The organism is Ferdinandcohnia salidurans (assembly GCF_042680725.1).
GTDB lineage: Bacteria > Bacillota > Bacilli > Bacillales > Bacillaceae_L > Ferdinandcohnia > Ferdinandcohnia salidurans.
In genome coordinates this window covers 288,357-370,898 of sequence record NZ_JBHUEK010000018.1, presented here as the reverse complement: position 1 = coordinate 370,898, position 82,542 = coordinate 288,357, and the positions used below count along the sequence as shown (strand labels likewise).

General features: G+C 38.1%; 81 protein-coding genes, 2 pseudogenes and 1 other annotated feature (1 of these 84 cut by a window edge). Of the genes and pseudogenes, 31 read left to right on the top strand and 52 right to left on the bottom strand.

The window, feature by feature from the left end; translation table 11 throughout:
- Positions 1-335: 335 nt before the first annotated feature.
- Positions 336-1,205, bottom strand: coding sequence for a nucleotidyltransferase-like protein (locus ACFSFW_RS12850; RefSeq protein ID WP_388038866.1), 870 nt, complete (start codon positions 1,203-1,205; stop codon positions 336-338).
- Positions 1,206-1,346: 141 nt separating this feature from the next.
- On the opposite strand from ACFSFW_RS12850, the gene ACFSFW_RS12845 reads away from it, so the two are divergent.
- On the top strand, positions 1,347-1,715 hold the full coding sequence (locus ACFSFW_RS12845; RefSeq protein ID WP_388038863.1) for a YgzB family protein: 369 nt from the start codon (positions 1,347-1,349) through the stop codon (positions 1,713-1,715).
- Positions 1,716-1,738: 23 nt separating this feature from the next.
- On the opposite strand, the gene perR is transcribed toward ACFSFW_RS12845, so the two are convergent.
- The 14 genes and pseudogenes from perR to bcp form a co-directional block, all read right to left on the bottom strand.
- Positions 1,739-2,182: a peroxide-responsive transcriptional repressor PerR gene (gene perR, locus ACFSFW_RS12840; protein ID WP_388038860.1), complete on the bottom strand. Its 444-nt coding sequence runs from the start codon at positions 2,180-2,182 to the stop codon at positions 1,739-1,741.
- 134 nt (positions 2,183-2,316) lie between these two features.
- The gene (locus tag ACFSFW_RS12835) at positions 2,317-2,865 is read right to left on the bottom strand and encodes a cob(I)yrinic acid a,c-diamide adenosyltransferase (RefSeq protein ID WP_388038857.1); all 549 of its coding nucleotides are present in this window, start codon (positions 2,863-2,865) and stop codon (positions 2,317-2,319) included.
- A 1-nt stretch (position 2,866) separates the two neighbouring features.
- Entirely contained in the window at positions 2,867-3,823 is a 957-nt protein-coding gene (locus ACFSFW_RS12830; protein ID WP_388038854.1) for a D-2-hydroxyacid dehydrogenase, read from the bottom strand.
- Between the two features lie 183 nt (positions 3,824-4,006).
- Positions 4,007-4,747, bottom strand: a complete 741-nt coding sequence (locus tag ACFSFW_RS12825) for an ABC transporter permease (RefSeq protein ID WP_388038851.1) — start codon at positions 4,745-4,747, stop codon at positions 4,007-4,009.
- A gap of 13 nt (positions 4,748-4,760) precedes the next feature.
- Entirely contained in the window at positions 4,761-5,483 is a 723-nt protein-coding gene (locus ACFSFW_RS12820) for an ABC transporter ATP-binding protein (protein WP_388038849.1), read from the bottom strand.
- Positions 5,484-5,693: 210 nt separating this feature from the next.
- Positions 5,694-6,452, bottom strand: a pseudogene (locus ACFSFW_RS12815) (ABC transporter ATP-binding protein).
- A 13-nt stretch (positions 6,453-6,465) separates the two neighbouring features.
- Positions 6,466-8,772 carry an ABC transporter permease gene (locus ACFSFW_RS12810; protein ID WP_388038846.1) on the bottom strand — a complete coding sequence of 769 codons (2,307 nt, stop codon included), beginning with the start codon at positions 8,770-8,772 and terminating at the stop codon, positions 6,466-6,468.
- A gap of 237 nt (positions 8,773-9,009) precedes the next feature.
- On the bottom strand, positions 9,010-10,224 hold the full coding sequence (locus ACFSFW_RS12805; protein ID WP_388038843.1) for a sensor histidine kinase: 1,215 nt from the start codon (positions 10,222-10,224) through the stop codon (positions 9,010-9,012).
- Positions 10,225-10,252: 28 nt separating this feature from the next.
- Positions 10,253-10,963, bottom strand: coding sequence for a response regulator transcription factor (locus tag ACFSFW_RS12800; protein WP_388038840.1), 711 nt, complete (start codon positions 10,961-10,963; stop codon positions 10,253-10,255).
- A 185-nt stretch (positions 10,964-11,148) separates the two neighbouring features.
- Positions 11,149-12,171, bottom strand: a complete 1,023-nt coding sequence (locus ACFSFW_RS12795; RefSeq protein ID WP_388038837.1) for a siderophore ABC transporter substrate-binding protein — start codon at positions 12,169-12,171, stop codon at positions 11,149-11,151.
- A 231-nt stretch (positions 12,172-12,402) separates the two neighbouring features.
- The gene (locus tag ACFSFW_RS12790) at positions 12,403-13,170 is read right to left on the bottom strand and encodes an iron ABC transporter ATP-binding protein (RefSeq protein WP_388038834.1); all 768 of its coding nucleotides are present in this window, start codon (positions 13,168-13,170) and stop codon (positions 12,403-12,405) included.
- Positions 13,170-14,120 (bottom strand): iron chelate uptake ABC transporter family permease subunit, encoded by a 951-nt coding sequence (locus ACFSFW_RS12785; protein ID WP_388038832.1) that lies wholly within the window; start codon positions 14,118-14,120, stop codon positions 13,170-13,172. Before ACFSFW_RS12785 ends, ACFSFW_RS12790 begins: the two co-directional genes overlap by 1 nt.
- Positions 14,110-15,063, bottom strand: a complete 954-nt coding sequence (locus tag ACFSFW_RS12780; protein ID WP_388038830.1) for an ABC transporter permease — start codon at positions 15,061-15,063, stop codon at positions 14,110-14,112. Before ACFSFW_RS12780 ends, ACFSFW_RS12785 begins: the two co-directional genes overlap by 11 nt.
- A 233-nt stretch (positions 15,064-15,296) precedes the next feature.
- Positions 15,297-15,767, bottom strand: coding sequence for a thioredoxin-dependent thiol peroxidase (gene bcp / locus ACFSFW_RS12775; protein ID WP_304217837.1), 471 nt, complete (start codon positions 15,765-15,767; stop codon positions 15,297-15,299).
- Positions 15,768-15,909: 142 nt separating this feature from the next.
- Between bcp and ACFSFW_RS12770 the strand changes: the two genes are divergently transcribed.
- Positions 15,910-17,196: a glutamate-1-semialdehyde 2,1-aminomutase gene (locus ACFSFW_RS12770; RefSeq protein ID WP_388038826.1), complete on the top strand. Its 1,287-nt coding sequence runs from the start codon at positions 15,910-15,912 to the stop codon at positions 17,194-17,196.
- A 292-nt stretch (positions 17,197-17,488) separates the two neighbouring features.
- Positions 17,489-18,565 carry an FUSC family protein gene (locus ACFSFW_RS12765; RefSeq protein ID WP_388038823.1) on the top strand — a complete coding sequence of 359 codons (1,077 nt, stop codon included), beginning with the start codon at positions 17,489-17,491 and terminating at the stop codon, positions 18,563-18,565.
- Between the two features lie 30 nt (positions 18,566-18,595).
- Here ACFSFW_RS12765 and nikC read toward each other — a convergent pair whose 3' ends face one another.
- The 9 genes from nikC to ACFSFW_RS12720 form a co-directional block, all read right to left on the bottom strand.
- Complete coding sequence (gene nikC / locus ACFSFW_RS12760; protein WP_388038822.1) at positions 18,596-19,486, bottom strand: nickel transporter permease; 891 nt, start codon at positions 19,484-19,486, stop codon at positions 18,596-18,598.
- A gap of 22 nt (positions 19,487-19,508) precedes the next feature.
- The gene (locus ACFSFW_RS12755) at positions 19,509-20,513 is read right to left on the bottom strand and encodes an ABC transporter permease (RefSeq protein WP_388038819.1); all 1,005 of its coding nucleotides are present in this window, start codon (positions 20,511-20,513) and stop codon (positions 19,509-19,511) included.
- Positions 20,514-20,595: 82 nt separating this feature from the next.
- Entirely contained in the window at positions 20,596-22,251 is a 1,656-nt protein-coding gene (locus ACFSFW_RS12750) for an ABC transporter substrate-binding protein (RefSeq protein WP_388038897.1), read from the bottom strand.
- A 24-nt stretch (positions 22,252-22,275) separates the two neighbouring features.
- Positions 22,276-23,244 carry an ABC transporter ATP-binding protein gene (locus ACFSFW_RS12745; RefSeq protein ID WP_388038816.1) on the bottom strand — a complete coding sequence of 323 codons (969 nt, stop codon included), beginning with the start codon at positions 23,242-23,244 and terminating at the stop codon, positions 22,276-22,278.
- Positions 23,216-24,232: an ABC transporter ATP-binding protein gene (locus tag ACFSFW_RS12740; protein ID WP_388038813.1), complete on the bottom strand. Its 1,017-nt coding sequence runs from the start codon at positions 24,230-24,232 to the stop codon at positions 23,216-23,218. The genes ACFSFW_RS12745 and ACFSFW_RS12740 overlap by 29 nt, the downstream gene beginning before the upstream one ends.
- A 213-nt stretch (positions 24,233-24,445) precedes the next feature.
- A complete protein-coding gene (locus ACFSFW_RS12735; RefSeq protein WP_388038810.1) occupies positions 24,446-26,197 on the bottom strand; it encodes an ABC transporter ATP-binding protein in 1,752 nt (583 codons plus the stop codon).
- Positions 26,198-26,301: 104 nt separating this feature from the next.
- Positions 26,302-26,832, bottom strand: a complete 531-nt coding sequence (gene ntdP / locus ACFSFW_RS12730) for a nucleoside tri-diphosphate phosphatase (protein ID WP_099352806.1) — start codon at positions 26,830-26,832, stop codon at positions 26,302-26,304.
- Positions 26,833-27,057: 225 nt separating this feature from the next.
- Positions 27,058-27,312: a YgaB family protein gene (locus tag ACFSFW_RS12725; protein WP_304217860.1), complete on the bottom strand. Its 255-nt coding sequence runs from the start codon at positions 27,310-27,312 to the stop codon at positions 27,058-27,060.
- Positions 27,313-27,663: 351 nt separating this feature from the next.
- Positions 27,664-27,840 carry a gamma-type small acid-soluble spore protein gene (locus ACFSFW_RS12720; RefSeq protein WP_099364786.1) on the bottom strand — a complete coding sequence of 59 codons (177 nt, stop codon included), beginning with the start codon at positions 27,838-27,840 and terminating at the stop codon, positions 27,664-27,666.
- 158 nt (positions 27,841-27,998) lie between these two features.
- Here ACFSFW_RS12720 and yfhS point away from each other — a divergent pair, with 158 nt between their 5' ends.
- Positions 27,999-28,220, top strand: a complete 222-nt coding sequence (gene yfhS / locus ACFSFW_RS12715; RefSeq protein WP_099352809.1) for a mother cell protein YfhS — start codon at positions 27,999-28,001, stop codon at positions 28,218-28,220.
- A gap of 49 nt (positions 28,221-28,269) precedes the next feature.
- On the opposite strand, the gene mutY is transcribed toward yfhS, so the two are convergent.
- Positions 28,270-29,349: an A/G-specific adenine glycosylase gene (mutY, locus tag ACFSFW_RS12710; RefSeq protein WP_388038805.1), complete on the bottom strand. Its 1,080-nt coding sequence runs from the start codon at positions 29,347-29,349 to the stop codon at positions 28,270-28,272.
- Positions 29,350-29,532: 183 nt separating this feature from the next.
- Here mutY and ACFSFW_RS12705 point away from each other — a divergent pair, with 183 nt between their 5' ends.
- The 3 genes from ACFSFW_RS12705 to ACFSFW_RS12695 all read left to right on the top strand — a co-directional run bounded on the left by ACFSFW_RS12705 (position 29,533) and on the right by ACFSFW_RS12695 (position 31,118).
- Positions 29,533-30,516: a metal-dependent hydrolase gene (locus ACFSFW_RS12705; RefSeq protein ID WP_388038802.1), complete on the top strand. Its 984-nt coding sequence runs from the start codon at positions 29,533-29,535 to the stop codon at positions 30,514-30,516.
- Positions 30,517-30,706: 190 nt separating this feature from the next.
- Positions 30,707-30,865 carry a small, acid-soluble spore protein K gene (locus tag ACFSFW_RS12700; RefSeq protein ID WP_010677476.1) on the top strand — a complete coding sequence of 53 codons (159 nt, stop codon included), beginning with the start codon at positions 30,707-30,709 and terminating at the stop codon, positions 30,863-30,865.
- A gap of 100 nt (positions 30,866-30,965) precedes the next feature.
- Positions 30,966-31,118 carry a YpzG family protein gene (locus ACFSFW_RS12695; protein WP_099352812.1) on the top strand — a complete coding sequence of 51 codons (153 nt, stop codon included), beginning with the start codon at positions 30,966-30,968 and terminating at the stop codon, positions 31,116-31,118.
- A gap of 37 nt (positions 31,119-31,155) precedes the next feature.
- Here the strand turns inward: ACFSFW_RS12695 and ACFSFW_RS12690 are convergent, their stop codons facing one another.
- Complete coding sequence (locus ACFSFW_RS12690) at positions 31,156-31,473, bottom strand: YfhH family protein (RefSeq protein ID WP_099352813.1); 318 nt, start codon at positions 31,471-31,473, stop codon at positions 31,156-31,158.
- A 1-nt stretch (position 31,474) separates the two neighbouring features.
- Positions 31,475-32,290: a recombination regulator RecX gene (recX, locus tag ACFSFW_RS12685; RefSeq protein WP_304217879.1), complete on the bottom strand. Its 816-nt coding sequence runs from the start codon at positions 32,288-32,290 to the stop codon at positions 31,475-31,477.
- A gap of 98 nt (positions 32,291-32,388) precedes the next feature.
- Here recX and ACFSFW_RS12680 point away from each other — a divergent pair, with 98 nt between their 5' ends.
- The 6 genes and pseudogenes from ACFSFW_RS12680 (at position 32,389) to ACFSFW_RS12655 (ending at position 35,903) form a co-directional block, all read left to right on the top strand.
- Positions 32,389-33,297: a TIGR01777 family oxidoreductase gene (locus ACFSFW_RS12680; protein WP_388038798.1), complete on the top strand. Its 909-nt coding sequence runs from the start codon at positions 32,389-32,391 to the stop codon at positions 33,295-33,297.
- A gap of 328 nt (positions 33,298-33,625) precedes the next feature.
- On the top strand, positions 33,626-34,183 hold the full coding sequence (locus tag ACFSFW_RS12675; RefSeq protein ID WP_304217885.1) for a GNAT family N-acetyltransferase: 558 nt from the start codon (positions 33,626-33,628) through the stop codon (positions 34,181-34,183).
- Positions 34,184-34,270: 87 nt separating this feature from the next.
- A complete protein-coding gene (locus tag ACFSFW_RS12670; protein ID WP_099352896.1) occupies positions 34,271-34,402 on the top strand; it encodes a YfhE family protein in 132 nt (43 codons plus the stop codon).
- A 106-nt stretch (positions 34,403-34,508) separates the two neighbouring features.
- Entirely contained in the window at positions 34,509-34,697 is a 189-nt protein-coding gene (locus tag ACFSFW_RS12665) for a YfhD family protein (protein WP_304217889.1), read from the top strand.
- Between the two features lie 156 nt (positions 34,698-34,853).
- Positions 34,854-35,366, top strand: a pseudogene (locus ACFSFW_RS12660) (peptidoglycan recognition protein family protein); the annotation flags it as partial.
- Positions 35,367-35,384: 18 nt separating this feature from the next.
- Positions 35,385-35,903, top strand: coding sequence for a peptidoglycan-binding domain-containing protein (locus ACFSFW_RS12655; protein ID WP_388038895.1), 519 nt, complete (start codon positions 35,385-35,387; stop codon positions 35,901-35,903).
- Positions 35,904-36,033: 130 nt separating this feature from the next.
- On the opposite strand, the gene larC2 is transcribed toward ACFSFW_RS12655, so the two are convergent.
- The 5 genes from larC2 to ACFSFW_RS12630 form a co-directional block, all read right to left on the bottom strand.
- The gene (gene larC2, locus ACFSFW_RS12650) at positions 36,034-36,507 is read right to left on the bottom strand and encodes a nickel pincer cofactor biosynthesis protein LarC2 (RefSeq protein ID WP_388038794.1); all 474 of its coding nucleotides are present in this window, start codon (positions 36,505-36,507) and stop codon (positions 36,034-36,036) included.
- A gap of 96 nt (positions 36,508-36,603) precedes the next feature.
- Positions 36,604-38,004 (bottom strand): glucuronate isomerase, encoded by a 1,401-nt coding sequence (gene uxaC / locus ACFSFW_RS12645; RefSeq protein ID WP_304217894.1) that lies wholly within the window; start codon positions 38,002-38,004, stop codon positions 36,604-36,606.
- 141 nt (positions 38,005-38,145) lie between these two features.
- Positions 38,146-39,426, bottom strand: coding sequence for a TRAP transporter large permease (locus tag ACFSFW_RS12640; protein ID WP_304217897.1), 1,281 nt, complete (start codon positions 39,424-39,426; stop codon positions 38,146-38,148).
- A gap of 7 nt (positions 39,427-39,433) precedes the next feature.
- Complete coding sequence (locus ACFSFW_RS12635) at positions 39,434-39,931, bottom strand: TRAP transporter small permease (protein ID WP_304217898.1); 498 nt, start codon at positions 39,929-39,931, stop codon at positions 39,434-39,436.
- Between the two features lie 268 nt (positions 39,932-40,199).
- Complete coding sequence (locus ACFSFW_RS12630) at positions 40,200-41,225, bottom strand: TRAP transporter substrate-binding protein (RefSeq protein WP_388038788.1); 1,026 nt, start codon at positions 41,223-41,225, stop codon at positions 40,200-40,202.
- A gap of 367 nt (positions 41,226-41,592) precedes the next feature.
- Between ACFSFW_RS12630 and ACFSFW_RS12625 the strand changes: the two genes are divergently transcribed.
- Together ACFSFW_RS12625 and ACFSFW_RS12620 are read left to right on the top strand one after the other, a co-directional pair.
- Complete coding sequence (locus tag ACFSFW_RS12625) at positions 41,593-42,582, top strand: LacI family DNA-binding transcriptional regulator (protein WP_388038785.1); 990 nt, start codon at positions 41,593-41,595, stop codon at positions 42,580-42,582.
- Positions 42,583-42,636: 54 nt separating this feature from the next.
- On the top strand, positions 42,637-43,983 hold the full coding sequence (locus ACFSFW_RS12620) for a hypothetical protein (protein WP_388038783.1): 1,347 nt from the start codon (positions 42,637-42,639) through the stop codon (positions 43,981-43,983).
- Between the two features lie 51 nt (positions 43,984-44,034).
- Here ACFSFW_RS12620 and ACFSFW_RS12615 read toward each other — a convergent pair whose 3' ends face one another.
- From ACFSFW_RS12615 to ACFSFW_RS12575, 9 genes are all read right to left on the bottom strand, one after another.
- Positions 44,035-45,075, bottom strand: a complete 1,041-nt coding sequence (locus tag ACFSFW_RS12615; protein WP_388038780.1) for a TRAP transporter substrate-binding protein — start codon at positions 45,073-45,075, stop codon at positions 44,035-44,037.
- A gap of 259 nt (positions 45,076-45,334) precedes the next feature.
- Complete coding sequence (locus tag ACFSFW_RS12610) at positions 45,335-46,360, bottom strand: Gfo/Idh/MocA family protein (RefSeq protein WP_388038778.1); 1,026 nt, start codon at positions 46,358-46,360, stop codon at positions 45,335-45,337.
- A gap of 100 nt (positions 46,361-46,460) precedes the next feature.
- On the bottom strand, positions 46,461-47,651 hold the full coding sequence (locus ACFSFW_RS12605) for a DEAD/DEAH box helicase (RefSeq protein ID WP_388038775.1): 1,191 nt from the start codon (positions 47,649-47,651) through the stop codon (positions 46,461-46,463).
- Between the two features lie 456 nt (positions 47,652-48,107).
- Positions 48,108-48,833: a polymer-forming cytoskeletal protein gene (locus ACFSFW_RS12600; RefSeq protein ID WP_388038772.1), complete on the bottom strand. Its 726-nt coding sequence runs from the start codon at positions 48,831-48,833 to the stop codon at positions 48,108-48,110.
- Positions 48,834-48,847: 14 nt separating this feature from the next.
- Complete coding sequence (locus tag ACFSFW_RS12595) at positions 48,848-49,474, bottom strand: YhbD family protein (RefSeq protein WP_388038769.1); 627 nt, start codon at positions 49,472-49,474, stop codon at positions 48,848-48,850.
- A 156-nt stretch (positions 49,475-49,630) separates the two neighbouring features.
- Entirely contained in the window at positions 49,631-50,413 is a 783-nt protein-coding gene (gene kduD, locus ACFSFW_RS12590; RefSeq protein WP_388038766.1) for a 2-dehydro-3-deoxy-D-gluconate 5-dehydrogenase KduD, read from the bottom strand.
- Between the two features lie 20 nt (positions 50,414-50,433).
- Complete coding sequence (gene kduI, locus ACFSFW_RS12585) at positions 50,434-51,264, bottom strand: 5-dehydro-4-deoxy-D-glucuronate isomerase (protein WP_099352897.1); 831 nt, start codon at positions 51,262-51,264, stop codon at positions 50,434-50,436.
- A gap of 54 nt (positions 51,265-51,318) precedes the next feature.
- The gene (locus ACFSFW_RS12580) at positions 51,319-52,335 is read right to left on the bottom strand and encodes a PfkB family carbohydrate kinase (RefSeq protein WP_388038763.1); all 1,017 of its coding nucleotides are present in this window, start codon (positions 52,333-52,335) and stop codon (positions 51,319-51,321) included.
- A gap of 3 nt (positions 52,336-52,338) precedes the next feature.
- Complete coding sequence (locus tag ACFSFW_RS12575; protein WP_388038760.1) at positions 52,339-52,983, bottom strand: bifunctional 4-hydroxy-2-oxoglutarate aldolase/2-dehydro-3-deoxy-phosphogluconate aldolase; 645 nt, start codon at positions 52,981-52,983, stop codon at positions 52,339-52,341.
- A 149-nt stretch (positions 52,984-53,132) separates the two neighbouring features.
- On the opposite strand from ACFSFW_RS12575, the gene ACFSFW_RS12570 reads away from it, so the two are divergent.
- The 5 genes from ACFSFW_RS12570 to ACFSFW_RS12550 all read left to right on the top strand — a co-directional run bounded on the left by ACFSFW_RS12570 (position 53,133) and on the right by ACFSFW_RS12550 (position 58,671).
- Positions 53,133-53,894 carry an IclR family transcriptional regulator gene (locus ACFSFW_RS12570; protein WP_388038757.1) on the top strand — a complete coding sequence of 254 codons (762 nt, stop codon included), beginning with the start codon at positions 53,133-53,135 and terminating at the stop codon, positions 53,892-53,894.
- A gap of 177 nt (positions 53,895-54,071) precedes the next feature.
- Positions 54,072-54,318: a binding site (T-box leader), on the top strand.
- 88 nt (positions 54,319-54,406) lie between these two features.
- Positions 54,407-55,741 (top strand): branched-chain amino acid transport system II carrier protein, encoded by a 1,335-nt coding sequence (gene brnQ / locus ACFSFW_RS12565; protein ID WP_388038754.1) that lies wholly within the window; start codon positions 54,407-54,409, stop codon positions 55,739-55,741.
- 164 nt (positions 55,742-55,905) lie between these two features.
- Positions 55,906-56,901, top strand: a complete 996-nt coding sequence (locus ACFSFW_RS12560) for a TRAP transporter substrate-binding protein (RefSeq protein WP_388038751.1) — start codon at positions 55,906-55,908, stop codon at positions 56,899-56,901.
- On the top strand, positions 56,894-57,376 hold the full coding sequence (locus ACFSFW_RS12555) for a TRAP transporter small permease (protein WP_388038748.1): 483 nt from the start codon (positions 56,894-56,896) through the stop codon (positions 57,374-57,376). Before ACFSFW_RS12560 ends, ACFSFW_RS12555 begins: the two co-directional genes overlap by 8 nt.
- Positions 57,376-58,671, top strand: a complete 1,296-nt coding sequence (locus ACFSFW_RS12550; RefSeq protein WP_388038746.1) for a TRAP transporter large permease — start codon at positions 57,376-57,378, stop codon at positions 58,669-58,671. The genes ACFSFW_RS12555 and ACFSFW_RS12550 overlap by 1 nt, the downstream gene beginning before the upstream one ends.
- A gap of 109 nt (positions 58,672-58,780) precedes the next feature.
- Here ACFSFW_RS12550 and ACFSFW_RS12545 read toward each other — a convergent pair whose 3' ends face one another.
- Entirely contained in the window at positions 58,781-59,965 is a 1,185-nt protein-coding gene (locus tag ACFSFW_RS12545; RefSeq protein WP_388038743.1) for a toxic anion resistance protein, read from the bottom strand.
- Between the two features lie 6 nt (positions 59,966-59,971).
- Positions 59,972-60,622, bottom strand: coding sequence for a 5-bromo-4-chloroindolyl phosphate hydrolysis family protein (locus ACFSFW_RS12540; RefSeq protein WP_099352839.1), 651 nt, complete (start codon positions 60,620-60,622; stop codon positions 59,972-59,974).
- Between the two features lie 946 nt (positions 60,623-61,568).
- Between ACFSFW_RS12540 and ACFSFW_RS12535 the strand changes: the two genes are divergently transcribed.
- The 4 genes from ACFSFW_RS12535 to ACFSFW_RS12520 are packed head-to-tail and all read left to right on the top strand — an operon-like array spanning position 61,569 to position 64,260.
- The gene (locus tag ACFSFW_RS12535; protein WP_388038740.1) at positions 61,569-61,964 is read left to right on the top strand and encodes a GntR family transcriptional regulator; all 396 of its coding nucleotides are present in this window, start codon (positions 61,569-61,571) and stop codon (positions 61,962-61,964) included.
- Positions 61,951-62,847, top strand: a complete 897-nt coding sequence (locus ACFSFW_RS12530) for an ABC transporter ATP-binding protein (protein WP_388038737.1) — start codon at positions 61,951-61,953, stop codon at positions 62,845-62,847. The genes ACFSFW_RS12535 and ACFSFW_RS12530 overlap by 14 nt, the downstream gene beginning before the upstream one ends.
- On the top strand, positions 62,834-63,562 hold the full coding sequence (locus tag ACFSFW_RS12525) for a hypothetical protein (RefSeq protein ID WP_388038734.1): 729 nt from the start codon (positions 62,834-62,836) through the stop codon (positions 63,560-63,562). Before ACFSFW_RS12530 ends, ACFSFW_RS12525 begins: the two co-directional genes overlap by 14 nt.
- Positions 63,562-64,260, top strand: coding sequence for a hypothetical protein (locus tag ACFSFW_RS12520; RefSeq protein WP_388038732.1), 699 nt, complete (start codon positions 63,562-63,564; stop codon positions 64,258-64,260). Before ACFSFW_RS12525 ends, ACFSFW_RS12520 begins: the two co-directional genes overlap by 1 nt.
- Before the next feature lie 36 nt (positions 64,261-64,296).
- Here ACFSFW_RS12520 and ACFSFW_RS12515 read toward each other — a convergent pair whose 3' ends face one another.
- The 4 genes from ACFSFW_RS12515 to ACFSFW_RS12500 form a co-directional block, all read right to left on the bottom strand.
- Positions 64,297-65,439 carry a glycosyltransferase family 4 protein gene (locus ACFSFW_RS12515; RefSeq protein ID WP_388038730.1) on the bottom strand — a complete coding sequence of 381 codons (1,143 nt, stop codon included), beginning with the start codon at positions 65,437-65,439 and terminating at the stop codon, positions 64,297-64,299.
- Between the two features lie 243 nt (positions 65,440-65,682).
- Positions 65,683-66,243: a phosphatase PAP2 family protein gene (locus ACFSFW_RS12510; RefSeq protein ID WP_304217970.1), complete on the bottom strand. Its 561-nt coding sequence runs from the start codon at positions 66,241-66,243 to the stop codon at positions 65,683-65,685.
- A 21-nt stretch (positions 66,244-66,264) separates the two neighbouring features.
- On the bottom strand, positions 66,265-67,590 hold the full coding sequence (locus tag ACFSFW_RS12505) for a UDP-glucose dehydrogenase family protein (protein WP_388038727.1): 1,326 nt from the start codon (positions 67,588-67,590) through the stop codon (positions 66,265-66,267).
- Positions 67,591-67,728: 138 nt separating this feature from the next.
- The gene (locus tag ACFSFW_RS12500) at positions 67,729-69,093 is read right to left on the bottom strand and encodes an MATE family efflux transporter (protein ID WP_388038725.1); all 1,365 of its coding nucleotides are present in this window, start codon (positions 69,091-69,093) and stop codon (positions 67,729-67,731) included.
- Between the two features lie 297 nt (positions 69,094-69,390).
- Here ACFSFW_RS12500 and ACFSFW_RS12495 point away from each other — a divergent pair, with 297 nt between their 5' ends.
- The 3 genes from ACFSFW_RS12495 to ACFSFW_RS12485 all read left to right on the top strand — a co-directional run bounded on the left by ACFSFW_RS12495 (position 69,391) and on the right by ACFSFW_RS12485 (position 72,316).
- On the top strand, positions 69,391-70,725 hold the full coding sequence (locus ACFSFW_RS12495) for an alkaline phosphatase family protein (protein ID WP_388038722.1): 1,335 nt from the start codon (positions 69,391-69,393) through the stop codon (positions 70,723-70,725).
- Between the two features lie 103 nt (positions 70,726-70,828).
- On the top strand, positions 70,829-72,082 hold the full coding sequence (locus ACFSFW_RS12490; protein ID WP_388038719.1) for an MFS transporter: 1,254 nt from the start codon (positions 70,829-70,831) through the stop codon (positions 72,080-72,082).
- 57 nt (positions 72,083-72,139) lie between these two features.
- On the top strand, positions 72,140-72,316 hold the full coding sequence (locus tag ACFSFW_RS12485) for an SE1832 family protein (protein WP_180271311.1): 177 nt from the start codon (positions 72,140-72,142) through the stop codon (positions 72,314-72,316).
- Between the two features lie 33 nt (positions 72,317-72,349).
- On the opposite strand, the gene ACFSFW_RS12480 is transcribed toward ACFSFW_RS12485, so the two are convergent.
- Entirely contained in the window at positions 72,350-73,723 is a 1,374-nt protein-coding gene (locus ACFSFW_RS12480) for a TolB family protein (RefSeq protein WP_388038716.1), read from the bottom strand.
- Between the two features lie 160 nt (positions 73,724-73,883).
- On the opposite strand from ACFSFW_RS12480, the gene ACFSFW_RS12475 reads away from it, so the two are divergent.
- Positions 73,884-74,249 (top strand): DoxX family protein, encoded by a 366-nt coding sequence (locus tag ACFSFW_RS12475; protein ID WP_388038713.1) that lies wholly within the window; start codon positions 73,884-73,886, stop codon positions 74,247-74,249.
- A gap of 207 nt (positions 74,250-74,456) precedes the next feature.
- A complete protein-coding gene (locus tag ACFSFW_RS12470) occupies positions 74,457-75,950 on the top strand; it encodes a peptide MFS transporter (RefSeq protein ID WP_388038711.1) in 1,494 nt (497 codons plus the stop codon).
- Between the two features lie 901 nt (positions 75,951-76,851).
- On the opposite strand, the gene ACFSFW_RS12465 is transcribed toward ACFSFW_RS12470, so the two are convergent.
- Both ACFSFW_RS12465 and ACFSFW_RS12460 read right to left on the bottom strand, forming a co-directional pair.
- A complete protein-coding gene (locus tag ACFSFW_RS12465; protein ID WP_388038708.1) occupies positions 76,852-78,018 on the bottom strand; it encodes a TraB/GumN family protein in 1,167 nt (388 codons plus the stop codon).
- A gap of 304 nt (positions 78,019-78,322) precedes the next feature.
- A complete protein-coding gene (locus ACFSFW_RS12460) occupies positions 78,323-79,813 on the bottom strand; it encodes an alanine/glycine:cation symporter family protein (protein WP_502306376.1) in 1,491 nt (496 codons plus the stop codon).
- A gap of 200 nt (positions 79,814-80,013) precedes the next feature.
- On the opposite strand from ACFSFW_RS12460, the gene ACFSFW_RS12455 reads away from it, so the two are divergent.
- Positions 80,014-80,355: a cupin domain-containing protein gene (locus tag ACFSFW_RS12455; RefSeq protein WP_388038705.1), complete on the top strand. Its 342-nt coding sequence runs from the start codon at positions 80,014-80,016 to the stop codon at positions 80,353-80,355.
- A gap of 42 nt (positions 80,356-80,397) precedes the next feature.
- Here ACFSFW_RS12455 and ACFSFW_RS12450 read toward each other — a convergent pair whose 3' ends face one another.
- Both ACFSFW_RS12450 and ACFSFW_RS12445 read right to left on the bottom strand, forming a co-directional pair.
- A complete protein-coding gene (locus ACFSFW_RS12450) occupies positions 80,398-81,555 on the bottom strand; it encodes an ABC transporter permease (RefSeq protein ID WP_388038703.1) in 1,158 nt (385 codons plus the stop codon).
- A complete protein-coding gene (locus tag ACFSFW_RS12445; protein ID WP_388038700.1) occupies positions 81,545-82,297 on the bottom strand; it encodes an ATP-binding cassette domain-containing protein in 753 nt (250 codons plus the stop codon). Before ACFSFW_RS12445 ends, ACFSFW_RS12450 begins: the two co-directional genes overlap by 11 nt.
- A gap of 189 nt (positions 82,298-82,486) precedes the next feature.
- Here ACFSFW_RS12445 and ACFSFW_RS12440 point away from each other — a divergent pair, with 189 nt between their 5' ends.
- Positions 82,487-82,542, top strand: the 5' portion of a protein-coding gene (locus ACFSFW_RS12440) for a LytR/AlgR family response regulator transcription factor (RefSeq protein ID WP_388038698.1). It continues 643 nt past the right edge of the window; the window shows 56 of its 699 coding nt (coding positions 1-56); it begins with the start codon at positions 82,487-82,489; its stop codon lies beyond the right edge, outside the window.

The window sequence follows — 82,542 nt, the reverse complement described above, 5'->3', positions numbered from 1 at the left end:
GCACGCCGCCAGCGTTCATCCTGAGCCAGGATCAAACTCTCCAATAAGAGTATTGATTGCTCAATAAGTTTGTTACTTAGAATTAAAACGTTGACGCTTGTATTGTGTTCAGTTTTCAAAGAACTTTTTGGCCGCCGCTCAGAAGCGACTTTATTAATATATCATGGTGATTTATTAATGTCAATAATATTTTTTAAAACTTTTTGCCGGCTGCTGTTTGTTTTTCAGCGGCGAAATATAATATAACATGCGGTTCAATCATTCGTCAACTCCAAATTGAAATATTTTATTAAAATAATAAAAACCCCTTCAAATATATGAAGGAGTTAGAGGTTTTACTTATTAACATGATAAGTTCTATGGAAAATTCCTTTCCCTTTTGTTTCGAGCTTTTCTACATTTATAAAGTGTTTTTCTACAAGGAATTCTAGATAAACCTCAAGATCCACTGAGTACACTTTAAGTTCAGGAAGCTCCATGATTTCACCGTAAGTCCAAGCGTCATCTCTTTTAGATAAAACATTTATGATATGACACGCTCCACGTTTTGCCCTTGAATGTATAAGAAATTCGCTTGCTAAGAATAAAAGCTCTAGTCTCTTTTCAAGTGATTCCTCACTTTCCAAAAGTTCAATATATAGCTTATAAATTTGGGGATCAATTTGTTTCACTTGATTCCAAACTGTGACTTCAGGATGAAAGCCATTTTCGAAGATCGCTAGTCTAGCTAAATGATGGAGCGCATGAATGACATAATTATATGCATCTAAATATTGCTTTGCATTAAAAAATGCTTTTCCATCCTGATAGCGACGAATTAGTTTTGCAAATTCCATACCCATTTTTATCTGTCTTTCTTCTGTGGGAAATTCATGTAGCTTGTTTCTTAAATTAATGATGTATTCATTCCGATCAAATAGTACTTTTCCGTTTAAGACCCAGTTTACAATTTTTCGATTAGATCCTAATAGAAACCATTCTTTTATTTGACTTTCTTTTACAGTGTATAAAGATGCTTTTCTATTGTCGTAATTATAATGTTTGATAAACATATTCTTCTCGTGCTCTTTTACAATGACGAGTAAGGCTATGTCAAAATAATCGGTATAAGTAAAAGCATTCTTCCCCTTTTCAATTAGAATGATCCCTAATGTACTGGGGTGGCTTGCTCTTTCCTGATAAAGGGGACGAAGTAAATCCTCCATTTTGATTTCCTCCAATCAAATCCGTTGGGTATATATTTCGACGTCGAAAAAATAAAACCTTCACATCTTATGCAGAATCTTTTTTTTATTTTTATCTTTCTTTTTTATATTGTATAGTATATGAAGGAGGTTGGATTAAACATGGGTGTAAAATATTCAAGTAAAATTAATAAAATTCGTTCTTTTGCTCTCGCTTTGATTTTCGTTGGATTTATTGTCATGTACGGCGGAATCTTCTTTAAAGAAAATGTAATCGTTATGACAATCTTTATGATTCTTGGACTACTTTTTATTTTAGCAAGTACTGTTGTTTATTTCTGGATTGGCTTGCTTTCGACTCGAACCATTCAGGTAACTTGTCCTTCTTGTCAGAAGCAAACTAAAATGCTAGGTCGCGTGGACGTGTGTATGTATTGTAAGGAACCACTAACACTTGATCCAAACCTTGAAGGAAAAGATTTTGATGAAAAATACAATAGTAAAAAATACAACAAAATAGAAAAAAGCTGACAGGATTACCTCGTCAGCTTTTTTTAATGAGCAACTTTCTTTTGACATTCTTGACATGAGCCGTAAATTTCCATTCTATGATGACTAACTTTAAAGCCTGTTACATGTGCAGCCAGTGCTTCCACTTCATCCAATCCTGGGTAATGGAAGTCCACAATTTTACCACATTCTTCGCAAATCACATGATAATGCTGAGTGGTGATAAAATCAAAACGGCTTGATGAATCTCCGTAAGGTAATTCCTTCACTAAGCCTACTTCTTTGAAAACACGAAGATTGTTATACACGGTTGCGACGCTCATGTTTGGAAACTTTCCTTCAAGTGCTTTATAAATATCATCTGCAGTCGGGTGACTCATTGAATTAATTAAATACTCTAGTATCGCATGACGTTGTGGAGTGATTCGAACCCCGGTTTCTTTCAACGTATCAAGCGCTTCTTTCAAGTGATTGTCTGACACCGCCATGCACCTCTTTCTAGTAAACATTATTACTTTATAATCCTTATAATTAGTGTATCTCGCTCCGACCGCTTTTGTCAACATATCTACCATTACTATATGACTAATCCGATTGAATTACGATTCTTTTTTGGAATAATTCACTGATGGAGGGTTGGTTCACCCTGCCCAAGCCGATGGTTAACGTAGCGAGCCGCAACAAAAAGAAAATCAGAAAGTCGATTTAAGTAAGAGGTAACTAATGGATTTACCTGTTCTCCGATTGCAACTGCTTTTCTTTCAGCTCTTCTTACGATTGTTCTGGCAACATGGAAGGAAGCCCCTGCTTGGCTACCACCTGGTAATACAAAGTTTGTAAGTGGGGGAATTTGTGCATCCCATTTATCGATTGTTGTCTCTAGAAGAGAAATATCCTCATCGGAAACTTTCCATTTAACTTCTTTCCCTGCAGGAGTTGCAAGTTCGGCACCGACGTGAAACAAGGTCGTTTGAACCTTTTTAAAGATCGCCTCAACCTCTTCTTTGCCTTCAAATTTAGTATGGTGCAGGTGACTTAATCCTAATCCGATCATTGAATTTGCTTCATCACAAGTTCCGTATGCCTCAACACGTAAGTCATTTTTTGAAACTCGCTGTCCATATACTAATGAGGTTGTGCCTTTATCCCCTGTTTTCGTATAGATTTTCATACTAATACCCCCGGTCTAAGTCAATTTTATTGATAAATTCACTGCCACCTTGCTTAAAAACATGTAGGTTTTGTTCAAAAATCTCAAATGATCGTGGTTGATAAAATTTCGATTTACTCGAGATATGTGGGGTAACTGTCACATTTTCAAGTGTCCAAAAAGGATGATTGCTCGGTAGTGGTTCCTCTTCGAACACATCCAACACTGCGTGTGAAATCTTATTTGATTGAACCGCTCGTAATATGACTTCGTCTTTCACTAAATCTCCACGACCAATATTGATGAAAACTGCATCTTTTTTCATTAAATCAAAATGAGTATCAGTAAGTATGTATTTTGTTTCATCCGTACTTGGTAGGACGGAAACAAGATAATCAACATTTTCGCATACGTAATTAAGTCCATCAAATTGAACCATTTCATCAACGAATTCATGCTTATTCCCGCTACGATTTAATCCGATAACTTTCATATGAAAAGCTTTTGCTAATCGAGCTATCTCACCGCCAATCGCACCCACTCCCAGGATGCCCAGTGTTTTTCCATGTAACTCACCTACCGGAAAATTCGTCAGGCGATCCCAGCTTTTGTCTTTTTGCTGCTCAACGATTTTTTTATTTTTCTTTGTAACATGTAGCATCATCGAAAGGGTGTATTCAGACATAGGAATTTTGTGAATTCCCCGTACGTTTGTAACAAGAAGGCCTTTTTCTTTAATCGCTTGAAAAGGCATGAGTTCTAATCCTGCTGATATTACCATAATCCATTTTAGATTTTTAGCCATTTCAATATGTTCGGAGTTTAAGTCCTCCCCGTATGTAAGTAAAATATCTGCTTTATGTAGTTCCGGTAAGGACTCTTCTATATCCTCACAATAGATAAATTCTTCATCCGGAAACGCCTTTTTCATTTTTTCTGTTACTTCTTCAATCGGAATAAATGTTGATAAAATTCGCATTATTACGCCTCCTTACCTACTATAGTAACAACTTTCTAAAAGAAGTAAAACAAAAAAAGGTGCGAGATTTCTCTCGCACAAAATTCGCTAACATCTGAGGAGGTATGCCCTACACTATAAGATACGTCGTTAAACTAAATGTGTATAGACGTTTAACACAATCCTTGAAAAATAGGCACCCTATTAATCTGTCCATCTGAAGTATTTTAAACCGATGATTGTGGATACAATTAGTATTCCAAATAAGATTCCGATGTCAAGCAATGTACCTGAAGAAAATAGTGTTCCATTCCAGCCATCTCTTAAGACATTAACAACATAAGTAAGTGGTACGATGGCAGCAATCTTTTGCAGGATATCTGGGTACGTTTCTAACGGAATTGTTGCCCCTGATAAAAACATCATTGGGTACATCGCAATCATGGCAACGCCTAATGCTGTTTGCATCCTCTTTGTAATGCTTGAAACGATAAAACCGATGGAGAAAAATGTGATCGCGCTAAATGTTAAAGCTACAAAAAATTCAAATGGATGCGCAGTTAGTTCTGAACCGAAACCAAATTTTGCAATCAAAAGTATCTCAATTGCCCCAACATAGATTGCAATAAAGCCTTTTAAAATGGTTGCAGCAAAGATAGCATTTTGATTGATTGGTGTTCCTTTTAAACGTTTGTAAACACCTTTTTCACGGTCGATTACAATTTGCAGCCCCATTGAGAAAAAGGCTGTTGTAAAAATAATGATGGCAATCATACTTGGAATATACGCTTGGAAGTAATTTAGTCCCTCGTATGAATTCGATTCAAACATTAACCCGAAAACGACAAAGCTGACGGCAGGAACAATAAAAGTAAATAATAAAGCTAGGGTTTCGCGAAAAAATAATCTTAATTCCATTTGTGTATGTGTAATAATTGATTGCATTTGTTTTTCCTCCTTATTGTGAAACCGCATATTTTAAGTAAACATCTTCCATCGTTCCTGCTCCTTGCAGGTAAGAATCGATTAAATTCTGTGGTTTGTCACAAGCAACAAGCTTTCCTTTTTTAATAATAGCGATTCGGTCACAGTGCTTTTGGGCTTCATCCATGTAATGTGTTGATAAAAGTATTGTTTTTCCTTCGTCACGGTATCGGTTGATGCAGGTCCAGAGATCACGTCTTGCTTGTGGGTCTAATCCTGTCGTAGGTTCATCAAGAAAGATGATATCTGGATCATTTACTAACGCTAATGCAAGCGATGTACGTTGTTGCCATCCCCCTGACAGATTCTTAACATATTTGTTTAGATAAGGGTTGAGCCCCAGTGCATCGATGATTTCCTGTAAGTTTCGTGTTTTATCATAATAAGAACTAAATAATGTAAGTGCTTCTTTCACTTTGATTCGATCATATAGGGCCGTTTGTTGAAGCTGGATACCGATTTTTTGTTTGATTTCATTTGATGCTTCTTCAACATTCATCCCTAAAACTTTAACAGTTCCTGCATCAGGTTTTCGAATGCCCATCATAATTTCAAGAGTGGTTGATTTGCCCGCCCCATTCGCACCGATGATTCCGAGCACTTCTCCTTTTTTGACTTGTAGACTGATACCGTCAACAGCTTTCACATCTCCATAATTTTTCGATATATTTGTAAGTTCAATAACAGTTTGATTCATGTTAAGGTCCTCCTTTTTGCTTTCCCTTTGTTTTGTTACTTTTATCATAGTCAGCGAACCTTAACTCAACCTTAAGTGAGTCTTATATCATTATTAAAATTTAATTGGGATTTCTTTAGCACATAAAAAAGCTTGGATATAGAATTATCCAAGCTTGATAATATGATTTTAGACATTCACACAGAATCTTTGAGTCTGTGAAAACATCATTCAAATTCCTAATTCCAACATTTTCGTTGTAACTTCTTCCACTCTACTATCGATATCCGTGCGGGCAAACTTCGTTAGAAATAACTCTGTTACAATTTTTCCGTCTCGCATAAACAGAACACGTTCTGACCGGGCTGCGACCTTTGCATCATGAGTTACAAGCATGACCGCAGTACCATCCTCGTTGATTTCGGAGAAAATATCCATAATTTCCTGTGTCGTTTTTGAGTTAAGCGCACCTGTCGGCTCGTCACCGAAGATAATCTCCGGTCTATTTATAAGCGCACGACATATCCCTGCACGTTGGAGCTGACCTCCTGAAACCTGTGTAATTTCACGCTTTTCGAGCTCTGCAATGCCTACTCTTTTCATTAGTGTTCTTGCCTTCTCAGTAATTTTTGCAATGTTTTTTCTGTTATCACGCATGGCCGGTAAGATAATGTTATCGATAATGTTTAGGTTTTTTTACATCGTCGGCTGTTGAAAAACAAATCCCATCTTATTTCTACGTATATCTGAGAGCTCATTCTCTGAGAGCTTTGAAAGATCACTACCACAAAAAAGGACATTCCCACTATTAATGTTATCCGTTCCGCTTAGTGCAAACATCAGTGTCGATTTCCCAGAGCCTGAAGGTCCCATAACCGCAACGAACTCACCCTCATTTATTTCGACAGATACTCCTTCTAGAACATTTCGTTTTTCATCACCCTCACCGAACGTTTTTATAATCTGATTTCCTATAATAATCTTCTTCAAATGCCTAGTCCCCCTATTCCTTTATATGTTCAGAAATTTTTATTTGCCCCGCTCTCGATGTACCGATTATGGTTGCGATAAGTACAGTTAAAATCATCATTAGCGGACTAAGCAGATAGGCTATAAACGGATTAACCGTAAAATTAAATGTAGACGCTCCAAATGAAGAGACCAACATCCCCGCAATTGCTTCTCCAAGAGTATTCGCTAGAAGCGTACCGACAATAATTCCCATAATTAGAACGAAAACCGAGCGAGAAACATACTGAAACTTAATATCCGAGTTTGTAAAACCGAGCGCCTTTATTACGGCGATGGAATATCTATCCTTGGCTACTAGCATTTTCATGAACAACAGAGTAACCAGAACCGTAATAACGAGTGCAACTGCAACTGAGGCGAATGAAGCCATTTCAACAGAATTAATTGTCGATCCTAATGTTTGAGAAACAAATTCTTCAATGTCTGAGGTTTTTGCATCTTTAAATTTGTCTGAGTATGTAGAAACCATACTGTCAACAAGAGATTTATCCGAAAGTCCAACACAGACAATCGTCCACATTACATTCGCCACTTGGTCCGTAAATACACCCTTTGCTGTTTTACCTCCGTTAGTAACGTCAGAGTATACTCCGGTTACCTTGAGCTCTTTCTCCTTCCCTTCAATCAGTAGCGTAATAACATCGCCTACTTTTTTGCTCATCTCATCAGCGTTTATCGCTGAAAGAGCAATCTCGTCATCTCGCTCCGGTGCTCTGCCCACAGAATACTCAATAGGAAATGCCGAATGGTCACCAAGTTCAACTTTTATATTTTCCTCTGACCCGTCATTTTTCTTTACTTTGAAAGTCTTTGTTGTCAAAACAGCATACGTTGAAACTGCACTATCTCTCTCTATCATCTTCACAATTTCATTGGATTTATCAGGTGTACTGGTCTGAATGCGTAGATCATAGTCTCCAATCCCCATATACTGGATGAAATTTTTTGAGGAAATCGTGTTGTATAGATTCTGAGGAACAATAATGATAAAAGTCGAAATCACCAAAACTATTAGCATTGTGGCGTAAAGTCTTTTTCTGGCGAGAACATCCATCATGCCGAGAAAAACATTTGTGCTTATTAGTCTGTTTTTCATTAAGGAAAGACGCTTGCCACCAGCTTTCTTTACCTGAGAAGTACCAAAACGGATAGCTTCCGCAGCAGAAATTTTACTGAAGTGTCTCAAGACTAAATTTACATATGCCACAATTGCAAGAAATACTAGCAGGATCGCAATGATACCTAAAAATAGCGCAAACGAAGAATTTTCGCTTTCTCCCATGTACAACCGTATATTCTCAAGAAGCATGCCTTGGAACATAAGTGATAGGAAAAAGCCAATTAAACAACCAACACCAGCTAAACTCGCGTACTTCGCAAGATAAATCTTCTTTATGTCAGAAAGTCGTAGCCCTATTGCTTTCATAACACCAATTTCACGGTAGTCGTCCTCAATTTTTGCAAGTAGAGTAAAACGTATACTCATAAATGCGATTGCAACAACAAGGGCGCTTACAAGAAGAATAACAGCAATCATCATTCCGTCTGAAATGGCATTCATCGTTTTAAAAAGCGTGTATGTGACGGTTGGTCCGTTCGCTTCAAGTCCTGCGGAAGCATAGGCTGTTTCAAATTCACCTATCTTTGTGAAATCCTTTAACCGAAACTCAATTAGATACTCCATACTTCCAAGGTCTTTTATTTCCGTGAAATCATTTTTACTGACAAGAAATCGCTTTGAAGCAGACAATGACGAATTCATAGTTGAATCACGTAGAAATCCTGCCACGGTAAATTCTTTTCCACTTATCACGGCTTTGTCACCGACCTTAGTAGTGTTGTCCTTCATGTAGGCTACTGGAACATAAATCTCTCCGTCGGATACGGTGATAATATTGCCATTCATATCTAAAAGAAAATCGAATTTTTCGTTCTGTATGCTTAAACCATTATCCTGAACACTATTCGCTAGTGAATTTTCACCTAAAAAAATCTGCGATCCATCCATGCCAAGAAACTCAACTACTTGAAATTCGCCAACGTTTTTATTTTGCTCTGCAAAGGATATGAGTCCCTCAGTATCAATATCGCCGCTATGCATTTGCATAAAATGAGGAGTCTTCGCTTGTGTCATAAGCGTATCTAGTGCGTCAGAAAGATTAACAACAAGTATGGCTGCAAGTGATACAAGCATTGATGCTGCAGCAACAAATATCATGGTTGTAAATGTTATTGCTTTACTCTTTAATATGTCGTTGCGGATTATTCTAAAGTACATATGCCACCTCTGCTTCTTTTCTCATAATTTCCACCTCTCTGGACCGACTATCTGTTGAGACTATGTTAACAATCTACTATTAATAGTAAATTCGACATTTATTAATGTTTTGTAAAAGTTACGCGTTACTCTTTGTGATATAAAAACGAAGAAAGGACCAAGTCAACTATGCGACTTGGTCTACTAATTATGTTATATCACGCTTTGTGAACACACTAATTTTGGGAGCGAATTTTTTTATATAGGAAGTTCGATTATAAAGTTAGTTTTTCCTTTTTGTGGTGTTGTGTCTACTCGGATGTTTCCGTTATGTAGTTCGATGATTTTCTTTGTGATGGCAAGGCCGAGTCCTGAGCCTTCGTCGTTCATTCTGCTTTTATCGCCTCTTACGAAAGGATCGAATAATGTTCGGGCGATATCTTCACTGATGCCGATACCATCGTCACCTACTTCAATTACTATTTTTTTTTCATTCTTAGTTAATGTAAGAAAAACATTTGTATCCTCTGGGTTATATTTGTTAGTATTTTGAAGAAGATTCGACAACGCTCTGTTTAACAGTTTTTGGTCAAATGCGCACATTATTTTTTCATCTGGTATATCGATATCTAGCTCCATGTCCTTTTCCTCAAAAATATCATAATGCTCTGCAATAACTCCCCGGTAAAATTCACAAATATCCTTTTTCTCTTTTTGAATAGGAACATCAGGACTATCTAATTTTGAAAACATAAAAAGTTCATCGATTAATGACGTTACACGAATTGATTTCTCATAGATGTACCTTAAGTATTTCCTCGTTTGTTCCTCGTCTTCTACAAGTCCTTCATACAACACCTTGGAATACCCTTGAATCGTGGTGATTGGAGTTTTTAAATCATGTGAAATGTCAGCAAGCATTTGCTTTTTGCTCTCTTCTAATCTTGTTTTTTCTCGATTCTTTTGTTCAAGCTCTTCCGCAGTTCGTTTCAAGTTTTCGCTCATTTCCTTATACTTAATGGACCCTTTCATGATAAAGGGAAGGATGCTGCCACCAAATAAAGGCGGGCCTAAGTTAAGAATGGCGTAATATTCTCCTGAAAGGACAACTTGATAGACGAGGAACAGACCAAAAATTGTGAATAGGCCGCAAAGGACATAGAGCATTTGCAAAGGTAGACGAACCATCTGATACACAACAATGAATATCATATATATATACAATGGGTCATACGTAAAACCAAATAATAGAATGATTGACATCTGAATAAAAATAAGTGGAAGTGTTTGTTGGGAACTCCAATACACCTGTCGATATGCAAAAACAAAGACTGCAACTAGCAATAGACCAAGTAAAAGTTTCCCTTGTGATTCCTGAAATAAAAAATAAAGTGGGAAAACCAGGTTTGCAATGTATAAATACGGGATTACTCCTTCTTGTTCTGGAAAGATCCGATAGATCACTTTTTTCATTTATCTCTTCCTCATAGTTTCATATGTTCTATAATTGGCTCACAAATTTATAGCCAAGGCCTCTGATCGTTTTTATATAGTTTGGTTTTTTCGGATTTTCCTCGAGTTTTTCTCTAAGCTTTGATATATGAACGTTAATCGTGTTGTCTTCTTCTCCACCCATATAGTAGTCATTCCAGGCTCGTTCAAAGATTTGTTGTTTTGTATACACCCTACCAGGTGAACTCATTAATAACTCCAATATTCGATACTCAATTTTAGTAAGTGGAATTGTAGCGTCACCCTTCCTAGCAGAATAGGTGCTCTCATCCAAAACGATATCCCCCACCTTAATAAGCAGGCTTTCAGATTGGGGTGTCGACTCCTGCTTATAGCTATAGCTTCTTCTAAGCTGAGCCTGTACTCGAGCAATCACCTCTAATGGATTAAATGGCTTTGGAATGAAATCATCTGCGCCAAGCCCGAGACCAAGAATTTTATCATTATCCTCGTTCTTTGCAGAAATGATGATAATAGGGATGTGCAAATCTTGTCTTACTTTTTTTATCAGCTGATAGCCGTTAATATTGGGCATCATTAGGTCGACAAGCATTAAATCAATGCTTTCCCGCTCGATGATTTGAAGTGCTTCTCGCCCGTCAAAGGCTTCAAGAATTCTATAATTCTCTTTTTCTAAATAAAGACCTAGAAGCTCTACTATCTCTGGCTGGTCATCTACAATTAGTATGGTCCGATTCATCTGCATGCCCCTTTCTTCCATACAATTCCATTTTTAACTTCAGTATAACAAAATCTAGGGAATCTTGGTGTACTTTTTTAAGGAAGTTGCGCTTGTGGACATGTTGTACATTTGCCATCTCAATAAAAAAAGCCGCCCAGATCATCAGTTTTTCCACTGACTTTCTGGACAGCCTTGATTATAAATTATTTTAACTCAGCTAAAATTTCTTCGATTTTGGCAAGTTCAGATTGTAAACCGCCACCGCTTAGGTACCAAAGTACACCGTCTAAATACACAATTCGTTTGTTTTGATAAGCTTTCGTTTTCTGAATGATTTTGTTTTCCATATCTTTGTCGATATTAGATTGATCACCTACCGCTGCGGTACGGTCGATTACGAATAATACTTCCGGATCAAATTCAAGAATGGCTTCAAAGCCGAAGTTAGATCCGTGAGAAGATGCTGCGATATCATTTGTTACTGGCTTGAAACCATAGATATCATAAATATAACCAAAGCGAGAATTTTGTGCGAAACCAGATAATTTACCTTCATTGTACATTGTCACTAAAGAAGTTTCATAGTTGCCTGATAACGCCTTAACTTCCTCAATTGCAGAATCGATTTTTGCAATGTGCTCTTTTGCTTCATCTTCTTTATCAAACATCTTTGCTGCTACATCTACAGATGCTAAAAATGTGTTCCAGTAGTCGTCTTGTGAAGTTCCAACAAACACTACAGGTGCGATTTCGCTCAATTCCTCATAGTATGGAGATTGACGACCAGAAATGAAAATGGCATCTGGACCGATTTCAGCGATATCTTCAAGTAAGGGTTCTTTTAAAGTCCCAACATTCACATAATCGTCGCTCGCGTACTCTTCAAGGTTTTCTGGTAGGCTAGAATCTTGTGGAACCCCTACAACACCTTCAACACCAAGCGCATCTAGTGTATCTAGGAAACCATAATCAAATACAACAATCTTTTCTGGCATTGATTCAAATGTTACATCTTCAAAACTTACTGTACCCGCTTCTTCAGTGTCAGTTGAAGCAATTGTTGGAGAAATCGTCATTGGGTATTGACCTGTAGCTCCATTTGTTGCTTGTTCTCCTGCCACGTCTGTCTCATTTGTTTTTTCTTTTGTAGCCTCATCGTCATTGCCACAAGCTGTAAGTGCTACAGTTAGAGCTAATAAAGCACTTGCAAATTTCCATTTCTTCATTTTAATTCCTCTCCTTATTTAAACATTATGTAATTTTCTTACTAAAAATGAGAATCATTATCACTGATAACAATTCTCATTATAGATGCATATAAATCTTCCGTCAATACAAAATATATAAATTTTTATACATTTTATTGTAGTTTTATTTATTATCCCGCATTTACTTGCATTCATTCCCCGCATCACTCTCACTTTATAAAAAAACCCAGAGAATTGATTCTCTAGGTCTTATGCATGTGAATTGAAGTAAACACAGATCCGACAGCCGTTTTGCTCTTGGATTGGAATATCCATATCGTAAATTTCACGCAAGGCATCGGAATTAATGATTTCATGTGTAGGTCCATTTTTAACAAGCTTGCCATCTTTCAATGCTACGATTCGGTCTGAATATACAGATGCGAAATTGATATCATGCAAGACAATAACAACTGTTTTGCCAAGCTCATCGACAAGCTTACGTAAAATCTTCATAATTTGAACAGAGTGCTTCATATCAAGGTTATTCAATGGTTCATCAAGCAATACATAGTCTGTATCTTGAGCAATTACCATTGCAATAAAAGCACGTTGTCTTTGTCCACCTGATAATTCATCTAAAAATTTATCCTGGATATCGACTAAGTTCATATATTCGAGAGCTTGATGAATGAATTTTTCGTCTTCATCTGTAAGACGTCCCTTAGAATAAGGATATCGTCCAAACGCCACAAGCTCACGGATTGTTAACCGTACATTTAAATAATTCGATTGTTTCAAGATTGATACACGTTGTGCAAACTCAGAAGACTTCCACTTCTGCACATTATTTTTATCAAGCAAAACTTCCCCAGTATCGGCATCTAATAAGCGACTTACCATCGAAAGAAGCGTGGATTTACCAGCACCATTCGGCCCGATAAACGATGTAATCGTACCTGGTTCAATTGTTATGGTGACATCCTCGACAACTGGTTTCTTACCAAAATACTTGGACAATCCTTTGATTTCAATCATCATGCTGACCTACTTTCTTTTAATAGTAAGTAAATGAAGTAAATACCACCGACAAAGTTAATGATGACACTTAATGTCGTACGTAGTTCAAAAATATGCTCAACCAAGAATTGGCCACCTACCAGGGCAATAACACCCATTAAGCTTGCTCCTAATATTAAAATGGAGTGCTTATATGTGACTAAATATTGATATGCGAGGTTTGCCACGATTAAACCGAAAAACGTAATCGGGCCAACTAACGCAGTTGCCGTTGCAATTAACACAGATGATAGAATTAAAATATTCATGACCATCTTGTCATAATTCACACCTAGATTCATTGCATTTTCACGACCAAGAGACATGACATCTAATTTATCCATGATTAAATATCCATAAATAAAGGCAATTAATAAGATGCCAATCGCGATATATAACAGCTCTGCCTTCACATTTGTAAAAGTTGCAAATAAGCGATTTTGTAATGCTAAATATTCAACTGGGTCAATCATGACCTGTAAAAATGTCACGAGACTTCCTAAAAGTGTTCCAATTATCATTCCTATTAATAACAGTAGATAGATTGGATGTTTATCGGACTTGAATAGGAAACGATATAAAATGAGTGCAAACAGTACCATTGCAAATATTGCAGCACCAAAGTTTAAATACTTATTTAACACCCAAATCGACATGGAGCCCGCAAAGAAATAGATTAACGTTTGAACGACTTCATACATAGAGTCGAGTCCCATAACGGAAGGTGTTAGAATCCGATTTTGCGTGATTGTTTGGAAGACAACGGTTGAATACGCAATCGCAATTCCTGTAACAACCATTGCTGAAACACGAATCATTCGTTTAGGAAATGCGTAATCGAATCCACCTTTTAAATCATAAAATCCATATAATAAAATACAAACAATTGCGATGACGGCTAAGAGAATCAATTTCGTACTATTTCGCATATGCTCTCCCCCTAAACAACATAATTAAGAAGATCGCACTGCCGATTACTGCAACAGTTACATTGACTGGAATCTCGTAAGGGTGGACTATGATTCTACCTAAAATATCACAGATTAATAGAAACACAACTCCTAAAGCTGCTGTATGAGGAATCGTCTTTCGTAAATTATCCCCTAAATAAAGCGATACGATATTTGGTACGATTAATCCTAAAAATGGAATGACACCAACCGTTAGAACAACAGTTGTTGAAATAATCGCTACTAGGACAAGTCCGATATTTAAAACTACCTTATAGCTCAATCCTAGATTCTTCGCAAAATCCTCACCCATACCGGCAACGGTAAACTTATTAGCAAATACATATGCTAAAATTATAGTAGGAACTGCTATATATAAAAGCTCGTAACGTCCTGCAATAATTAATGTGAAGCTTCCCATTAACCAAGACGAAATGTTTTGAATAAGGTCTGCTTCGTATGCAAAGAACGTTGCGATTGATGATAAGATATTTCCATACATAATCCCGATTAACGGAACAAAAATCGCATCTTTAAATTTAATTTTATCTAGAATTTGCATGAAGATTAATGTACCTACTAAAGCAAATGCAAAACTAAAAATAATCTGTTGTGTGTAAGTTACATTTGTAAAGAATAGCATTGAAATTAAGATCCCAAGCTTTGCTGCATCTAATGTACCTGCAGTTGTGGGAGATACGAATTTATTTCTGCTTAAACTTTGCATTATTAAACCTGCAATACTCATTCCTGCTCCAGCTAGGATAATCGCCATCAAACGAGGAACACGACTTATTAAGAAGATCTGCGTCTCATCAGATTCCCAATCAAGTAAGTCCATCGGCGTAATATCAATAGCCCCAATAAATAGCGAAATGAAAGACAGGACAATGCCAATAATGATTAACATCCATAGTCTCATTTGTAAATCCTCATAACATGTGTATTCTTAGCTCGATAAATGAAAACGATTATCATTACTAATACTTTCATTATAAGTAAAGAAAATTGTAAAATCAACCTACAAATAGGGAAAACGGGTGGTTCGACATTCACCACCCGTAGTCTTTCAAAGTCTTGTTCTCACTAGAGTTCTGCCGATACCTTGATGCGAATTCCTATTTTACTTCCAGTTATTTCACAAAAACTTCACAATTATTTTAGATTCTCTTTGATATATGTAAGAGCTGCTTCCACATGGCCTTTAACTGAAACTTTCCGCCATTCTTTTACAAGATTGCCTTCTTTATCAATAACGAAGGTGGAACGCTCGATTCCCATGTATTCCTTGCCGAAGTTTTTCTTAAGCTTCCATACCCCATATTTTTCTGCTACTTCATGCTCTTCATCTACCAATAATAGAAACGGAAGATCGTATTTATCGATGAATTTTTTATGTCGCTCAAGGGAGTCAGTGCTCACACCTAGAATCACAGTATCAAGCCCACCAAAGCTTTCGTGTGCATCCCTAAAATCACAAGCCTCTGTCGTACATCCTGGTGTCATATCTTTTGGATAAAAATAAAGCAATACATTCTTCCCTTTAAAATCTGCTAATGAAACGGTTTCTCCGTTGCTCGCTGTTGCTGTAAATTCAGGCGCCTTTTGTCCAACTTCAATTGTCATTGTGATTACCTCCTGTTTTTTCCTATTAAGAATAGGTTACATAATTTATAGAAGATATACAAATATTCAGGACGTTATTTGTTTTATTGGTATTCGTGCTAAAATAGAATAGTTGATTTCAAAGCTAGGAGGAACGACATAAATGAATTTTTCAAAATCAGAAGAGTTATATAGTGAAGCATTGGAGCATATCGTTGGTGGTGTAAATAGTCCGTCACGTTCATATAAGGCAGTTGGCGGTGGCGCACCTGTGGCGATGGAACGTGCAAAGGGTGCTTACTTTTGGGATGTAGATGGTAATAAATACATAGATTATTTGGCTGCTTATGGACCAATTATTACAGGTCATGCTCATCCTCATATTACCGAAGCCATTACAAAAGCTGCTGAAACAGGTGTACTATATGGAACACCTACTCCAAATGAAGTAAAGTTTGCAAAAATGCTGAAGGAAGCTATTCCAGGGATGGATAAAGTTCGTTTTGTAAACTCAGGTACGGAAGCGGTTATGACGACGATTCGCGTGGCTCGTGCGTATACAAACAGAACAAAGATTATTAAATTTGCAGGCTGCTATCACGGACATTCTGACCTTGTGCTTGTAGCTGCTGGTTCTGGCCCTTCTACATTAGGAACTCCAGATTCTGCTGGTGTCCCAAAGAGCATTGCACAAGAGGTAATTACGGTTCCCTTCAATGATATCGAACCTTTTAAAGAAGCTCTTGCTAAATGGGGTTCGGAAATTGCCGGAGTACTTGTTGAGCCAATTGTAGGGAACTTTGGTATTGTCGAGCCGAAGGAAGGCTTTTTAGAACAAGTTCTTGAGCTTTCTCATGAAGCAGGTGCTCTCGTTATTTTTGATGAGGTCATTACAGCTTTCCGTTTTATGTATGGAGGCGCTCAGAATCTATTAGGCATTACACCAGATTTAACAGCGTTAGGAAAAATCATTGGTGGCGGACTTCCAATAGGCGCATATGGCGGTAAAAAAGAAATTATGGAACAGGTAGCTCCACTTGGCCCAGCCTATCAAGCAGGAACAATGGCTGGTAATCCAGCATCCATGCTTTCAGGAATCGCTTGTTTAGAAGTGCTTCAGGAAGAAGGATTGTATGAGAAATTAGATCGACTCGGTGCTATTCTTGAAGAGGGAATTTTACAGCATGCTTCTACCTACAATGTACCGATTACAATTAACCGTTTAAAAGGCGCATTGACGATTTTCTTTACGAATGAAAAGGTTGAAAACTATGAGCAGGCAGAAAACACAGACGGCGAAATGTTTGGTCGTTTCTTTAAATTAATGCTTAGCCAAGGTATCAATCTAGCCCCTTCAAAATATGAGGCATGGTTCTTAACGATTGCCCATACTGAAGAAGATATTAATGAGACACTAAAAGCAGTTGAATATGCGTTTAAGAATCTATAAGTTATTCTTTGGAAACCTGCCGTGGGGCAGGTTTTTTTGTGTTTTTTTCTAGTGACAGTATTTCAGTGATAGTGACAGTATTTTGTGGATTGTGACAGTATTTTTTCGATAGTGATAGTATTTCGTTCTTTTGAGATTAATTTTACAGTAATGACACTTAGTGCCCTCTATTACTAGGACATGTTTCTCTTGCTATAAGCATAAAATCATTGTATGATTCTATATTGGTTTAGATTATGAAGAAAAGGCTAATTATAAGAAAACAGCTTTTTTATAGAAAGGATTCGTATAAATGAAATTTGGTGCCCGCATGCTAAAAACGGGAATAGCCATTACCCTTGCGTTAATGTTAGCAAAGCTTCTTGAATTACCTTCGCCGGTATTTGCTGGGATTGCTGCTGTTTTTGCGATTCAACCTTCGATATACCGATCTTATTTAACGGTGATTGAACAAGTTCAGGCCAATGTGATCGGTGCGTTCTTTGCAGTTTTGTTTGGAATGTATTTTGGCAATAATGCATTTATCATTGGACTAACTGTTGTTCTTGTTATCGCGATTAACCTGAGGTTTAAGATGGAAAAGACGATCCCAGTCGCTATCGTAACGGTGATCGCGATTATGGAGAGTCCTAGTGAACAATTTATAGAGTTTGCAAGCCTACGCTTTCTTGCAATCTTATTGGGGATTTTGTCCGCATTTTTAGTCAATCTTGTTTTTCTCCCACCTAAATATGAGAAAAAACTATATGATGCCATTGTCGAGCAATGCGAAGAAATCTTTAAATGGGTGCGAGTTAGTACAAGACATGCTTCTGAATATAATACGTTAAAAGATGATATCGACAAAATTAAAGAAAACATCATCCAAATTGATCAGCTATTTCTTCTATATAAAGAGGAACGGAATTATTTTAAAAAGGTAGAATACGAAAAATCTAGAAAGCTTGTTTTGTTTCGACAAATGATCGTTTGTACAAACCGAGCATTAGACACACTTAAAAAGCTACACAGGCATGAAAATGAACTACAAGAATTGCCGATTCCGTTTCAGCAATTTTTTGTAAAAGAAATCGATGATCTCCTACATTTTCACGAGCAGATTTTATTAAAATTTGTTGGTAAGGTAAAGGTTCAGGCCCCTGAAGAGCTAAAGCAGGATTTTGCATTTGATCGAAAAAAGGTCATTGATACCTTGTTCGAACAACAACAGCGACCGAATGAAGAAGATGAGGAAGCATGGTATCACCTGATGACACTTGCATCTGCCATCTTTGAATACTCTGAGCAACTTGAAAGATTGGATACATTGGTAGATAGCTTTCAAAGTTTTCACAATGAAGTGATTGTGGAGGAAGCGAATAAAGCGTAAAAAAACAGCTAACGCGTGTTAGCTGTTTTTTTATTGTTTCATCTTCGGGTCTAATGCATCCCTCAACCCATCACCCATTAAGTTAAATCCAAGCACAGTCAGCATGATTGCAATCCCTGGAAAAATCATTGTCCACGGAGCCTGCGTTAAGTAATTCTTTGAATCAGCAAGCATTTTTCCCCATTCTGGATTTGGTGGCTGAGCTCCCATCCCTAGAAATCCGAGTGCTGCTGCTTCAATTATGGCTGTCGCAATCGCCAATGATGCCTGGACGATAATCGGCGCCATACTGTTCGGTAGAATATGGTGAAATAAAATTCTGCGGTCCTTCATCCCGACAGCCCGGGCAGCGGTTATATATTCCTCTTCCTTTACACTTAACACCCTCGATCGAATCAACCTTCCAAAGTTCGGTACATTGATGATCGCAATCGCAAGCAATGCATTTCGAAGTGACGGTCCAAGAATTGCAACAATGGCTAAAGCAAGCAAGATACTTGGGAAAGCTAGTAATATATCAAACATTCGACTAATCAGGTTATCTACCCAACGACCATAATATCCCGCTAGGATTCCAAGTAAACTTCCCACGATCGCAGAACCCATTACAGCAAAGAAGCCCACCCGTAATGAAATTCTTGCCCCATAAATGATTCTTGATAAGATATCCCTTCCAAAGTCATCTGTTCCGAGCCAGTGGTCACTGGAAGGCGGTTGAAGTCGATTTGCTAAATTTTTCTCATCAATTCCTTGAGGAGCAATGAGTGGTGCAAAAATGGCAAGAATGATAAAAAAGAAAACAATACAAGTTCCCACTATTGCTAATTTATTTTTACGAAAGCTTCTCCACGCTTCTTTCCATGGAGAAATAACACCATCATTATTTTTCATCGACATATCCGTTTGTGCTAACTCTGTCATCTAATCACCCCTTCCTTATTTTTCAGCGATATTTAATTCGCGGATCGATAACCGCATATAAAAGATCTACGATTAAATTGATAAAAACAAAGAAGGTCGCTACCACTAAAATACCTGACTGAATCACCGGGTAATCACGATAATTGATCGCTTCATAAATATATCTTCCAATTCCAGGCCAACCAAAAATCGTTTCTGTTAAGATTGCTCCCCCAAGCAATAAACCTGTTTGTAAACCGATCACCGTTAAAACTGGGATGACTGCATTTTTCAAGGAGTGCTTGTACACGACCCAAAACATCTTGACTCCCTTTGCACGTGCCGTTCTTACGTAGTCTGAACGCATTACCTCAAGCATGCTGGAGCGTGTAATACGTGCGATTATTGCCATTGGAATGGTTGCTAGCGCGACACTCGGTAAGATTAAATGCTTTAAGACCGTCACAAATTGATCAGTTCTCCCGTTAATTAGAGTATCTATTAAATAAAGACTGGTAATTGATTCAACTGGGTCACGTACATTTTCCCTGCCTGTGGTTGGTAATAAATCTAATTGAAGTGCAAATGCCCATTGCTCCATTAACCCTAACCAAAAAATTGGCATCGATACACCGATTAAAGCAAGGACCATCGCCGTGTAATCAAACCAAGAATTCTGAAACCAAGCGCTTATAATACCAGCGTTAACTCCTATTACAATTGCAATAATCATCGCAACAAGGGTTAACTCAATTGTTGCTGCTAGATAAGGCCAAATCTCATCACTTATAGCCGTCTTCGTCCGAATAGATTCACCTAAATCACCGGTAAAGAGGCCCTTGATATACTCGAAATATTGAATGTACAAAGGTTGATCCAGACCCAGTTTTGTTGTTAGCGCGGCAATGGCCTCCTCGGTAGCACGCTGGCCAAGGATGATCTGTGCTGGATTTCCTGGAATTAGGTGAATTATTGAAAAGACAACAAGCGTCATGCCAATTAACACTGGAATGACCATTCCAATTCGTCGTAACGTATATGCGAACAAGGTTATCACCTCTTTTGAAGGAAAAGTAGACGTCAAAGAGGAGAATAAATCTCCCCTTTGATCTGTCTCAATCATTCATCTTTTACTCAAATTCAACCTTTGTTAAAATGTCCGAACCTGTTGGATGTGGAAGTAGTCCTTTTAGGTTTTTCTTTCCTGCTAAGAGTGGTGTTGAGTGAACCAATGGTGCCCATGGAGAATCTTCATGGATAATTTCCTGAGCTTTTTTATACAATTCATTTCGTTGCTCTTGATCTGGAATGGTTTGGGCTTCAATTAAAATATCATGAAGCTCATCATTACTGTAATAAGAATAGTTGTTACTGCCGATGCTATCTTTATCTAACAACGTATAAATAAAGTTATCCGGGTCTCCATTGTCCCCTGTCCAACCTAACATGTAGGCATCAAATTCTCCTTTACTTGCTTGTTCCAAATACGTTCCCCAATCAACTGATTTAATTTCTGCCTTAACACCGATTTCAGCAAAGCTTGATTGTATAACCTCTGCAACTTTCATTCCATCAGGCATATATGGACGTGGAACAGGCATGGCCCAAAGCTCCATTTCAAACCCATCCGGATAACCTGCCTCAGTTAGTAATTCCTTCGCTTTTTCGAGATCATATGGATATGGTTCAATATCATCGTTATATCCTTCTAGTGCTGGTGGAAGTGGATTTTTAGCAGGCTCGGCAAGTCCTCCATAAAATGCTGCAATAATCCCTTCCTTATCAATCGCATGATTTAAGGCCTGACGAACGAGTTTATTATCAAAAGGTGGTCTATTCACTGTAAAACCTAAGTAACCAACATTCATCGAAGGTCGCTCAAATGTTTGTAAATCAGGATTTCCTTCAATTTGAGTTAAATCGGAAGGGTTTACGCCATCCATCAAATCAATTTCACCTGCAAGTAATGCATTAAGGCGAGCTGAATTTTCTGGGATTGATCTGAAAATAATTTTCTCTAATTTCGGATAGCCTTCCATCCAATAATCTGCGTTCTTTTCTAATGTAATTCTGTCATTTTCTTTCCATTCAACAAATTTAAATGGACCTGTACCTACTGGGTTTTTCATAAAATCCGCACCAAATTTCTCAAGTGCTGCAGGGCTTGCAATCCCAAATGGGGACATTGCAAGGTTCTTCAAGAAAGGAGCTTGCGGACGATTTAAAATGAACTTCACCGTAAAATCGTCTTCCGCCACGACTTCCTTGATCACATGACCTTCATCCCCTTTAAACCCTCCAAACATGGTGTAATAAGGGAATTGGTCAGCATCGCCATTCATCCAACGCTCAAAGTTCTTAACCACGGCATCTGCATTAAAATCCGTACCGTCATGGAATTTAACTCCTTCACGAAGCTTCAGTGTATATTCAAGTCCGTCTTCAGAAGGTGTCCACTCAGTTGCCAGACCCGGTTGTAAAGTTGTGTCTTGCTCTCCATAGTTTATTAAGGTTTCAAAGATATTCACCGTTACCTTAAAGGTTTCCCCCTCTGTGGTTGAAATTGGGTCTAGAGAAACGGAATCCCCACCACGACCAAACACAAGCTCTTTTTGCACTTCTGCAGTTGGTGTTTCTTCTGCTGGCTTTTCCCCCTCATTTTGATTTTCATTTCCTTCTTTACTTCCTCCACTACAGCCTACTAAAGCTGTCGATATAAGGAGCAGGAATAAAAGTGAGATTAGTACGCCTTTCCTCTTAAACAATGAAATTCCCCCTTGTAGCATTTTTTGTATCATGAATGCTGCGTGTCACTCGTAAAGATGACAAGCAACAAAATGACCCTCTTCCACTTCCTTAAACTCTGGGCGTGTCGTCTTACAAATATCCATGCAACTGTGGCATCTTGTGTGAAATGTACAACCTGCAGGTGGGTTGGATGGGCTCGGAATCTCCCCGGTGATCCCAACCGACTCATTTTTATAATCTGGGTCTGGAATTGGCACAGCTTCTAGCAAGCTTTTTGTATATGGATGTAGAGGTTTATTGTAAAGCTTCTCGCTATCAGTCAATTCTATGATTCTTCCTAAATACATCACGCCCACTCTATCACTTATATGCCGCACTACCCCTAAATCATGTGCAATAAATATGTAGGTGAGGTCATATTTCTTTTGCAAATCCTCCATGAGGTTTAATACCTGTGATTGAATCGACACATCGAGAGCGGAAACCGGCTCGTCTGCAATAATGAGGGAAGGATTCGTCATTAACGCCTTTGCAATACCAATACGCTGTCGCTGTCCTCCACTAAACTGGTGCGGATATCGTTTTGCATGATAACTACTTAATCCTACGACCTCTAGCATTTCTTGGACTCTACGTTTTCGTTCCTTTCTATCACCAATCCCGTGAACGATCAGAGGCTCCTCTAGTATTTTTTCGACAGTATGCCTCGGATTAAGGGAAGCGTATGGATCCTGAAAAATAATTTGCATATCACGTCTGAGTTTCCTCATCTCTGATAATGATAGATTAGTAACATCCTGATCATTAAATAGAACCTGACCTTCCGTTGGGTCTAAAAGCCGCAAGATAAGTCTTCCTGTTGTAGATTTTCCACACCCACTTTCTCCAACGATCCCTAGGGTTTCGCCCTTATTCACAAAAAAGGAAAGTCCATCAACAGCCTTTACATCTCCAATCTTTTTTCCAAACACTCCGCCCTTAATCGGGAAATACTTTTTTAAATTATGGACTTGTAGTAAAGGCTGTGTCATGATTGCTCTCCTCCTCTCGAGTTTGTAAAAAACAGCGAACACGATGACCCCTGTCATCCACCTTATAAAGCTCTGGACTTTCTGAGGAACATCGTTCAAATGCGAATTCACATCGCTCAGCAAAACGACATCCATGCTTGATTGAACCCGGCTTTGGTACATTTCCAGGAATTGAATAAAGGCGTTCATTCTTATTACGAATATCGGGAACTGATTTTAATAATCCTTTCGTATATGGATGTTTCGGATTTTTAAAAATAGAGGAGACTTCGCCTTCTTCCACAATCTTTCCGGCATACATGACAACCACTCGTTCACATATTTGCGCAACAACACCTAAATCATGTGTGATGAGCATAATGGCAGTATTCATCTCATCGTTCAATTCCTTCATCAACTTCAAGATCTGTGATTGAATCGTAACGTCTAAGGCAGTAGTTGGCTCATCGGCGATTAATAGTTTAGGGTTGCAAGCCATCGCCATTGCAATCATCACTCTTTGACGCATACCTCCAGATAATTGATGTGGATATTCATCCATTAACTCCTCTGCTCGCGGTAGACCGACACGTTTCATAATTTCAATTGCCTTTAAACGGGATTTCTTTTTATCCCATTTCATATGTATCTTTATCCCCTCTATCATTTGATTACCGATTGTAAATAGAGGATTTAGAGATGTCATGGGCTCCTGAAAAATCATCGCGATTTCATTTCCCCTGATTTGACGCATCTTTTTCTCAGAGTAATGGATGATATTTTCACCGTTAAAAATAATTTCACCACCGACAACTTTGCCAGGAGGATTTGGAACTAGTCCCATTATCGATAAGGATGTAACACTTTTTCCGCAACCGGATTCTCCAACTACCCCGAGAATTTCCCCTTCTTTTATATGAAAGTCAATGTTGTCAACTGCTGGTATTTCCCCTTCATCAGTAAAAAATGAGGTACGTAAACCTTTTACCTCAATTATTTTTTCCCCCATCTATCACACCTGCCTTTACAAGAAGTTTTATTAAAAAGGTGGACGAATTATTACAACATTGTAAAAAAAAGGCTTCGAGAAACGAAGGAATTTTCTCCAATGATTCGACACGATTTCCCTGGAAATAACAAAAAGATTTCATTTCAAGCAGAAACCCGTCGAATCTGACGATAAAAAAAGACACGGAAGATTATCCGTGTCCATTTGCTTTCCTTAATCATCAAGTTGTTGTACCTGGAATAGGTTGAAATAATGGCCTTTTTGGCTCATTAATTCGGCATGCGTTCCGACTTCTACGATTTCCCCATGCTCTATTAAGACAATTTTATCAGCATGTGTAATCGTTGATAATCGATGCGCAACGATAAAAGTAGTGCGACTTTTTGCTAGTTCTTCTAATGATTCCTGAATGAGGTGTTCACTTTCAAGATCTAATGCTGAAGTGGCTTCATCCCAGATTAATAATGGCGGATTTTTCAAAAATACGCGTGCAATTGCAATTCGTTGTTTTTGCCCACCAGACAGCTTAACGCCTCGTTCTCCTACTTTTGTATCATACCCTTGAGGGAGATTTTCGATGAATTCATGGGCATTTGCCGCTTTAGCTGCTTCCATAATTTCTTCATCAGTAGCTCCTGGCTTACCAAGAAGAATATTATGCTTAACTGATTCACTGAATAAAAAGGTGTCCTGATGGACCATACCAATTTTATCACGAAGACTTCTTACCTTATAAGAACGAATATCTGTGCCATCTAATAAGATTCTCCCTCGAGTTACATCGTAGAATCTTGGTATTAAGCTGACCAGTGTCGACTTTCCTCCACCACTCATTCCGACCAGAGCAACTGTTTCTCCACTTTGAATGTTTAAATTGATATCCTTTAAAACGACTTGATCGTTGTCATCATCGCCATATGAAAATGTGACATTTTCGAAGCTCATATTTCCGGATACATTTTTACATTCAACCGCATTCGGCCCGTCGACGATATCATATTTTTCATCGATAAATTCGAATACGCGATCCATCGAAGCAAGGGCTTGTGTTAATGTTGTTGATGAGTTTACAAGTCGTCTTAACGGGTTGTAGAGTCGATCAATATAAGCGACAAACGCAACCAACGTTCCCACTGTTAAATCACCTTGAATCACTTGATAGCCCGCATACCCGATTACAAGTAGTGGGGCGATATCCGTAATCGTATTAACGACAGCAAAGGTTTTTGCATTCCAGCTAGTATGGTCTAATGCCTTTTGTAGAAAATTGCTGTTTTGTTTATCAAAAAGCCTTTGTTCATGATCTTCAATTGCAAAACTTCGGATAACAGGAATCCCCTGTACACGTTCATGGAGATACCCTTGCACCTCTGCCAACGCCTGTGATCTTGATCTCGTAAGATGGCGCAGCCTGCCATAAAAATACTTAATTGAAAATCCATAGAGTGGAAATAAAATAATAGAAACGATCGTTAATGGAACATCTAATGTCAGCATAATTACAATTGCAATAAGAATTGTAAACAAATCAAGCCATAAATTCATTAACCCTGTAATGACAAATGTTTTCGTTTGCTCCACATCATGGATAACCCTAGATATGACTTCACCCGCTCGTGTATTGGCATAATACCTTAGACTTAGCTTTTGTATATGGTCAAAAAGCTGGTCACGGATATCATAGAGGATTTTACTACCGACCCATTGTGCATAATATTGACGATAATATTCAACAGGTGGCCGTAGTACAAGAAAAATAAATAACATGATTCCCATCGCGAGGAAAAGTTTCGATAGTTTTTCATCTTGGGCTAGATCTGTAGCGATGACATCATCCAATACATATTTCAGTAATAGTGGGGTGAGCATTGGAATCGAAAATTTGATGATCCCAATGATAATTGTGATAAAGATTTGAAACCGGTACGGCTTCACAAATTTCATATAACGTCTAGTACTCCCCAATCCCCTGACCTTCCTTCTAGTTGTTGTACAATCTTTTACCCGAGAAAAATCGAGTTAAAATTTGAAAACCTGTTGTTCATTTCAACAGGTTTTGGTAAGAATGTTTAGCTTCGATAGGTTAAATAGCGCTCATACCAGATATCGATAAAATCTGGTGCGAATGGACCTTTACGTCCACGAATCCATTGGATAAGCTTGTCCACATTATTTTTTAATATCTTATCGATGACATCAGGATAATTCATTTCACGACGATGCTTTTCATACTCATCCTCATCTAATAAGATAAATGTCATATCTGGAAATACCTTTATATCCAAGTCATAATCGATATATTTCAATGCTTCATCATCAGAAATAAACGGTGAACTGATATTACAATAATAATAAACCCCATCCTCACGTATCATTCCGATAATATTAAACCAATGGCGCGCATGAAAGTAACATATAGCCGGTTCACGTGTAATCCAAGTCCGGCCGTCGGACTCTGTCACAGTAGTGCGGTCATTCCCGCCAATAACTATGCTTTGCGTACCTTTAAGCACTCTTGTTTCTTCCCAAACACGGTGAATATGGCCATTATGCTTATAACTATGGATTTGTATTTTGTCTCCTTCCATGGGAATACCCATTCTCTCTCCCTACTTTCACTTTGGGCAGCTTTGTCTTATACATCTCTAGATCTTCCAAAAATTTGATATAGATTTTGTATTTTATTCGATAGGTTTAATGCCGAACTCCCATATCGAATGTATAAAAACAAAGAAAAACCTTTTTTTACTATTATAACGGTTAGTCCGATTTTTTAAAACAAAAGAGCCATCGTTATTTTTCGATGACTCTTTTACGCAACATATTTAGACAGTTTGATGGATTTTGCCTTGATAGGATCGAATAACTTCTTCAGTTTGTTGCTGGAATAAGTCATGGATTTGCGTTAGCTCATCTTGCATACGTTTTATCTCTTCTTGTATCGGCTGGAGTTCAGTTTCTTTTTGAAGTTCTAAAATTTGCTTTTCTAGTTCCTGGCATCTTTCAATTTCAGATTGAATGAAAAGTAGCTTGTCCATTGTTTTTAACTGTTCACTAACAAGGTCATTAAAATTGCTCATCATGTGATCCTCCTAATTGTCTATGAACTATTATTATTGTTATAACCTATTATTTCTGGAAATAGACTCAATTTCCTTTGTCTATGTATGTAGTTATATAGGAGGTTTTGTCAAACTAACTAAGAATGACGTTTGCTAGCGGTTTATTGATTGGTTTAGGATATCATCCAGGTTTATGAAGGACTTTACGCAGAGACCTTTGCTCCGGCCAGGACTTCATCCTGCTTATGAAGGACTCTACGCGAGGACTGTTGCATCGGTCGGGACTTCATCCAACTCAAAAAAAAAGGAAAACACTTCCCGACGAATACAGGAAGTGTTTTGGGTAAAGCAGTAAGTATGTTGTTTATATTAGCCTTGGCCTTTGTTAGACTGAGACTGTTGGTTTTGACGTCTTACTTCTTGAGCGTTTGTTTCGCTAGCAAACTCAGTACCGAATTGACCACCAGCACCTTGAGATTGAGCGTTTTGTTGTCTAACTTGTTCTACGTTAGTTCCAGCTGAAGTTTTGTTTGGTTGTTTAGCCATTTGTAATCACCTCCACGACAATTAATTTGTCCTAGAAGGGAATTTAATATCCATAAAAATTTTTATTAAAAAATAGGATAATTTTACATGCTTTGGATAATCTTATTAATTGAACATAGTGAAACTAATATCATGTTCAAAAAGGAGGGTAATTGAAGATGTATGCTGGTCGAGACATGACTCATTTATCAATGATCCCAAAAAATGAATGGAAGGAAAGCGAGCTTGCTTTTTTCCACCATTCCTTTCAACAAATTGTCCCTTATTTAAATGCTGAGGGCCAATCCCTTCACCGTGAAATTGTCCAGGAAATTGAAGCTAGGGGCGGTTTCCATCGTAACAATGAATATACAAGTGATATAAAATTGTCGTATGATTGATTTTTAGGTAAAGATAGAGTGGGTCAAGGGACCTGTCCCCTTGACCCATTTATTTGGTGAGGTAGCTTTTTAATATTTTTTGATGGGAAACCGGGAAGGTGTACTCTTCCATTTCCTTTAAGCTAACCAGTTTCAAGTTGTCGGTTTCATTTATAGTGCCCTCTATTTTCCCTTCAAAAACGGTTATGTTCCAAATCAAATGAGAAAACACATGCTGGATGGTTGTGAATGCTTGTCCAATTTTTGCTTTTACTTGATACTCATTTGTCAAAAAATCTCCGAGCTGTTCTTTTGGTGCCTGTACGTCTAGAATGGTTTCATTGTTTGGAAATTCCCATAAATTTGCTAAAAGTCCTTTTTCAGGTCGTTTATGGATTAAGAATTTACCATCCTCATTCTGAAGCACAACTGCCGCCATAGAAACAGCCGTTGGTGCCTTTTTCTTACTCTTTACCGGTAGTTCTTTTTGAACACCCTCCGCAAAAGCTCTACAGTGTTCACATACAGGACATAATAGGCAGGCTGGGTTTCCTGGAACACAAATGAGTGCACCTAATTCCATTAAAGCTTGATTAAAAGCAGATGGATTTTCTTTTGAGATAATTTCTCTGACAATGTCCTCAAACAGCTGGCGCGTTTTGGGCTTAGCGATGTCATCCCACACCGATAAAATCCTCGAAAGCACTCGCATCACATTTCCATCCACCGCAGGCTCAGGGATTCCATACGCAATACTAAGGATTGCCCCTGTTGTATATGGGCCAACACCTTTTAAATTCGAGATTTCCTTAACTGTATTTGGAACCTTGCCACCATATTCTTGTGCCACTTCCTTAACAGCTGCATGAAGGTTTCGAACGCGTGAATAATACCCTAAGCCTTCCCATGCTTTAAGAACTTTCTCTTCCTCTGCTTCAGCAAGAGCTTCGATTGTCGGAAACTTAGAAACGAAATTCTCAAAGTACGGAATGACAGTATCTACTCTTGTTTGCTGGAGCATAATTTCCGAAACCCAAACTTTATACGGATCTTGATCCTGCCTCCATGGAAGGTCTCTTTGTTCTTCTTCAAACCATTCAATTAAATTTTTTTGAAATCCATTTATCGAAAAATTTTCTAAAAGTTTCATTTATCCATACCATTCCCTCTCTCAAGGTGATAAAATTAAAATAATTTACCTACATTTTCTCTTGAAATCCTATCTCAATATCCAAAGAAATTAGTGTTCCATTCAATTTTTATCAAACATCTTTTTAAATTGAGATTGTTGGTTACATTAAACTTAGGAACATTTGAAAAAGGAGGTCCCATTTTGGATACAGGAACACATGTCGTTATGGGTTTTGCTTTAGGTGGCATTGCCACACTTGACCCAAATGTTACGATTAACCCGGCTACCACTCAAGCTGTGATCTTTGGTACGCTAATTGGGTCCCAGGCACCAGACCTTGATACTATCCTTAAATTGCGAAACAATGCTAATTATATAAAAAATCACCGAGGAATTACACATTCCATACCAGCCGTTTTACTTTGGCCAATTTTGATAACTGGCGCTCTTTTATTCTTTTTCCCTGAAGCGAATCTGTTACATCTTTGGATGTGGACCTTTATCGGTGTCATTCTCCATGTATTTGTCGATATTTTTAACGCATATGGAACACAAGCATTAAGACCTTTTTCTCATAAATGGGTAGCATTAGGTGTTATCAACACATTTGACCCTTTTATCTTCGTCATTCACCTAGTAGGAATTATTGTGTGGAAGCTTGGACTGCATCCTGGGGTTACTTTCTTCTCCATTTATGCGATCCTTCTGGTTTATTATATCATTCGATTTCGAATGCGGAATAATGTTGAAGCAGCGGTTCGTGCTAAAATCAATGACGAAATCACGGAGGTCATTATTTCTCCAACCTATCGATTTAGTCAATGGCATATTGCCGTCATAACAGAAAAGTATTTCTATGTCGCTCGCTCCGTAAATAATGAACTTATTTTACACGATCAATTTGCAAAGCGTCCAATTCCTGATACACCTGTTATCAATGCTGCGCAAAAGGACAAGAACTTAGCAGCGTTCCTTCACTTTTCACCCGTTTATCGCTGGGAAGTTGATGAGTATGATGATTACTATGAAGTTCGCTTTATTGACTTAAGGTACCGTAGCAAGGGACATTATCCATTTGTTGCCGTTGTACAGTTGGATCTTGATTTAAATATAATAACATCCTATACTGGCTGGATTTTCAGTGAAGAAAAGCTCCGTAAGAAACTTGAGCTCATTCCTAGTTAGACCATTTTCCCCATAACAAGGTTTGTTATGGGGATTATTACTTCCAATTACTTGATTAGGATTACCATAAATTCACGTTCTCCATTTTACATCATAAGGGGCCAAGAACTCCATACTAGTAATACGTGTTTAAAGGAGAGAAATCCCTTTTGGCACGATGTCCAATTTTGCTTCTATAGGAGGTATTCGCATGCGGAACAAAAAACGAGGATTCCCAAACCAGAATCGTAATAAGTTTCAGGGTGAGCCTAGAGCAAAGGCAGAATACGCTTCAACAAGAGCAGATGGTTCCATTAACACACATCCACAGGAGCGAATGAAGGCTTCAAGTGAACGACACGATTTTTAACTTAGGTATTATTAAGACCAAAGACTAATGTCTGCGTCTTTGTGACCCACATCACGTGGGCCTAAAAAATCGAATCGAATATTACTTGGAGGTGCGTATAATGGGTAAAAAAGGCTATAAACGAAATGAGTACAATAATCCTTTTCAACAAGCATGGGCCAATCCGAAACATGCTTGGGCACAGGTTAATGGTGAAACAAGACGGACACAAAACCTCATTATCTTGGAGCATCAAACAAGAAAACAATCATAAAATAAAAACCAGAGAGATCGTTTCTCTCTGGTTTTTATTATTCTTTAATAAGCAATGAAATCGGTAATGCTTCTTCTTTGTCCTCTTGACCCATTCGATGTCCCCAAGCAAACACACCATTGATGTAGTCGATTTTAAAATAACTGCCAGGGTCACCATCTATTTCATATGTTTCTCCAGGTTTGTAATCCTCTGGATTAAGGAGATATGCTTTTGCCATAGAAGCTTTTCGTTCAAGCACAGCGAGTTCATTTACAATGCCGAGCTGTTCTGCTTTTCGTGCTTGTTCCTTTAAGCCAGCAATTTCTTGTCTTAATTCAAATTCTGTCATTTGGCTATATCGTTTTTCTTGCATGTTAGTTCGCTCCATCCTTTATGTGGGTGATGAATTTTTCAATCATATCTAAGTCAAAGCCTTTGCGAAAAAGGGCTTGTTTCATTTTTTGTTCGTATTCCCATCCATCTAATTTTTCATATTTACGATGAGCCTTCATTCCATGATGCTCGAGGGCTCCCCACTCTTCATCTGTGTCCTTCTCAATTGAAGCTTCTTCCATTGCGATTTGAATAACATCCCATGAATAACCTTTTCTTTGAAGGGTTTGTTCTATTTTTTGTTTTGTTTGACGTTCTGAAGCTTTATTGTTTTTTGGGATCGTTTTTGAAATTAGCTTAATGGCCTTTTTCACTTGCTCGTCCATTGTAAAAAGGTCAAGACTTTTCAATTGTAAATCCTGTCCAATTCCTTTTTCAAAAAGTTCTTGTTTTATAACTTCAGGACCCTTTGTGGTTGTATTAATTTGTGTTTGGACATACGCTTTCGCAAATTCCTCATCATTAATGTATTTATAGTCGGCCAGTTTATGAATCACGTCTGGAATAATGGGTTCATCGACTTCTTTTTTCTTAAGATAATCAATGACTTCCTTCGTCGAACGCATTCTATAGGATAAAAAATTCAATGCCAAATTAAAGGCTTTTTTCACTTCATCCTCAAACTGTATTTCCGAAATGTCTAACTCATCAAGCTCCATCCCTTTTTTAAGCTGGAAAGATACAAGAATATCCTGATCAACGCTAAAAGCATATTCCTCGCCCTTCCCGTGATCAAGAAAAATATTAAATCGCTCTGTGTTTTTCTTTTGAGTTGTGATTTTCGCTATAATGGCCATATCAATTACACCTCCCCTTTATAGTAGCACAGAAATTTAGAGGATAAATGGAAAACTTATTGAATTATGTAGGAAAAGGCATAGAAAGGAAGGAAAAAATGAAGATTGCGATCGCTGGTGGAACTGGCTTTGTCGGGAAAAAGCTTACCGACTTTCTTTTAGATCAAAATCACGAAGTATTTATTTTAACGAGAAATTCCACTTCTTCAAGTCATCACCCAAACCTTCATTATGTTGAATGGCTAACATCAACAAGTTCCCCAGAAATCCAGCTACAAGGACTGGATGCTATGATCAATCTTGCTGGTGAATCTTTGAATAGTGGAAGATGGACAGAGGAACGTAAAAAAAGAATCACAGAAAGTCGGATAACGGCAACAAAGGAAGTTCTTCGTATACTCTCTTCTTTGCCTAAAAAGCCGGAAGTCTTGTTGAATGCAAGTGCAATTGGAATTTATGGTACTTCAGAGACCGACACTTTTACAGAAGATTCTACGCAAAATGACAGTGACTTTCTAGCAAAGACCGTTATTGCTTGGGAAGACGAAGCAAAGAAAGCAACTGACCTAGGTGTCCGAACTTGTTTCTTACGTTTTGGCGTTGTTCTTGGTGAGGATGGTGGTGCTCTTACGCGTATGGTGCTACCTTATCACTTTTTCATCGGAGGCACGATCGGCTCAGGAAAACAGTGGTTATCATGGATTCATATTGATGATGTTGTTAAAGGAATTAATTTTCTTTTACACAATCCCTCTGTTCATGGTTCCGTAAACTTCACTGCCCCAGCGCCCATGCAAATGAAACACTTTGGTCAAACCATCGGTGCGATTATGAACCGACCACATTGGCTTCCAGTACCCGGGTTTGCCTTAGAGGTATTACTCGGTGAAATGAGCATTTTGGTTTTAAAAGGACAAAAAGTGTTACCAAAAAAACTAGAAGATCATGGTTTCTCTTTTACCTATAAAACACTTGAACAGGCGTTGAGTCACATTTTAAAAAGTTGATTCGACATGATTCACCAAGGTCTTTACAAAAACGTCGAAATTACCAAAAATTTGATACAAAAATTTCACAAAAAACCTATTTATTTTTACAAAAGATTCGAGTATGATACCTAGAGTGAAGTAAAAAAAAGATGAACATAACAATAAAATACAAACTTAAAATTGGCTAATTCAAGTTGGCTAACTTTAGGGAAGGCAAATGGTGCGCCACCAGTTTCACTGGTTCTAGTGGGTTCGATTCCCACCCCGAAATTTTTTATCAATACAAAAAATTTCGAGGGTGGATCCTGCCACAGGTCCGGTCTGTCCTCATATGGAGGGGAAACTGATGCTAAAAAAACGTGAACTTCAGGATTGTCAAGCGCTTTATGACTTACTGGTGCACCCAGATGTCTTCCCATTTGTGCGTCAAAAGGCTTATTCCTATGAAGAGTTTTTATTTGTAACAAAGCAAACGATTGAGGCAGAAGAGCGTGGTGAATTGATTTCACGTACCATTTTAGACGAGTGGGGCTCTCCAATCGGAACGATTAATTTATACGACATTGAAGACAATGCTGGATTTCTTGGTACTTGGCTTGGCAAACCATTTCATGGAAAAGGCTACAACCAAGCAGCAAAGGATGCATTTTTTGCAGAACTCTTTTTTGAGCTGGGTATTGAAACGATCTTTATGAGAGTTAAGAAAGTAAACCATCGCTCCACAAAAGCTGTTCAAAAGCTACCGTTTGTGTCATTCGCCAATGAAACGCGAAAGTCGTTACTTGAGCAGATCAATGCTGATGGTGATATTTATAATCTTTTTGAGGTTTCAAAAGATCTATATACATTACACACTTTACGTGTTGGACACAATACTGAAGAAGAACATTTAAGAGAAGCTTAAACCCGTTATTTTCAACGGGTTTTTTGTTTGGATTTTTTTGGAATGGATAAACTAATACTACATTACTTAGAAAGTGAGGAATCTTTGATGGCAAAAGAAAAAAAGCGTGACAATAAGTCAAAAAGCACTTTAAGCAGCATGCAAGAGGTTTCATATTCTAGGGATTTTAAAATGGCTGACCAAGCCGGTGGGTATACGAAAAAACAGGCTAGACATTAATACATATCAGTATCTTCCACTTATTTAAGTCGTTTTTCAAGGTCATCCTATAATTGAGTAGGTTGCGTTTGTGACCTCTCCACTATTATCTAGGATGGTGTTGAGAATGGGCAGATCAAGAGGACAAAAATCACGTGATAAGAACAAAGGGAACTTACCACAGGTTCCACAAAGCATGAAATCAGATGGTCGTGATGTCGAGTTCTCACGTGAACTTGCTGACCAAGACGATTTAGAAGCGCAAGCACGCTCAAATGCAGCCGATGCAAGAGCGAAAAAACGAAAAAAGAAATAAGTAATGCGTTCAAAACCGAAGGAAAACGTCCTTCGGTTTTTTTATGTTGCATGGAGCCTCCCCTCCCCCTCCAATACATATTTTTAGCACGGTACAAACTTTTTTCGCATACAATAAATCGATTGCCTATACTCACAATTCATGGAGGTGAATGAAATGGAGTATTCAATTACAAGAGATTATATTCGTTTGGGAAATTCACGCTCAGGGCAAAAGATTTCAAAGGTGCGTTTTATCGTAAGTCATGATACAGGGAACCCAGGGTCTACAGCTTATGGAAATCGAAATTATTTTGACCGTTCACAACCAAGCGCTTCTGCCCACACTTTCATTGATGATAAATATATTTTAGAAATAATCCCCCTCAACGAAAAAGCATGGCATGTTCGCTACAATATTACGGCTGACAATCAGCGTTTTGGTGATGATGCAAATGATGCAGCAATTGGTGTAGAGCTTTGTCATGGAGGGAAAATTAATTTCCAGGAGGCATATAATCGATATGTCTGGTACCATGCTTATTTGTGTGACAAATTTAATTTAGATCCGAAAAGACATATTGTGGCACATAGCACTTTAGACCCTTCTAGAAGATCTGACCCACAAAATGCATTGCGCCCACATGGGGTTTCTTGGGAAGAATTTATTAATGATGTACAAGAGTCATTTAATCGTGATTTTAAGGGAGTGCCTACAAGTAATCCAAAGCCTGTCGTTGCCGGAGTTTCAACTCGACTGCCAATTCGACGAGGAAATAAAGGTCCATTTGTAAAGGAAATACAAGAAGACTTAATTAAAGCTGGTTTTTCAATGTCTCCTTATGGTGCTGATGGAAGCTTCGGTCCTGCAACCGAAAATGCAGTCATGCGCTTCCAAAAACGATATGGATTAGGTGTAGATGGGCTAGTTGGGCCAGCTACATTAAGAAAGCTTGAGGAAGTTATTAAACAGAACAATTCGACTGACGACGAGTTTCCACTTCCTAACGGAGTTTGGGGACGTGGCGACAAAGGTGAAGAAGTTCGTATGATTCAACGTGCTTTAAAGCATATTAACTTTGATCCTAAAATGATTGATGGCAGCTATGGTCCATTAACGGAAGATGCTGTTCGAAGATTTCAATCGATGTACGCTGCTTTAGCAGATGATGGGATTTATGGTCCAAATACCAGGAAATTTTTTCAGATGGAATTAAATGATATGTAACCCACTGGCTTCAGTGGGTTTTTATATGTTACTTTTCTTAGTGACAGTATTTTCGATTTAGTGACAGTATTTCTCGGACAGTGACACTATTTCTTCGATAGTGACAGTATTAACCTCACTCTCCTAGGTTTCACCCTTTATTGATCTCTTTCCAAACCTCTTCATATACTTTTTTCAATGGAATGCCATTTTCTTCTGCGATTCGGCGACAATCTTCGTATTCTGGAGATTTCTGAACGGATTCCCCTTCGAAAATCCCTTCTTTAACGGTAACCTTACCCCATTTTGTGATAACTTCTGTAAAAGTTCGCTCGAGTCGATGAACGGATAGTGGGTAATACCGTACTCCAAGCGTCGTTGTTTCCGAAAACAAAATGTCTTTCATTTTGTCTAATTTGCTTTTGGAGCAAAGAAGCTGTAGAAGGACAGCCGGTCGGTTTTTCTTCATATAAATAGGCGTATAATAAACGTCATTTGCTCCTGCATGAAATAATAAATCCATGACATAGCCTAACCATTCACCTGACATATTATCGAGGTTTACTTCGAGCTTGATCATCTCGCTATCGATATGCTCATGATTTGGAGGAAGCTTCTTTTCCATAATCCCCTACCCTTTCCTACAAAAATAAACTATCGCTAGTATAACATTGGGCGATAAAAATAGCCCGCCAATTGGCGAGCTATCCATTCGTGTATTTTAAAACTCAAAGTAATCTTTAGCGTTTTGGTAGCAGATTCCTTTTACGACATCTCCTAGTAAATCCATGTCATTTGGAATTTCTCCGTCTTCTACCCATTCTCCGATTAAGTTACAAACTAAACGTCGGAAATACTCGTGTCTAGTGTAAGATAGGAAGCTTCTAGAGTCAGTAAGCATACCAATGAAACGGCTGAATAAGCCAAGGTTCGCTAATGCTTTCATTTGCTCAAGCATTCCTTCTTTTTGATCATTGAACCACCAAGCAGTTCCGAATTGCATTTTACCTGGTTTTCCTCCACCTTGGAAGTTTCCAATTGTTGTACCAAGGATGTAGTTATCGTTTGGATTTAATGAGTAAAGAATAGTTTTTGGTAGTGCATCTTCTGTATCTAGTGCGTCTAGTAATTGGTTCAATGGACGCGCTAATTCACCATCATTGATGCTGTCATAACCAGTGTCTGCTCCTAATTTTCCAAACATTCTTGTGTTGTTGTTACGTAAAGCATGAATATGTAATTGCATCGCCCAGTCGCGTTTTGCATATTCTTTCCCTAAGAAAACGAGTGTATAGGATTTATACTTAATTTCTTCTTCAATTGAAACTTTTTCACCTTTGATTGCTTTTTCAAATGACGCTGCAGCTTCTTCTTTTGTTGTATGCTCATACATCATTGTGTTAAGAGCATGGTCAGATACTCGTCCACCAAGTGAATGGAAGAATTCAATTCTGTTCTCTAGCGCAGTTAAGAAATCATCATAGTTTGAAATCTCAACACCAGATACTTCACTTAGTTTTTTCACCCAACTAACAAAAGTGTCTTGGTTGATTTCTAAACCTTTGTCTGGACGGAAGCTTGGTAATACTTTTACATCAAAGCTTGAATCTTCAGCAATAAGCTTATGATATTCTAATGAGTCAGTTGGATCGTCAGTCGTACATACGACTTCTACATTTGATTTTTTGATGAGGTCTCTTGCTCCGAACCCTTCACCTGTTAACTTGCTATTTAATTGTTCCCAAATAGCAGGAGCAGATTTTTCGTTTAAGATTTCATGTACATCAAAGAAACGTTGAAGCTCTAAATGAGTCCAGTTGAATAATGGGTTTCCAATTGTCATTGGAACTGTTTTTGCCCAAGCAACAAATTTATCATAATCAGAAGCGTTTCCTGTTACGTATTCTTCTTCAATACCATTTGCTCTCATAGCTCTCCACTTATAGTGGTCGCCATACAGCCATGCTTCAGTAATATTTTTGAAAGATTTGTTTTCATAAATTTCCTGTGGGCTTAAGTGGCAGTGATAATCAATGATTGGCATGTCCTTTGCAAAATTATTGTACAAAGCTACCGCAGTCTCGTTTGACAATAAGAATGTTTCATCCATAAATTTTTTCATTTTTGTCCACCTGCTTTTTTAAATTTTACTATTTTATAGTAACCCAATAGTAGGGAGATAATCAATTAATGCCTTTGCGTTTTTACCTTATTATTAAAAGTTCCAACGGCAAAGGGGTATCTAAAAAGACACCCCAATTTTTTATTCTATTAATAGATCTGGTAAGAATAGTGAAAACTGTGGAACGAATGTAACTAATAGTAAGGTTACAATCATCGCTAAATAGAATGGTGCCATTCCCTTCACTGTTTTCTCTATTGGTATTTGTCCAATTGCACAACCTACAAAGAGACAGGTTCCTACCGGTGGTGTAATTAAGCCAATTGCTAGGTTTAGAATTAGCACAACACCAAACTGTACTGGATCCATACCAGCTGCAGTAGCAACAGGTAAAAGAATAGGAGTCGCAATTAAGATTAGTGGAGCCATGTCCATAAACATACCAAGAACTAGTAAAATTAAGTTGATAATCAATAATGTTACAATGTCATTAGGAGAGAATGCAAGAAGTCCCTCTGTAACCATTGCTGGAACTTTTAATAATGCTAAAAGCCATCCAAACGCTGATGATGAAGCGATTAAGAATAGTACCATTGCTAATGTTTTAGATGTTCTAACTAAGATAATACGCATTCTTGAAAGTGGAATATCACGATATACGAAGAATGTAATAATAAATGCATATACTACACCGATCGCAGCTGATTCAGTAGCTGTGAAGATACCACTTATTATACCACCGATGATGATAACAGCCGTTAAAAGACCTAATAGACCTTCACGTACAATTTTTGGAATCTCTTCTCTTTTAACAGGTTCACCTTTTGGGTAATTACGTTTTACCGCAATAACATATGTTACAACCATTAGGATTAATCCTAATAAGATACCTGGTACAATTCCACCCATAAATAAAGCGCCAACTGAAACCCCACCTGCAGCAGTAGAATAGATAATCATGTTATGACTTGGTGGAATCATAACCCCTTGTGCCGCACTGGAAATAGTTACGTTTACAGCATAATCAGAATCATATTTTGCCTTTTTCATCATTGGAATTAAAACAGATCCGATTGAAGATACGTCTGCAACTGCAGATCCTGAAATTCCGCCGAAGAATGTACTTGCCAATACGTTAACCATGGCAAGTCCACCACGGACCTTCCCAATCATAACGTTGGCTAAATTAATTAGGCGTCTTGAAATACCGCCTTCATTCATAATTTCTCCTGCTAAAATAAAGAATGGAATCGCAAGGAGTGAGAATGAATTGAGTCCGCCTACCATACGTTGTACTAATGCTGCTAAATCTATATCCATATAAATTCCTGTTAAAAATGATGACACTATTAAACTTAGTGCAACAGGAACGCGTATAAGTAAGAGAAGAACAAAGCTTCCTAATAATACTAATACTTCCATTTATAACTCACTCCTCTATCTGTTCATCCCATTCTTGGTGCATACCCTTTTTAAACAATAGCTCGATGCCGTAAAACAGCATTAAAATTCCTGAAACAGGGATTGCTGCGTATAAAACACTTTGTGGTAGCCCAGTTCCTGCCATTGTGGATCCGCCCATCAATGATGTAAATCTAAATCCGTAAACAATAAAAATAATGGCAACAATGATTACTAAAAGTTTTGCAATAATATCACATAAGGTTTGGACCTTTTTTGGGAATAACGCAACTAATGCACCCACACCAATATGGAGCTTATCTCTGAAACCAACAGCGATTCCGATAAAACTTACCCACACTAGTAGTAGCATTGACACCTCCGAGGACCAACGGGGAGTATAGCTGAAAAAATATCTTGTGAAAACTGTTGCAGCAACAATAACGGTCATTAATGCTATGAAAATAACATTAAGATTGTCTATCCCGTTATCAAACATACTTTTGATTTTTTTTAACCGTTCCATTTAACTAGCCTCCTTAAAGCAAACTCGATGATTGTCGAGCCTCAGATGAAAGCAAAGCATTAGTTGCATAATACTTTCTGTATTCGTTAAAAAACTAACGAAGCTTTTCATTACCTTTTTAACTAACCCAAACACATCATTTCTCGTGTTAGAAAATTTATATTCTTTGCTTTCAATACATGAAGTCTTACTAAACTATATGAGGGGCACCCCTCCCTCAAGACCATTATCTTAAGGGAGAATTTGCCACCAAAAGCTTTATAGAAAATTATTCTACAGCTTCGATTTTTTCAATGAATTCTTTGTATGCGCCACCATGTTTGTCATAAACAGGTTGTACAGCTTCACGCCATGGAGCAGTATCTGTAATTTCAACTACTTCATTACCAGCAGCTTCTACTTTTTCTTTTGCTTCATTTTCTAGATCTGCCCAAGATGATTTTTGAGCTTCTTGTGATTCCATTGCAGCTTCTTTGATTGCTTTTTGATGTTCTTCACTTAAATCGTTCCATACTTTAGAAGAAATCATTAAAATTTCAGGAACGCGTGAATGAGCATCTAAAGTGAAGTATTTTGCTACTTCATAGTGATTTACTGAATAGTAACTTGGATAGTTGTTTTCAGCACCATCGATAACACCTGTTTGAAGGCCAGAATATACCTCTTCATACGCCATAGGAGTTGCAGATGCACCAAGTGATTCTACCATGTCTACTACTAGAGCAGATTGTTGAACACGAATTTTAAGACCTTTTAAATCTTCTGGCTTTTCAACTGGATGTTTAGAGTTATAGAAGTTACGGCTACCAGAATCATAGAATACTAGTCCTCTCATATTCGCTTCTTCCATACCAGCTAATAAATCCTCACCGATATCACCGTTTAATACACTCCACATATGATCTGCATCTCTAAATAGGTAAGGCATTGAAAGAACACCTAAATCTTTAGAGAATTCAGCAAGTGGACTTGCATTAACACGTGCAAAGTCGATTGTACCTAATTGAACTTGCTCGATAACGCTCTTCTCGTCACCAAGTTGACCACCCGCGTACACTTCAACCTTAACTTGTCCATCCGTTTTTTCTTCTACTAATTTCGCAAACTCTTTATCCCCTACAACTGTTGGATAATCCTCAGGTTGGTTGTCTGCTAATTTTAAAACGATAGGATCTTTTGCATCGCCATCTCCGCCACTAGTTTTAGTAGCTGAATCATCTCCTCCGCCACAAGCTGCTAATAAGCCAGCAAGCATAAAGGACATAGATAGAACTGCTAAGCCTTTTTTCTTCATAAAAAGCTTCCCCCTCTGGTGTGTTTTAATTTTGGTTTCGAAGTCTATAAGACATAACCTTCCATATGAAACGCTTTCATATGTTATGAAAAAAAATCGAAAGCAACTGGCAATCGCTTTCATTTGTGTTATAGACTTCGATAAAATAACAACGTTGTTATTTCTACTACATCATAAATTAAATTATAGTAGTTTTCAAGTCTTTTTTTGTCGAATTCTAAATATATAGTTTTGTAAACGTTGACATTATAGTAGAAACCTGTGAAAATATTAGATAAATAAGCTATAAATTCACAAAAAAATAATAACGTTGTTAAGGAATTTTACATGAAACAACATATTAAAATAAAATCTATAGGTGACTTCTATGAATATTACGATTAAGGATGTTGCACGGGTAGCTGGTGTGAGTTACTCTACTGTTTCAAAAGCGTTGAACGATAGCCCATTAGTAAGACCTGACACAAAGTCAAAGATTATGAAAATTGCCAAGGAGTTAGGATATAAACCTAATTTTGCTGCCCAAAGCCTTGTTTCAAAACAAACAAAGGTAATTGGTTTGATTTGGCCGACTCTAGAACGGATTGCACCTTCTACATTGGTTACTAGAATCAATGAGGAAATTAAGTCAAAATCCTATTCTATGATATTATCAATTGATTGTATTGAGGACTCGCTTGAGTTGTTCAAACGGTATCAAGTAGATGGGGTTCTTGTGTTTGATGAACATAATCATAGTATTTTAGATACGGTTTCGATTCCGATCGTGACGTACGGTGTTGGAAGAAACAAAAAACATACTGTGATTGATGTCAGTTATCAAATGGCTATGAAAATGTCTGTTGAGTATTTATATAATCTGGGGCATCGAAATATCGCCTATCTTGGCGACTTCTCACCTATTGATGATCGTCAATTAGAAAAATACTACGGTATAAAAAAAGCGATGAAAAGCCTGAACCTACCGATTACAAATGAAAATTTAGTAAACACAGCAGGACTTAATTGGTATGATGGATATTTAGCAACGAAGCGATTGTTGAACTCTTCTAACAGACCTACTGCAATTATTGGTTCAAGTTATGATATTAGCGCAGGAATTGTTCGCGCACTTCGTGAGGCAAACTTAATTATCCCGAAGGATATTTCCGTTATGAGCTATGATAATATCTCACAAATGGGAAATCTGGAAATTCCATTAACGAGTATCGGGGTCCCGGTGGATGAAATTGCTTGTAATATGGTTGATACGCTAATAACTCAAATAAAAACGAAGGATACAACACCTATTCTTAAACAATTAACCCCGAAAATAAATGAACGGGTTTCGTGTGCTCAAGCTGGTATACTACTATGAGATGGCTAGGTTTATTGTCTAGCCATTGTTTATTTTTACAACAAGGAGATAATCATGATTGTTCTGTATAGTCTATTATTTTTGTTATATTTTTTAAGTTTAATAGTTGATTCCTTATGGGTTACGACAGGGATGGGAATTCTAGCCATTCTTGCGTGGCTTTTTTCAATTAAAGGATCTTCTCTATTATTCAGGGTTATTAGTATTCTTTTTGTAGGGATTGGTATTCTAGTATTTTTCCTTGAAGGTAGGGAAATTACAGAGTTACCGATGTATACTACATCCATGGTTCCCTTATTAGCTATCTTTTATGTCCTTCCTTTTATCAACTCGATAATTATCGTGGGACGATACGATCAGCAAGTTAGTAAACTTTTAAAAGTCCGGATTCATAATATGGGGCAGTTATTTGGTCGAACATCAATGGTTACCTTTTTATTGGGAGGTTTTCTTAACCTTGCAACCCTCCCACTCGTTAAGGCAGTTATACAGAAGAACATTTCTCATATGGCAGAAAATCTTCGAAATAAATTTATTTCACGTGCCATGCTAAGGGGATATGTTTTTAGTATTATCATTTCGCCTATGGAGTTGTTAGTTATTTTAACCGTGGAATCGACCCATCTTCCATACTTAACGGTCTTGCCATGGTTGTTACTTTTTACCTTTATTTTAATTTTATTAAATTGGTTGATTGGCTATTTGTCCTTTAAAAAATATGAACTGACAGGAGAAGGTCAGGAGATTGAGGGTGAGGCCGCAAAAAGACAAATGAAACGAAAGGTTATATCTCTGGTTTTCTACCTCGCCTTGTTTATGTTAGCAATTTTAAGTGTGAATCGCATGTTGGATATGGGCTTTCTACAAACGATTGCAATTGTGATAGTTCCCTTCTCATTTTTATGGGCCATTTCGATTAAACGCTTAAGGTCATATCTAACATTTGCAATTCCTTTATGGAAAAAGCGTACGATTGGTTTAAAGGATAATTTGGTCCTCTTTTTAGGGGTTGGGTTTTTCACAGGAAATTTAGGTGATTCGGGCTTTATCGATTATTTACAGGAGCCTTTTACAGCTTTAAGCCATTATCCAGTATTCTTGTTTCTGTTCATACAAGTGTTATTTCTTGGGCTTGCTTTAACTGGGTTTCATCCGCTAGTGACATTGACTATTCTTATCGCAATTGTTGAACCTGTTTTGCAGATGGTTAACCCGTTAAGTTTGAGTTTAGTCATGATTACTTCTGCTTTATCGACTACGATTGCCGGGCCTTTTAATGTGTCTGTTTCGATTACCGGAGATTTATTGCATGTTAATTCTTATAAGGTCTCTCTCTGGAATTTAGGATTTGCCTTTCTGTTTAGTGGTGTCGGGACAATCATGGCGTTATGTTTGTTATAACAAATAACCCTACCTTAGGTTAGAGTCAACCTCAGGTAGGGCTTTTTTTGATTATTCTACCGCTTCAATTTTTTCAATCCATTCTTTGTATGCTCCACCATGCTTATCATAGACAGGCTGTACTGCTTCACGCCAAGGTGCAGTATCTGTAATTTCAGTAACTTCATTTCCTGCTGCTTCAACCTTTTCCTTGGCTTCTTCAACTAAAGCAGCCCAAGAATCGATTTGAACCTTTTGAGATTCCATCGCAGCTTCTTTCAATGCTTTTTGATCTTCTGCGCTTAACTCACCCCATACCTTTTTTGATATCATAAGAATCTCTGGTACACGGGAATGTCCATCTAACGTAAAATATTTTGCGACTTCAAAGTGATTTACTGAGTAGTAGCTTGGATAGTTATTCTCAGCACCATCGATAACGCCTGTTTGAAGTGCTGAATATACTTCTTCATACGCCATTGGTGTTGCTGATGCACCTAATGCTTCAACCATATCTACGACAAGGGCTGATTGTTGAACACGAATCTTGAGGCCTTTTAAATCTTCTGGCTTTTCGACTGGATGTTTAGAGTTATAAAAGTTACGGCTACCAGAATCGTAGAATACTAGTCCTCTCATATTCGCTTCTTCCATACCAACTAGTAGCTCCTCACCAATCTCTCCATTAAGGACATTCCACATATGATCTGCATCCCTAAATATGTAAGGCATAGAAAGAACACCTAGATTTTTAGAGAACTCAGCAAGTGGGCTTGCACTTACACGCGCAAAATCAATAGTTCCTAATTGAACCTGTTCAATTACGCTTTTTTCATCACCCAGCTGGCCACCTGAATAAACTTCAACTTTAATTCTGCCATCTGTTTTTTCTTCTACTAATTTCGCAAACGCCTTATCTCCGACGACTGTTGGGTAGTCATCTGGCTGATTGTCTGCTAAACGTAACACAATCGGATCTTTCTCTTTTTCATTGCTGTCATTGTTCCCCGGAGCACTAGTCTGCTCCTTTTCTGTTCCTCCACCACTACAAGCAGCTAATATTCCTGCAAGTACGAAGGAAATGGACAGAAATGCTAACCATTTTTTCCTCATAAAAACGTTCCCCCTTTATTTTTTATTTTCCCGGTCTGTAAACATTGGTAGCGTTTACAAAATTTGGACCTTCAAACAATTTCATCTTATGATAAAGCCAGCTGGTTTACAAGTATTTTATTGAATTTTCACAATTATATAATAAATTATTTTAAAATAAAAAATGCCTCAAAAATATGAGACACTTTTGCCCACACGACGTGGGTCACAAGGACGTTACCACCGGAAGCGGCGTTCTTAGTCTTTGATCTATAAAAGATTATAGTTTTACAGGTCTTCCTTCTTTTGCTGATTGGTAAATAGCCATTATTAATTCAAGCGGTTTTCTGGCCTCTTCACCAGTCACTAGTGGTTTACGATTTTCTACAATCGCTTGTACGATGTCTGTGTATTGTTTAACAAAAGATTTATTTGTTTTTACAATATTTGAGGACACGTCATTTTCGATATTGTTTTGTTTGTTCTCGTATTCCAAACCACTCTTGAAATTCCACTCTTTAATATGGTCATTCTCGATGATGACACTTCCGTTCGTACCGAAAATATCAAGTGTTGTTGAAAAACCAGGAAAGGCAGTCGTATTCCCTTCAATTAGCCCAAGTGCACCTGATTTAAATTTAACCGTTGCAACACCGATATCTTCCACCTCAATGCGCTCATGAGCACGTGTAGCTGTATAGGCATAAACCTCATCAACTGGACCCATTAGATAAAGAAGAAGATCAATATAATGGATTGACTGATTGATTAATGCGCCACCACCGTCCAAATCCCACGTTCCACGCCATGCACCGCTATCATAATATTCCTGAGATCGATAAATAGTTGTACGAGCAGCTCCAAAATTTAATTGCCCAAACTCGCCTTCATTTAATACTTTTTTAACATCTTGAACGGCTTCATCAAAACGATGTTGGAAAATACAACTTAATGTCACATTGGCTTCTTTACATGCTTCGATGAGTTGATCCGTTTTTTCTATTGTAATATCAATTGGTTTTTCTACAACGACATGCTTACCCGCTTTTGCAGCATCAATTCCTAGTTGAGAGTGAGTACCACTTGGTGTAACGATGACAACCATATCGATTCCTGCATTTGTTAAGAATTCCTGGTAGTCTGTGTAGGCTTTTAAATTGTATGTATCTGCTAGTTTTTGAACCGTCTCTTTATTGCGCGAGTATATGGCAACAAGTTCAGCGTTGGTTACTTCTTGAATGCTTTTAATATGTGTATTCGCAATGCTACCAGATCCGACTACTCCAATTTTTATGGTTTTTGACACGACCATTCCCCCATCCCCGTAAACGTTATCATCTTTATTATAAAAGTACTTCTTCTTTTTTACCAATTAAAAAAAGGACGAACTGGTGCTGTTCGTCCGATTATCGTTTCGTTTTCTTATGTGAAGTTGGTTTTCTTTTTTGAGGAGCTGGGGTTTTCTTTTCCTGCGCGTCTACGATTTCGCCCTTGTAAAAATCCTTCTTAGTGAACGAAATTCCTAGTTCATGCCCCATCTTTTTCAGGAAGCTTTCTTCACGTGCATTTACGATCGAAATGACAACACCCTTTTTCCCCATTCGTCCTGTACGTCCCGAACGGTGAACATATTGACTGGTTGTTTTCGGAAAGTCAAAATGAATGACATAGGTGACATCTTGAATATCTAGCCCCCTCGCTGCCACGTCTGTTGTTAACAATAGAGGGATTTTTCCTGCACGGAAGTTTTTCAACGATTGTTGTCGTTCTTGTTTTTTTGCTTCTCCAGCGAGTACCGCGACATCAATATGGTTATACGTTAACTTCGCTTCAATTTCCTCTACTTTATCGAGGCTTTTTATAAAAGCAATCGCCTTGTCTGGCTCTGTGTACATAATTTTACGTAACACATCAATTTTATCCCGCTGCTCGCAAAGAAAATAAATGTGAGTGGTGTTCTCCTGATTGATTGTTTGTTGAACTCGGATGATTTCCGCATTGTTCATCAAAGACTTCGCCACTTTTTCCGTTTGCTCCGAAATGGTTGCTGAGAAAAAGAGAATTTGACGATCACGTAATGTTGATTTGATAATGCTTTGAATATTCGAAAGGTGTTCATTTGAAACGAGCTGGTCCGCCTCATCGACGATTACCGTTGTAACCTCATGCATTTTCATTTTTTTCATTTTGATGAGTTCCATAATACGTCCCGTTGTTCCAATCACAATTTGCGGGCGTTCTTTCAGCTTCTCGACTTGCTTTTTAATGTTCGCACCGCCAATGAATGACGCGCTTACGATGTTTGTGCCTTGCGTCCACTTTTTTACTTCATCCGAAATCTGCATGACAAGCTCACGGGACGGAGCAAGGACGACAATTTGGATTCCGTTCTTTGTTTCGTCGAGCTTTTGTATTGCTGGAAGTAAGTAAGAAAGAGTTTTTCCCGTTCCAGTCGGGGATTCACATATGACATCTTTCCCCTCTATAATTGCAGGGATAGCCTTTTCTTGTATGGCTGTTGGTGCTTCAAAACCTGACTCTTGCCAGTTTTTCTGTATAAAAGGTTTCATTTCTTCTAATTGAGACCATTTTGACATTGTTATGTACCTTCCTTATCAAGTTCACTTTATTTGACTATTGTTTATTCTAACTATCTTTTGGATAAAGTGCAAAAACAACTTGGTTCGGGGGATTGGGATTGTGTTTAGGTGGAGTAGTTGGGAGTATAACTCATCACTGTTGAGCCTGGGTTTGTCGTTGAGAATCGGTAATGGAGACATTTAGGTTGATGGCTAAACGTTTTGTCTTTGGGATTAGTATTAGAGAAATTTGAGTTGGTCGACTTTGTGGATATGACTTAGAGTTCCGTTATCAAAGACATTTTAGATAAGGGACTGCTTAGTTTTGTCTTTGAGACCACTTATCAGAGACATTTCACAAAGTAATCCTCTCGTTTTGTCTTTGAGGACTGTCTTAAAAGGAATTCCAAATTTACTAATGTTATGTTTTGGGACGATGTGCCTGGCTTTCGCCCCAAACACAACATTGTTCTATCACATTTTTCTTGCTTCTTTTACTTTAGCAGACGGGTCTTGTGAGAATGTTCCTGTGTATTCAACTACGTCAATCTCGCAGTTTGGACCGATGTTGATATTTTTCCCTCTGACCATTTTTGCATGTGTATATTCAATTTCAATTTCATCTGCCTCAATTATTTCTGTTTTCAAGGATACTGGGTAGACTGATTTAAAAAGATTATTAAGGAAGCCAAAAATGCCTTTCTTAACCTTGATGGTTTGACCACCGATTTCTTTTGCGCGACATTCACCAGCAATCGCGATATCGATTATATCTGCATTTAATAATCCTCCGATTGCGAAACCACCTTCTCCCTTGAATTCTTCAGCCTCACAATCCTCTTCTATGGTTGCATTTCCTCTAATTTTTATTTCTTCCCCCTTTAAGTTGCCACCGACTTTTCCTTTACCAGAGATTGTCATTTTATTCACTTTTACATTGCCACGAATGCTACCAGTACCATCTATTGTAAAACGATCAAATTCAATCGAACCTTCAATGACTCCACTTCCGTTGATTTTCCCATGTTCTCCTTTAATATTCCCGGTTACACTGCCGGTACCATTTATTGAAAAATCATTACAATCCACATCACCTTGTACATTACCTTTTCCGTTTATTAATACTTTATTAAAAGTGCCACCGCCGGATGACCCCATTCCGTTAATCACTAAATTTCCCTTATTTTCTACGTTTACCATACTATAACCTCCATCTATAGTAATTTTGTTCGCAGTTCTTCAATTTCATTAGCAAATGCGAGATTCACGATAAGCTTCGTTCCTTGTTCAATAACCAAATCTGTAGTACTTGGGACAATTAAACATGTTGAAACACCGAGTTTGCGCACGATAATTAATTCACCATAGCTTTGCTTTTCTTTTGTAAAATAATCGTTTGAAACTTGGATCACCATTTTTGCTTCATCAAGACTGATGTCACCAGATTGCAGAAGCTTTTCAACGATGTAAACGACCAATATTCCTTCAAAATGAAACTGTTCAGGACTTTCCTTACTGTGTTCTAAGTAGAGATTAATTGTCGTTTCAGAAGCGAGACCTCTATTGACCAATTCCTTTTTACTGAGGTTCAATTCGCCAACACTTGGAGAGAACATTTCTGCCAATTCATCGAGAGATAGGTTTTCCTTCATTTTTTGAATCTTATCAATCCGCTCGAGGATCCTTTCTTTTGGAAAGAAGGTCTCCTGTCCTGTAAAGGTGGATTTTCGGATAAACCACTCCTCTGGTATCAAGTCCTTCCGCTTCCATCTATAGAGCTGCCCATACGAAATGCCCGTTACTTCAAGTAATTCCTTTTTCGATAATAATTCTTCACTCATTTCTAAACGGCTCCTTTCTACAAAATAGTGTAACATAACACTGTTACGTTAATCAAGAAAAAATATACATAAAATCCCTTTTGGAACGAGGGACCTGTCCCTCTGACCCATGAAAAAAGCTGAATCGCGTGTTTGCGATTCAGCTTTGGTTTGTTTTTATCGTGCTAGCCAGCCACCGTCAACTGCTAGTGTGTGGCCGTTTACGTAATTTGATGCATTGCTTGCTAGGAAGACGACTGTTCCCATTAGGTCAGCAGGAGTTGCCCAGCGCGCTGCAGGAATACGTGATAAGATTTCTGCATTACGTTTTTCATCTGCACGGATTTGTGTCGTGTTGTTAGTTGCTACATATCCAGGTGCAATGGCATTTGTTTGAATTCCGTATTCAGCAAGTTCGTTTGCAAATGACTTTGTAAGTCCGTGAACAGCGTGTTTACTTGCTGTATAAGGAGGAACAAATTTTCCGCCTTGGTATGAAAGCATAGATGCAACGTTAATGATTTTTCCGCTCTTTTGCTCTACCATTACTTTTGCAGCCTCTTGGCTTAAGAAATAAAGAGAATTTAAGTTCAGGTCGATAACAGCATCCCAGTCCTCTTCTTTATATTCTAGAATTGGTGAACGACGAATAGTACCAGCATTGTTTACTAAAATATCAACTTTTCCAAATGCTTTTACACATTCTGAAACTACTGCTTTCGCATTTTCACGTTTGGATAGATCCGTTTGGAAAAGTTCGACACGGCGACCTTCTTTTTCGATTAATTCTCTAGTTTCGTCCCAGCTAGTGCCATGTGTCGTAATGAATAGGTCTGCTCCAGCTTTTGCTAATGCAACTGCAAAGCCTTGACCTAGTCCAGTAGCACCACCAGTCACGATTGCAACCTTCCCTGTCAATGAGAAAAAGTCTAGTGAGAAATCAGACAATTGTGTTGTCATTTTAAAAGTCCTCCAATTCCTTATCGTAAGTCTTCCATTGCTACAACATCCATGTCAGTGTACGTGATGTTTTCTCCACACATACCCCAGATGAATGTATAGTTACTTGTTGCAGTTCCAGTATGAATAGACCAGCTTGGTGAAATTGCACACTGTTCGTTTTTCATAACAAGATGTCTTGTTTCACTTGGTTGACCCATGAAGTGGAATACACGAGTTTCCGGCTCCATATCAAAGTATAGGTAAACTTCCATTCTACGCTCATGTGTATGACATGGCATTGTGTTCCATACGCTTCCTGGAGCTAGCATGGTTAGACCCATTTGAAGTTGGTTACTTTCACATACATTTGGATGTACATATTGATAGATTTTACGTTCGTTTAGTGTTCCAGGCTCGCCTGTTTCGAATGGCTTAATTTCATTAATATCGATTTTTACAGTTGGATACTTGTGGTGTGCTGGTGCTGAATTGATATAAAACTTCGCTGGATTGTTAGGGTCCTTAGAAGTGAATAAAACTTCCTTCGTTCCTTTACCTACATATAATCCATCTTGACGGACCATGTTGTATTCTTCACCATCAAGAATGACCATTCCCTCGCCACCGATGTTAATAATTCCCAATTCACGGCGCTCTAAGAAATACTCTACTCCTAATTCTTTATTAAGCGTTATTGTTAATTCTTTGTCAGTAGGAGTTACTCCACCAAAGATCATACGGTCATTATGTGTATATGTTAACTTTACTTGTCCAGGCTCGAAAATGGTTTCCACCAAAAATTGTTTTCTTAACTCATCAGTATTAAATCTTTTGATTTCCTCGGGATGATTTGCGTAACGTGTTTCCATTTTTGTTTCCATTTCATATTCCTCCTAAAAGTAATATTTATATATTTGAATATCTTATCGGACGATTTTTCCTGAGGCATTTTCAGCAAAGGCTTTAATATCCTCTTCCGAAAAGACATTGCAATCTCCATGAACAGTGTGCTTTAGTGCAGAAGCTGCAGTTCCAAAATTGACAATTTGCTGAGGATCATTTCCTTCTAAAATTCCAAATATAATACCTGAAGCAAAGGCATCTCCGCCTCCAACTCGGTCTACAATTTGGTCGATGTTATGCACCCTTGATTGGTACAACTCCCCGTTAACGAAGAAATTACCTTGCAATGTATTATGTGAAGCCGAAATGACTTCTCTAAAAGTAGAAAATAAGTATTTCATATTCGGATACTTTTCCGTTATCTTTTTATAATAAAAAGATAGTTTCCCAGAGTGATCCAAATGTTTGTCTGCTTCTTCAATGCCTAATAAGTTAAGCGCATCCAATTCTCCACAAGAACATATATCTACATATGGTAAAAATGGTTGGATTCCACGTGAAGCTTCTTCAAGAGTCCATAATTTTGCACGATAATTGAAATCAAAGCTAGTTTTGACTCCTAATTCTTTTGCAACTTTTAAGCCTTGTAAGGTTAGCTCCTGTAAATCTGGCGATAGGGCTGGTGTGATACCTGATACATGGAAAAGCTCGGCACCTTGTAAAATTTCTTCAAAATTTATTTCATCCGTTGAAAGCTGTGCAAAGCTAGAAGCTTTTCGGTCATAGGTTACTTGTGCACTTCTTTCACCTACTCCGGTTTCCAGGTAATATGTACCTAGGCGTTCTCCACCTTTTAAAAGATAATCGGTATTAACACCAAATGAATGTAAATGTCGCTCATATGCTTGACCAAGTGGATTGTTTGGTACTTTACCAACAAAATAGACATCATAGCCAAAACTTGAAAGGGCTGCACTTACATTTGCTTCCGCTCCACCATAATGCATAGTTAGCTGATCAGTTTGAAAAAGACGTTCACCCAAGTGAGTTGATAAGCGTAGTAAGGGTTCACCAAATGCAACAATCTTCTTTTTCATCGCTTATTCCCCTCTTGCTTCTCTAACTTTCGCAACATACTGCGCTGCGTATTCAGTAATTTTTGCGTAATCACCTGTTTTGGCAGGGGCAACCAAATTCCCACCTACACCAACAGCTACACATCCATTATTAATCCATTGATCAATGTTATCTAGACTTACGCCACCTGTCGGCATGATATTCACCTGTGGTAATGGAGCCTTAACCGCTTTCACAAATTCCGGACCAAAAGCATTCCCTGGGAAGAGCTTAATAATGTCAGCACCGGATTCTAGTGCACGCTTCATTTCAGTAATGGTCATGCAGCCTGGCATATACGGAATTTGATACAAGTTACATAGTTTAGCAGTTTCTTCATCAAAGCTTGGGCTTACAACGAATTGTGCTCCTGCTAAGATTGCAATTCGTGCAGTTGTAAAATCAAGTACTGTTCCAGCACCAATCACAACTTCACTATTTTTGTAGATGGAAGCTAGTTCTTTAATAACCTCGTCCGCACCTTCAACTGTAAAGGTCACCTCGATTCCGATGATCCCACCCTCTACACAGCTTTCTGAGATTTTAACCGCTTCTTCTTTTGTGTCTGCTCGAACAACTGCGACAACGCCGCAATCTGCGATTTTTGAGAGTACATTTATTTTTTTCATAGTTGCCTCCAAAATCCCTTAGACTATTTCCTATTTGGAAATTTATTTTATTATATGGAAACTTACAAGGTAATTATATATAATAGTGAAAGGGATTTCAACCAATAGATTGAATCTTTTTAGAAATTTAACAAAAGTGAGTGATTACCTTGGAAGAAAAGAAGCAACCATATGGTACCGTGTTGTTAAAAGCGGATAATATACTAAAATACCTGTCTTCTGTCGACAAACCACAAAGTCTTCAACAAATAGCAAAAGAAACTGAATTAACAAGTTCGACCGCTTTAAAAATCTTAGATACACTCCAATTAATTGGATATGTACAAAAGGATGAAGAAACGAAAAAGTTCCGTCTTGGGATGGCCATCATCAAATACGCCAACAGGGCATTAAATCAAAACGAAATCAAAGACATCGCACAGCCTTATTTAGAAAAACTTAGAGGACAAACAACTGAGACCGTACACCTCGGTATTCTTGAACGTTATAGCATCGTCTATATAACGAAATTAGAGAGTTTCAACCCGGTCTCTTTATACTCACGTGTCGGTAAAGCAATCCCACTCTATTGTTCGGCAATGGGAAAATCAATCTTAGCTGACCAACCCGACCATCTAATAGAAGAGTATTTAAACAACCATACTTTAGAAAAGAAAACTCAAAATACGATTACAACAAAAGAAGACTTTATGAAGGAGATCAATGAAATACGCAAAAGAGGATACTCCTTTGATAATGAAGAACATGAGGCAGATATCTTTTGTGTCGGTGCAAGTATTACAGTTGATGGAAAAAACCATGGGGCCTTTAGCGTCAGTGTTCCAAAATACCGAATTACCGATGAATTTATCGATCAAATCATCAAAAACGTCCTTGCCTGTAAACAAGGAATCGAAAGCGAACTACTCTAGGGGACATGGAACCTCTCTCAAATAAGTTGTGGGTCATGGGGACAGGCTCCTTGTCCCACCCATATTTTTACAGGAACAAGGAACCTGTCCCTCCGTCCCAAAAAAACATTTAATAATAAAAACTATCAAAAAACTTGTTGACCTTCTATCCCCTCTTCTGATAATATACCAGTATATTAAAAATCGATGAAGAGAAAGAGTACGATTGGAATCCTGTTCCCCAGAGAGTCGACAGTTGCTGAAAGTCGATGTTCAGAGCCATCCGAAAATCATCTCTGAGATGCAAAGCAGAAACAAGTAAGCTTTGACGGGTAGTCCGCCGTTACGAAGGAACACGTATGTTTGTACGTTGGTGAGTGTCGTAGTCTATTTTCTTTGAAACTACGGAATCAGGGTGGTATCGCGAGTTAACCTCGTCCCTATTTTTAGGGGCGAGGTTTTTTGTTTTTTCTGGGACAATGGACCTGTCCCTCCGTCCCTATTTTAGAATATTTTTTAAGGAGATGATTTTGGTGAAGAAGTTAGATACTTTATTTATTGGGTTTATGTTATTTTCGATGTTTTTTGGTGCTGGTAATTTGATTTTCCCACCTTTTTTAGGTGCTGGTGCTGGTACTAATTTTTGGACGGGTATGCTTGGCTTTATTGTAACGGGCGTAGGTTTACCGGTGGTTGTTATCTTTGCGGTTTCACTTGTAAAAGGTGGCGCACAGGCAATGGGCGATCGTGTTCATCCTGTTTTTAGCACAGCCTTTATGGTTGCCGTCTACCTTTGTATTGGACCCTTTCTTGCAATTCCAAGAAATGCGAACGTTGCGTTCGAAATGGGCATCACTCCATTTTTACCTGAATCAACAAATGCAGCCCTTGTTCTCTTGCTTTTCTCAGTAATTTTCTTTGGACTTGTCTATTTTATCAGCTTAAATCCTAGTAAAATGGAAAAATATATGGGGCGCCTAATTGCTCCAACCTTATTAATTGCAATCATTACGTTAATCATTGTTGGGTTATTTAAAATCGATACACCATTCCTAAATCCTTCAGAAGGTTATCAAACTGGTGCGTTCTTCTCTGGTTTCCTTGAAGGTTACAATACAATGGATGCTCTTGCTTCATTGGCTTTCGGAATTGTTATCTTAAACTCGATTCAAAAAAAGGGAATCGAAAATCGGTCACAGTTAACAAAATATACATTTAAAGCTGGGGTCATTGCAGGTATCCTCCTTTCAGCTATTTATGTTGGAATTGGATTAATTGGTGCAAAAATGGCTGGCCACGGAACATTTGATGATGGTACAGATATCTTATCTTCTGCAGCGACTCTTTTATTTGGACAAAGTGGAACTGTACTGCTTGGCTTAATTTTCACATTAGCTTGTTTCACAACCGTTGTTGGATTAACGACTGCTTGTGGACAGTATTTTTCAAACTTACTTCCAAAGGCAACCTATAAGTCAGTTGTACTACTTGTAACATTAGTTGGTTTTACCCTATCAAACCTAGGATTAGCACAGATTTTAAAAGTATCTGTACCTTTCCTAGTAATGACTTACCCTTTATTAATTGTATTAGTTGTTTTAACCTTCTTTAGTCGATATTTTAAAAATACGAAAGCCGTATATGGCTCTGCGATGTTATTTACAGGTGTATTTGCACTCATCAGTGGATTAAATGCATTTGGCCTTGATCTTGGACCAATTCAAGATATGAAAAATATGTTACCTTTAGCATCCGTTGGCTTAGAGTGGATTGTTCCAGCCCTGGTGGGAACAGCATTAGGACTTGTGATGAGCCAATTCAGTAAAAACGCAGAATTTGTCGAAGATGCAAAAATAAAAACATTTTAATGATTGATTTTAAGAGGGTACTTATGGTACCCTTTTAAAAGTTGTAATTTGTTTGTTTTCTAAACAAATAAAATATTTATTATTCCATTTTTAGGATAAGTTTTATCAACAAACACAAAATAACAAAAATGGAACCGCTTATTTTTATCTTAGGAGGTAGCAGCATGAGAATGTTAACCCAATTTCTACTTGTTTTAGTAACCGCTTTATTACTTGTGGGTTGTAACAATGAAGCTGGTGTTGAAGAAATAAAGCTTGCCCACAACCAAACTTTAGACCACCCCGTTCATCTATCGCTTGTCGAATTCGGCAGATTAGTTGAAGAAAAATCAAATAATAAAATCCAGGTGGAAATCTATCCAAATGGGCAACTAGGAAGTGAACGTGAAGTACTCGAATTAACACAATCCGGTGCTGTAGATGTCGCAAAAGTGAGTGCAAGTGCGTTAGAAGGATTTGAATCCGATTACTCCATATTCAGTTTGCCATATGTCTTTGAGGATTACGAAGAGTTCGAGAAAAAAATGAATGATAAAACGATAACCGATCAGCTTTATTACAAAACTGAGGATATTGGTATTATCGCATTAACCTACTACAACGCAGGTTCTCGTAACTTATATACGAAGGATCGTGAAGTACACACTGTAGAGGATGTGGCAGGATTAAAAACAAGGGTTCAACCAAGTCAAACGAGTGTAAATATGATTGAAGCGTTTGGAGGCCTCCCTACTCCAATGGCGTATGGAGAAGTTTATACAGCCCTACAATCAGGAGTTATTGATGCTGCTGAGAATAATGAAACCGCTCTAGTGGGTAATAACCACGGTGAGGTCGCTAAATATTACATGTATACAGGACACCAAATCGTACCTGATATGCTCATCATTAATGCAAAACGATTCAATGATTTAACAGACGATGAAAAAGACATTATTCAAGAGGCGGCAAAGGAATCTACCCTTTATCACGAGACTGTTTGGGGAAAAACCATTAAAGAACAAACTGAAACCGCTAAAAATAAAATGGGTGTTCATTTCATTGAGGTTGACAAAACCTCCTTTATCGATGCTGTAAAGCCACTCCATGAGGCTTATGCAAAAGATGAAAAAACAAAAGATATTTACCAATTAATAAAGGGGAATTCGTCTAATGAATAAGGTTAAACAAGTTCTCGACAAAGTATTGATTGTCTTCTCAAGTTTATTACTTGTTTCTATGGTTGTGATGTCAACCTGGCAAGTGTTAGCACGGTATGTGTTTAACATCTCCTCTCCCGGAACGGAGGAGTTAACTAGATATATGTTAATTTGGTTTGGGCTTATGTCTGCTGCCTATGTATTTGGCGCAAAAAAGCATATTGGGATCCTTTTTATTAGAGAAAAATTTAGCCCAAAGGTGCAGCTTCAAATTGAATTTATTACTGATATCATTGTTCTTTTAACTGCTGCAATTTTAATGGTGTACGGTGGTATACGAATTGTAATGCTAACTTCTGCTCAAACGGCGGCAGCTACTGGTCTTTCTATGGGAGTGGTTTATTCTGCTATTCTAGTTAGCGGGATTTGCATTATTATTTATCAAATTCACAGTTTGACATCTTATAAGGAACGAAAAAGAGAGGTGATTTTATAATGGGAACTATTGCTGGAATCATCCTATTTGTCACCTTTTTCTTTCTCTTATTGTTTGGGGCGCCGATTGCGATTGCAATCATCTTAAGCTCTGTTATTACCTTTCTATTCGTGTTGCCGTTTGATGTAGCCATTTTAACATCCGCTCAAAGAATGGTAACGGGAATTGATAATTTTACAATGTTGGCGATACCTTTATTTGTTCTATCAGGGATTATCATGAATAATGGTGGAATTGCTTTCCGACTAGTGAATTTTGCGAAGGTCTTGGTTGGAAAACTTCCAGGATCATTGGCACATACGAATGCTGTTGGGAATATGCTGTTTGGTTCAATATCCGGATCAAGTGTTGCCTCTGCTGCAGCGATGGGACGGATCATGACGCCTATGCAAACGAATCAAGGCTACAAACTAACCTATTCAGCAGCGGTTAACATTGCTTCTGCGCCTACAGGACTAATCATCCCGCCAAGTTCAGTACTGATTGTGTACTCCTTGGTGAGTGGAGGTACTTCAGTTGCTGCACTATTTATGGCCGGATATATACCGGGGATTTTATGGGGATTAGCGGTAATGGTTGTTGCCTATTTTATGGCGAAAAAAGAAAATTACCCTGTTTCGAAGTTACCGAGTGCAAAAGATATTTTCTATATTATTGTTAGCGCAATCCCGAGTTTATTGTTAATTGTTATTGTTATTGGCGGAATTGTTGCTGGTATTTTTACAGCTACAGAAGGTGCTGCTGTTGCAGTTATATATTCAGTCATTCTTTCGATTATTTATAAAAACTTTAAGCTGAAAGATTTGCCAGCCATTTTTATCGAAACGATTGAAATTACTGGTATGATTCTCTTCTTGATTACGGCTTCTGCTCTGTTTTCACTTGTGATGTCGTATATGAAATTACCTGAGGCAATAAGTAGTGCCCTATTATCGATCACCGATAATCAATACGGGATTATTCTCATTATCATTTTTATCTTATTACTTGTTGGTACCTTTATGGATATCACACCCGCTGTACTGATTTTCACGCCAATCTTCTTACCTGTCGCGCAAAGCTTCGGTATGGATCCAATTCATTTCGGAATGCTTATCTGCTTCGGTTTATGTATTGGTAATATGACACCGCCTGTGGGTAGTGCTCTATTTGTTGGATGTAGTGTTGCGAAAGTTAAAATTGAAGAAGTGGTACCAACGTTATTACCATATTTCGGGGTCGTTATTCTCGTGCTATTGCTCGTAGCATTTGTCCCTCAAATCTCGTTGTTCTTACCACAATTATTTGGATTGTAAAATGGATAAGCGTAAAGCGCGACTGGCTTTTTACTCAAGCCGTTACGCCTAAAGCTAGACATATTAAAAAGGATAGATACCTGATTTCGGTATCTATCCTTTTCTTATTTTAGTCAGTCTTGATATCTAAAAGCTTTTGGCGAAGTTCAGTTTCCATCGAAGCAAGCTCAAGCTCGGCTTGGCGACGTTTGTTACGGCCTTCCTCCTGAATGCGTAATGTTTCTTCTAATGTAGAAATGAGGTTTTCTTTCGTTTTCTTCAATGTTTCTACATCGACTAAACCACGCTCATTTTCTCTTGCCGTTTCAAGCGTATTGCTTTTTAGCATTTCAGCATTCTTCAATAAAAGTTCATTCGTTGTTTTGGAAACTTGTTTTTGCGCCTCTACTGCGTGACGCTGTCTAATTAAGGTTAGCGCAATAGCGACTTGGTTTTTCCATAATGGAATTGCCGTCATGATGGATGATTGAATTTTTTCCACAAGCGCTTGGTTTGTGTTTTGGATCAAACGGATTTGTGGTGCGCTTTGAATCGTAATTTCCCTACTTAACTTCAGGTCATGTACACGTTTTTCAAGGCGGTCCGCAAATTGAACCATGTCATTTACTTCTTGCACCTTCATTTGGTCATTAGAAGCTTCTGCTTGTTTCTTTAAATCAGGGATAACCTTTTGATGCATTTCCTCAAGCTTTAATTCGCCCGCTGCAATGTAGACGTTTAATGCATCAAAATAGTCCTTATTGTTGTCGTAAAGCTTTTCAAGAATCGCAATGTCTGATAAAAGGACATTCTTACTTCTATCAAGCTTCACACTAATTCGGTCAATTTGTGCTCCTGTTTTTTGATATTTTGAAAGTACCTCTTGAACTGAATTCGAAATCTTGCCAAACATCCGTGCAATAACAGAGCGTTTCTCAGGATTTAACTCCTCAGGCTTCATCTCATCAAGACGCTTCATGAGGTCTGAGATGATTTTTCCAACTTCACCTACATCATTTTTTTGAACATGCTCAAGCATTGTATTTGAAAATGAAAGGAGCTTGTTTTGAGCAGGTGTTCCGTATGAAATCATCGCTTGATGATTGGTTGGGTCAATTTGTTTCGCTAGCTGAAGTGCTTTTTCCTTATTTTCTTCGGGTAGCACATCCACTAAACGTACAGGCTTTTTCTCTTCTTCTTGTGTTAAGATAATTGGATTTGCCTGCTCTTCTTTTTTCTCATCAAATGGATTTGCAAGTAATTCATCCATTAAATTCCCAGGTTCTTTATACTTTGGAGAAAACTGTTCACTCATACTCATTTACCTCCTATTTTGATCAATGAAATGAGAATCATTTGCTTGTTTATTCGAATTTTTGGCTACATCAATTTCGAAATGCAAATCATCTATATCATTCGAGAGCATTTTGTGTAAATCCTTTTCAATCGTTTCTGTCAATTCTTCGAGTACTCTTCGTGTTTCATGCAGTGATCTCTCTAGCTCACTATTTTTCTTTGGTTGGGATGAAAGAAACGCATACTTCTCTGTTAATTCCACAACTGAATCCAAATGCGAGAAATAAAAACGTTCCGCTAGATAGAAGCGTCTCGGTTCGCTCTTCGATAACCGGTAGATCTTCTTTGTAACACGATGCAAATCTACTCTTTGCTTCAATGACGGGATGTGACGAACGGTAAAAAGGGATTTATTTAGTCTAGCAAGTTTTTTCTTTGCTTCTTTTAAATTTCTCTCAATATATTGATATTCCTTCCTCGTTAACCGATGTTTTCGTAAAAAGGCTTGTTTCATTATGACAGACGTTCCAAAATAGGCAATTCCGCCACCTAATAAGGCATACCCAGACGAAAGTAGGAAGGTTTGGTCAAACGCAAACATACTTACTAACCAGACAGTAACCGTTGTCGGCACTGAAATGAACGATTTAACAATAAAAGCAAGCAATTGATTCATACAATCGACTCCTAACATTCTGTCTTACTATTATATACGAACCAACTCAAACGTTGGTTTCAAAAACTTTTGAGGGAAAATCTGGTGTGATTATTTAGTTTTAGTTTTGCGAAATTTGTGGATGAAGGACTTTGCATTGGTTTGTTCGCCGCGTTCGGGTCTTCATTAGCTTGATGAAGAACTTTGCTACGGTACTAGCGCTACGTTCGGGTCTTCATCAGCTCGATGAAGGACTTTGCTTCGGTGCTAGCGCTACGTTCGGGTCTTCATCACCACGATGAAGGACTTTGCTCCGGCGCTTGCGCCTCGTTCGGGTCTTCATCGCCTCGATGAAGGACCTTACTGCGGTGCTTGCGCTGCTTTCGGGTCTTCATAACCGCGATGAAAGACTTTACTCCAGCGCTAGCGCCTCGTTCGGGTCTTCATCGCCTCGATGAAGGACTTTACTGCGGTGCTTGCCCTGCTTTCGTGTCTTCATAACCGCGATGAAGGACTTTACTGAGGTGCTTGCCCTGCTTACAGGACTTCATACACTCCATGAAGAGGATTTCCACGAAGTTCAACTAGCGTTTTCCCCTTCATCACTTCTATGAAGAGGACTTCCGCTCAATTTACCCAACGTTTTCCCCTTCATACACTCGATGAAGGGGATTTCTACCACACTCGAGCCTCTGTTTCCTCTTCATCAATCTGTTCTTCCTCACGTTAACTATACTATAAGATATGTATTCGAACTATGGACCTAGAAATTACAAGAATCTAAGACTTGAGGCGTATTTTTACGATTTTTCCTGAAAATGATTTTGGGTCTTTTTCCTTTACTAGCCTAATTATGGTCATTTTTTCAAAATTATAGTAAATAATCTGGAATTTTTACATAGCATGTAGTATAGTACATTATATCACTAATGCACTAAGGTACATAATCACCTAAGGAGGTGTTTATATGAAGTTTAAGCAGGATGGCACGAAGCCAATCTATGTGCAAATTTCAGAATGGATAGAAACAGAAATATTAAGTGGCGCGATACCAGAGGATCACAAGGTGTTTTCTCAGTATCAGCTTGCAGAAATGTTCAATATTAATCCTGCTACTGCTGCAAAGGGACTGAATCTCCTTGCAGATGAAAACATTCTATATAAAAAGCGAGGCTTAGGCATGTTTGTAACACCGAACGCCAAACAATTTATTTTAGAGAAAAGGAAAAGTCAAACAATGAAAAATCTCATTCTCGAACTTGTAATGGAGTCGGAGCGATTAGGGGTTAATGAAGAAGAATTAGTCAATTTGATTAAGGCTGAAAAAGAACGGCAAAGGGGGAATCGTGATGAACGCAATTGAGTTTCAAAATGTATCTAAACTCTACGGAGGCTTTAAAGCATTAGATAATCTGACTTTTACAATTGAGCCAAATACGATAACGGGGGTTATTGGTAGAAATGGAGCAGGAAAAACAACTCTTTTAAAAACGATCGCTGGTTATTACCCAGTTTCTTCAGGAGAGGTACGTGTTTTTTCGGAGGACCCGTTTAATAATTTAAAGATATCTTCCAATCTTATTTTTATTGATGATAATATGGCCTTCCCTCCTTGGCTGAATCTAACTGAGCTATTAGATGCTAGTGCAAAGTTCTATCCTAATTGGGACGGTGAATTGGCAAAACGGCTATTCGATTATTTCGATTTTAATCCAAAGCAACTTCATCATCATCTTTCAAAAGGTATGAAAAGTACATTTAATATGATTATCGGTCTCTCGTCCCGCTGTCCAATTACAATCTTTGATGAACCTACAACAGGAATGGATGCGGCCATTCGTAAGGATTTTTACAAGGCGTTATTAAAAGATTACATCGCACACCCTAGAACCATCCTCTTTTCTAGCCACCTGCTAAACGAGATTGATAGTATTTTGGAAAATGTTCTCCTCATACGGAACGGAAGTGTTGCGCTTCATGAATCGATCGATGATTTGAAGGAGTTTGCAGTTGGACTACGTGGGAAATCAACCGTCATTGAAAAAGTCACAAAAGGTATGGAGGTCATTTATGTAGAGGACTTCGGGAATGATTACACTTATTCCGTTGTAAAGGATGTTTATCCAGATGCAACATGGTTGGAAGCGAAGAAACTCGGAATTGAGCTCACCCCGGTTGCAACTGAAGACCTTTGTGTATATCTCACCTCAAAGAATAAAGGGGGTATAAATGATGTATTTAACTAATGCTAGCTTACTTGATATCGTAAAAAAACAGCTATTTTTTAAGGTGAGGGCATATTATGGTACGTTTACAAGCCTTGCAACTGTCCAGGCGATTGCGCTTTTGTTTTCTTTCAATGGTGTTGGACAGATGGGGCTTGGTGGGAATGTATCGATATCTAGTTATTCTGGAAGCATGATTTTTGTTTTTACCGCCTTTTGGGCTTTTATTACGGCAATCACGCTATCCACAAAACCCTATCATTATATCGATTTTTCATTTGTAACAAACAGAATGAGTAGTCATCTTTCAACAATTGGAATGTTGATCATTTATTCATTTATTGCCAGTATCACTTCCACTTTTGCTGGGATTCTTTTAAGGGTAATCTTGTATTTCAATGGAAGCAATAAGATTATTGCGAACCATTTTTTCCTACCATTCTCCGATATGCTTGTTGGCATATATATCGGTACATTATATCTGCTTTTGTTTGCAACACTTGGTTATATCATCGGGATGTTTACGCAAATAAACAAACTTTTTGGCTTTGCGATTCCTGCCCTTGTAATTGGCTGGGCTATTTATGAAATACGATCATTTGATACGTTTACAGGGTTTACGTTTTTTGCACATGAATCATCTATCCTTGTATTTACACTCAAGATTGTTGTTACAGTCGCAGTTATGATGTGGATTGTAATAGCTGCAACGAATCGATTGGAGGTTCGAAAATAATGTCAGCAATTGGTACATTGATACTTCCTATCATTATTTTATTTATCCTTGCGACTATTTTAATATCTGTATTTTTTGGTAAAAGGTTCAAAGGTGTAAAGAGTACAAAAATTTTACTAGGAACATATTTAATCATGTTAACAGCGTCTGTGATTGTTTATTATTGTATCCCTACATCCAGCTTTGAAACATCCGAAAATAGTACTCAGGATTTGACATATGAACAAATAAATCAAGCGATTCACCAAGGGACAATTGGAAATTTTGAAGCCATAAAAGAAAAAGAAAAATGGGAAATTCCATTCGATCAAGACGAACTTAATATTAAACCGTTGGACAATCTGAACATGCAGACCGTTTTTGACCGTAACGAAAATGACGATAACATCATTGAAGTAATCTACTATGTTGCAAATACAAATTTCAACGGTTACGATTTTTATGAAGAAATCCCAGCGCCTTCCGTTTCGATCGAAAATAACCATTTGCTAGTAATTTCTCCAATGGATTATTCGATTAAACTAAATAGCTTTCATAATGATTTTGTAATCTCGCAATTTAGAGGTGGCGGCATTATGGATGAATTTGATAATAGGTTCAACGATGATAAGCCACTAAATTATGATTTTCTTTTAATCAGAGTTCCGAAAAACCTCGAAATAACGGGGAGCGAGTTTGTTAACTTTATCGGAGAATAAGTCCACAAGAAAAGGAAGGGTTCTCCCTTCCTTTTTTTAGGCATACTTCTGTTTGTTTGGTTCTTTTAAAACGGTTGAATAACTATAAAGCAGATTTTCAAAAATCACATCCCATTTTTGGGACAGTGCATATTTTCTTCCTTCCAGGCCCATTCGATTTCGCACCCCGTCATTTTCTAACAGTTGTTGAATGGTATTCATCATTTCAGTGGATTGACCAGGTTCACACAAATAACCTGTAATTCCTTCTTGAACAATATTCCTAACGCCTCCTGCATTCACCCCAACAACTGGTGTACCACTTGCCAGTGCTTCAAGAACGACATTTCCAAAGGTTTCAGAAGAAGACGGGAAGATAAACAAATCCGATGCCGCATACACCTCTGCCAGTTCCTCACCCTTTAAAAAGCCAGTAAAAGTCATATTTGATGGCGCTACATCCTCCATTTTGCTGCGCGAAGGTCCATCGCCAACGATTACCCATTGAATCTGTTCGCTCCACTCTTTCGGTAAAGACTTAGCCATTTCAACTAACAAATCTACATTTTTTTCCGGCGCTAATCTCCCCACATAAGTTAGCATAAACTTTTTGGAAACCTGATATCTTTCTCGAACAATGTTTTTATTATAGTAAGGATTGAATAATTCGCAATCAACCCCATGAGTCCATATTTCTATATCTGAAAACCCTTTGTCTTCAAGCTGATATTTTGTCACAAGAGATGGAACATACAGCTTTTGAAATGGCCGATGAAACCATTTCATATAAGACCATAACGGATTGGATAAAAATTGCAAATCATAATACTGTAGGTAATAATCAAAATCTGTATGATAGGAGCCTACAAGCGGAATATTTAACTTCTTTGCATAATAACTTCCACACCATCCAATATTGAATGGTGTCGCCACATGGATGATATCCGGTGAAAATCGTTCTAACTCAGCACGAATTTTGTGCATATTTGGAAATGCAAGTCTGCACTCTGGATACAAGAAAAAGGATAAGCTTTTGAATCGGTGGATATGGCTAGATACATATTCCTTTGAGTCAGACATTGGAGCAAATACCTTAACTTCAATATCTTGTTCATTTAAGTAATCAGTGAACCTTTTTAACGTACGTGCAACACCGTTTACCTCTGGATAATAAGTATCTGTAAATATCGCTATTTTCATAAGATCCCCCTTAAGGTAGAATTGAATCAAATGCGCCTTGGCGTATTTGCGCCCAGATTTTTTAGGCCCACACGAGGTGGGTCACAAAGACGTTGCCACAGGAAGTGGCGTTCTTAGTCTTTGATCCTATGCTCGAAAAACTTCCTTTGAAAATCTGTGGCATCCGCCGGAGGCATTAACTTTATTCAGCCGGAGTTAGAATCCCGACTGAGTTAAGTTTTCTCTTTTGCATTCATACCCCACTTATAAAAGTAGGGAATTACCGCTGAATAAAGTTAATTGGTTAACGAAAGAAAAGCTAATAATCCCAGCTGTGGTTCCTAGAATTCCACCGACCATTACGTCAGAAGGATAATGTAACCCTAGGAAGATTCTTGACATCCCCACACAGATTCCGATCGGGAGAAGAATGATTGAAAGAGTTGGCATATATAAAATAAATGGAATAATAACTGAAAAAATGGCCGTTGTATGTCCAGAAGGAAACGAGTGATCTTTTAATGCTTTTATAGGAAACTTGGATTTTTCCAAGATTAAATAGGGTCTTTTCCTAGGATACAACTTCTTAATGACCTGAACGGGTATATGACTAATGGCAAGGGAAAGTGCACTAGCCAGCGCAGTTAACCTGGACTGATTTGTTGTTAAAAAGGCTAATGCAAGACAAGTTACTATTGTAAAAGTAGCACCGCCTAGAAATGTGATTCTAGTAAAGAAAAAATGGAGCAGTTTTTTATCATAATGTTGGTTTACCTTTTGAAAAATTCGGCAATCCGCATTATAGATCGAAAGAAAAAGCTTCATGATTCAAATCTCCCCTTAGTTTTACAGCCTTTTTGTTAACGTATTGACCACTTTGGGTCTGCCAACCGAGACATATAACAGTGGATATTTCTGTACCTCTTCCAGTGAGTAGCAATTTCTTCCGTCAATCACTTTCGGTTCATTCATATATAAGCTGTATAGATGTAAGGGATATTGTTTAATTTGCTCCCATTCTGTAGCAATGATTGCTAGGTCGGCCCCTTGAATCGCACTTGAAATGTCATCCGTATAGTCGATGGCATTCCCAAACACTTCTTTCGCATTTTTAATTGCGACAGGGTCATACGCCGTGACACTAGCACCATTCATCAGTAATTCTTTAATAATTGTGATTGAAGCCGCCTCTCGAATGTCATCTGTATCTGGTTTGAAAGAAAGACCTAAAACGGCAATTTTACTTCCTTTTACTGATTTCAAAATTTCTTTTGCCTTCACAACAGGAAATGACTTTTGACGGTTGTTAACTCCAATAACGGCTTCAAGTAATTCAAAATGATGTCCCAAACTTCCTGAGGTATGCATTAGTGCTCTTGTATCTTTTGGAAAACAGGAACCTCCATAGCCCAGCCCCGCTTTTAAGAAATAAGGTCCAATCCGTTGGTCCTTTCCGATTCCGTACGTAACATCATCAATATTTGCTCCTACCTTTTCACACATTCTAGCAATCTCATTTATGAAGCTTATTTTTGTTGCAAGAAAGGCATTTGAGGCATATTTAATCATTTCTGCACTGTTTATATCCGTTTTAACGATTGGAATTTTTAAAGGGAGATAGATTCTTTCGAGTACTGTTGCAACCTCATCGTTATCTGCTCCAATCACAATTCGATCTCCATAGAAAAAATCAAAAACAGCAGATCCTTCACGAAGGAATTCTGGATTCGAAACGATCTCTACCTTAAGATTTGGAAGCTTTTTAGAATCAATGATTCGTTTCATTTTTTCATTTGTTCCCACAGGAACGGTGCTTTTTGTGCATATGATTGCATCTTTCTCAATATGAATTGCGATTGTTTCCATAACATCATAGACATAAGTAAGATTTGCAGTACCATCCTCATTTTGTGGAGTACCGACCGCGATAAAAATAAGATCAGCCTGGGTGTAGGCGTAGCGTGGATTTGTCGTAAAATAAAGCCTCCCTTCTATCAGGTTTTTCTGTAAAAGTGGCTCTAATTCTGGTTCATAGATGGGAGAATACCCTTCTTGCAGCTTTGCTATTTTGTCAGCTTGGATATCTATGCAAATGACTTCATGCCCAAGTTCAGCTAAACAAACACTTGTAACTAACCCCACATATCCTGCACCTGCAACCGTAATCTTCATCTAATCCCTCCATTAGCCTTTTACTTCATCTTATCGAAAAATTGCGATTATTTAATTTAGCCAGGGTTAAGAAATTGTAAAGTTTTGGTGTAGGATGTAGGTATGAAAAAATGGAAGGGGGAGCCCCCTTCCTTTTTGTTAACCAACCATCTTTTCCCCCGCAAAGCGAGTGCGTTGAATGTGAATGAGTCTTGCTGATAACCCGACACCGGCTGCAAGTAAGCCAAATGTCAAGCCAAGCCAGTAACCGGCAGCTCCTAAATCCGTGAAGTGAGCTAGCCCCCAGCCAGCAGGTAAGCAGATGAGCCAATAGGCGATCAACGTCATTACGAATGCGATATTGACATCCTTGTATCCCCTTAACGCAGCCTGTGCAGTTGCTTGAATAGCATCTGATACCTGGAAGAATAAAGCGTAAATTAGGAATTGAGCTGTTAATGTGATGACCGCTGTCTCTGTAGAATAAAGTCCCGCCACTTCAAAGCGGAAGACAATCACAAAGAGCCCAGTTATAAGCGCGATGACCATGGAAAGAGCGATCCCTAGCCAACTATAGATTTTCGCATCTTTATAGCGCTTTGCTCCTACCTCAAATCCCACTAGAACGGTTAATGCCATTGAAATGCTCACAGGAATCATATAGAGGAACGACACAATATTCAATGCGGATTGATAGGCAGCAACGGTTGTAACTGAAAATTTACTAATTAATATCGTTACAACGGCAAACATACTTGTTTCAAAAAACGTGGATAACCCCATCGGGATACCAATTTTTAAAATTTCCTTACTTTCTTTAATTGTAAAACCTCTAAGTCCCACAAATACTTTATAGGAAGAAAATGGGTCCTTCGTAATGACGATAAAAGCTGTTATCCCAACAATCACCCAATACGTAATGGAAGTCGCTAAACCAGCTCCCCCACCACCAAGTGCTGGAAAGCCCCAAGCACCAAAGATTAACACATAATTTAAGAATAGATTAATAGGTACAGATACCAATAAAACAAACATAACGACTCTTGTAATCCCTAATGCATAGATAAATGACCGCAGTACATTAAAGATGAACAACGGAATGATTCCAAAGCTCAACCCAACTAAGTAGTCATGTGCTGTCTGATGAACACTTTCTTGCAAATTCATCATGGATAACAATGGATTTAAAAAGAGAACCCCAGCTAAAATAACCACAAATCCAATAATGAAGCTTAAATAGATCCCACTTGAGACAACTGTTGAAACTTCATTACTTTTCTTTTCACCAAATTTTTGCGCAGCAATAGGTGAGACTGCAAGTAAAATCGCACTTATCCCTGTAAAAATCGGATTCCATATGGATGACCCGATCGCAACCCCGGCCAAATCAGAAGAATTAAATCTACCAGTCATAATTGTATTAAAAAAGACCATGGAAAACATACTTAACTGTGTGATTAAAATGGGAATCAGCATGATAAAAATCAATTTTATTTTTTCTCGAATGGTGTTTGTTTCGTACATGATACTTCTCCTTCAAATCAAATGCGCCTTGGCGTATTTGCGCCCGATTTTTTCGAGCCTGCTCGAAAATTACCTTTGAAAAATCGTGGCATCCGCCGGAGGCTTTAACTTTACTCAGGCTGGGATTAAACGCCTAGCTGAGTAAAGTTAAATCGAACACATAACCATAATTATATTCCATCTCACATTGAAATGAATACTTTTTTACTTTGTCTTTACATTGTTTTCATATTTTAATTGCCAATTTTCTGTTATATTGTAAGTAGATTACAAGACTTTCGTAGGATGGAGGGCCATATGTCACGACTCACAGATTATTTACTGGTCATCTCATTTGACTGCTTATCATCACTTGATTTTCCAATTATTAAAGAGCTTCCCAATTTTAAGAAGCTACTAGAGCATGCATCGTTTTGCAGGAATGTCGAAACCATCTATCCTTCTGTAACCTATCCATGTCATGCAACGATAGTGACTGGGAGATATCCAAAAAATCATGGAATCGTGAATAACACATTTCTTCAGCCCGGTCGCCTATCGCCCGATTGGTATTGGCACAGACAACATGTAAAAGGAACGACCCTTTTCGATGAAGCTAAAAAGGCTGGGATGAAGACTGCTGCCCTTTTATGGCCCGTTACTGCTAAGGCAAAAATCGATTACAATATGCCAGAGATTTTTGCAAATCGCCCTTGGCATAATCAAATCTTTGTTTCTTTATTTAATGGCAGTCCGCTATATCAATTAGACATGAACCGGAAGTTTGGACATCTTCGTAATGGGCTTAATCAACCTGAGCTCGATGATTTCGTACTTGAGTCAACCGTTGAAACCATTAAAACGAGAAAGCCGAATCTCATGCTTGTCCATTTTGTCGACTTGGATTCACAACGCCATTATCATGGATTTTCATCTGATGAAGCAATGGCAGCCCTTCGACGCCATGATGAAAGACTAGGCAGGATCATGAATGCACTAAAAGAAAGTGGAATCTATGAAAAAACAACAATCATTGCATTAGGTGACCATAGTGCATTGGATGAATCCAGGGCGGTTAAGTTGAATGTTTTATTTAGGAAGTCAGGTCTTATTACAGTGAATACGGATGGTAGTCTAAAAGATTGGAAGGCATACTGCAAAAGCTGTGATGGCTCTGCATATATTTATCTTAAAGAGAAAAACGATACAAACACAAAAGAACAAGTTAGATCCCTTTTAACAGAGCTAATTGAACATGAGGACAATGGAATCGAACGAATTCTTTCAAGTAGTGAAGCGAAGGAAAAAGGGGCAGATGACAATGCTGCGTTCATGATTGAAGCACGGCTTGGCTACTATTTCAAAGAGCAGCTAGATGGTGAGTATATCGATGAAATTCAAGTTGAAGATGTACGCGAAAAACGCTATACCTTCGCAAGCCATGGCTACTCACCGGAAAAGGAGAACTACACAACCGTTCTCATCGCCTCCGGAAAAGGAATTCGTCCAAACATTGAAATACCAGCTATGCATCTAGTCGATGAAGGGCCAACATTTGCCAGACTATTAGGCCTAGATCTAGGAAAAACAGACGGTCGTGCGATTGAGGAACTATTAGCGGACCATGGGGACGGTTCTCCTGGTTCCTTATAAATTGTTTATAGGTGACCTAGGAGACTGACACTTTAAGTGGGACCACAAGAACCGTCCCTCTGGTTTCACAAAACATTTGATTAAATTTAAAGGGGGTTAGGGGATGAGGTCGTTTACGAAAGAGGAATCGAGTTGGATGTTTTATGATTGGGCCAATTCTGCTTATTCAATTATTATTACAACGGCTGTTTTTCCGATTTTTTACAAGGCTGCTGCAACAAATGCTGGTGTGGATGCTGCAGATTCAACAGCATATCTTGGCTATACAATCGCCATTTTTACTTTTATCTTAGCGATGATTGGACCCATTTTAGGAACAATCGCAGATTATCAAGGCTACAAAAAGAAGTTTTTCACTTTCTTCTTTGCATTAGGCGTTTCGGCAACGGCCTTATTAGCTTTTGTACCAAGTGATAATTGGTTGCTCTTATTAATTGTTTATACGTTTGCTGCATTAGGTTCAACAGGGGCCAATGTTTTCTATGATGCCTTTCTAGTTGACGTCACAACTGAGGATAAAATGGACCGTGTTTCTGCACGTGGATATGGGTTAGGCTATATCGGTAGTACCATTCCGTTTTTACTTGCAATCGCAATTATCCTACTTGCACAAAAAGAAATTCTACCGATTTCAGCAACAGTTGCTAGCAAAATAGCATTTATCATTACAGCCATTTGGTGGGGCCTTTTTTCCATTCCATTATTTAAAAATGTTCATCAACGCTACTACATTGAACGAGAACCTAATCCGATTGCGAGTAGTTTCAAACGACTTGGAACAACTTTTAAGGAAATCAAAAAATACCGAGCTGTATTTTTGTTCTTAGTTGCCTACTTCTTTTATATCGACGGAGTTGGTACAGTTATCTCCATGTCAACAGCATATGGAACAGACCTAGGAATCAGTGCTACAAATTTATTAATTGTATTACTTGTTACACAGGTCGTGGCTGCGCCATTCGCGATCCTTTACGGTCGATTGGCTCAAAAATTCACAGGTAAAAAGATGTTGTATGTCGGCATTTTCGTCTATATCATTGTCTGTGTGTATGCCTTTTTCTTAAAAACGACTCTCGATTTCTGGATCCTCGCGATGCTTGTCGCCACTTCACAGGGAGGAATTCAGGCACTAAGCCGCTCTTATTTTGCGAAGCTTGTCCCTAAACAAAAGGCAAATGAGTTTTTTGGGTTTTATAATATCTTTGGAAAGTTCGCATCCATTATGGGTCCGTTACTAGTCGGTGTAACCGCTCAAATGACAGGTCATTCCAATATGGGTGTTTTCAGCTTAGTTATTCTCTTTATCATTGGTTTTATCGTGTTAACACGAGTGCCAGAACCTAATGAGGTTAAGTAAAGCAAATCCTCATTCTCAATGTTATAATGAAAAAAACATGAGAAATGGGGACAAATAATGGATAAGAAAGAACTTGAATATAAAATTCGCGAGCTAAAATTAGACTATGTACGTCTCCAAAATGATTTAGAAAAGTTAGATTCTGTGAATGGCAACATCTCACCATTGGAACGTCAAATCGCCGAAATTGAGGATGAGATTAGCACCCTATCTAGAAAATTGCGCGAATTGTAAAAGGAGTTGCAACCAAGTGGTTGCAACTCTCTTTTATATAAACGTAATGGTTCTTGCAATCGAATTCAAATGAGCATCATCCGCCCATAAAATGAAGTAATTATAAGTTGAACCTTCAATTTGAACTGGGGTAGGATATCTGACTATAGCAGCTGCTTGGCGGTTCATTTCAGGCGGTTGGTCTGAAGATGGATAGATCAGACAAGCTTCTTGCCCACGAATTCTCGTCTGGAAAATGCGAGGTGATGAGCCATAAGGCATTAATTGGTGAAAGGCTTCTCCCCTACACACTTCATGAATATCATCCCCACCGCCGATTGCAGAAATTTGAAAGAAACCATCTGCTCCCTCATATCTCTCCGTATCTATTTGCTGCCAGTGTGATGGATATTGGAAACGAACTCTATACGTTTCGTTTGTATAAACCCCTTTAGTAGGACGAACATTCCCTGAAGACCAGCTTAGATTTACAATTTGAGGTTCCTTAGTCAGGATGATAGGATTCGGATTTTGTATGGCGATCAACCACATTTCAGTTGCAAATTCTTGTTCTGAGCAACCTGATAAATAGGCAATTGACTGGGAATCTTGAGACCATGTAACAGGTGTTGCAAAGCAAGAAGATGTGGTAAGAATGCGTTCATTGTAACCGCGTTTTCCTACTACACGAATTTGATTATAATATCCTGTTCCTTCTTTATAAGCAGTCGCACTAAATGCGATCAACTGAGAATTCGGGGACCATGTTGGATCATAATTTTTTGCTTGTTCTCCACCTTGAATTTCGTACACCTCACCTGATGTCACATCTACTGTACGGATAAGTGAAATACTAGCTCCTGGTGTTGTATAAAGGACAAATGTTCCGTCAGGGGAAAGGGAAACCTCATTTAATGGACCTTCTGTATTATTTGTAATTTGTCTCCTCTTAGATCCATTTGTCTCAATACGGAATAATTGCTGATTACCTGAAGAGTCAACTCCTTGAAACAATAGTTCTCGCCCGCTTGGAAACCACTGAGCATCTGAAGCACCAGGTTCTGAAATACTTGTTGCTCGATGAGTCAAAACATCATACATCATAATGTGGTTTCGCGTTGTATAGGCTAGCATCCGATGATTTGGAGCCCAATCAAGTGTAATGTCCTCATTAGGAGCGATTTGGTCAATAGCCGCGATTCTGCCAGTTGAAAGATCAATCACATACACGATCCGATTTTTCCCTACAAAAGCAATTTTTCGATTATCACCTGACCATATAGGCTTAGAAAAGGAATCGGCTAAACCGTTTGTAAGCTGTACCCGATTTCCACTTTGAACATGAAAAAGCCATATATCATATTGCCCTACACGACCTGCAGTATAAGAGATCATTCCAGTTGGTCGTACTCTGTAATTTACAGACAAAAGACAAACCTCCTATCTATAGATGTCTTTTGCCTATTTTATTCATACATCTTGAATAGGTTCATCTATACTACTTTCGTCTATATATTTATTTACGCACATTCCCTGAGAATAGTTTGTCCTCCCTAGCCATAGAGTTATAGAAAAGGAGGAGAGTAAAATGAATCAAACATTTTCTACTATGAAACTTATACGCTATGTAGTAGCATTTGTATTTATTACATCTGGGACTATGAAGCTTCTTAGCAGTGAACTAAGCTCCGTCTTTCTAAATCTACCATTACCTTCACCCGAACTTATCATGTATGTTGTCGCTATTCTTGAAATCGTTTGTGGGATCCTTCTAGCTATCAATAAGGAAGTTAAAAAAGCAACGATTCCATTACTTGTCATTATCCTTGCAGCAATCCTTCTAGTTAAAATTCCCATCCTACATACAGGCTTTCTACAATTTGCCTTTGCTGTAAGACTTGATATCGTGTTGCTGGCATTATTATACATTCTTTATAAATCTCACCATAAATAATTGAGAAATTATCCTTGAATGGAAACATTAAACAGATTGCAAACGCAATCTGTTTATTTTTTGAATATAATGACTCCAAAAAGCCTTTTCAATTAACCTAAGATTTAAAACCTTATAAAGTATTGACCCAACTCAGAATTTTCTTATGTTTGACATAGTGTAACAATTTCAATTATTATACCAATATACTATTTTGGAGGTTATGTTATGTCAGGCTATAATAGACAGAAAATTGTGGACAGTGTTCCTCAAAAGGGATTCTTCGGACACCCTAAAGGACTATTCACTCTTTTCTTCACGGAATTCTGGGAGCGATTCTCATATTATGGTATGAGAGCCATTCTATTATTCTATATGTATTATGAAGTATCTGATGGAGGCCTAGGACTTGATCAACATACAGCTATGGCGATTATGTCCATTTATGGATCACTTGTTTATATGTCAGGGGTTATCGGTGGGTGGTTAGCAGACCGAATCTTTGGTACTTCTAAAGCGGTATTTTATGGTGGTATTTTAATCATGCTAGGTCATATTGCACTTGCAATTCCTGGTAGCGTCTCACTATTCTTTGTATCAATGGTTCTGATTGTACTTGGTACAGGTTTACTAAAACCTAACGTTTCTAGTGTTGTTGGGGAAATTTATAGTGAAAAAGATACACGTCGTGATGCTGGGTTTAGTATCTTTTATATGAGTATTAACCTCGGTGGATTCCTTTCTCCACTTATCGTAGGTGAAGTTGGATTAAAGCATAATTTCCATTGGGGCTTCGCAATTGCTGCAATCGGGATGTTCTTCGGATTACTATTCTTTGTTTTCACAAAGAAAAAGAATCTTGGTCTTGCAGGCACAATTGTTCCAAATCCACTTGCACCAAATGAAAAGAAAAAAGTGTATACACAGATTGCTGTTGGTTTAATTGTAGTTGCAATTTTAATTGCAGTTGGAATTCCAGCAGGTTTCCTTACTTTTGATTCATTTATCGCACTTATTGGTATACTAGGTTTCTTAATTCCAACTATTTATTTTGTTACTATGTATCGTAGTTCAAAAACATCAGATGTTGAGCGTTCAAGAGTTTTAGCGTATATTCCTTTATTCTTAGCTGCCGTTATGTTCTGGTCCATTCAAGAACAAGGAGCAACGATTCTTGCCAATTATGCAGATACACGTACACAGTTACAATTTGCTGGTTTTGATATTTCACCAGCCTGGTTCCAATCTTTAAACCCATTATTCATTATTATGTTTGCGCCTGTTTTTGCATGGTTATGGGTTAAGCTTGGAAATCGTCAACCTTCTGTTCCGAAAAAGTTCTCATTAGGTTTGCTTTTTGCTGGTCTTTCTTTCCTTGTGATTCTACTACCAGCATATTTTGGTGGAACAGATTCATTAGTTAATCCACTCTGGTTAGTGTTAAGTTACTTCATTGTTGTTATTGGGGAATTATTAATTTCACCTGTCGGACTTTCCGCTACAACAAAATTAGCTCCTGCAGCGTTTACTGCTCAGATGATGAGTTTATGGATGCTTTCAAACGCTGCGGCACAGGCACTTAACGCACAACTTGTTAAATTCTATACACCTGAAACAGAAATGACTTATTTTGGAGTAATTGGTGGAGCATCTATTGTTTTAGGTATTATCCTATTATTCGTATCACCTAAGATCCAAAAGTTCATGAAGGGTGTTAACTAATTATTAGTTCTGATTAATTAAAATATAAGTGATATATTAAGTAGCGTGAGAGATAACTCACGCTATTTTTTTTATTTTATGAAGATTATTTTATTAAGAGGCTAAGTTCAAGTAGTATAGTACGAATTGGAATTGCTTATTGGACTCACTTTCTGCTTTTTCTATTTTATGTTGTTGGAAACTACCTTGGTTTACGACTCACTCCATGCCTTTTCCCCCTCATGCTGTCAGAATCTACCTTGGTTTACGACTCACTCCATGCTTTTTTCCGCTCATGCTGTCAGAATCTACCTTGGTTTACGACTCACTCCATGCTTTTTCCCCTCGCGCTGTCTGAATCTACCTTGGTTTACGACTCACTCTCTATTTTTTCCGCTCATGCTGTCAGAATCAACCCTGGATTCCGACTCACTCCATGCTCTTTTCCGCTCATGCTGTCTGAATCAGCCCTGGTTTACGACTCACTCCATGCCTTTTTCCCCTCATGCTGTCAGAATCTACCTTGGTTTACGACTCACCCCATGCTTTTTCCCCTCGCGCTGTCTGAATCTACCTTGGTTTACGACTCACTCTCTATTTTTTCCGCTCGTGCTGTCAGAATCACCCCTGGATTCCGACTCACTCCATGTTTTTTCCCATCATGCTGTCAGAATCAACCCCGTTTTCCGACTTACCCTCTGCTTTCCCCCTCTCATGCTGTCAGAATCACCCCTAGATTGCGACTCACTCTTTGTTTTTCCCCCTCGTATTGTCAAAATCAACCACGTTTTCCGACTCACTCCCTGCTTTTTCCGCTCATGCTGTCAGATTCGCCTATGTTTTTGGACTCGCTTCAGACCATACTTAATCGATTTTTCCGAATACAAAAAGACCTGTTCGCATCTGAACAGGTCTTTTTGTATCATAAGTTTTTTATAAACAATCTCACAACATCTGCACCACCGATAAATAGGCCGAGAGATGTACCTAGGTTACACAAAACAATAATTAACAAAATCCGTGTTACTTTGTTATGCCAGAAGCCCTTTACACTATAGACATCTGTTGAAAGTGTTTCAAAGTCCTTCACGCTTGGACGGCGTAGAAAAGCTTGGACAAAGCCCGCTATCCATCCTGCAGCAATTAGGGGATGCATGACCCCGATTGGTGCTGCAAAAAAGGCGGTCACTATTGTAAGCGGATGTCCTAAAGCAATCGCTGCACCAATAGCTGAAAAAGAGCCCGTCCACAAAACTAAGCTTATGGTTTGCTGCAAGCCTGCTTCTGGGTTAGCGATAAAGGTATAGGCAATAATGGCCACGATTAAAATCGGAATCGCCCAACCGATAATTTTAGGCGCCTTTGATTTAGGCGGCAACTGGGTAAGCTTTTTCAAATCATGTTCTTTTTTAATTTCTTCCTTGATACCAGGTACGTGTGCTGCCCCAAGTACGGCTACTACTTTTTCTCCTGGAGCATGTTTGATCTTCTGTGCCAAATACTGATCACGCTCATCAATGAGTGGCGTTTTTAATTTGGGAAAGCTCGTCGAAAATTCGGTTAGCATTGAATTCAGCATATCCTTGGATTTCATTTTTTCAAGTTCTTCCTCAGTAATCGTTTCGTTGCTGAAAATGCTATAGACAATGGACATTAATAATTTCATTTTTCCTGTAAATCCGACTGCATTCCAAATCCGTGAGAATGTTATTTGAATGTTTCGGTCTGCTAAAACTAATTCGGCCCCTATTTCTTTCGCAGACTCGATTCCTTGCATCATTTCTTGTCCGGCATTGATTCCAAATTGACTAGCCATTCGCTTTTGGAATGAGGAAATCGCTAGGTTCATGAGAAGCAAAGTGGCCTTCTTCTCTTTGATGACCTTAAAGATGTCCATTTCCTTCCATTTGTTACCTTCCATCATGGATTGATATCTTTGTTCATCTAGCTCAATACAAACCGAATCAGGCTTTTCTGCTTCAATGACTTCCTTAACCTGTTCAGCGCTATGCTTTGAAACGTGAGCTGTTCCGATTAATATGTATTCCTTACCATCTAATTCGATCCTTGTAATATTTTCTTCAGACATAATGACCTTCCTTATACATGCTCAATTTGTGTATACGTTAAGAAGTAGTTCAAAAAAGTCCGGTAAAAATGACACTTCGAATTTCTTCGTTAGCTTGCTTTTCCGTTCCTCACGTATTAAAAGCATACGTTCCGGTACTCAAAGCTGCGCTGCCTCGAACTTCTTGGTCCTTTTCATCCTCCTTTTTGAACACGCACTTTAATTTTAAACTAGAATGACTTAGATTTAAATTCTTTTTACTTAAATATATTGAAACATAAAAATAGACCGATACCCTTTACAGGTTAACGGTCCATTTTTATCTTTATCCTGGGAACGACTTATCGTTTTCTGTTAACGAGCCTGAAGGATTATCTTCGTGCTTGTAATCATTCACCCAATAGTCAGCATTCTTAATTCCAAGCTTAACTGGATCAAAGACTGGATCTAGTCCCGCCTTACGTTGCTTCTCGTAGTCCTTCAATGTGACCAATGCAGGTTTTGCTAATATGAGAATGGCAATAACATTCAGCCAAACCATTAAACCTAATCCAACATCACCAAATGCCCAAGCAAGCTTAGCCTCATTCACAGTTCCGTAGGTCATCGATCCTAATAAAACAATTTTTAATATAAACATGGCTACCCTACTATCCCTACCTCTTATTAAATAAGCGATATTTGTTTCTGCCATGTAGTAGTATGCCATAATTGTTGTAAAGGCAAAGAAGAATAAGGCAATCGCTGTAAATCCAGCACCAAACCCTGGTAGTGCAGTTTCAACAGCTGCTTGTGTAAACGCTGGCCCCGCTTCAACCGTTTCTCCTAAGTTATTTACAATGAATGTTTTATCTTCCGCCTGAACATTATACATTCCTGTAAATAAAATCATAAATGCTGTCGCTGAACAAACTAATAATGTATCAATGTAGACAGCAGAAGCTTGAACTAAACCTTGTTTAGCCGGATGAGATACTTCCGCAGCTGCTGCTGCGTGTGGTCCTGTACCTTGACCAGCTTCATTTGAGTAAATACCACGTTTTACTCCCCATGCGATTGCCATCCCAATAATCCCGCCAAATGCTTGCTCAGCTCCGAATGCGCTCTTAAAAATTAAAGCAATTACTGCTGGTAACTGACCAATGTTCATAATCATAATAATAATTGCCATAATAATATAACCGATAGCCATAAATGGTACCACATACTGTGCAACGTTTGCTATCCTCTTAATACCACCAAAAATAATGGCACCAATTAACACAACCAAGATAGCTGCAGTTACCCATTTATTAATTCCAAATGCATTGTCCAATCCAGCAGCAATCGAATTCGATTGGATTCCTGGCATTAGAAATGCCATTGCGAGAAGTGCAGCAAGAGCAAATATAATTCCATACCATTTCCAACCGATTCCTTTTTCTATGTAATACGCTGGTCCACCACGATATTGACCATCTTGCTTTTCTTTGTAAATCTGTGCTAATGTCGATTCAATGAAAGAAGTTGATGCTCCAATAAAGGCAATCGCCCACATCCAGAAAACAGCACCTGGTCCACCAAATGCAATGGCGGTAGCTGTTCCTGCAATGTTACCTGTTCCAACACGACCTGATAGAGAAACAGCCAATGCTTGGAATGATGAAACCCCCGCATCAGAGCTTTTTCCTTTGAACATAAGGGATGTCATATCTTTGATGTGCCTTACCTGTAAAAAACGAGTTAAAATTGAAAATAAAAGTCCAACACCAAGCATTCCATAAATCATGACCGGGCTCCAAAGGATACCATTCAACCAATCAGTAAAAGCCTGCACTTACATTCCCCCTTTTTCGTTTTAGAAAATTCTCTATATTACGAATTATAAATCATGTGTATAGACAACTCAATATTATTGTTGTATAACAGTATAAAAAACGGCCATTTATAGATCATGATATATATCACAGTCTGACTTTTATTCCTACATTATAATGGTTATAGATAACCTAATAAACATATTAAGGGGCGATTCAATTGAAAAAAGAAATGCTCAATCATTTTATAGAATATAATGAGGAAAGACTAACAAAACGTGTCATCTTTAAAGAAGGTGGTAGTACCGTCTTTATGTTAAACTTCATGCCAAATCAAGCGCTACCTGCTCACAAGCATCCAGGGTCTAATGTATATCTACTCGTTCTTTCAGGTGAAGGCACTTTTACAATTGATGAGCAAGACGTTAAAGTGAAAAAGGACGATGTGATCGTTTGTAATGGAGAAGAAAACTTAAGCTTTGTAAATGATGGTTCAGAAAATGTAAGTTTATATGTCACACTTACAAAAATTCCTGATGAGAGATACGCACAGGATGTGTAAAAAAACTGCCGGCCCCTAATATAAAGGGCTGGCAGTTTTTTATTAGTTCATTACCCATTTATCTTTCATAAACAAGATACGGCCAATCACAAAGAAGATAATCATACAAGCAATGTTACTACCGAAAGCAAGTAGAATATGTTCATAGTCAATGATTCCGAACATCAATTCTTTTAATAAAGTAAATAAATTCATAATTGGTACAGTGAAGTGATAATTCGTAAGTTCATTCACTCCTACCCCTACTATAATCATTGCAGGGAACATGGCAATCATCATGACAGGGCTGCTATAACTTCCTGCTTCCTTGATTGTTTTCGCGACAATGCTTGTAATCATGATTAATGAAGCGGTAAATGCAGCGTAGATAACTGCTAGTAAGATGCCGATTCCAATGATTAAATAAGCGTCATCTCCAAATGATACAGCGTTTTTGAGATTTTCAGTTAACAGACTAATCTCCAATGCAACTACAGCCAATGTAATAATGCCGATTACCGACCCAATTGTAGCAATCGTTAGCCATTTTGCAAGTAGCAAGGTAGATCTTTTAACAGGTGTCATTAACAGAGCTTCCATCGTTTTCTTTTCTTTTTCACCCGCAAATAAATCGGCTGCAGAAGGACCTGAACCAACTCCGATTGCAATTGATAAAATTAATGGAATTAAAAATGCAAGCATATCAACATTTGGATCTTCATTTGTCATTTCTTCTTGTTTAATCGTAAATGGTTGCATGATAGTAGGATCAATTCCGCCTGCCTGAAGGATCCCGACAACCACTGTTTTCTCAAAAACTGTTAAGGCATTCAAGATAATTGCATTTAATTGGGTAGACTTTTGACTAAATGAATCCCCAACGAGAGTGACCGAAGCTTCCTTCCCGTTTTGTGTCGCCTCAACGAAATTCGGTGTTAATTCCAATCCGACTTGTGCATCTCCGTCCTGAATGGATTGCTCTAGGTTAGACGATTCAATGAGCTCAACATTCTCTACTCCTGAAAGTATCCTCTCTGCTTCAATCATGGAAGATTCTTCAACTGCAAGCTGGAAAGTATCACCTTCGCCATCTGAAATCATATTTTCATAGAAAAACGTCATTCCGGACATCATGATAATTGGTAATAAGACAGTAAGTATTAATGTACGACGATCGCGAAAGCAATCTTTTAATTCTTTCAAATATATTTTACGAAGCATATGTTTCGTTCCCCCTAACAAGTTTACTCATGAAAATATAATTCAAATCCTGGCTTCCTTCTGATTTATAAAGCTCATCTAAATCACCTTGATAGACGAGTTCTCCCTTATGCATCATTGCGACTGAATCACAAAGCATGGAAACTTCCTCCATAATATGACTAGAGAATATAATCGTCTTACCATCACGCTTTAACTGGTGAACAAGCTGTCTGAATACATTTGATGACGTAATATCTAATCCGGTCGTTGGCTCATCAAAGAGAATAATCTCTGGATTATGAATGAGTGTTCTCGCAATCGCTACCTTCTGTCTCATACCTTTTGAGAACCCACCGACCTTACGATTCAAGTAATCTCGCATTCCAAACATTCGTGCTAATTCATCTATCCTTACTTTCGTTTCATGTTTGCTTAATCCATATAAAGCTGCAAAAAATTCGAGATTCTCTCGTGCAGTGAGACGATCATACAATCCGGTTTCGCCACCAAATAATACACCGATTCTCTTTTTCACTTCTTCTGGATTTTTTTGAGTATCATAGCCTGCCACTTTAACATTTCCATCCGTCGGAGTTAGTAACGTCGCAATGGTTCGTAGAAGAGTTGTTTTTCCCGCACCATTTTCCCCTAGTAATCCAACAACTTGCCCTTTTTCAACAGTAAATTCCACATGCTTTAATGCAGTTATAGAAGTCTTTTTATCTTTGAATCTTTTTGTCACTTCATTAATTTCGATCATATTTTCCACCTCGTCTTGTTCTTATGTCTATATCATAGCCATCCTTTTTAAGAAAATCTCTAGTTATGTCGCGAATGTTCCTTTTTTTGTCGTGAAAAGGTCAAATTTTCCTATAAAGGTGTTAAAATAGAAAGATACTATATTTGGAAATTTTCATATAAATGTTGGTTATGTGAGGTAGATTTGAAGATGAAGGTTGGTCTTGTAGATGACCGTTTGATTGATTTGGATAAATTAAAAGCAAT

Bases quoted from the DNA above. Each gene is read 5' to 3' on its own strand.
- ACFSFW_RS12820 (WP_388038849.1), bottom strand. From the start codon at position 5,483: ATGAATCAAACTGTTATTGAACTTACAAATATATCGAAAAATTATGGA.
- ACFSFW_RS12445 (WP_388038700.1), bottom strand. From the start codon at position 82,297: ATGATCGAAATTAATGAAGTGACAAAAAGATTCAAAGATAAAAAGACT.
- ACFSFW_RS12625 (WP_388038785.1), top strand. From the start codon at position 41,593: ATGAATATTACGATTAAGGATGTTGCACGGGTAGCTGGTGTGAGTTAC.
- ACFSFW_RS12550 (WP_388038746.1), top strand. From the start codon at position 57,376: ATGGGAACTATTGCTGGAATCATCCTATTTGTCACCTTTTTCTTTCTC.
- ACFSFW_RS12745 (WP_388038816.1), bottom strand. From the start codon at position 23,244: ATGACACAGCCTTTACTACAAGTCCATAATTTAAAAAAGTATTTCCCG.
- ACFSFW_RS12470 (WP_388038711.1), top strand. From the start codon at position 74,457: ATGTCAGGCTATAATAGACAGAAAATTGTGGACAGTGTTCCTCAAAAG.
- kduD (WP_388038766.1), bottom strand. From the start codon at position 50,413: ATGACAACACAATTGTCTGATTTCTCACTAGACTTTTTCTCATTGACA.
- ACFSFW_RS12485 (WP_180271311.1), top strand. From the start codon at position 72,140: ATGGATAAGAAAGAACTTGAATATAAAATTCGCGAGCTAAAATTAGAC.
- ACFSFW_RS12580 (WP_388038763.1), bottom strand. From the start codon at position 52,335: ATGAAAAAGAAGATTGTTGCATTTGGTGAACCCTTACTACGCTTATCA.
- ACFSFW_RS12540 (WP_099352839.1), bottom strand. From the start codon at position 60,622: ATGAATCAATTGCTTGCTTTTATTGTTAAATCGTTCATTTCAGTGCCG.
- nikC (WP_388038822.1), bottom strand. From the start codon at position 19,486: ATGACAGAGTTAGCACAAACGGATATGTCGATGAAAAATAATGATGGT.
- ACFSFW_RS12670 (WP_099352896.1), top strand. From the start codon at position 34,271: ATGGCAAAAGAAAAAAAGCGTGACAATAAGTCAAAAAGCACTTTAAGC.
- ACFSFW_RS12750 (WP_388038897.1), bottom strand. From the start codon at position 22,251: ATGCTACAAGGGGGAATTTCATTGTTTAAGAGGAAAGGCGTACTAATC.
- ACFSFW_RS12630 (WP_388038788.1), bottom strand. From the start codon at position 41,225: ATGAAGAAAAAAGGCTTAGCAGTTCTATCTATGTCCTTTATGCTTGCT.
- ACFSFW_RS12790 (WP_388038834.1), bottom strand. From the start codon at position 13,170: ATGATTGAAATCAAAGGATTGTCCAAGTATTTTGGTAAGAAACCAGTT.
- ACFSFW_RS12780 (WP_388038830.1), bottom strand. From the start codon at position 15,063: ATGAGACTATGGATGTTAATCATTATTGGCATTGTCCTGTCTTTCATT.
- ACFSFW_RS12785 (WP_388038832.1), bottom strand. From the start codon at position 14,120: ATGCGAAATAGTACGAAATTGATTCTCTTAGCCGTCATCGCAATTGTT.
- ACFSFW_RS12490 (WP_388038719.1), top strand. From the start codon at position 70,829: ATGAGGTCGTTTACGAAAGAGGAATCGAGTTGGATGTTTTATGATTGG.
- larC2 (WP_388038794.1), bottom strand. From the start codon at position 36,507: ATGGAAAAGAAGCTTCCTCCAAATCATGAGCATATCGATAGCGAGATG.
- ACFSFW_RS12505 (WP_388038727.1), bottom strand. From the start codon at position 67,590: ATGAAGATTACGGTTGCAGGTGCAGGATATGTGGGGTTAGTTACAAGT.
- ACFSFW_RS12845 (WP_388038863.1), top strand. From the start codon at position 1,347: ATGGGTGTAAAATATTCAAGTAAAATTAATAAAATTCGTTCTTTTGCT.
- ACFSFW_RS12805 (WP_388038843.1), bottom strand. From the start codon at position 10,224: ATGAAAAAAGTGATCTATCGGATCTTTCCAGAACAAGAAGGAGTAATC.
- ACFSFW_RS12765 (WP_388038823.1), top strand. From the start codon at position 17,489: ATGAAATTTGGTGCCCGCATGCTAAAAACGGGAATAGCCATTACCCTT.
- ACFSFW_RS12500 (WP_388038725.1), bottom strand. From the start codon at position 69,093: ATGTACGAAACAAACACCATTCGAGAAAAAATAAAATTGATTTTTATC.
- ACFSFW_RS12680 (WP_388038798.1), top strand. From the start codon at position 32,389: ATGAAGATTGCGATCGCTGGTGGAACTGGCTTTGTCGGGAAAAAGCTT.
- ACFSFW_RS12795 (WP_388038837.1), bottom strand. From the start codon at position 12,171: ATGAAGAAATGGAAATTTGCAAGTGCTTTATTAGCTCTAACTGTAGCA.
- ntdP (WP_099352806.1), bottom strand. From the start codon at position 26,832: ATGGGTATTCCCATGGAAGGAGACAAAATACAAATCCATAGTTATAAG.
- ACFSFW_RS12515 (WP_388038730.1), bottom strand. From the start codon at position 65,439: ATGAAAATAGCGATATTTACAGATACTTATTATCCAGAGGTAAACGGT.
- ACFSFW_RS12635 (WP_304217898.1), bottom strand. From the start codon at position 39,931: ATGGAACGGTTAAAAAAAATCAAAAGTATGTTTGATAACGGGATAGAC.
- ACFSFW_RS12725 (WP_304217860.1), bottom strand. From the start codon at position 27,312: ATGAGCAATTTTAATGACCTTGTTAGTGAACAGTTAAAAACAATGGAC.
- ACFSFW_RS12720 (WP_099364786.1), bottom strand. From the start codon at position 27,840: ATGGCTAAACAACCAAACAAAACTTCAGCTGGAACTAACGTAGAACAA.
- ACFSFW_RS12835 (WP_388038857.1), bottom strand. From the start codon at position 2,865: ATGAAAATCTATACGAAAACAGGGGATAAAGGCACAACCTCATTAGTA.
- ACFSFW_RS12810 (WP_388038846.1), bottom strand. From the start codon at position 8,772: ATGTACTTTAGAATAATCCGCAACGACATATTAAAGAGTAAAGCAATA.
- yfhS (WP_099352809.1), top strand. From the start codon at position 27,999: ATGTATGCTGGTCGAGACATGACTCATTTATCAATGATCCCAAAAAAT.
- ACFSFW_RS12465 (WP_388038708.1), bottom strand. From the start codon at position 78,018: ATGTCTGAAGAAAATATTACAAGGATCGAATTAGATGGTAAGGAATAC.
- mutY (WP_388038805.1), bottom strand. From the start codon at position 29,349: ATGAAACTTTTAGAAAATTTTTCGATAAATGGATTTCAAAAAAATTTA.
- ACFSFW_RS12595 (WP_388038769.1), bottom strand. From the start codon at position 49,474: ATGAGTGAAGAATTATTATCGAAAAAGGAATTACTTGAAGTAACGGGC.
- ACFSFW_RS12700 (WP_010677476.1), top strand. From the start codon at position 30,707: ATGCGGAACAAAAAACGAGGATTCCCAAACCAGAATCGTAATAAGTTT.
- ACFSFW_RS12520 (WP_388038732.1), top strand. From the start codon at position 63,562: ATGTCAGCAATTGGTACATTGATACTTCCTATCATTATTTTATTTATC.
- ACFSFW_RS12615 (WP_388038780.1), bottom strand. From the start codon at position 45,075: ATGAGGAAAAAATGGTTAGCATTTCTGTCCATTTCCTTCGTACTTGCA.
- ACFSFW_RS12510 (WP_304217970.1), bottom strand. From the start codon at position 66,243: ATGAAGCTTTTTCTTTCGATCTATAATGCGGATTGCCGAATTTTTCAA.
- ACFSFW_RS12690 (WP_099352813.1), bottom strand. From the start codon at position 31,473: ATGCAAGAAAAACGATATAGCCAAATGACAGAATTTGAATTAAGACAA.
- ACFSFW_RS12575 (WP_388038760.1), bottom strand. From the start codon at position 52,983: ATGAAAAAAATAAATGTACTCTCAAAAATCGCAGATTGCGGCGTTGTC.
- ACFSFW_RS12605 (WP_388038775.1), bottom strand. From the start codon at position 47,651: ATGTCAAAATGGTCTCAATTAGAAGAAATGAAACCTTTTATACAGAAA.
- recX (WP_304217879.1), bottom strand. From the start codon at position 32,290: ATGGCCATTATAGCGAAAATCACAACTCAAAAGAAAAACACAGAGCGA.
- ACFSFW_RS12850 (WP_388038866.1), bottom strand. From the start codon at position 1,205: ATGGAGGATTTACTTCGTCCCCTTTATCAGGAAAGAGCAAGCCACCCC.
- ACFSFW_RS12770 (WP_388038826.1), top strand. From the start codon at position 15,910: ATGAATTTTTCAAAATCAGAAGAGTTATATAGTGAAGCATTGGAGCAT.
- ACFSFW_RS12830 (WP_388038854.1), bottom strand. From the start codon at position 3,823: ATGCGAATTTTATCAACATTTATTCCGATTGAAGAAGTAACAGAAAAA.
- ACFSFW_RS12640 (WP_304217897.1), bottom strand. From the start codon at position 39,426: ATGGAAGTATTAGTATTATTAGGAAGCTTTGTTCTTCTCTTACTTATA.
- ACFSFW_RS12530 (WP_388038737.1), top strand. From the start codon at position 61,951: ATGAACGCAATTGAGTTTCAAAATGTATCTAAACTCTACGGAGGCTTT.
- ACFSFW_RS12695 (WP_099352812.1), top strand. From the start codon at position 30,966: ATGGGTAAAAAAGGCTATAAACGAAATGAGTACAATAATCCTTTTCAA.
- ACFSFW_RS12800 (WP_388038840.1), bottom strand. From the start codon at position 10,963: ATGAATCGGACCATACTAATTGTAGATGACCAGCCAGAGATAGTAGAG.
- ACFSFW_RS12665 (WP_304217889.1), top strand. From the start codon at position 34,509: ATGGGCAGATCAAGAGGACAAAAATCACGTGATAAGAACAAAGGGAAC.
- perR (WP_388038860.1), bottom strand. From the start codon at position 2,182: ATGGCGGTGTCAGACAATCACTTGAAAGAAGCGCTTGATACGTTGAAA.
- ACFSFW_RS12525 (WP_388038734.1), top strand. From the start codon at position 62,834: ATGTATTTAACTAATGCTAGCTTACTTGATATCGTAAAAAAACAGCTA.
- ACFSFW_RS12675 (WP_304217885.1), top strand. From the start codon at position 33,626: ATGCTAAAAAAACGTGAACTTCAGGATTGTCAAGCGCTTTATGACTTA.
- kduI (WP_099352897.1), bottom strand. From the start codon at position 51,264: ATGGAAACACGTTACGCAAATCATCCCGAGGAAATCAAAAGATTTAAT.
- ACFSFW_RS12495 (WP_388038722.1), top strand. From the start codon at position 69,391: ATGTCACGACTCACAGATTATTTACTGGTCATCTCATTTGACTGCTTA.
- ACFSFW_RS12535 (WP_388038740.1), top strand. From the start codon at position 61,569: ATGAAGTTTAAGCAGGATGGCACGAAGCCAATCTATGTGCAAATTTCA.
- ACFSFW_RS12740 (WP_388038813.1), bottom strand. From the start codon at position 24,232: ATGGGGGAAAAAATAATTGAGGTAAAAGGTTTACGTACCTCATTTTTT.
- ACFSFW_RS12600 (WP_388038772.1), bottom strand. From the start codon at position 48,833: ATGGTAAACGTAGAAAATAAGGGAAATTTAGTGATTAACGGAATGGGG.
- ACFSFW_RS12555 (WP_388038748.1), top strand. From the start codon at position 56,894: ATGAATAAGGTTAAACAAGTTCTCGACAAAGTATTGATTGTCTTCTCA.
- ACFSFW_RS12450 (WP_388038703.1), bottom strand. From the start codon at position 81,555: ATGCTTCGTAAAATATATTTGAAAGAATTAAAAGATTGCTTTCGCGAT.
- uxaC (WP_304217894.1), bottom strand. From the start codon at position 38,004: ATGAAAAAATTTATGGATGAAACATTCTTATTGTCAAACGAGACTGCG.
- bcp (WP_304217837.1), bottom strand. From the start codon at position 15,767: ATGACAATTGAAGTTGGACAAAAGGCGCCTGAATTTACAGCAACAGCG.
- ACFSFW_RS12620 (WP_388038783.1), top strand. From the start codon at position 42,637: ATGATTGTTCTGTATAGTCTATTATTTTTGTTATATTTTTTAAGTTTA.
- ACFSFW_RS12475 (WP_388038713.1), top strand. From the start codon at position 73,884: ATGAATCAAACATTTTCTACTATGAAACTTATACGCTATGTAGTAGCA.
- ACFSFW_RS12545 (WP_388038743.1), bottom strand. From the start codon at position 59,965: ATGAGTGAACAGTTTTCTCCAAAGTATAAAGAACCTGGGAATTTAATG.
- ACFSFW_RS12560 (WP_388038751.1), top strand. From the start codon at position 55,906: ATGAGAATGTTAACCCAATTTCTACTTGTTTTAGTAACCGCTTTATTA.
- ACFSFW_RS12825 (WP_388038851.1), bottom strand. From the start codon at position 4,747: ATGCAATCAATTATTACACATACACAAATGGAATTAAGATTATTTTTT.